Below are 107,002 nucleotides of genomic sequence, written 5' to 3'. Positions count from 1 at the left end.
AGGCGCGCGCCCGGCCCCGTCCCGCCCCGCACGCGCCGGCCGACGCGCGCCGGGCGTCGTCGAACACCTTCCGGCACGAGGCGGAGGTCGCCCTGCAGAAGTTCCGGCGTGACGTCCTCGCGGACCTGCGGGAGGCCGACGTCGGAGGCGCGGTCAGCGCCCTCACCGTCGAGACCCTGCGCACGGTGCTCGACGGCGCGCGCACCGCCATCGCCGCCACGCTGCCGCCCGTCCCGAAATCGACCAGAATGACCCCCGGGCGACCGACGCCGACGTCCGACCGGCCCTCGACCAGCACACCGACCGACGATTCCGGCACGAGCCGCTGAACGAACGGAGCATCATCATGACCACCGAGTCCTGGAGCGTCGCCGCACCGCAGACCATCGAGGTCGCCGACACGACCTCCCTGACCGTCCGGCTGACCAACGGCCGGGCCGAGATCGTCGCCGACCCCGACCGCAGCTCCGGCGCCGCCATCGAGGTGCTGGAGGTCTCCTCACGTCCGCTGCAGGTCCTCGCCGAGCACGGCACCCTTCGCGTCGCCTACGACTTTCCCGGGATCGAGGGCTTCGTGGACCGCTTCCGCGGGCTGCGCGACCAGGACTCCGCGGTCGTGCGGATCACGGTGCCGGCGACGGCGGCGGTCGACGTCGCCACCGTGGGGGCGGAGGCCGTCGTCACCGGGAGCCGCTCGCGGGTGAACGTGAAGAGCGTCACCGGTGCCGTCGCCGTCACGGGGACGTCCGGGGCGTTGTCCGTGAAGTCGGTGTCGGGGCCGATCGTCGTGACCGAGCACACGGGCGACGTCACCGTGAACCAGGCGTCGGGCCCGGCGACGGTCTCGGGCGGCCTCGGCCGCGTGACGGTGAACGGCGTGTCCGGCCCGGTGGACGTGGCGTCGTCGGGCACGACGCCGATGGTGTCCGCCAAGACGGTGGCGGGCGCCGTGACGATCACGCTCGACGCCGGCACCCCGGTGAACCTCCGCGCGCGCAGCGTCACGGGCAAGGTCACGCTCGACGGCGAGCCGCTCGCCTCCACGGCCCAGCGCACGGTCGTCGTCGACCACCCGGAACCGGGCGCCACCTGCTACCTCTCCACCAACACGGTCTCGGGCGCCACAACCATCCTCCGCGCCTGACCCGGACGCACGAAGGGCCGGGACCCGCAGGTCCCGGCCCTTCAGCTCACCACTTATCGGCCACGTGCTCCTTGATGAGCTCCTCGTAGATCTCCCGCACGCCCGACGTGAACAACGGCCCCAGCGTCGCCGCGTCGCCCGCCGCGGCGTTCGCGCGCGCCTGGTCGGCGTTGCGGGCACCAGGGATCACCGTCGAGACGCCCGGCCGCTGCCAGACCCAGGCGATCGCGGCCTGGGCGGGGGTGAGGCTGTCGTCGAAGCACTTGGCCGTCAGTTCCGTGAAGCGGCCCGCGGCCTCGAGGCCCACCTCGTACGGCACACCGGAGAACGTCTCGCCCACGTCGAACGCCGCGCCGGTCCGGTTGAAGTTGCGGTGGTCGTTCTCGGCGAACGTCGTGTCCGCGGAGTACTTGCCGGACAGCAGGCCGGACGCGAGCGGGACGCGCGCGATGACGCCGACGCCGGCCTCCGACGCGGCGGGCAGGACCTCGTCCAGCGGCTTGAGCCGGAAGGCGTTGAGGATGATCTGCACGGTGGCGACGCCCGGGCGAGCGATGGCGGTGAGGGCCTCCGCCGTCGTCTCGACGCTGACGCCGTAGGCGGCCATGACGCCCTCCTCCACGAGGGTGTCGAGCGCGTCGTAGACCTCGTCGGACGAGTACACGGCCGTGGGCGGGCAGTGGAGCTGCACGAGGTCGAGCCGCTCGACGCCGAGGTTCTTCCGGGAACGGTCCGTCCACTCGCGGAAGTTGGCGAGCACGTAGTTCTCCGGCACCTGGTCCATCCGGCGGCCCATCTTGGTCGCCACGGTGATGCCGGCGTCGGCGTGCTCCTTCAGGAACGCGCCGATCACCTGCTCGCTGCGGCCGTCGCCGTACACGTCGGCCGTGTCGTAGAACGTCACACCCGCCTCGAGGGAGGCTTCGAGGGCGTCGCGGGCGTCCGTCTCGGAGACGTCGCCCCAGTCCGCCCCGAGCTGCCAGGTGCCCAGGCCAACGACCGACACGAGGCGGCCCAGCCGTCCGAGTACCTGCTGTTCCATTGATCCTCCTGCTCATGTCGCGGGCGTCTCGGGCCCGCGTGGCCCGCGATCGAGCCGTGTGGGGAACGCAGCGCACGTCGGGGGCGTGCGCTACATCGATGTTCTCTGTCCCACGCTATCCGCACGACACAGAAACTTCCCGGTTCCGTGCAGCCTCTAAGGTGTGAGGGTGATGACAGACCCACAGACGGTACCCGCGCCGTCCGGCACCCAGCACAGCATCTCGTACGGCGAACAGCACGTCACCGTCACCGAGGTCGGAGCGGCACTGCGCGAGTACACGGTCTCCGGCCGCGACGTCGTCGTCCCCTTCGCGGTCGACGAGGTCAACCCCGTGTTCAACGGTGCCGTCCTGCTGCCCTGGCCGAACCGCCTGCGTGACGGCGTCTACGAGGCCGACGGCGTCACGTACAGCCTGCCCGTGACCGAGCCCTCGCGCGGCACCGCGCTGCACGGGCTCGCCGCCTGGGAACGGTGGGGCCTGGTCGACTGCACCGACGTGTCGGTCACGCTCGGGCTGGACGTCGTCCCGCAGCCCGGATACCCGTTCCAGCTGACCGCGCAGATCACGTACGCCCTGTCCGACGGCGGTCTGACCGTGACGTTGGCCACGACGAACGTCGGCTCGGGCACGGCGCCGTACGGCGCCGGCTTCCACCCCTGGCTGTCCACGGGCGGGGCGGACCTCGACGACTGCACGGTGCGGCTGGACGCCGCGACGAGGATCACCACCGACGAGCGGCTCCTGCCCACGGGGAAGGAGCCCGTGGAGGGCCCGTACGACATGCGCGAGCCCGTCGCCATGGCAGGCCGTGACCTCGACGACGCGTTCGTCGACGTGCTGCGGGACGACGACGGCCTGTCCTGGATCCGGCTCACGGGGACGGACGGCCGCACGGCCGCGCTGTGGATGGACGGCTCGATGGACGTGTGGCAGGCGTGCTCCGGCGATCATGTCGGCGCGGGGTACCGCCGCATGGGCCTGGCGGCGGAGCCGATGACCTGCTACGCGGACGCCTTCGTCACCGGTGATCGTCTGGTGCGGCTCGCCCCGGGCGACACGCACCGCGTGCGGTGGGGCCTGACGCTGGTGGACGAACGGCGCGCCTGAGCGCGAAATCCCGAGTGGTCCATCCCGGTTGACCGACAATGGAGCCGGCCGGGACGACGTGCGAACCGGACAGGATGAGTGCTGAGGCAAGGAGAGGTCCGTGCAGGAACGCCAGGTGCGCATCTGTGTCGTCGGCGATGAGCTGGCCACCGGTGTCGGCGACGCGAGAGCGCTCGGCTGGACCGGGCGCGTCGTGGCCCGGACGAGCTTCGGCCGGCCCGCGATGATGTTCACGCTGGCCATCCCCGGGGAGACCTCGACACAGCTCAGCGCCCGCTGGGAGGCGGAGACCGCCGCGCGCTTCGGGCCCGAGCACGAGGTCGAGAACAGGCTGGTGGTCGCGCTCGGACGGCACGACGTCGCCGCGGGCCTGTCGGTCGCGCGGTCGCGGCTGAACCTCGCGAACATCCTCGACGTCGCGGAGGCGAACCGGACGCCCGCGTTCGTCGTCGGGCCGCCCCCCGGGACGCCCGACCAGGGCGACCGGATCGCCGAGCTGTCCGACGCGTTCGCCGATGTCGCGAGCCGGCGCCGCGTGCCGTACGTGGACACGTACAGCCCGCTCGCGTCCCACGAGCAGTGGCTCGCGGACCTGGCACAGAACGGTACGACGTATCCGGGACAGGCGGGCTACGGCCTCATGGCCTGGCTCGTCCTCCACACGGGCTGGCACTCGTGGTTGGGGCTTCCCCAGGACGACTGACCTGGGCCCGAACTGTCGGTGGGAACGTCAGAAGCCCGACAAGGTGACGTGCTCGGACCCGTTCACGGGCCCAGGGGGCCCTCCACTTCGGGAAAGATAGGTCCGAGCACGTCACCTTGTCGGCTTCGTGCGTCCTCGCCGCCAGTTCTAGCGGGTGAACGCCTCCTCGATGAGGTACTTCTGCTGGGCCTGGTGGAGCTTCGCCGTGCCGGCCGCCGTGGAGGCGGACGCGCCGCGGCTGATCACCTTGACGTAGGGGAGATCCGTCGGCAGCGCCAGGTGGATGTACGACCAGGCGCCCTGGTTCTGCGGCTCGTCCTGCACCCACACGACCTCGGCGTTCGGGTACTTCCCCATCTCCGCGCGGACCTGCTCCTCCGGGAACGGGTAGAGCTGCTCCAGGCGGACGAGCGCCACGCCCTCGTCCCCGCGCTTGGCGCGCTCGGCGAGGAGGTCGTAGTACACCCGGCCGGTGCACAGGATCAGGCGGTCGACCTTCGCCGGGTCCGCCGTGGCGTCGCCCAGCACCGGCTGGAACGTGCCGGACGTGAAGTCCTCGACGGCCGACGCCGCCGCCTTCAGCCGCAGCAGCTGCTTCGGCGTGAACACGACCAGCGGGCGGCGCGGGCGGGCGTACGCCTGGCGGCGCAGCAGGTGGAAGTACGACGCCGGGGTGCTGGGCTGGGCGATCGTCATGTTGTTCTCCGCGCCGAGCTGCAGGAAGCGCTCGATGCGGGCCGACGAGTGGTCCGGCCCCTGACCCTCGTAGCCGTGCGGCAGCAGCATGACCGCCGACGACGACTGGCCCCACTTCTGCTCCGCGGACGAGATGAACTCGTCGATCACGGTCTGGGCGCCGTTGACGAAGTCGCCGAACTGCGCCTCCCAGAGCACCAGCGCGTCCGGGCGCTCCACTGAGTAGCCGTACTCGAACCCGAGGGCCGCGTACTCGCTCAGCGAGGAGTCGTACACCCAGAACTTCGCCTGGTCCGGCGTCAGGTACAGCAGCGGCGTCCACTCGGCGCCGGTCTCGCGGTCGTGCAGCACGGCGTGACGCTGCACGAACGTGCCGCGACGCGAGTCCTGGCCGGCGAGGCGCACCGGGGTGCCCTCGATGAGCAGCGAACCGAAGGCCACGAGCTCGCCGAAGCCCCAGTCGATGCCGCCGTCCTTCGACATGATCTCGCGGGTCTCGAGCAGCTTGGCGAGCTTCGGGTGGACGTTGAAGCCCTCCGGCGGCGCGGTGTGCACCGAGCCGATGCGCTGCAGCACGTCGTGGCTGATCGCCGTCTGCCAGCCGACCATCGTGCCGGCGTCCTCGAGCTGCGCCTCGGGCCGCTCCAGGCCCGCGACGAGCTCGGACTGCGGGGCTGGGGTGAAGTCGGCCTTGGTCTCGGTGAAGACCCGTTCGAGCTGCTTCTGGTAGTCCTGCAGGGCGGCCTCGGCCTCCTCGACCGTGATGTCGCCCCGCGCGACGAGGTTCTCCGTGTACAACTTGCGCACGGACCGCTTCGCCTCGATGAGGTTGTACATCATCGGCTGGGTCATCGACGGGTCGTCGCCCTCGTTGTGCCCGCGGCGGCGGTAGCAGATCAGATCGACGATGACGTCCTGGCCGAACTGCTCCCGGAACGCGAAGGCGAGTTCCGCGACGCGGACGACGGCCTCGGGGTCGTCACCGTTCACGTGGAACACCGGGACCTGGTAGCCCTTCGCGACGTCGGTCGCGTACGTGGTCGACCGCGACGACTGCGGGCCGGTGGTGAAGCCCACCTGGTTGTTCACGATGACGTGGATCGTGCCGCCGGTGCGGTACCCGCGCAGCTGGGCGAGGTTGAGGACCTCGGGCACCACGCCCTGACCGGCGAACGCGGCGTCGCCGTGCACCAGGATCGGCAGCACGGAGAAGCCGTCGGCGCCCAGGTCGATGCGGTCCTGCTTGGCGCGGACGATGCCCTCGAGCACCGGGTCCACGGCCTCGAGGTGCGACGGGTTGGCCGCCAGGTACACCTTCGTGGTGGCACCGGACTCCGCGGTGAACGTGCCCTCGGTGCCCAGGTGGTACTTCACGTCGCCCGAGCCCTGCACGGACTTCGGGTCGATCTGGCCCTCGAACTCCTTGAAGATCTGGGCGTAGCTCTTGCCGGCGATGTTCGCCAGCACGTTCAGGCGGCCGCGGTGGGCCATGCCGAGCCCGACCTCGTCGAGCCCGCCCTCGGCGGCCCGGGACAGGATCGCGTCGAGCAGCGGGATGAGCGACTCGCCGCCCTCCAGGGAGAAGCGCTTCTGGCCGACGTACTTGGTCTGCAGGAACGTCTCGAACGCCTCGGCGGAGTTCAGCCGGCGCAGGATCCGCAGCTGGTCCTCGCGCGGGGTCTTGGCATAGCCCGACTCCAGGCGCTCCTGGAGCCACTTGCGCTGCGCCACGTCGGCGATGTGCATGTACTCCACGCCGATGGAGCGGCAGTAGGAGTCGCGCAGCAGGCCCAGGATGTCGCGCAGCTTCATCTTGGGCTTCGGGCCGAAGCCGGCCGTGGGGAAGACGCGGTCCAGGTCCCACAGCGTCATGCCGTGGTTCTGGATGTCCAGGTCGGGGTGCTTGCGCTGGCGGTAGGCGAGCGGATCGGTGTCCGCCATGAGGTGGCCGCGCGAGCGGAACGCCTGGATGATCTCGGCGACCTTGGCCGGCTTGGCGGCCTCGACGTCGGAGTCGACGGTGTTGTCGCGCACCCAGCGCACCGGCTCGTAGGGGACGCGCAGCGCGGCGAAGACGCGGTCGTAGAAGCCGTCGAGACCGAGCAGCTTCTCCGAGATGATCTTGAGGAACTCGCCGGACTGCGCACCCTGGATGATGCGGTGGTCGTACGTCGAGGTGAGCGTCATGACCTTCGAGACGCCCATGCGGGCGAGCTGCTCGTCCGAGGCACCCGCGAACTCGGCCGGGTAGTCCATCGCGCCGACGCCCACGATGGTGCCCTGGCCCTGCATGAGGCGCGGCACGGAGTGCACCGTGCCGATCCCGCCGGGGTTGGTCAGCGAGATCGTGGTGCCCTGGAAGTCCGGGACGCCCAGCTTGCCGCCGCGCGCCTTGCGGACAAGATCCTCGTAGGCGGCGACGAACTCGGCGAAGTCCAGCTCCTCGGCCTTCTTGATGCTCGGCACCAGCAGCTGGCGCGTGCCGTCGGGCTTGGCGAGGTCGATGGCGAGACCGAAGCCGACGTGCGCGGGCTGGTTGACGCCCGGCTTGCCGTCGACCAGCTCGTAGTGCGAGTTCATCACCGGCATGTCGCCGAGTGCCTCGACCAGCGCGTAGCCGATCAGGTGCGTGAAGGAGACCTTGCCGCCCCGCCCGCGCTTGAGGTGGTTGTTGATGACGATGCGGTTGTCCACCATGAGCTTGGCGGGCACCGCGCGCACCGACGTGGCGGTGGGAACCTCGAGCGAGGACTCCATGTTGGTCACGACGCGCGCGGCAGGGCCGCGCAGCTTCTGCACGTCGTCGACGGCGTCGTCGTGGTGGGGCTTGGGCTGCAGCAGCGACTGGCCGTAGTCCTGCACGGCCGGGGTCGCGACGGGCGGCGCCGCCGCGGTGACCTTGGGGTCCGCCGGGATCACCTTCTCGGCCGGCTGCTGGGCCGCCTCGGCCGCCGCCGTGCCCTGGCTGCTCTGCGCCTTCGGCTGGGCGGGCGCGGGCTGCTCGGCCTCGGCCGGGGCCGCGTCGGTGGGCGCCGACTGCGTGTCGGCCGACTTGCGGGTGCTGTCCGGCGACGGCGTGTAGTCCTCGAAGAACTCCCACCACGCGGGGTCGACGGCGTTCTTGTCCTTCAGATACTGCTGGTAGAGCTCGTCGACGAGCCATTCATTGGCTCCGAACGACGAGCTCGCCACGCTGATCGACTCTGAACCAGCTTTAGGGGACACGCGCGGATCGCCCACCTTCACCCATAGATTCTGCGCTCTGTGAGGGGTGCCGGCGCTGACCGGTCACGGCCTCAGCCCGATGGTTTCGGACAGCACAAGGGTATGCCTTTCGAGCCCGGAGGCGGGTGTGACGTCCACAGGTTCTCGCGGTCGGTCGGGCACCATCGCCGATGCTTCGTCATGAATTCTGCTTCGCAGGCAAAGTGTGGGCAACATTCGCCATGGAACCCGTCAACGCCACGTTTCCGTCGTGCGATCGGGGCGGACAATCCCTGATCTGTGTGACGGATCTCACGGCGCCATGGGGTTGTTCTTCGCGCCCGATGTCTTTAGGCGTCCGGCGCCCCCTACTCGGCGCCGAGACGCTCCGCGGCGACGCCGGGCGCCGGGTGCGCGCTCGCCGGGAGCGTGACGCGCATGGTCGCGCCCTCGCGGGAGTCCGCCACCTCGACGTGCCCGCCGTGCAGCTCCACCGCCCAGCGGACGATCGCCAGCCCGATCCCTGTGCCACCGCTCGCCGGCGGCGTACCGCCCGCGGGACCCGCCGCGCTCTCCGTGGCGAGGCCCACCGCCGCCGTCGTCCCCGGGTTCGACGCCGTCCCGCGCGCGAACCGTTGGAAGATGCGCTCCCGGTCCTCCGGGGCGATACCCGGACCCTGGTCGCTGACCTCGAGCACGACCGTCTCGCCCACCGGGTACGCGTCCATGCGGACGTCGCCACCCCGGGGCGAGTGCCGGATCGCGTTCTGCAGCAGGTTCGTCAGGACCTGGTGCAACCGTTCCCGGTCGGCCTCGATCGTCAGGTTCGGCGGCGTCACGTCGATGATGTAGTGCAGGTCCTTGGCGGCGTCGACCATCTGGAGGCCGTCCGCGCACTCCTCCATCAGGTCACCGACGTCGAACTCCGACACGGACAGCGCCGAGGCCCCCGCCTCCAGGCGGGACAGGTCCAGCAGGTACGTGACCAGGCGCGTCAGCCGCTCGGTCTGCGCGTGCGCCTGCTCCAGCATCGCGGGCGTGGCCGGCACGACGCCGTCGACCATGTTCTCGAGCTGCGCCTGGAGCGCCGCCACGGGGGTGCGCAGTTCGTGCGACACGTTCGCGATGAGGTCGCGGCGGGTCTGCTCCACCGAGGCCAGGTCCTCGGACATCTGGTTGAACGCGGCGGCGAGCTGACCCACCTCGTCGCGGCTCGTCGCGCGCACCCGGATGGAGTAGTCGCCGTCGGCCATCGCCTGGACGGCGTGCGTCATGTCCCGCAGCGGCGAGGTCATCCCGCGCGCCAGGAACTGGGTCAGGACCAGCGACAGGAGGATCGCCACCGGGAACGTGCGGCTCGGGCCCATCTGGAGCTGCAGGCCCAGCCACGTGATCATCACCGCGAGGGTCACCGTCGCCGCGACGAGGATGCCGAGCTTGATCTTGATGGAACGCAGGGGGTCCAGGGGGCGGACATCGCGAAGGGTGCGGGCGACGCCGGGCAGCCTCCGGTTCATCGGGGTCACGCCGTCGGCGGTTCGAACGCGTACCCCACGCCGTGGACGGTCCGGATCAGGTCCGAGCCCAGTTTCCTGCGCAGTGCCTTGATGTGCGAGTCCACGGTGCGTGTGCCGCTGGCGTCCGCCCAGTCCCAGACCTCGGCCAGCAGGCGCTCGCGCGTGAGCACGGTCTTGGGGGAGGAGGCCAGCATCACGAGCAGCTCGAACTCGGTGGGCGTCAGGTGGATCTCGTCACTGCCGCGGTAGACCCGGCGCTGCGCCCGGTCGACGGTGACGTCGCCCATCGCCATCGGCGGCTCCGACGGCGACGACGCGGCCGCCTGGGCGGCCCGGTCCACGCGCCGCAGCAGGGCCTTGAGGCGCGCGACGAGCTCGCGCATCGAGAAGGGCTTGGTCATGTAGTCGTCGGCGCCGACGCCGAGCCCCACGAGCATGTCGGTCTCGTCGTCGCGCGCCGTCAGCATGAGGATCGGCACCGGCTGCTCGGCCTGGATGCGCCGGGTCACCTCGAGCCCGTCGATCCCGGGGAGCATCACGTCGAGCACGATGGCGTCGGGACGCAGCCGCACGGCGGCGTCGACCCCGGACAGGCCGTCCCGCGCGACCTCGACCCGCCAGCCCTCCGCGGAGAGCCGCTGGGCGATCGCCGTGGCGATGGTCGGTTCGTCCTCCACGACGAGGATCGTGGCGCTCTGCTGGCCGGTACCGGTGGCGCCCGACGAGGCGGGGTCGGGGCGGGCGGGGCTGCCCGGCTGCTGCGGCGTACCTGAAGACATGGGTCCATCTTGCACCCCTCAGCCTGAAAGGACGCTGAACCCGGGCCGGAAGCCACCCAGCCGTGTCCCAGGTGTGCGTGTCAGTGCCTGCTCCGCCGCCGGCGAACCGTCGACGAACCGATGGCGAGCCGTCCACGAGCCGCCCACGATCTGTCCGCCACTGGCGCTACGATCGGCACACGATGATCGAGCACCATCCCCGGAGCCCCCGATGACCGTCGACTGGATCATGGTCGCCGTCGGGGTGCTCCTCACCGCCGGCACCGCAATCTTCGTGGCGGGCGAGTTCTCCCTGGTCACCCTCGACCCAGCCGTGGTCGGGGACGACGAGGAGGGCGACAGACCCGGCCCTGCCGCGGACTCCGCCGCCCCAGCGCGCCCAGGGCGCCGTGACCGTGCCGTCCGCGCCGCGCTGAAGAGCCTCTCCACCGAACTCAGCTCCGCCCAGGTCGGCATCACCGTCACCACGATCCTGCTCGGCTACACGGCGCAGCCCGCGCTCGTGAGCCTGCTCGGGGGATGGTTCGGCAGCTTCCCGATGTCCGGCGCCGTCGGGCTGGCCCTCGCGACCGTGCTCGCCCTCGTCCTGGTGAACGGCTTCTCCATGCTGTTTGGCGAACTGATCCCGAAGAACTTCGCCCTCTCGCTGCCGCTCCGTACCGCCCGCCTCGTCATCCCGCTGCAGCGGGTGTTCACGCTGCTCTTCAAGCCCGTGATCCTGCTGCTCAACGGGTCGGCCAACGCGCTGCTGCGGCGGGTCGGCGTCGAACCGCGCGAGGAACTGTCCGGCGCCCGGTCGGCGACGGAGCTCGCCTCCCTCGTGCGCCGGTCGGCGGCGGAGGGCACGCTCGAGAAGTCCGTCGCGCAGCTCCTCACCAACTCGATCGAGCTCCACGAGCTGAGCGCCAACGACGTCATGACCGACCGGATGCGCATGGTCGTGGTCGAGCGCGACGCCACCGCGGCCGACGTCGTCCGGCTCGCCATGGACACCGGGCACTCGCGCTTCCCCGTGATCGGCCAGGACCGGGACGACGTGGTCGGCCTGGTGAACCTGCGCCGCGCCGTCGGCGTGCCGCACGAGCGCCGCGCCGAGGTCCCCGCCACCGCGCTCATGGTCGACGCCCCGCGCGTGCCCGAGACCGTGGGGCTGGGGCCGCTGCTCGTCGAGCTGCGGGATCTGGGGCTGCAGATGGCCGTCGTGGTCGACGAGTACGGCGGCACCTCCGGCGTGGTCACCCTGGAGGACGTCGTGGAGGAGCTCGTCGGGGAGGTCGCCGACGAGCACGACCGGCGCCGCGCCGGCGTCGTGCGCGCTCCCGGCGGCGAGTGGGTCGTCCCCGCCGTCCTGCGGCCCGACGAGCTGGAGGAGAACACCGGCGTCGTCGTCCCCGAGGGGGCCGCCTACGAGACGCTGGGCGGACTCGTCATGGCCGAGCTGGGGCGCGTGCCCCGGGCCGGGGACGAGGTGACCGTGGCCGGAGCGACGCTGCGCGTCGAGGCGATGGACGGCCGCAGGGTCGAGCGCGTCCGGGTCCGGCCCGTGCGCGACGGCGCGGAGAGCGGGGCCTCGCCCACGCCCGCCGTCGGACACAGCCGGCCGAAGAAGGAGGCCCGAGGATGAGCACCACCACCGCGATCGCCGTCGCCGTCGTGCTGCTGGCGGGGAACGCCTTCTTCGTCGGGGCCGAGTTCGCCGTGCTGTCCGCGAAACGGTCCCAGATCGAGCCGCTCGCGGCCGCGGGGAACCGCCGCGCGCAGACGGTGCTCTGGGCGATGGAGCACGTCTCGCTCATGCTGGCGTGCGCGCAGCTCGGCGTCACCGTGTGCTCGACCGGGCTCGGGATCGTGGCCGAGCCGGCGCTCGCGCACCTGCTCGAGACGCCGCTGCACGCGCTCGGCGTCGAGGAACTGGCCCACCCGATCGCCATGGCGATCGCGCTCGCGATCGTCGTCTACCTGCACGTGGTGCTCGGCGAGATGGTGCCGAAGAACCTGGCGGTCTCCGCGCCGGAGAGGGCCGTGCTGTGGTTCGGGCCGCCGCTTGTGCTCCTGGCCCGCGTCGTGCGGCCGATCATCACGGCGCTGAACTGGCTCGCCAACCACGCCGTGCGGCTGACCGGCGTCGAGCCGCGCGACGAGGTCGCCTCCGCGTTCACGGCCGAGGAGGTGCAGTCGATCGTGGAGCACTCCCAGGCCGAGGGCGTGCTGCAGGACGACCTGGGGCTGCTGTCGGGTGCCCTGGAGTTCTCCGAGAAGACCGCCGGCGACGTGATGGTCCCCGTGGGGTCGCTGGTCACGCTGACCGAGGGCGTGACGCCCGACGACGTCGAGCGGCTCGTGGCCGAGCACGGCTTCTCGCGGTTCCCGGTGCTGTCCGCCGCGGCGCCCGAGGACAACGGCGTCCCGGGTACCCCTGTGGTCGACGACGAACGCCTGATCGGGTACCTGCACCTCAAGGACGTGTTGTACGCGACCGGCGAGGCGCGGACCGAGCCCGTGGCGCTCTGGCGCGTGCGCGCGCTGGCGAACGTGCGGCCGGACGACGAGGTCGAGGACACGCTGCGCGTCATGCAGCGGTCCGGGGCACACCTGGCGCGGGTGGTCGGAGCGGGTGGGGAGCTCCAGGGCGTCGTCTTCCTGGAGGACATCCTCGAGGAACTCGTGGGCGAGGTGCGGGACGCGATGCAGCGCCGTTGACGCCGTGCAGCGCGGTGACGTCATGCTGCGCAGGTGACGGCGTTCGGGGCAAGAGGCCTACGGGTGGCATTTCCTGTATTTGCGTCGTGCCCGGCTTGGCACCCGATGCGAGCGGCGGATATGGTCGAGGCCGGATGACGATCGGCCGCGTTGGGGGGTGCGGCTGCGACCTCGGAGGAGCAGTGGAGCCAGCGGTCGGCCCAGGCACATCGCCTGCGTACCCCACCCGGCGTGCCCGGCGCGAAGCGTTGGAGCGGAGCCAGGCGATCCGCCGGGGTGCCCGGCCCGCGCGGAACTTCCGTACCGGGCGCGAGGCGCCCGCCGACGGAGCGCGCACCGCGCCCGCCCAGCGATTCCTGTCCCGCACCGCCGTGCTCGGCACCCTCGCGGCGGCCACGATCGGGGTGCCGCTCGGGCAGCAGGCCGAGCGCAGCGGGGAGTCGCCCTTCGAGGTGGCGGCCGACCCGACGGGCCCCTCGCCCCTCGACCTGGTCACCGAGCCGAGGACGGCGCCCCGTGCGTCGGAGAACGTGATGGCCGCGCCGAGGATCGAGCGCACCGAGACGCGGTCCGCCAGCCGTGAGGCCGAGCGGAGCCCGCTCCCGAACTGTGATCCCGACGCGCCCGTCGAGGGCGGCAACGGGCTGCTCGCCGACCACTCGCTGTGCGAGCTGTGGCAGGACGGCGAGCAGCTGCGGCCCGACGCCGCGATCAGCCTGTCCGCCCTCAACGGGGCGTTCCGCGCGCAGTTCGGACGGGACCTGTGCCTGGTCGCGAGCTATCGCGACCTGGACACGCAGTACGCGGTGAAGGCCCAGCTCGGCTACTGGGCGGCGTCGCCGGGTACCTCGAACCACGGCTGGGGCCTCGCGATCGACATCTGCAAGCAGGAGACCAGCAACAGCGAGATCTACTCGTGGCTGTGGGCGAACGCGCCCGCGTACGGCTGGCAGAACCCGGCGTGGGCCCAGGTGGGCGGCGAGAAGTACGAGCCCTGGCACTGGGAGTACGTCGAGGGCGTGGCCGGCCTCGGCCTCTGGAAGGGCTGACACCAGCCCCGGGTCCGGGCCGCAGATCGGCGCGGGATCAGATCGGCACGGTCAGGGTGGCCGTGTAGCCGTCCGCGACCGAGCCCGAGCACCTCGCCATCTGGAGCGAGTAGCCGTCCGAGAACACGTTGTCGGTGTCCAGGGTGATGCCCGCCAGGTTGGTGACGCTCTGTTCGTAGCCCTCGGTGGCGTACACCTCGCCGCAGGCGTCCTCCGGGAAGGCGAGCTGTGACGTGCGCTGCCGGTTGGTGGCAGAGGTGGCGTCGTCGAGCGACGGATAGATCTCGAAGTGGATGTGCGGCCACCGGCCCGCGTAGCAGCCCGGGAAGATCGAGGTGAAGGTGACCTTGCCGGCGGCGTCGGTCTCCTGGACGCCGCGCAGGTAGTTCTGATCCTCGAGGTCGTACATCGAGTACTTGCCGTCGCGGTCGCAGTGCCAGGCGTAGACGGCCGCGCCCACGACGGGCGTGCCGGCGTCGCCCTCGCCGGAGACGTCGACCACCGTGAAGGTGACGGTGAGCGGGATGCCCTCCGCCGTGCCGGAGGATTCTCCGAAGCTCGTCGTGATGTCGCTGCGCACCACACCGGTCTCGGTCAGGATGTTGACGCCGTTGGTGCCGTCGGCCGGGTAGGGCCCGTTGGTCTCCTCGGGGATCTCGCCCTCGCCGACGTCGGCCTGCGAGACCTCGCCGCCGCCGCTGCCGCTCGGGCCGCCGTCCGGCGGGGTGCCACCCGGTCCGCCGTCGGGCGTCCCGGCCGAGGTCGTGGAGCCGGTGCCGCCGCCCCCGGTGCACGCGGCCAGGGCGGCGGCGAGGCCGGTTGCGCTGATCAGGCCCAGGGCGCGGCGCCGGTTCAGGAGCGTCGGCAGGTCGTGGGAGAGGCCGAGGTCGTGGGGCTCGGGGGCGTCGGCCTCGGTGGTCGTTGCGGAGGGTTTCTGTGTCGTGGTCATGAGGCGAAGTTATGACCGGCGTCTGTACGGCGTCGCCCAGCGGGCTGTGGGTGTCCTTTGACGTGCACTCGCCGGGCGGCGGTGCCGGGTCGCGTACTGCTGGGCAGGCTCCGCCCGACCCGTCGAAGGGCGTGCCGGGACCTCCCGGGCCGGCCGATCAGCTTGTGCTGATGCGGGTGTTCGGCCCGAAATCCTGGCGAAAGCGGGGGCCCTGCGCGGCGAGCTCGGCGTCGAACGCCGTCGACCACTCGCCGTACGGCCGCATGGCGAGCGAGTCGTTGGAGAACCGGGCGTCGTCGGTGATCTCGGTGACGCAGAAATCGGGGATCTGGAGCCCGGTGACCGGCCGGGAGCGTTCGCACTCGGCGATGATCAGCGGGTGGTTCGCCCCGCCGAACACGTCGATCGACCAGCCGTCGGCGCCGAGCCACGCGGCGTATCGCGTCTTGACCACGGGATGTCCGCCGCGCCGGACCAGTTCGACGGCGATGCTCGGGTCGAGGGGGCGTTCGGCCTCGTAGCGGGTGCCGCCGACGGCCGGCCCCTTGACCGTCACGGCCGCGAAGTCGATTCGCGCGGCGTGCTCGCGCAGGATGTCGTCCGCGCCCGTGCCGGGCTCCTGCGGCGCCTCGACGTCGCTCGCCTGGACGCGGACCCGGAGCGCGTAGCCGTCGTCGGCCACGTAGTAGGACTGGAGGATGAGCGCCGGGGCGTCGCGGAGCGCGCGGGGGAAGTCCCGCACGAAGAAGCGCCTCTCGAACTCGAAATCGCGGTAGCCGGTGTCCGGGCCGACGTCGTGGCCGGCCTTGTCGACGTCGCTCATGGCAGGTCCCCTGTCGCCCATGTCAGGTCTGTAAGGAAGTCTACACAAGCGGGGGCAATCGTTGTCCACCCCGGTCCGTCATGCCCGCCCCGGCGTCTGGCCTCCTACTCGCGCGACCGGGTGGCGACGTACGGTGCGAGGGCGGCCTTGATCTGCTCCGCGGAGGCGTCGATGCTGCCCGGCTTCAGCACGACGGGCGTCCCGGCGAGCCGCTGGTTCGTCGCCGCGGCGAAGCGCCGGACGGCGGTCCGCTGGCGTTCGACGACGGCATCGGGGTCGGTGACGTCGATGGCGACCACCGCGCGGCCCGCCAGGCTCGCGTCCCGGATTCCGGTGACCTCGGACCACTCGACGCGTTCGACGCCGAGGTTGGGGAGCCAGTCGGTGAAGCCCTCGTCGTCGACGATCAGCACCGGCCAGCGCGCCACGAGCATGCGCCGGACCGCGATGAGTCCGGCGCCGAGCGCCATGAGGACGCCGACGGCTCCGGTGGTGGTGACGACGAGCGCCGTGGGCGACGGCGTGGCCTGCGCCGAGTCGAACCCGATGACGGCGGCCGCGCCGCACACGACCGCCAGGACAAGCGCGGCGATCGCGAGCGTGGCCACGTGCCCGCGCGACGGGAAGAGCTCGACGACGTCGCCGGTGGCGGGGGAGGCGGGGCCTGTGGATGTGCTTGCCGCGGTCTGATCGGTTGCCATCGCATCGGACATGTGGCGGACGATACCGGCAACCCGGTCATCGGTGTAAAACCGATCCGCGGGCACGCCACCCGGACAAGAGAAAACCCGACGCCTGCCGGCGCCGGGTGGTGTGCTGCGATCATGGCACGGCGAGCTTGAACGCATCAAGCAATGACGAGACGGCGTCGCTCTCGAAGAGAGCACACGCCGCCTGCCGTCCCATGCGCCCGCGGGGAACCTCCACCAAATCGCTCTGATCTGATGTATCGACGTTCTTCAATTCGTTTCGTCGTCTGCCGCCTCGTCTTCGGGAGCCAGCTCGTTCGCCGCGCACAGCACCTCGCCGAACCCGATCCGCCGATCTACCTGAACGCGGATCGGCCACAGACCCGGGATGTCCACCGCGACGACGGTGCCGACCGATCCGAGCAGGACGGGCGGGCCGTCCACGCGCCGTACGCGGTCACCGACCTTCCACCGACGCGGCGGCCGGTCGCGTGGATCGACTTCGTAGAACGCGCCGTCGTCCCATCGGTCCGGCGTGATGTCGCCCGTCATCGCTCGACCTCCCGCACCGCCCAGACCGGTACGCTCACGATGCCGTTGCCGCCATCGATCGACACGCCCAGGTCCACGCCTGCCCGCTCGGCGCTCGTCCCCGTGAGCCGCCCCGCCATCCACGCGAACCGGCCGGACGTGATGACCACGTGCGCGTTCGGCGTCAAGGTCGCTCGCTCGGCGTCCGCGCTCATCGCTCGCCCCTTCGTAGCCTTTCCACCCAGTCGTCCGAGCCGACGTGCTGCCAGCAGTACGCCTCGCCAAGCTCCGCGATGCCGTCACAGTCCGGCGCGTAGCACCGGGGGCCGATGGTTCCCACCGGGCGGCGAAGCGCCGCCCGAACCTGTACTTCGATGCCGTCCCGGGTGCCGCTCCACAGGGTGTAGCCGGGGACCGTCGTCCTGTGGTCCAGCGGCGAGACACAGCCCAGCTCACGGGCGATCTGCTCGCTCTCGGACAGGTCGCGAGGGTGCAGGCTCACTCGGCTTCGCGTGGTGGTCACCACGTCGATCCGCTCCGGGCCGATGGCCGACAGCCATCCGTCCACCAGCCCCACCACATCCCTGATGCCGAGCACCCTGCCCGGTTTTCCGTCGACTCGCATCGCGAGACCCCTTCGTTCGGTCGAGTACGAATTCAAGGGTGTTGGCGTGCGACGGGAGCCGGAAGGGCTGGCGCGTTTGCAGGTGTTTGCAACCTCGATGTTGCGCAGGTCTCCCCCCGATGGGGTGCGCCCGGTTAGCCTGAGTTCGTGGCGGAATCCCCGGGACCATTGCTCCGCGCGGCGCGTGAGGCCGCGGGCATCACGCTGCGCACCATGGCCGCGAGGACGCACTACAACGCCGGGTACCTGTCCCTGATCGAGAACGGAGAGCGGCCCGTACCCGCTGGCGTCGCGGACGCCTACCAGCGAGTGCTGGGGACGACGGACCTGGGCCGACTGGTCACCGTGACTCGCTCCGCCGCCAGCGTGGACGCCGCCACGCTGGACCAGGTCGCAACCATGCTCGGAGCTCTGCGTCGGATCGAGGACACCACGGGTGTCCTGTCCGTCCTACCGGCGGTGCGGGGGATGTCCGCGACGGTGGACCAGCTTGCCCGCGAGGCCAGCGCCCCCGTGCGTGAGCGGGCGCTGCACCTCGCGGCCGAGGTCACGCAGTATCGCGGATGGCTGGAGCATGCCGTAGGTGCGGACACTGCCGCGCGGCGGAGCATGGCGGCTGCGGTCGAACTGGCGGGCGAGGTCGGAGAGCCGAACAGGATGGCGCACGCGCTGACGTTCGCCGCCACGGTGACCTGGAGCGCCACCGGGGTTCTCGGGGAGACCATCGACCTGTCGGACGGGGCGCTGTCCGTCCGTGGTGCTCACCCGACTCTGCGCGCCTACGCGGCGCTGCGACGCTCCGAGCTGCTGGCCAGCCTCGGAGAGACCACCGAGGCCCGGGACGTGCTCAACATGGCTGACGACGCGATCGAGGACGCACGCGACGCGGAGCCGCCACCCTCTTCGTTGTACTGGTTCACTCCCGGATTCGGTGCCGTCCAACGCGGAGCCGTGCTCACCCTGCTCGGAGACACCGCGCAAGCGATCGAGGAAGCCACTGCGGGGCTGGCCGAGATGCCGCCGGAGCACCGGCGTACCGAATGGCTCGCCTCGACGCTCCGCAAGATCGACCCAGACATGACCGACGCTTGAGGACCCTGCCCAGGCGTTGTCGAAGGCCGTTTGCCGAGGAAAGTTCTCACAATTCTCCCAGAACGGCCCTCCCCGAAAGCGGCGAGCCCTCGCTAACCGCTCGATTCTGCGGCTACCGAGGGCTCGGACCTGGGCGAAGGATGGGGATTCGGATCCCCGACCTTCTGCTCCGGAGAATCTCGGCCTATGGCTGATCCGCATGAGCGCGGAGACTCGACGCGCGCCCGCCCGCGGGGCGGAGCCGCGCCTTGAGCCAGTAAGGAAAGTCCTCACGCGTCCAGCGCGTCGGAAGCACCGTCGTAGCCGGCGTCGTGCAAGCGGTCCAGGGCGCTTCGGCCGAAAAGCGTCAGTCGGTAAGCGTTTGGCGGGCCACCGGGCGAGGCAATGACGTTCTTCGGGGGGTTCTCCTCGATGAGCCCTTCACGGTTAAGTCTCGCGAGGATTTGCGGGAGGACTGGCACGAAGTGCGGCATGGCAACGCGCATGTCGTTGGGCGATGTGCCGTCGATCTGACTGATTCGGTCAAGGACCGCCGCGTCGATCGGCTGGATTGCTTGGAGCGCTTCAATTGTGAATCGTGCAACGTCCGGCGGGGTGCCGTCATGCAGGAGTCCTTCGGCCAATGCGCGACCCATCGCGCGCACGCCTGATGGCAGGCGGACCTTGGCGGAAGCTACGACCGTGTCCGCCGTCAATTCCCGCCGCGTGGGATTGGAGTTGATGGCTTCCGCCATGGCCTGCTCACCACCCATAGCGTCAGCTGTCTCGTGCAGGAGAGCCTCGGCACGTTTGTTGGCTGCCGTGCTCCACTCACCCATAGCCAGTCCTAGGGCCTTGGTCACGATCGGCGTCATCCCGGAGAGGAACGCCGCGATCGGTGAACCACTGGCGGCGAGTGCTAGGCCACCCGCCGCGATCGCGTCTGGGAGAGCATCCCTCAGCGGGTCGTCAGAGTCAGTAACCATGGCGTCCGTTCCGTCGCTTGCGCTCGCTCAGGCCGCGTGTTCGGTGATGAGGCGGCGGAGGTACTTGGAGACGGACATGCCTTCGGCGCGTGCTCGGGCTTCGACCTTGTCGCGGACCTCGCGGGGGAGGGTGACCGAGACCTTGGGCGAGTGGCCCTTGTCGCCGGACAGGGAGTAGCCGCCGCGGTGGAGGTTTCTGAGCTGGCGTGAGACGCGTTCGGTGGTGGCTTCGATCTCGTCGTCGCTCATGCCGGCGGAGTAGTCCTTGCCGGGCTCTTCGTCCCGGCGCGTGTACTTGGTCATCGTGGTCATCCTTCCTCGGGGAACGTCTGCTCGAAGCGCTGGGCGCGGGTGATGACGAGCAAGCCCGGTTCGTCGTCGGCCAGGTGTCCGATGACTTCCCATCGGCCGCCCTGCCCGTCTTCGCCGAGCCAACCGAGCCAGGTCCGGCTGTCTTCCTCGAACTGGAGGGGGTCGTGCTGGTTCATGACCGCCTCCACGAGTGACCAGTCGAAGCTCTTGGACCGTTTCCGCGCCGTACGCCCCACCACGTATTCCACTTCACCAGTATGGCGGCGATACCCGAGGAGTCAAGCGGGTATGGGAGCGATACTCGATACCGGGGCCTGGTTGCGTGCGGGCATGAAGTAGGGCCCTGGAGGAAGATCCTCACAGAGCCCTACGATCTTCGTCCTGTGCGGCCGATAGGAGACCACAGGGATCACGAGGGAACGGCGTAGACGGCCGCGGGTTCGGTGAGGCCGTCGCCGTAGTGGTGGGTGAGGTCGGTGATGTGCTGGGCTCCGAGGCGTTCGTAGAGCCGGATCGCGGCGCGGTCCTTGAGCATGACGTCGAACGCGATGGCGAGCCCTCGGGAGCGCGCGAACTCTACGGCGGCCTCCATGAGTAGCCGGCCCGCGCCGCTGCCTCGGTGGTCGGGATCGACGAGAGGCGGACAGGGATCACCAGGCGGTCGATGTTGCCGCCGGTCTCGTCGCGCCAGGCTCGCGCGGCGTCGTCGGCCGGCTCTGCGCGGGTGAGCGTGATCTGGCCGATGGGTGTTCCGTCGTCGTCGGCGGTCCAACTCTGCATCTCGTTGGGGTGGCGTACCCACGCCTCGGGGTCGGCTACGCCTTCGACCGGGTAGCCGTCGAGAGCGTGCACGCGGACGAGCGCGGCGGCGAGGTAGGGGATGTCGGCGTCTTGGCGGGGTCGGATGATGATGGGCATGGTCAGTCCTCCACGGGCATGTCGTAGTCGAGTGCTGAGTAGTCGGCGCGCATGCGGAAGTTGGCGAGCGTGCGATGGGCGACGTGCTCAAGGGTGCATGGGCCAGCAGTTAGGCCAGCAGCGACAAGAGGAGGGGAGTCAGGGCGACCAACGAAACAGGCCGTGACCAGCGTTTGTGCTGGTCACGACCTGTTCTCTCGGGTGCGCCTGAAGGGATTCGAACCCCCGACCTTCTGCTCCGGAGGCAGACGCTCTATCCACTGAGCTACAGGCGCGGGACCGCGGATCGGTAGTGATGACTCACTCCCGTGGCGGCCGAAACGAGACTACCAGGTGGCGGGCCCGGGGAGTGCATCGATAACTGTGACGAGCGTCTGATCACGGCTCGGAGCGTCTGCCTCCGGACCAGGAGGTCCAGCGGGATGTCCGACGGCGGTCCAGGGCGAGGCGGACCCGGACCGCCGTCGGCAGGGTCAGGGATCGACGCGTACCGTGCCGGCCATCTGGCGGAAGAGCGTGGCGCCGTCCTCGTCGTCCCTGAGCGTGATCACGATGGTGACGATCTCTCCTGACGGGAGCCGTATGTCCACCTGGCCACGGATCATGGGCTGGTCGACCTGCAGGTGGTCGGGCGCGTCCGAGCTCACCAGAACGGCCTCCGCGCCGGGCGTCTCCAGGCGGTGCTGTGCCTGGGCGGTGGACATCGGCTCGACGGCGAACAGCCTTCCGAACGAGAGGAACTCCGGCGTGGGACCGTACGCACGTCCGTCACTGATCGTCCACGCCTCTGGTACGGCCACGGTGATGTTGCCCTCACGCAGTGTCTGCCAGCCCTCGGAGATCCCCTGGTCGGCAGCCTCCCAGAGCGGGACGTCCGTCACCGGCATCGGACGGTGCGCCTCGTGGGTAAGGGTGAGGGTGCCGAGGAGCTTGACGAGTGTGTCCGGGTCTTCCAGCGCGTCGAGCCCCGTCGCGACGACGACGTAACCCCTGCCGTCCGCGGCGCGGAGCTGAATCTCGGCCGAGTCGAGCGCCATGCCGTCGTAGAACCTGCCCTGGAGAGAGGCCACCGCGAGATCCGATCCGGTCACGGGGAAGAGCACCCTCGCCTGTTCCCGGAGCAGGTGACCCCGTGGCGGGTTGTCCGGCGACAGGCTCGCGACCCTGGCGGACTCGGCCGCGATCACTCGTGCACCACCAGGACCGGCGAGGCGCATCGTCTCGTCCTGCCGCCAGAGGCCGGTGTAGCGGTCGGCCTGCACCGCATCTCCGGGGTACGCCTCCTTCGGGACCTCGCTCCACCCGTCCGGCACCGCGAGCCGCAGCCCGCTCACCTCGTGCGGTACCCAGCCCTCCGGTACGACTCCCGGCCGGACGCCGTCGAGCACGGGTAGCCGTGCCATCGTCGGGTCGTCGGCGAACGGGCCCGCGGTCGGCCGCCCGGCCGGCGTCGGGCTCACGGAAGGGGCGGGGTCCGCCGGAAGCGGCGTCGTCCCGTGTGTCCCGTACAGCCACGCGCCACCGGCGACGGCCGCCGCCGCGAGAACACCACCTCCGGCCTGGAGCGCGCGCCGGGTGCGGCCTCGCCGCATCGCGGCCCGGGCGAGCACGCGTGCATCGAGGTCGAGCGGTTCCGCCTGGCCGGCCGAGGCGCGGAGGAGGCCGATCAGGTCGTCGTCGGAGTGCGATGGAGAGGTCATCGGGCCGTTCCCTTCCGGTGTGCGGTGTTCTCCGGGGCGCCGTCGTCGCCGAGCACGACGCGCAGGCGCGCCAGGCCGCGCGATGCGGCGGACTTGACCGAACCCACGGACACGCCGAGTTCGGCAGCGGTGTCGGCCTCACCGAGGTCCAGCAGGTAGCGCAGCACGATCACCCGCCGCTGCGCGGGCGGTAGCGTGCGCAGCGCCCGCACGAGCTGGTCGCGGTCCAGCACGCCCGACGTCGGATCGGGTGTCCGCGCGTCCCACAGCTCGGCCGGGTCCGCCAGGGTCTCGCGGCGCTGTTTGCGCTAGCCGTCGATCCGCGCGTTCACGACGATCCGCTGCGCGTACGCCGCCGGATTGCCGTCGGCCACGCGGCCCCAGGCGAGATACGTCCGCTCCAGCGCCTGCTGGACGAGGTCGCGGGCGCGGTGTTCGTCGCCGGTGAGCAGGAACGCGAGACGGGAAAGCATCGGCGTCGCGCTCTCGGCGAAGGCGGTGAAACGCTCGGCCTTGCTGCCGGTCGTATGGACGGCGACGTGTGACGCCGCAACGGTGGCGGACTGAGGGCTCATCCGGTGCACCGCCTGATTGTCGGTTGATCCATGGAAGGTGGACGGGCAGGTCCGCCGAAAGGTTGTCACGGTGGCCCAAGGCGTGTGCGGATCGATGTCGAGCGGGTTGCCCGACGTCGGCCGGCTGCTGCCGGCGCCGCGCGTCCGAGACATGAACGGGTGCCGGTACGGCGCGCCCGGGTGCACCGGCCGGCGTCGGACACCCTGTTCCCGGGCTGTGGAAGCCGCGGGCCGCGGGGCCGAGCCCGCCCGTAGAATCGTCGGGTGACCCCCACCGAGCTCTCCGGAGCACTCAGCGCTGCCCTTGCCGCGGCTGTGGCCGACGGCACCCTTCAGCTCCCTGCCGACGCGATCCCCGCGTCGGTGCACGTGGAGCGTCCGCGGCAGCGAGAGCACGGCGACTGGGCCACGAACGTCGCACTCCAGCTGGCCAAGAAGGCCGGGACCACGCCCCGGGCGCTCGCTGAGGACCTGGCCGCGCGGCTGGGGGAGCACGCCGGGATCAAGTCGGTCGACGTCGCCGGCCCGGGCTTCCTCAACATCACGCTCGACGCCGGCGCCGCCGGCGAGCTGGCCCGCACCGTCGTCGAGGCGGGCCGCGAGTACGGCCGCACGGACACGCTCGCCGGCCAGGTGATCGACCTGGAGTACATCAGCGCCAACCCGACCGGCCCGCTGCACATCGGCCACACCCGCTGGGCGGCGCTCGGTGACGCGATGGCCCGCATCCTGCGGGCCGCGGGCGCAGACGTCACCGCCGAGTACTACATCAACGACGCCGGCGCGCAGATGGACCGGTTCGGCGCCTCGATCCTGGCCCGGGCGACGGGCGGGGAGATCCCTGAGGGCGGCTATCACGGCGAGTACGTCAAGGAGCTCGCCGACAAGGTCCTGGAGAGGCGGCCGGACCTGCCGGACCTCCCGGAGGACGAGGCGATCGCCGTCGCGCGCGAGGAGGGCTACCAGCTCCAGCTCGCCGAGATCCGCGAGGTGCTGGAGAACTTCGGTGTGCATTTCGACGTCTGGTTCTCCGAGCGCGAGCTGCACGACTCGGGTGCCGTCGAACGGGCCGTCGCCCGTCTGCGCGAGCAGGGGCACGTGTTCGACTCCGACGGCGCCGTCTGGCTGCGCACCACGGACTTCACGGACGACAAGGACCGCGTCCTCATCCGCGCGAACGGCGAACCCACCTACTTCGCCGCGGACGCCGCCTACTACCTGTCCAAGAAGGACCGCGGCTTCCCGGGCAAGATCTACCTCCTGGGCGCCGACCACCACGGCTACATCAACCGCCTCAAGGCCATCGCCGCCTGCGCGGGCGACGACCCGCAGCGGAACATCGAGGTCCTGATCGGCCAGCTCGTCAACGTGGGCGGCGCCAAGCTGTCCAAGCGCGCCGGCAACATCATCGAACTACGGGATCTCGTCGAGTGGATCGGGCGCGACGCCGTGCGCTACTCGCTCTCGCGCTACCCCGCGGACACGCCGCTGGAGCTCCAGGGCGAGGACATGCTCAAGCAGACCAACGACAACCCCGTGTTCTACGTGCAGTACGCGCACTCGCGGACCTGTGCCGTGGACCGGAACGCCGCCGAGCGCGGCGTGCGGCTCGAGGACGCCTTCGACCCGTCACTGCTGAACCACGAGTCGGAGAGCGCGCTGCTCGGCCGCCTCACCGAGTACCCGCGGATCGTCGCGCAGGCCGCCGAACTGCGTGAACCGCACCGCGTGGCCCGCTACCTGGAGGCGCTCGCCGGCGACTACCACTCCTGGTACAACGACGACGCCAAGCTGCGCGCCAACCCCTACCCCGACGAGGCCGTGACGGACGCGCACCGCACCCGTCTCTGGCTCAACGACGCCGTCCGCACGGTCCTCGCCAACGGCCTGGACCTGCTGGGCGTGAGCGCCCCGGAGCGGATGTGACGGGCGCGGGACCGTCCGCGGGTACGGCGGGCGGAGGACCGGACACGACGGCAGGGGGAGGCGCGGGCATGACGGACGCATCGGGTACGACGGCGATCGTGGCCGGGCAGCCCCGTCCCGCCGCGCTCCCGGTCGGCCCGGCCGGGGCGCCGTGGTCGAGCGGCGTCCGCCGCGGCGACGACGGCGCCGTGGAGGTCGCGGGAGTCGGCGTCGCCGAACTCGCCGCGGACCATGGCACGCCGTCGTACATCGTCGACGAGGCGGACTTCCGTGCCCGTGCGCGCGCCTACCGGACGGCGTTCGAGGCGGCGTTCGCGGCGGTCGGGACCGGCGTGGACGTGTACTACGCGGGCAAGGCGCTGCTCACCGTGGCGGTCGCGCGCTGGGCGCGCGAGGAAGGACTGCGGGTCGACACCGCGTCGGGCGGTGAGCTGGCCGTCGCGCTCCGGGCGGGAGTGCCGGGCGAGGCGATCGGGCTGCACGGCAACAACAAGTCGGACGCGGAGATCGTCCGCGCCTTCGACAACGGCGTGGGCCGGATCATCGTGGACTCACTCGCCGAGATCGACCGGGTCGCCGACCTGGCGGCGGAGCGCGGCGTCGTCGCGCCGGTCATGGTGCGCGTGACCACCGGCGTGCACGCGGGCGGGCACGAGTACATCTCGACCGCGCACGAGGACCAGAAGTTCGGCCTGTCGGTCAACGCTGCCTCCGCGTCCGGGACGCCGGGTGTGAGCGAGCGTCCGGAAGAGGCCGCCGCCCCTGGCCCGATCGTCCCGGCGGGCGAGCATCCGGCCGGCGGCGTCCCGTCGTCGGGCACGGACAGTCCCGCGATGACCGCACTCCTGCGGATCCTGGAGCGGCCGAGCCTTCACCTGCTCGGCATCCACTCCCACATCGGCTCGCAGATCCTCGACCCGGACGGCTTCGAGGCCGCGGCCCGCGCGGTGCTGGAGCTGCGCGCCGACCTCGCGGCCCGGACCGGCGTGCTGGTCGACGAGGTGGATCTCGGCGGCGGCTACGGCATCGCCTACCTGCCGGGCGAGGTCGCGCTGGACCCGGAGCGCGTCGCCAAGGACATCGCGTCCTCGGTGGCGGACGTGGCCGCCCGCCTCGGCACCCCGCTGCCACGGTTCTCGATCGAGCCCGGCCGGGCCGTCGTCGGACCGGCGGGGATGACGCTGTACACGGTCGGCACGGTGAAGCCCGTGACGGTGGGCGGGGACGACGGCGAACCGTTCACCCGGCTGTACGTGTCCGTCGACGGGGGGATGAGTGACAACATCCGCCCCGCGCTCTACGGCGCGGACTACCACGCGGAGATCGTCGGCCGTGCGTCGGAGGCGGAGCCGGTCCTGGCGCGCGTGGTCGGCAAGCACTGCGAATCCGGCGACATCGTCGTCCACCAGGTGATGCTGCCGGGCGACGTGCGCGCGGGCGACCTGCTCGCCGTCGCCGCGACCGGCGCCTACGGCCGGTCGATGGCGTCGAACTACAACATGCTGCTGCGCCCCCCGGTCGTGGCGGTGCGCGACGGAGAGTCCCGCGTCCTGGTCCGCCGCGAGACCGAGGACGACCTCCTGGGACTGGATCAGGGCTGACGCCCGGGCTCGTCTGAGCCGGGGAGCACGCGCGCGGCCGTGAGGCCCGAGACCGCCGGCCGGAGCCGGCTCAGGCCGGCGCGGGGATCCCCAGGTCCGCTCCCAGGCGGGTGGCGACCTCGTCGTACCACCGGGTGGTGTCGCTGACGCTTCCGACGAGGTGGCCGAACAGCTCGAAGGACACCGTGCCGAAGAGCTGGCTCCAGGCCATGAGGGTGCGGACCACGGACTCGGTCGCGACGTCCTCGGGGGCGAGCCCGCGCTGGACGACGTAGTCCCGGGCGCTCGCGACGAGATCGTCGACATCGGTGTGGGCACCGGCCGGGGCGCCGACCTCGCCAGGGCCGGCACCGGCTTCGCCTGCCGGAGCGCCCGTTCCGACAGAGCTGGCGTCCGCGCTGCCGCCTCCGTTCGCCGCACCGGGCGGGGGCAGAGCACGCGCACCCGCGGCGTACGCGTCCCCGACGATCCGTACCAGCACCCGAATGACGCGAGTGGCCGGCTCGACCGTGTCCTGTGGCGCCGCGTAGCCTGGGATCGGCGTGCCGTACAGGAGGGCGAAGTCTCCGGGCCGCTCCACGCACCACGTCCGCAGCGCGCGACAGGCGGCGAGCCAGCGGCCGCCGGTGTCGTCCCGCTCGATCCCCGCGTCCGCGCGTTCGACGGTCTCCCCGAGTTCCCCGTAGGAGTCGATGAGCAGCCTGGTCAGGAGTGCGTCGCGGCTCGGGAAGTAGCGGTAGACGGCGGAGGACACCATGTCGACGTCGCGGGCGACGGCACGCAGGGAGAGCCCGGCCGGTCCGTCGGAGCGTAGCCGTGCGCGGGCGGCGTCGAGGATCTGCTGCGTCAGCGTCTCGCGGGCGAGGGCGCGTGCCGTGCGGGGTGTGCTGCTCATCGGCCCAGGTTGCCATTCGAGAGCGCCGAGCGCAAAACAGAGCACCGCTCTTGATAGAGAGCACCGATCGTGTCATGCTGGAACCAACGAGAGCGGCGCTCTCGTATGTGACACCCGATCTCGCGCCGTCGACCCTCGCCATCCGATCTCTCGAACGAATCCTGGAGCCCTTGATGAACACCACCGACCACCACCTCGTCGTCGGTGCCGGCCCTGTCGGCCGGCACGTCGCGCAGCAGCTCGCCGAGCGGGGGGCGCGCGTCACCGTGGCCACCCGGTCCGGCCGGGACACCGGCATCCCCGGCGTCGAGCACGCGACGGTGGACGCCTCCGACGCCGACGCGCTCTCCCGAGTCGCCGAGGGCGCCGCCGTGCTCTACAACTGCGTCAACCCCGGCGACTACACGCAGTGGGAGCGCGCCTGGCCGCCGCTGGCGGCGTCGTTCCTGACCGCGGCCGAGCGGACCGGCGCGGTCTACGCGATCACCGGCAACCTCTACCCGTACGGTCCGGTCGACGGTCCGATGACGGAGGACCTCCCGGACGCCGCGACCGACCACAAGGGACGTCTGCGTGCGCGCCTGTGGGCGGACGCCCTGGCGGCGCACCGCGCCGGGCGGATCCGCACGGTGGAGGTGCGCGGGGCCGACTACGTGGGGCCGGGCGTGGGCGGCAACGGGCACATCTCGCGCGTCGTTCCCGCGGCGCTGCGGGGCCGGGCCGTGACGATGATGGGCCGCGTCGACCAGCCGCACACCTTCACCGATGTGCAGGACGTCGCCCGCACGCTCGTCGCCGCCGCCGGCGACCCGGACGCGCACGGGCGCACCTGGCACGTCCCCAGCAACGAGCCCCGCACGCAGCGCGAGGCGCTGACCGAGGTGCTGGCCTCCGTCGGGCGCCCGCCCGTGCGGGTGCGCGAGCTGCGCGGCCCTGCGCTGGCCGCGATCGGCCTGGTGTCGCCGCTGATGCGCGAGCTGCGGGAGATGATCTACCAGTTCGAGCGCCCGTACGTGCTGGACGACACCGCGGCCAGGAAGCACTTCGGGATCGAGCCGACGCCGTGGGACGAGGTCTGCCGCCGCACGGCGCGCCAGTGAGAGCCGCCCCGGCCGGTCTCGGGGGAAGGTGGTGAGACCGGCCGGGGCGGAGATCGGCACCCCGGTTCTGTCTGCCTCAGAATCCAGTCGGGATGCCGCCTGACGAGTTCCTACGGCTGATCCACCGCGGAGCCCACCAGGAACTGGGAGTACGCGCCGACGGTGAGGAACGACGGGAAGTCGTCACTCAGCGCCACGGCGCGGAACACGGCTGCCGCGTCGTCGACGCGGTGGCCGTGCGGACGGGGCAGGTCGGCGAGGACGTCGAGGATGAGGGCCTCCACCCGGTCGCGGGTGACGGTCCGGCCGTCGTCGGCGGTCCGCGTGCCGGCGGCCACCCACTGCCAGACCTGCGAGCGCGAGATCTCGGCGGTGGCGGCATCCTCCATCAGGCTGTCGAGCGCCGCCGCGCCGGTGCCGCGCAGCCACGAGTCGATGTAGCGGATCGCGACCGACACGTTGGCGCGCAGGCCCCCGGACGTCACGGTGGCGCCGGAGCGGCGGACCGAGGCGATGTCGAGCAGCTCGTTCCGGCCCACCCGGACGTCGTCGCGCAGTCTCGTGACCTGGTTCGGCGCCGCGCCGAGCACGGCGTCGAACTCCGCCCTCGCGACCGGGATGAGGTCCGGGTGGGCCACCCAGGAGCCGTCGAACCCGTCGCGGGCCTCGCGGCGCTTGTCCGTCGAGACCTTCTCGAACGCGCGGCGGGTGACCTCCGGGTCGCGGCGGTCCGGGATGAACGCGCTCATCCCGCCGATGGCGTGCGCGCCGCGCCTGTGGCACGTGGCGACCAGCAGGTCGGTGTAGGCGCGCATGAACGGCGCCGTCATCGTGACCTGGGCACGGTCGGGCAGCACGTACGACTCCCCGCGCGAGCGGAAGCACTTGATCACGCTGAACAGGTAGTCCCAGCGGCCGGCGTTCAGGCCGGCGCAGTGGGCGCGCAGCTCGTGGAGGATCTCCTCCATCTCGAAGGCCGCGGGCAGCGTCTCGATGAGGACCGTGGCCCGGATCGTGCCGCGCGGGATGCCGAGCGCGTCCTGGGCCACCTCGAAGACCTCGTTCCACAGCCGGGCCTCGCGGTAGCTCTCCAGCTTGGGGAGGTAGAAGTACGGGCCGCGGCCGCGCGCGATCAGCTCGGCGGCGTTGTGGAAGAAGTAGAGCCCGAAGTCCACGAGCGCGCCCGAGGTGCACCGGGTGGGCCCGTCCGCCCCGGTGTAGCGCAGGTGCTTCTCGACGAGGTGCCAGCCGCGGGGCCGGAACACGATAGTGGGCAGGTCGGTCAGGTGCGACGACCGCAGGGTGTAGTGCTTGCCCGCGGCGCTGGTGTGCTCGAGCGTGCCGCGGATCGCGTCGTGCAGGGCGAGCTGACCCTCGACGACGTTGCGCCAGGTGGGGGAGGAGGCGTCCTCGGCGTCGGCCAGCCAGACCCTGGCGCCGGAGTTGAGGGCGTTGATCGTCATCTTCGGGTCGGTGGGTCCGGTGATCTCGACGCGCCGGTCCTCCAAGCCCGGGGCGCCCGCCGAGCCGGCGACCCGCCAGGCCGGGTCGTCGCGCACGGGCCGTGTCGCGGCGCGGAAGTCGGGGTCGACGCCGGAGGAGATCTCCTCGCGCCGCTGCTCGCGCTCGGCGAGCAGACGGTGGCGGCGTGCGCCGAACCGGTCGTGCAGCAGCGCCAGGAAGTCGAGCGCCTCCGGGGTGAGGATCTCGTCGTACCGCTCGCCGAGCGCGCCGGTCACGCGCACGGTGCCCCGGGGAACGACGTCGAAGGCGCCAGACGTCGCGACCATCTGCGCAGTCGCGGTGCGCGGGGTGGGGGTGTCGATCGTGCTGGTCATCTCGGTACCTCCAGGGCGTGAGGCGGGCTGTGTGCTGGTCGCCGAGGCAGTCGCCCGTCGCGCGGAGCGACTGCCTCGGCTGTTGTGGGGGTGTGGCAGAGCTGTCTGCTGACGCTCCTCGGACTCCGCTTCGGGCGGGTGCCTCGTACCTCGGCTCCCACCCTGCGCTGCGTCCTTCGTCGCGTCAGAACTGGGCCGACTCGGTGGAGCCCGCCATCGCGGTGGTGGCCGAGTCCGGGTTCAGGGCCGTGGAGACGCGGTCGAAGTAGCCGGTGCCGACCTCGCGCTGGTGCTTGGTGGCGGTGTACCCGCGCTCCTCCGCGGCGAACTCCCGCTCCTGCAGCTCCACGTACGCCGTCATCTGCTCGCGGGCGTAGCCGTGCGCCAGGTCGAACATCGAGTAGTTCAGCGCGTGGAAGCCGGCCAGGGTGATGAACTGGAACGTGAAGCCCATCGCGCCCAGCTCGCGCTGGAACTTGGCGATCGTGGCGTCGTCGAGGTGCTTCTTCCAGTTGAACGACGGCGAGCAGTTGTAGCTGAGCATCTGGTCGGGGAAGTCGGCCTTCACGGCCTCGGCGAACTTCCGCGCGAGCTCGAGGTCGGGCGTGCCCGTCTCCATCCAGATCAGGTCGGAGTACGGGGCGTACGCCTTGGCGCGGGCGATGCACGGCTCGATGCCGTTGGTCACCTTGTAGAAGCCCTCGGCGGTGCGCTCGCCCGTGATGAACGGGCGGTCCCGCTCGTCGACGTCGGAGGTGATGAGGGTGGCGGCCTCGGCGTCGGTGCGGGCGATGACCACGGACGGCACGTCGGCGACGTCGGCCGCGAGGCGGGCCGCGTTCAGGGTGCGGATGTGCGCTTGAGTGGGGATCAGCACCTTGCCGCCGAGGTGGCCGCACTTCTTCTCCGAGGCGAGCTGGTCCTCCCAGTGCACCCCCGCCGCGCCCGCGGTGATCATGGACTTCATCAGCTCGTACGCGTTGAGCGGGCCGCCGAACCCGGCCTCGGCGTCCGCGACGATCGGGGCGAGCCAGTCGCGGGTGGCCGTGCCGTTCTCCGACACGTCGATCTGGTCGGCGCGCAGCAGCGCGTTGTTGATGCGGCGCACGACGGCCGGCACGGAGTTGGCCGGGTAGAGCGACTGGTCGGGGTAGGTCTGACCCGCGAGGTTCGCGTCGCCGGCGACCTGCCAGCCCGAGAGGTAGATCGCCTGCAGCCCCGCCTTGACCTGCTGGACGGCCTGGTTGCCGGTCAGCGCGCCCAGTGCGTTGACGAAGTCCTCCTCGTGGAGCTGCTTCCACAGGCGCTCGGCGCCCCGGCGGGCGAGCGTGTGCTCCTCGCCGACGGAGCCGCGCAGCGCGACGACGTCCTCGGCGGTGAAGGTCCGCTCGATGCCGGCCCAGCGCGGGTCCTTCGCCCAGCTCTCGGCCAGGGCCGCCGCGGTGGTCACCTGGTCGCCCGGACGAGTGGCGGCCGGCGACGCGGCGGGGGAGCCGTCGGCGGCCTGAGGGCTCACGGCCCCCGGAAGATTGCGGCGGGTGACGATGGTCGGAGCGGTCATGGCGGATACCTCCTGGTTTGCGTTCTCCGCTTGGGACTGATTCGACCTTCTGCCATTGAATCGCTCCAGATCTACTGCAACTCAGGAGAAATATCGACGAACTTCTGCTGGACGGAACGATCGCTGTGTGTCACCCTCAGATAATGCCCACGACGACGCCGAAACGCGAAACCGAGCGAAACGCTCTCGCCGGCCCTCCGGACGCCGAGCCCGACGCACTGACGATCGGCCGCCAGGTCCGCTTCCTGCGCACCCGGCGCGGGATGAAGCTGGAAGACCTAGCAGCGGCGATCGGGCGTGCGCCGTCACAGGTCAGCGCACTGGAGAACGGGAAGCGCGAGCCCAAGTTCTCGCAGTTGCAGGCCCTCGCGAAGGCGCTGGGGGCCGGCGTGGACGACCTGCTCGACCCCACACCGCCGTCGGAGCGAGACGCCCTCGAGATCGAGCTGGGGCGCGTGCAGCGCGGGCCGCTGTTCGCCGCCCTCGGCCTCGGGGGCGTGCGGATCGGCAAGTCGCTGCCCGACGACGCCCTGCGCACCATCCTCGCCCTCAACCGCGAACTCGAGCGGCTGCACGCCGAACGCGCGCTCACGCCGGAGGAGGCGCGCCGGGCCAACGCGGAGCTGCGGGCGGAGATGCGGGCGTCCGACAACTACATCCCGGAGCTCGAGGAGGTGGCCCGCGACCTGCTCGACGACGTCGGGCACACCAGCGGGCCGCTGCCCCAGCGGATCGCCGCGGAGATCGCCGAGAACCTCGGCTTCACGCTGCACTACGTGCCGGACCTGCCGCACTCCACGCGGTCGGTGATCGACAACCGCAACCACCGCCTGTACCTCCCGGCGAGCGGCCCGCGCGGCCGCTCGAACACGCGGTCCGCGATGCTGCAGGCCCTCGCCTCGCACATCCTCGGGCACACCGAGCCGCAGAACTACGGCGACTTCCTGCGGCAGCGCGTCGAGGCCAACTACCTGGCCGCGGCGCTGCTCGTGCCCGAGAAAGCGGGCGTGCGGTTCCTGCGCGACGCGAAGGACACCAAGACCATCGCGATCGAGGACCTGAGGGACGCGTTCGCCGTCTCCTTCGAGACCGCGGCCCACCGGTTCACGAACCTCGCGACCAAGCACCTCGGCATCCCGGTGCACTTCATGAAGGTCCACGAGTCGGGGATCCTGCACAAGGCGTACGAGAACGACGGCGTGAACTTCCCGGCCGACCCGCTCGGCGCGGTCGAGGGCCAGCACGTGTGCCGCAAGTGGACCGCTCGCGTGGTCTTCGGCGTGGAGGACAAGTTCAGCCCGTACGCGCAGTACACGGACACGCCCTCGGGTACCTACTGGTGCACCTCCCGCGTGGAGAACACGCAGGACGGCGCGTTCTCGGTGTCGGTCGGCGTGCCGTTCGCCCACGTCAAGTGGTTCGCCGGGCGCGAGACCACGCACCGCGACCAGTCCCGCTGTCCCGACGAGTCCTGCTGCCGGCGGCCGCCGTCGGAGCTGGCCGAGAAGTGGCAGGACCACGCGTGGCCCTCGGCGCGCCCCCACGCCTCGATGCTCGCGGCGATGCCCGCGGGCGCCTTCCCGGGCGTGGAGACCCGGGAGGTCTACTCCTTCCTGGACCGCCACGCCCCGTCCTGACCCTCGGCCCCCGGAGGCCGGCCCAGAAGGGCTTCGCGCTGCCGGCCGGCTTCCGCGCGGAGCCCGGCGAGGACGGCCGCCACCGCCGGGCGGCGCCAGGACTCCGGGTGGACCACCGCGTGGTACGGGAGACGGTCCCGGACCTCGTCGGGCAGCAGGCGGACGAGGTCCGGGTGGCGGTCCGCCATGAAGCAGGGCAGGAATCCCAGGCCGGCGCCCGCGCGCGTGGCCTCCACGTGGACGAAGACGTTCGTCGAGGTCAGCGCGTCCTGGATGCCCGGCAGCAGACGGCGCGGCACGTCGAGGTCGTCGACCTGGAGCATCGAGTCCACGAAGTAGACGAGGTGATGCGCGGACGCCTCGGCGACCGACGACGGCGTGCCGTGCCGCGCCAGGTAGTCGCGCGCCCCGTAGAGGCCGAGCTCGTACTCGGCCACCTGGACCGCGCGCCCACGGTTCACCTGGGGCGTGCCGACCACCACCTCGACGTCCACGCCCGAGCGGTGCTGCGCCGCGCGGCGCGTGACGGTCACGATCTCGACGGACAGACCCGGGTGTTCCTCCCGTAGCCGGGCGACGGCGGGCGAGGCGAGGTACGCGGCGAATCCGTCCGTCGTCGTCATCCGGACGACGCCGGTCACCGGGTCCGCCGCGGCCCCGCCGTCGACCAGAGTCGTCATCGCCTGCGCCACGCCCTCGGCGGCCCGCGCCGCGCGCTCGCCGAGCGCCGTCAGCTCCCATCCGTCCGCGCCGCGCACCAGGACCCGCCCGCCCAGCGCGCGGTTCAGGGCCGCGATGTTCCGCGCCACGGTGGTGTGGGTGAGGCCGAGGGCCTGTGCCGCAGTGGTGTACCGCCCGGAACGGGCGACCTCCAGCAGCACGAGCAGGTGCTCAGGGGAGGGCTGCCGGGCGCTGTCCGGCCCGGCCGGGGAGATGTTCGACGACGGCACGGGGGCAGCCTACCCGTGGTGTGCATTTTCGTTCATCGCGTGTGCCGACATGCGCGTTGCGCGCACATCGACCCCGCTGCCAGACTCCCGACGACGTCACGGCGCGGCACAGCCCGTGCCGCAAGAGCATCACCCCCGGGCCGGCGAGGGAGCCGGCGCGGTGTCGACGAGGACAACCGGAGGAACCATGGCCACGAGCCAGACCCAGGACATGCCCGCGCCCGGGCCCGCACCCGAGAGATCACTGCTCCGCAGGGTCGTCGCCGCCTCCATGGCCGGCACGGTCGTGGAGTGGTACGACTTCTTCCTCTACTCCACGGCCTCGGCGCTCGTGTTCGCCAAGGCCCTGCTGCCCGCGACGGACAACGTGTACGACGGCATCATCGCCGCGTTCGTCACCTACGCCGTCGGCTTCGCCGCCCGCCCGCTCGGCGGGATCGTGTTCGGCCACCTCGGCGACAAGCTCGGCCGCAAGCACACGCTGCAGCTCACGATCATGCTGATCGGTGCCGCGACGGTGCTCATGGGCTGCCTGCCGACGTACGGCCAGATCGGTGTCGCCGCGCCGATCCTGCTGGTGCTCCTGAGGTTCGTGCAAGGGCTGGCGCTCGGCGGCGAGTGGGGTGGCGCCGTGCTGCTGGTCGGCGAGCACGCGCCGGACGATCGCCGCGCCACCTGGACGGCCTGGCCGCAGGCCGCCGTCCCGGTGGGCAACCTGCTCGCCACACTGGTGCTCACCGTCATGTCGGGCGTCCTGACCGAGGAGGCGTTCCTCTCCTGGGGCTGGCGCGTCGCATTCTGGCTGTCCGCCCTGGTGGTGGTCGTGGGCTACTGGATCCGCACCCGCGTCTCCGAGTCGCCGATCTTCGAGGCCGCGCGTGCCGGGCAGGGCCAGGAGAAGCACGCGAGCTACGGCGTCGTCGAGGTGCTGCGCAGGTACCCGCGCGGCGTGCTCACCGGCATGGGCCTGCGGTTCGCCGAGAACATCATGTACTACCTCGTGGTGGCCTTCTCGATCGTCTACCTCAACGAGGGCCTGGGCATGGACACCACGCAGGTGCTGAGCCTCATCGCGATCGCGCACGTCAGCCACTTCGTGGTGATCCTGGCCGTGGGCCGCGCGATGGACGGCCTGGGCCGCAGGCCGGTCTACCTCGCCGGGGCGATCCTCGGCGGCACCTGGGGCTTCTGGGCCTTCCCGCTCCTGGACACCCGGAGCACGGCGCTGATCCTCACGGCGATCATCGTGGGCCTCGTCTTCCACGCCATGATGTACGCCGGGCAGCCCGCGATCATGGCCGAGATGTTCCCGACCCGGACCCGCTACTCCGGCGTGTCCATCTCCTACCAGGTGACGTCGATCTTCGCGGGCTCCCTCGCGCCGATCCTGGCCACCACGTGGCTGAAGAACACGGGCCACTGGTGGCCCACCGCGGTGTACCTGCTGGTGGCGGGCCTGATCACGGCCATAGCGGTGTTGTCCATGCGGGAGACCAAGGGCGCGTCCCTGCACGAGCTCGACGCCGTCGACGCCGCCGCGCGGAAGGAGGTCGCCGCGTGACCGAGCCGAATGGTCCGGCCCCTGCCCTGGCGGGCCGCAGGGCCCTCGTCACGGGCGGCGCGTCGGGCATCGGCTCGGCCGTGGCGCGCGAGCTCGCCGCCCGGGGAGCGCACGTGACCGTCGCCGACGTGTCGGCCGACGGCGCGAAGACCGTCGCCGACGAGGTCGGCGGTGACGCGTGGGTCGTGGACCTCGCGGACACGACGGCGCTCGACGACCTGACGCTCGACGTCGACGTGCTGGTCAACAACGCCGGGATCCAGCACGTGCGGCCGATCGAGGAGTTCGCCCCGGACATGTTCCGCACGATCCACTCGATCATGCTCGTCGCACCGTTCCTGCTGATCCGCGCCGCCCTCCCGCACATGTACGACGCCGGCTGGGGGCGCGTGGTGAACGTGTCCTCGGTCCACGGCCTGGTGGCCTCGCCGTACAAGAGCGCGTACGTCTCGGCCAAGCACGGACTCGAGGGGCTGAGCAAGGTGACGGCGCTGGAGGGCGGCCCGAGGGGCGTGACCAGTGTCTGCGTCAATCCCGGCTACGTGCGCACGCCGCTGGTCGAGCAGCAGCTCGCCGATCAGGCGGCGGCGCACGGCATCGGCGAGGCAGAGGTGCTCGAGCGGGTGCTCCTCAAGGAGCAGGCGGTCAAGCGGCTCGTCGAACCGGCCGAGGTCGCTTCGCTGGTCGGCTGGCTCACGGGACCCGACGGCGCGATGGTCTCCGGCGCGTCCTGGGCCGTCGACGGCGGGTGGAGCGCGAAGTGACGCGGGGTGCGCCCGGCGGCTGCGCCGTCGTCGGGCGGACTCTTCTCACGACGACGATCCTGTGTGCAGGATGACTACCCCGGGGAGACCCGCCGGGAGAACAAGGAGAGGACGATGACCGGACTGGACAAGCAGGTCGCCACAGCGGCCGAGGCCGTGGCCGACATCCCCGACGGAGCCACGCTCGCCGTCGGCGGGTTCGGCCTGTGCGGCAACCCGATGGCGCTGATCACCGCGCTCCTGGTGCAGGGCACCACCGACCTGTCGGTGGTGTCGAACAACTGCGGCGTCGACGACTGGGGTCTCGGGCTCCTGCTCGGGGCGAAGCGCATCCGGAAGATGACCTCCTCGTACGTCGGGGAGAACAAGGAGTTCGAGCGGCAGTTCCTCTCGGGCGAGCTCGAGGTGGAGCTCACCCCGCAGGGCACGCTCGCCGAGAAGCTGCGGGCCGGCGGCTCCGGTATCGCCGCGTTCTTCACGCGCACGGGCGTCGGGACGCAGATCGCCGAGGGCGGCCTCCCGATGAGGTACGACGGCGACGGCGGCGTCGCGCACGCGAGCCCGCCCAAGGAGGTCCGCACCTTCGACGGGCCCGACGGCCCGGCCGAGTACGTGCTGGAGGAGGCCATCACCACCGACTTCGCCCTCGTCCACGCCCTGCATGGCGACCGGCACGGCAACCTCGTGTTCAACAAGTCGGCGCGTAACTTCTCCCCGCAGGCCGCGATGGCCGGCCGGGTGTGCATCGCGCAGGTCGAGGAACTCGTCGAACCCGGCGAGCTCGACCCGGACCAGATCCACCTGCCCGGCGTGTACGTGCACCGCGTGGTCGAGGTGGGCAGCGACATCGAGAAGCGGATCGAGCGCCGCACCGTCACCGCGAGCCAGGAGGGCTGAGACATGGCACTGACACGTCAGGAGATGGCGGCGCGGGCGGCGCTCGAGCTGCAGGACGGCATGTACGTCAACCTCGGCATCGGGCTGCCCACGCTGGTGCCGAACTACGTGCCCGAAGGTCGCGAGCTCGTGCTCCAGTCCGAGAACGGCCTGCTCGGCGTGGGCCCCTACCCGACCGAGGACGCCGTCGACCCCGACCTCATCAACGCCGGCAAGGAGACCGTGACCCTCCTGCCCGGCGCGTCCGTCTTCGACGCGGCCACCAGCTTCGGGATGATCCGCGGCGGCAAGATCGACGCCGCGATCCTCGGCGCGATGCAGGTCTCGGCCACCGGCGACATCGCGAACTGGATGATCCCCGGCAAGATGGTCAAGGGGATGGGCGGCGGCATGGACCTCGTGCACGGCGCCCGGCGCGTCATCGTGCTCATGGAGCACGTCGCCAAGAACGGCTCGGCGAAGGTGGTGAACACGTGCACGCTGCCGCTGACCGGCAAGGGCGTCGTGGACCGGATCATCACGGACCTCGCCGTGCTCGACGTGACCGACGGCGGGCTCGTGCTGCGCGAACTCGCCCCGGGAGTCACCGTTGACGACGTCGTCGTCGCGACGGAACCTGAGATCATCGTCCCCGACGACGTGGTCACCGCCACCCCGGCCTGACCACGCGACGGAACGCGCCGCCGGCTCACGAGGCCGCGCGGCGCCGGACAGGAGGAGAGCAGACATGAGCAGTGACGACGTGGTCATCGTCTCGGCGGCGCGGACGCCGCAGGGACGGCTGAAGGGCGCGCTGGCCTCGCTGAGCGCCGTGGACCTCGGCGCCGTGGCGGCGCGCAGGGCGCTCGCGGGCGCCGGTTCGCTCGCGGGTGACGTGGACCGGGTGATCTTCGGCCAGGTGGTTCAGGCCGGCGCCGGGCAGAACCCCGCCCGGCAGACGGCCGTGGCGGCCGGGGTGGCGTGGGACGTGCAGTCCGTGACGATCAACAAGGTGTGCCTGTCCGGGCTGACGGCGGTCATCGACGGCGCGCGGATGCTGCGTACCGGCGAGGCGAGCGTGGTGCTCGCGGGCGGGCAGGAGTCGATGACGAACGCCCCGCACCTGCTGCCGGGCTCGCGTACCGGGTATGCGTACGGACCGGTGACGATGCAGGACTCGGTGGCGCACGACGCCCTGACGGACTCGTTCGACCGGGTCTCGATGGGAGAGTCCACCGAGGAGCACAACACCGGCGACGTGGCCGTGTCGCGTGAGGAGCAGGACGCCGTCGCGGCGGCCTCGCACCAGCGGGCGGCCGCCGCGTGGAAGGACGGCGTCTTCGAGGCGGAGATCGCGCCGGTGTCCGTGCCGCAGCGGCGGGGCGAGCCCGTCGAGGTGGCGATGGACGAGGGCGTCCGGCCCGACACGACCGCCGAGGGCCTGGCGAACCTGCGTCCGGCCTTCACGAAGGACGGGACGCTGACCGCCGGGAACTCCTCGCAGATCTCCGACGGCGCGGCGGCGCTGGTCCTCACCACGCGTGCGCGGGCGGAGGCGGCCGGGGTCCCGGTGCTGGCGACCGTGCGGTCCTGGGGCCAGGTGGCCGGGCCGGACAACTCGCTGCACTCCCAGCCGGCGCACGCGATCGAGCAGGCGCTCGGACGCGAGGGCTGGTCCGTGGGCGATCTGGACGTCGTGGAGATCAACGAGGCGTTCGCGGTCGTGGCCGTGGTTTCCGCCCGGCGCCTGGGCCTGTCGATGGACCAGGTCAACGTGCACGGCGGCGGGATCTCGGTGGGGCACCCGGTGGGTGCGTCGGGTGCCCGCATCGCGGTCCACGCGGCCCACGAGCTCGCTCGTCGTGGCGGCGGACGTGCCGCGGTCGCGCTCTGTGGTGGCGGCGGGCAGGGGGAGGCCCTGCTGCTGGAGGCGTGATTGCCTGGTGACAACGGCCGGGTGGTACGGCTCGCGGGCGCTGCCCGTCGTCGTACCGCCCGGCCGAGGTGCTGCCGGGCGTTCGTCGTACCACCCGGTGGCGGCTCGGGCAGCGCCGCCGGACGCGGCCACCGTCAGCCGTGCTCGCGCAGGTCCTTCTCGTCGCCGATGAAGTCGCGCACGTCGTCGGCGACACCGTCGAGGTTCATGTCGGCGGTACGGGCGGCGCGGACGTCCCAGCGGAGCGTGAGGGCTCCGAGGAGGGCGGCGACGACCGATCCGATGAGGATCGCGATCTTCGCGCCGTCGGCATGTTCCGCGTCACCGAACGACAGCTCGCTGATCAGCAGCGACACGGTGAACCCGATTCCGGCGAGCAACCCGACGGGCAGCAGGTCCCGCACCCCGATACCGCTCGCGAGCCGCAGCGGCGTCAGGCGGATCACGAGCCAGGTGGTGCCCAGCACGCCGACGATCTTGCCGACGACGAGGCCGACCACGATTGCCGGGACGACGGGCTGGCCCAGCATGGCGGCCGGGCCTTCACCCTCGACGAGCGACACGCCGGCCGAGAAGAAGGCGAAGACCGGCAGCGCGATACCCGAGGACCAGGGCCGCAACCAGGCCTCGTACAGATGCGTGCGGGTGTCGGACTCGCCGTGCATCACAGCGGCGGGGACCATGAAGCCGCACAGCACGCCGGCGACCGTCGCGTGCACGCCCGACTCGTGCATGAAGACCCAGGCCAGGAACGCCAGCGGCAGCAGGACCCACCACTGCGGCCGCCGGCTCCGGACGTGCCAGCCGAACAGGGCCACGCAGACCAGCGCACCCAGCAGCGTCCACCAGTGGATCTCCTCCGTGTAGAAGACCGCGATGACGATGATCGCCAGGAGGTCGTCCACCACGGCGAGCGTGAGCAGGAACGTACGGATCGCGACGGGTAGGCCCTTGCCGAAGACGGCGAGCACCGCCAGGGCGAACGCGATGTCCGTCGCCGTCGGGATGGCCCAGCCGTGGATGAGGTCACCCGCGCCGAACGCGAAGATCATCCCCACGTACAGCAGCGCCGGCAGCACCATGCCGCCCACGGCGGCGATCATCGGGACGCCCGCTTCCTTGGGGCTGCGCAGACTGCCCGCCACGAACTCGTGCTTGAGCTCCACGCCGACGACGAAGAAGAAGATCGCGAGCAGGCCGTCGGCCGCCCAGTCGGCGAGAGTCAGGTCGAGGTGGACCGGCAGGCCCAGCAACTCCGCCGGCCCGAGGGTGGTCGCGGCGAACGCCTGGTAGGACTCCCGCCACGGCGAGTTGGCCCACAGCAGGGCGATGGCCGCCGCGCCGATGAGAAGTGCGCCGCCGGTCGTCTCGCGACTCACCCACCTCCGGAGCTTCTTGAGGGGGCCTGGGGCCTCGAGGTCGGCGGATGTGGTCACGCAAGCTCCTTGGGTCCCGGGGTGCGATCCAGCACCACAACCCTACCTGGAACGGGGCTTTGCCTGACCGCCGGTTCGCTCTGGGGCGAGCGTGGTTCTCGTCACGAAACGTCCCGTGACGAGCTCCTCAGGAGAGATCCCGGATCATCTCGCCGAGCCGGGTGATCGTGTTCCAGTTCCGGGCGGTCATCATGGTGCCCGCGGCCTTGTCGAGCGCCTCCGTGGTGAGCCTCGAGCGCCCGATCCCGTCGACGTAGTGCACGTAGACGACGCCCTCGGCCACCGCCACGTGCTCGCGCCCGGGATGCCGGAGGTCGAGGCGGGCGATCCCCGCCGCGTCGACCTCGCCGAACGGTACATGCACCTGTAGGTGCGAGGGGTCCTCGCGGGCGGCGGCGGGGAACGGGTTGCCGGCCGTGATCGCGCGGAGCCGGCCGACGGTGAGCGCGATGGCGGGTACCTCGGTCCCCACGCGGCCGGCCAGCCGGGCCGTGAGGAGGCGGGCGGCGTCGTCGGGCACGACGGCATCCGACGTTCCGGTCGTGAGGACGACGTTCCCGCTGTTGAGCAGCGTGCGCACGTCGGCGAAGCCGGCGTCGAGCGCGGCACCGCGCAGATCGGCCGCGGGGACGCGGCGGTTCGGCCCGAGGTTCACCCCGCGGAGCAGGACGACGAATGCAGCCATTCGGTTATCCTGTCGGATCGATGCGACAGGCGCCAACGCCGCGCCCGGGGGCGCGAGATTGGCAGGCGAAGGTCTCCGCTTGACTACTACTTGGCATTCAGGCCAAGAAGTTACCAAGATGTGAACAGTGTGTGACATCTCGCGACGCGCCCGGGTCGAGGGCTGGCCAGAACTTCCACGGCGGCGTACGTTCACGAACAAGGACGGCACCCAGTCGTCCTTCGGGAGGCCACCTATGGAGTTACCGCTCCGTGGAGGGGGTCGATCCCGACCCTGTGCCACGGTGTCGTGCGCCAGGGGCGGGCCGACCGCTCATCCACCAGCTTCGTGATCGACGACGTTGCTGCGAAGGCGCTTCGGCGCCGGAGGGAGCAGATGCCATGACCCGTTCCACCGTCACCTCCCAGATCGACACGGCCGGGGACGACTCCTCGGCCGGGGACGATCGCCGCACCTTCGTCGTCGACACCTCGGTGCTTCTCAGCGACCCGCGTGCCATGTTCCGGTTCGCCGAGCACGACGTCGTCCTCCCCGTCGTGGTCATCAGTGAGCTCGAGGCCAAGCGTCACCACGCCGAACTCGGCTACTTCGCCCGCAGCGCCCTGCGGATGCTCGACGGGCTGCGCGTGGAGCACGGCCGGCTCGACGCCCCCGTCCCCGTCGGCGACGTCGGTGGCACCCTTCGCGTCGAGCTGAACCACGTCGACCCGTCCGTCCTGCCGGCCGGCTTCCGGCTGGGCGACAACGACACCCGCATCCTGTCCGTGGCCGCCAACCTGGCCGCCGAGGGCGCCGACGTGACCGTGGTGTCCAAGGACCTGCCGATGCGGGTGAAGGCGTCGGCGGTCGGGCTCGCCGCCGAGGAGTACCGGGCGCAGCTCGCCGTCGAGTCCGGCTGGACCGGGATGCGCGAGCTCGACGTGAGCGACGAGCAGATGTCCGAGCTGTGGGAGTCCGAGAGCCTCGACCTCACGGCGCTCGACCCGGCGACGGTGGAGGCGGCCGGACCGCTGGTGGTGCACACCGGCGCGGTGGTGCACGCGCCCGGTGGCTCGGCGCTCGGGCGGGTCACCGCGGACAAGCGGCTGCGGCTCGTGCGGGGCGATCAGGAGGTGTTCGGCGTGCACGGGCGCTCCGCCGAGCAGCGCATCGCGATCGACCTGCTCCTGGACGAGTCGATCGGGATCGTCTCCCTCGGCGGGCGCGCCGGGACCGGCAAGTCGGCGCTCGCGCTGTGCGCGGGGCTGGAGTCCGTGCTCGAGCGCCGTCAGCACCGCAAGGTCGTGGTGTTCCGGCCGGTCTATGCCGTGGGCGGGCAGGATCTCGGCTACCTTCCCGGCACGGAGGCCGAGAAGATGAACCCGTGGGGGCAGGCCGTCTACGACACGCTGGAGGCGCTCGTCTCCAAGGACGTCGTGGACGAGGTGATCAGCCGCGAGATGCTTGAGGTGCTACCCCTCACGCACGTGCGCGGGCGGTCCCTGCACGACGCGTTCGTCATCGTCGACGAGGCACAGTCCCTCGAGCGGAACGTCCTGCTCACGGTGCTGTCCAGGATCGGCCAGAACGCGCGCGTGGTGCTCACCCACGACGTCGCGCAGCGGGACAACTTGCGGGTCGGCCGGCACGACGGCGTCGCGGCGGTGATCGAGACGCTCAAGGGGCACCCGCTGTTCGCGCACGTGACGCTGACGCGGTCCGAGCGGTCGCCGGTGGCGGCGCTGGTGACGGACATGTTGGAGAAGCTCGAGGTGTGAGCGGGTGCGGTGGTGAGTGGTGAGCGGGTGGGCCCGCGCCGCGCGGTGAGCGCGGAGGCGGGCCCACCGGTGAGCACGGTGGTGAGCACGGCGCCGAGCGCGGCGAAGAGGCGCACTCCCGGACGGAAGCCCCCCAGCCCCGCGAGTCCGGTAGTGCGCCTCTTCTGTGTGCGTCCTACGTGAGCGAGCGTAGCACCTTAGGTAAGGCTAACCAAACCTGAAGGTGGGATCGCTGACGTGCCGTCGTCGCTGCCGTGCCGTCGGACCTGTGTTGTCGGGCCCGTGTCGTCAGGACGGCGTCGGCCTCGCGGGGCCGGCGTCGTCAGGCCTGCGGCGGGCGGGTCATCTTCAGCACGTCGAGTGCCTCGTCGAGCTGTGCCTCGGTGATCTCCCCCCGCTCGACGAAACCGAGGTCGATCACGGCCTCGCGGACGGTGAGCTTGTTCGCGACCGAGTACTTGGCGATCTTCGCGGCGGCCTCGTAGCCGATCACGCGATTCAGCGGCGTGACGATGGACGGCGACGACCCGGCGAGCGCGGCGGCGCGCTCCACGTTCGCGGTGATGCCGGAGACCGTCTTGTCGGCGAGTACGCGGGACGCGTTCGACAGCAGGCGGATCGACTCCAGCACGCCCTGGGCGATGACCGGGATCTGCACGTTGAGTTCGAAGGAACCCGATGCGCCGGCCCATGCCACGGTCGCGTCGTTGCCGATCACGCGGGCGCCCACCATGAGCACGGCCTCCGGGATCACCGGGTTCACCTTGCCCGGCATGATGGACGACCCCGGCTGCAGGTCCGGCAGCGCGATCTCGCCGAGACCGGTGTTCGGGCCCGAGCCCATCCAGCGCAGGTCGTTGCAGATCTTCGTGAGCGACACGGCGATCGTGCGCAGCGCCCCGCTCAGCTCCACGAGACCGTCGCGTGCGGACTGCGCCTCGAAGTGGTCGCGCGCCTCGGTGATCGGCAGGCCGGTGTCCTGCGCGAGCAGCTCGATGACTCGCTGCGGGAAGCCGGCCGGTGTGTTGATGCCGGTGCCGACGGCGGTGCCGCCCTGCGGGACCTCGGCGGCGCGAGGCAGCGCGGCCTCGACGCGCTCGATGCCGTATCGGATCGCGGCCGCGTAGCCGCCGAACTCCTGGCCGAGCGTCACGGGCGTGGCGTCCATGAGGTGCGTGCGGCCGGACTTGACGACCTCCGCGAACTCCTCGGACTTCGCGGCCAGCGCGTCCGAGAGGTGCCTCAGGGCAGGGACCAGGTCGTTCACGATGCCCGACGTCGCCGCCACGTGCACCGAGGTGGGGAACACGTCGTTCGACGACTGGGACGCGTTGACGTGGTCGTTCGGGTGTACGTCCTTGCCCAGCGCCTGCGTGGCGAGCGTGGCCAGCACCTCGTTCGTGTTCATGTTCGACGACGTGCCCGACCCGGTCTGGTAGACGTCCACCGGGAAGTGGGCGTCGAACTCGCCGGAGGCCACCCGGTCCGCGGCGGCGACGATCGCGTCGGCGATGTCCTGGTCGAGCACGCCCAGCTCGGCGTTGGCCTGTGCGGCGGCCTTCTTCACGCGGGCGAGCGCCTCGATGTGGGCGCGCTCGAGCGGCGTGCCGGAGATCGGGAAGTTCTCCACGGCGCGCTGCGTCTGGGCGCGGTACAGGGCGTCCTTCGGGACGCGGACCTCCCCCATCGTGTCGTGCTCGATGCGGTACTCGGTCTCCTCGGCGGCGCCGGACGGCGCGGGGACGGCGGTGTCGGAACTCATGGCTCTATCGTGCCGCAGCCTCGCCCCCGCGACGTACCCGCGCGCGTGACTCGTGTCACCTGCTCGAGCCCGTGTCACAGATCCGCGGTGGTCCCGGTCAGGACTCGCGACGGGCCGCTCGGCTCGTGCCGAGAACGGGCCTGCCGGAGTGCACGCCCGAGAGCGAAGAGGGAGCACACCATGAAGATCGTGGTCATCGGAGGCACCGGCCTGGTCGGCAGTCAGGTGGTCGACCGCCTGAAGGGCCGGCACGAGGTCGTCGCCGCCTCACCGCAGACGGGCGTGGACACCGTGACCGGGGCGGGCCTGGCGGGGGCTCTCGAGGGCGCACAGGTGGTGGTTGACCTGAGCAACTCGCCGTCGTTCGCCGAGGAGGACGCCACGCGCTTCTTCCGGGAGTCGACCAGCAACCTGCTGAACGCCGAGGCGCAGGCCGGGGTCCGGCATCACGTGATCCTCTCGATCGTCGGCGCCGAGGGTATCGATTCCGGCTACATGCGGGCCAAGGTCGTGCAGGAGGACCTGGTCAAGGCCTCGGAAGCGGGCTGGTCGATCGTGCGGTCCACCCAGTTCCTCGAGTTCCTCGGCTCGATCGCCGATGCGGCGACCGTCGACGGCGTGGTCCACATGGCGCCGGTCCGCTTCCAGCCGATCGCGTCCGCGGACGTCGCCAGGATCGTGGCCGAGGTCGCGGCCGGTGCGCCGCTGGCAGGGACGGTCGAGATCGCCGGGCCGAAGGTGTTCGCCTTCGACGAGATCGTGCGTACGCACCTCGCGTCGCACGGCGACCGGCGCCGGGTGCTCACCGACCCCGGCGCGACGTACTTCGGCGCGCCGCTCACGGACGGCGAGCTCGTACCCGCCGGGCCCGCGCGGCTCGGCGAGATCAGCTACGAGGCGTGGCGGGCGGCCCAGGCGTAGCGTCCTCGCCCGCGCCGGCCACCGTCGGGTGGCCGGCGCGGGAGCGCCGGAGCGGTTCGAGCTTGGCGGGGTTCAGCTGCCACAGGAGTTCGTGGACGCCCTCGTCGGAGGCCTTGACGACCAGGACGCCGACCAGCTCACCGTCACGTTCCATGCCGAGCGCGGCGTCCCCGTTGACCTCCAGCGGGAACACGGTGATGCCCTCCCAGAAGGTCTCGGCGTACGCGGACAGGAGGCGGGCCACCTTGGACCGGCCAGTGACCGCGACCCGGGCGACCTGCTTCACCTTTCCGTCGCTGTCGGCGCGGGTGACGACGTCCGCGGCGAGGAGGCCTTCGAGCCGCTCGACATCGCCCGCCCGGGCGGCGGCGAGGAAGGCGGCGAGCAGGTCGCGGCGTGCCGTCGCGCTCACCGCGCTCACCGCGATTCGCCGTTCCGTGGCGAGATGCCTGCGAGCCCGGCTCACCAGCTGCCGGGTGGCCGCCGGGGAGGTGTCCAGGATCCGCGCGATCTCGGGATACTCGTAGTCGAACGCCTCGCGCAGCACGTACGCGGCGCGCTCGGTGGGCGTCAGGCGCTCGAGCAGGACGAGCACGGCGACATCCAGAGCCTCGGCCCGCTCGGCACCCAGCGTGGGATCGGCGCTGGTGTCCACGGGCTCGGGGAGCCAGGGACCGGTGTACGTCTCGCGCCGGGATCGTGCGCTCTGCAGCACGTTGATCGCCAGGCGGGTCGTGATCGTCGTGAGCAATGCCTGCGGGCTGAGCACCACCGACCGGTCCGTCGTCTGCCACCTCACCCAGGCGTCCTGTACGACGTCCTCGGCATCGGCGGCGGAGCCCAGGATCCGGTACGCGATGCCGAACAACCGCTGACGTGCGGCGACGAAGATCGCCGCCGCGTCGTCGAGCCCGTCGTCGGAGGGCGCGTCCCCGCGACCTGTCATCGCGATCCCCGGACGGTGGCGGAACTCATGGCCTCATCGTGCCGCATCGTCGCGTGAGGTTCGCGATGACAGCGCTCGAGCGACACCGGTCACGTGGCCGGCTCCTCCCCGACGTCGCCGAGCGCGTGGATCAGGCGGGCCGCGCCCTCCGACAGGTCGTACTCCACGCCGACGACGGCGCACCGGCCCTCCGCGACGGCCGACGCCAGCCCTGCCGAGTACCCGTGCAGCATCCCCACCGTGTGCTTCACGTGCTCGCGGCGCAGCACGTCCTGGTCGGACAGAGCGCCCACGTCGGTTCCCGGGCTGCCCGACGTGATGTTCACGATCGACGGGATCACCCGGTCCACGACCGCGCGGACGAACCCGCCCTGCTGCTCGCCCGTGGCCAGGGTGTGCGCGGCCGCGGCCACCGCGCCGCACGAGTCGTGCCCGAGCACGACCACGAGCGACGCTCCCAGGACGTCGACCCCGTACTCGATCGAGCCGATCACCGTCGTGTCGAGCACGTGCCCCGCGGTCCGGACCACGAACACGTCGCCAAGGCCCTGGTCGAAGATGATCTCCGCGGCGACCCGCGAGTCCGAGCAGCCGAAGATCACCGTGTGCGGATGCTGGGCCGCCTTCAGCTCCGCCCGCCGGGCGGCGTTCTGCGAGGGGTGGGCCGGCGCGTCGCTCACGAACCTGTCGTTGCCCGTGCGCAGGCGCTTCCATGCCTCCTGCGGTGTCAGCCGTTCGATGTCCGTCATGCGTGGAATTCCTCCGTCGTGCCTGCCGCGTCCGTGCCCGCTGATTCCGTGCCCACTGCGTCCGTGCCCGTCGATTCCGTGCCTGCCGCGTCCGTGGCGACTGCGCCGCCGATCATGCCTCCAGCTCCGCTCGCCGCGGCGGGTTGGCGCCTGCACGCGACACGGTGATCGCGGCGACGGCCACGCACTGCTCCAGGATCGCGGACAGCGTGTCCGGTCCGATGGCGCGCAACGCGTCCCGGCGGGCGGCGCCCAGCAGGTCGTGACCCCACAGGCCGTCGATCAGGGCACCCATGAACGAGTCCCCGGCCCCGACCGTGTCCACCACCCGCGCGGCAGGCGCCTTCACCTCGACCTCGCCGCCCGCCGTGAGCGCGACCGCCCCGTCACCGCCCCTCGTCACCACCACGAGAGCGGGCCCCTCCTGCCCCGGCGCCCGGGCGGCGCCACCGGCCGCGCCGGCCCGCCAGGCGCGGGCCGCCTCGACCGGGTCCTGCCCCGGGTACAGCCACCCGAGATCCTCGTCGCTGACCTTGACCACGTCGGACAGCGCGACGAGCGTCTCGATCCGCTCCCGCGCGGCATCCGCCGACCCCATGATCACCGGGCGCGCGTTCGGGTCGTACGTGATGGTCGCCGTCGCCCGCGCGGCCTCCACCAGCGCACGCACCTGGCTGCCGCCCGGCTCCAGCACCGCCGCGATCGAGCCCGTGTGCACCGCGAGCGTCTCCGGGCCGGCGGCCGTCTCTTCCGGGACCCGCCACGTGAGGTCGAACTCGTAGGTGGCCGAGCCGCCGTCGTCGAGCGTCGCCACCGCCACGCTCGTACGCTCCGCCGCGTCGCTGCCGTCGGCGAGAGCGACGTCCGACTCCGCGAGCCACGCGCGCACCGCGTCCCCGCGCTCGTCGCGGCCCAGCCACGTCGCGAGCCGGACGTCCCGGCCCAGACGCCCCAGCGTCAGCGCGACGTTGGCGATGCTGCCGCCGGGATGCTCGGCCGCGGAACCGTCCGGGCGATGAACCTCGTCCACCAGGGCCTCGCCCACGGCGAGCACATGGCTGCTCATTCGGTGACCTCGCTGTCGTTCGTCGGAGCCGTCGACGTGGTCGTCGACGCGGCTGATGTACCCGTGCCGTCACTCGACGCCGCCTGCGCGGCCGCGAGACGCTCGCGGGCCCCGTCGAGCCACTCCTGGCACCGTGTGGCCAGGGCCTCGCCGCGCTCCCACAGCGCGAGCGAGTCCTCCAGCGGCTCCCCGCCGGCCTCCAGGCGCTGGACCACGCGGACGAGCTCGTCCCGCGCCTGCTCGTAGGACAGGCCGGCGACATCGGGTGCGTCGGTGTTCTTGGCGTCGGTGTTCACGGGGAACAGTCAACAACACGTCACCGACATCCGGTGCGCGTTGTCCACAGGCACGAGAAATGCGCTTGGTCACCCGGACCCGAACGACGACCATGTGCTCATGGGTCACCTGGAAGCCGCGCACCTCGAGTACTACCTTCCCGACGGCAGGGCTCTGCTCGGCGACGTGTCGTTCCGGGTGGGAGAGGGCAGCGCCACCGCCCTGGTGGGGCCCAACGGCGCGGGCAAGACCACCCTCCTGAGGCTCCTCACCGGCGAACTCGTCCCCGACGGCGGCAGCGTCGCCGTCACCGGAGGTCTCGGCGTCATGCGGCAGTTCATCGGATCCGTCCGGGACGAGAGCACGGTGCGCGACCTGCTCGCCTCGGTCTCCACGCCGCGCATCCGGGACGCCGCCCGCGCCGTCGACGAGGCCGAGCACGCCATGATGACGGCGGAGGACGACGCCGACCAGACGCGCGTGCAGATGGCCTATGCGCAGGCGCTCGCGGACTGGGGGGAGGCCGGCGGCTACGAGGCGGAGACGCTGTGGGACGTGTGCACGACGGCGGCGCTCGGGGTGCCCTACGAGCGTGCGCAGTTCCGCGAGGTACGCACCCTGTCCGGCGGTGAGCAGAAGCGGCTCGTGCTGGAGGCGCTGCTGCGGGGCATCGACGAGGTGCTGCTGCTCGACGAGCCGGACAACTACCTCGACGTGCCGGGCAAGCGCTGGCTGGAGGAGCGGCTGCGGGAGACCCGCAAGACCGTGCTGTTCGTGTCCCACGATCGCGAACTGCTCGCACGGGCCGCGGACCGGATCGTGTCCCTGGAGCCGGGTCCGGCTGGGGCCGACGCCTGGGTGCACGGCGCCTCCTTCGAGACGTTCCACGAGGCACGGCGCGAGCGGTTCGCGCGTTTCGAGGAACTGCGGCGGCGCTGGGACGAGAAGCACGCGCAGCTCCGGAAGCTGGTGCTGACCCTGCGACAGCAGGCGGCGAACAGTCCCGACATGGCGTCGCGGTACCGGGCCGCCCAGACGCGCCTGCGGAAGTTCGAGGAGGCCGGACCGCCGCCGGAGCCACCCCGCGAGCAGGACATCACCATGCGCCTGCACGGCGGGCGCACCGGCCTGCGGGCGGTGACCTGTACCGGGCTCGAGTTGACGGGCCTGATGAAGCCGTTCGACCTCGAGGTCTTCTTCGGGGAGCGGGTGGCCGTGCTCGGCTCGAACGGCTCCGGCAAGTCGCACTTCCTGCGGTTGCTGGCGGGGGACGAGGTGGTACACCAGGGCAACTGGAAGCTCGGCGCGCGTGTCGTGCCGGGGCATTTCGCGCAGACCCACGCGCATCCGGAGCTGGCCGGCCGGACACTGCTCGACATCCTGTGGACCGATCATGCCCAGGACCGGGGCAAGGCCATGTCCCGGCTGCGCCGGTACGAACTGACCGGCGCGGCGGAGCGGCCCTTCGACCGCCTGTCGGGCGGGCAGCAGGCCAGGTTCCAGATCCTGCTCCTCGAACTCGCCGGGTGCACCGCGCTGCTGCTCGACGAGCCGACCGACAACCTCGACCTCGAATCGGCCGAGGCGTTGCAGGAGGGCCTGGAGGCGTTCGAGGGCACGGTTCTCGCGGTCACGCACGACCGCTGGTTCGCCCGGTCCTTCGACCGGTACCTGGTGTTCGGGTCCGACGGCGTCGTACGGGAGACCTCTGAGCCGGTGTGGGACGAGCGGCGAGTGGAGCGGGAGCGATGAGCGGCGCGACGCCGCCCGGGCGTGAACCGGCCAACGAGTTCGACCACCCCGTGGTGGCCGGCCTCTACGACGTGCTCGACCCCGACCGCAGCGACCTGGACATGTATGTCGCCCTCGCCGACGAGGTGGGTGCCCGGAGCGTGATCGACGTCGGCTCCGGGACCGGCGTCTTCGCGCTCCGCCTGGCGGAACGCGGGATGGACGTGGTCGGCGTGGAGCCGGCGGGGGAGATGCTGGCCGTCGGGCGGAGCAAGCCCGGCGCCGACGCCGTCCGGTGGGTGCACGGCGACGCGACGGCGGTGCCGGAGGGTGACGCGGACCTCGCGACGATGACCGCGAACGTCGCCCAGGTCTTCACCACGGACGAGGCGTGGGCGGCGGCGCTCGCGGCCGTTCGCGCCGCCCTGCGTCCCGGGGGGACCCTCGCGTTCGAGACGCGTGTTCCCGAGGTCCGCGCGTGGGAGTCCTGGACGCCGGAGCGGACCTTCGCGCGGACCGATGTGCCGGGTCTCGGGCCCGTGGAGGAATGGATCCGCCTCGACGAGGTGGCCCTTCCGCTGGTCACGTTCACGTCGACCACCCGGATGCCCGACGGGGTCGAGGTCGTCGCGGTCTCCACGCTGCGGTTCCGTGATCGCGAGGAGCTCGAGACGTCGCTGCGCGCCGCCGGGTTCGACGGGGTCGAGGTGCGCGACCTGGCCTACGCGCCCGGGAAGGGCTGGCTCTTCGTCGCCCGTGCGACGTGAGGGAAGGCCGTTCCGGTTGCGCCGATGCTGGCCACGAGGCATTCTGAGGAATTTGCCGGAAGTGCTGTGACATCTGGCGTCTCCGCGCGTCTTGAGGGACATGCGGGACACACTTCAGGCCATCGGATGCCCCGAGACGCGCGCCGCGATGCGGGAGTACCTCAGACACCAGATCTTGCCCTGCCGGCGTCGCCGGATCGAGGACCACCTCGTGGGCTGCCCCGGCTGCATCCGGGAATTCGTCGAACTCCGGGAGTCGTACTGGATGGCCGGCGCCGGCAGCCACGCCGGCCTCGTCGCGGCCGCATAGCGACGCGGGCGTTCGGGTTCGCGGACCGGCGCGGAGCCGGCGTGGCTGTCTCGTAGCCGCTTTCTGGGTGGCCGCGCCGCCGCCCGGGCAGGCGTGCTCCGCCTGCCCGGGCGCCGAAGCGCGCGTCGACGGCCCGGCCGAGAAGTGGTCAGGTCAGGCTGCCGAAGAAAGCGCGGATGTCGTCTGCGAGGAGCCCGGGCTCCTCCATCGCGGGGAAGTGGCCGCCCTCGGTGAACTCGCTGAAGTGGCCGATCGCGTTCCACGGATCCATCGCGCGGCGCATCAGCGGGTGGGTGTCGAACACCGCCCAGCCCGACGGCACACCGGAAGCCATGGCCCACTCGAGTCCCGAGTGCTCGGCCTCGTAGTAGAACTGTGCGCTCGACGCGCCGCTTCGGGTGAACCAGTACAGGCTGATGTTGGCGAGGAGCTGGTCGCGGTCGACCGCCTCGTCGGACGTCCTCGAGGCGGGGTTGGTCCACGTCTGGAACTTCTCCGCGATCCACGCGAGCTGACCGGCCGGTGAGTCGGTGAGCGCCGGCCCGATCGTGTCGGGGCGGTGGTTCTGCATCTCGAAGTACCCGCGCTCGGCGAGGTCCTTGGTGCGCACCTCCTCGATCTGCGCGATCTCGTCGTCGGACAGGCCGTCCGGGTAGGGGAACTTGTCGCCGACCATCCCGAGCGACCGGCCGTCGCTGCCGACGTGCGTGCCGATGACCCGCTCCGGGTAGACCGCCGCGAGCCGGCCGGTGATGCCGGCGCCGATGTCGGTGCCATGGGCGGCGAACCGTTCGTACCCGAGCCGCGTCATGATCTCGGCGTAGGCGTCCGCGGTCCGTGCCAGTTCCCAGCCGGTTCCGGACAGCGGCGTGGAGAAGCCGAAGCCGGGCAGCGACGGGATCACGATGTGGAACTCGTCGGTCAGCAGCGGGATCAGCTGCTGGTACTCGACGAACGAGCCGGGCCAGCCGTGGTTCAGGATGAGCGGGGTGGCGTCCGGGTTCGCCGAGCGCACGTGGACGACGTGGAAGGCCTGTCCGTCGACCACGGTCGTGAACTGTTCGTACTCGTTGAGCGCCGCCTCCTGGGCACGCCAGTCGAACCCGTCACGCCAGTAGTCCGCGAGTTCCTTCAGATACACCAGCGGGATGCCGCGGCTGAAGTCGGTACGGTCCTCGCGGCCCGGGACAGGGAACGGCCAGCGCGTCTCCGCGAGCCGGCGGTGCAGGTCGTCGATGTCGGCCTGCGGGATGTCGATGCGGAAGGGGATGAGTGCCGTGTTCTCGTTCATGACATCAACGCTTCCACCGATTGCGGCAGGTTTCCTTCCGCGATAGCTGAAATGATCGTGCGCATGTTGGAGACCTCCGCCCGCCTGCTCGAACTGCTCTCGCTGCTCCAGCTCAGGCGCGACTGGACGAGTGCCGAACTGGCCGACCGGCTCGGCGTGAGCACCAGGACGGTGCGCGCCGACGTCACGAAGCTGCGCTCGCTCGGCTACCCCGTGGACGCGCGTCCCGGGGTGGCAGGCGGGTACCGGCTGGCGGCGGGGACGGCGATGCCGCCGCTGCTGCTCGACGACGACGAGGCGGTCGCTGTCGCGGTCGGCCTGGGGACCGTGGCCACGGGCCGGCTCGGTGTCGAGGAGACGTCGCTCACGGCACTGGCGAAGCTGGAGCAGGTGCTGCCGTCGCGCCTGCGTCGCCGTGTCGAGGCGGTGCGGGAGGCGACGAGCGTCGTTCCGGGGGCCGATGTGCCGCTCGACGTCTCGGTGCTCGGCGTGGTCGCGGCGGCGATCCGCGGCCACGAGCGCCTCCGGTTCGGGTACACGAAGCCCGGGGGCAGCGAAACGGCGCGCCACACCGAACCGCAGCGACTGGTGAGCTGGGGGTCGCGGTGGTACCTGCTCGCGTGGGATCTGGACCGGGACGACTGGCGGGTCTTCCGGGTCGACCGCATGGTTCCGCGTCCCCCGACCGGCGTGCGGTTCCGGCCGCGCGTGATCCCGGAGGACAAGGTCGTCGAGTACGTCGTCGGCCGGGTCAACAAGGCGGCCTGGAAGTACCGCGCCCGGGTGCTCGTGCACGCTCCCGCCGCCGAGGTCGCCGCGACGGTGCTCACTCCGCTCGACATCGAGGTGGTGGACGAGTCCTCGTGCCGCGTCGAACTGGGCTCGGACGATCCGGACCGGCTCGCGCTGTGGATGACACAGCTGGGAGCCGACATCGAGATCATCGAGGGCGACGAACTAGCGGCGGCCTTCGACCGCCTCGCCGACAGGTTCCGCCGCGCGGCGGGCAGCGCATTCACACCCGGCTACCGTGACTGAGCGGCATGAAGCACTGCGCCGACCAGCCGCTCTGCGCCGCGTGACGCGGGGCCGGGTCACGCCGTAGCCGCCCAGGCGCGCTGCTCGGTGGAGATGCCCCGGATGATCCCGATCCACAGAGCGCAGCCGGGGACCGCGAGAGCGGCGGTGAGCGTCCCTGATGTGATCGCGATCTGCGGGTCGGTGCTGTCGTAGAACGTGACGCCCATGCACAACCAGCAGGCCCACCAGACGCCGAGACCCGCCGGCCGGAACGCGCCGGACGCGACACGGACGTCGCGCACCACCTGGTACGGGAACCAGAGCGCGACCACCGGGACGACCCAGCCGAGCCAGGCCCAGATCCGCCCGCGGTCGTGCACATCCTCGGCGGTCATGGCCTCGGCGACCACCCTGCTGCGATGCAGCCAGAGACAGGAGACGACGTAGGTCGTCACGATGATCAACACCTCGAGCGGCGACGTCGCGAAGAAGCCGAGCCGGAAGCCCACCTGGCTCTGCACCCCGAAATTGACCGCGCTCTGCGTCGTGCCGAACAGCAGCCCGAGCGGTCGCACCGCCAGCATGAGGGTGTACGCGACTGCGACCACGATCGCAGCGTTCGTCAGCCGTGCCGGAACTGTGGGCAGCGGCGTTGCGGGCAGCGCGGTCATCGAATCTCCAGGGTCGGCGAAATTCGTCGCCGACCAGGCTTCCCGGCACACCGTCGGACAACGTAGCAGGGTACGAGGTGCCCAGCGGTCAGGAGATGCCGCGGAAGAAGGTGCGGATGTCGTCGGCGAGCAGCCGGGGTGCCTCCATCGCGGGGAAGTGGCCGCCCTCGGTGAACTCGCTCCAGTGGCCGATAGCGTTCGACGGGTCCAGCACGCGGCGCAGGAGCGGGTGGGTGTCGAACACCGCCCAGCCGGACGGCACGCTCGACGGCGCGATCCAGCTGAGTTCCGAGTGCTCGGCCTCGTAGTAGAACTGTGCGCTCGACGCGCCGCTGCGGGTGAACCAGTACAGGCTGATGTTGGTGAGGAGCTGGTCGCGGTCGACCGTCTCGTCGGGCATGCGGTACGCGCCGCCGGCCCAGGTCTTGAACTTCTCGGCGATCCACGCGAGCTGACCGACGGGCGAGTCCACGAGTGCCGCGCCGATCGTGTCGGGGCGGTGGTTCTGCATCACGTAGTACCCGCGATCGGCGGCGCCTCTGGCGCGCACCTCCTCGATCCGGGCGATCTCGTCGTCCGACAGGCCGTCGGGGTAGGGGAACTTCTCGCCGACCAGCCCGAGCGTCTGCCCGTCACTGCCGATGTGCGTACCGATGACTCGCTCCGGGTACATCGTTGCGAGGTTGGCGGTGGTTCCCGCCCCGATGTCGGTGCCGTGCGCGGCGAACCGCTCGTACCCGAGCCGCGTCATGATCTCGGCGTAGGCCCTCGTCGTCCGTGCCAGTTCCCAGCCCGTTCCCGACAGCGGGGTCGAGAAGCCGAAGCCGGGCAGCGACGGGATCACGATGTGGAACTCGTCGGTCAGCAGCGGGACGAGGCGCTGGTACTCGACGAAGGAGCCCGGCCAGCCGTGGTTCAGGATGAGGGGAGTGGCCCCTGGGTTCGCCGAGCGCACGTGGACGACGTGGAAGGTCTGTCCGTCGACCACGGTCGTGAGCTGCTCGTACTTGTTGAGCGCCGCCTCCGTCGCGCGCCAGTCGAACTCGTTGTGCCAGTGGTCGGCGAGATCCTCGAGGTAGGCCCGGGGCGTGCCGCGGCTGAAGTCGGTACAGTCCTCCCGCCCGGGGACGGAAAGCGGCCAGCGCGTCTCCGCGAGCCGGCGGTGCAGGTCGTCGATGTCGGCCTGGGGGATGTCGATGCGGAACGGGGTGAGTGCGGTGTTCTCGGTCATGACACCGACGCTCCCAGGTATCGCGGCACGATCGCTTCCGCTATTTCCGTGCTCGTACATGCTCACGCCGTCGTGGTCGCCGCGAGGGTCGCCACTCGGTCGACGTCGGGCCGCCCGACGGCTTCAGTCGCCGATCGAGGTGACCTCCGCGTCCAGGCTGCCGTCGGCCAGGCGGACGTGGACGTCGTCGCCGACGACGACGTCGCCGGGCGTGCGGACCACGCGCCCGTCCGTGCGCTGGACGACGGCGTAGCCTCGCTCCAGGGTCGACGCCGGCGACAGGGCGCGGACCTGCGCTTCGAGTCGGCCGATCTCGCCCGAGGCGCGGAGCAGGAGCGCGTTGAGCGCGTGCCGCGCGTGCCCGATCGCCTGGACCACCTCCCGCTCGCGGGCCTCCAGCATGGTGTGCGGCGCGGCGAGCACGGGCCGGGAGCGGACGCCGTCGAGCCCGTGCTGTTCACGGTTCAGGATCGCCGTGATCGCACCGCGGATGCGCTGCCGGGCCTGCGTCAGGCGCTGCCGCTCCTCGGACACGTCCGGCACGATGCACTTGGCTGCGTCCGTGGGGGTGGACGCGCGCAGATCGGCGACGAGATCGAGGAGCGGGGCGTCCGTCTCGTGGCCGATGGCGCTCACCAGCGGGGTGCGGCAGGCCGCGGCTGCCCGGACGAGTGCCTCGTTGGAGAAGGGGAGCAGGTCCTCGACGGAACCTCCGCCGCGGGCCACGACGATCACCTCGACGTCGTCCCGCTCGTCGAGCTCCTGGATCGCGCGGCTCACCTCGGGCACGGCGCCCACGCCCTGCACGGCGACCTCGCGGATCTCGAACCGCACCTGGGGCCAGCGGGCGCGGGCGTTGACGACGACGTCGTGCTCGGCCTTGGACTCGCGACCGCAGACCAGGCCGACGACGGCCGGCAGGAACGGCAGCGGCCGCTTGCGGTCGAGGTCGAACAAGCCCTCGGCGGCCAGGACGCGCTTGAGCTCCTCGATGCGGGCGAGGAGCTCGCCGACACCCACGGCCCGGATGTCGTTCGCCTGCATCTGCAAGGTGCCGCGCTTGATCCAGAACGTGGGCTTCGCGCGCACGACGACGTGATCGCCCTCGGCAGGGACCTTCGCCAGGCGGGCCAGCGCGCTGGAGAAGATCGTGACGGGCAGGGAGACGTCGCGATCGGCGTCGCGCAGCGTGAGGAACTGCATGCCCGCGCCGGGGCGGGGGTTGAACTGGACCACCTGGCCCTCGACCCACACCGGCGGCATCCGGTCGATGTAGCCCTTGATCTTGTCCGACAGGACACGCACCGGCCACGGGCGGCTCGCGCTCGTGTCGGCGGCCATCTCGGGAAGCGGCAGCTGGGCGGTGGTCGGGTCGGTCACAGGAACCATCCTGCACGGAGTGGCTGACATCCGGCGGGTTCGCACGCCGGTTGTCCACAGGCGTCCGGCGGCGGCGACGTGGGGCGCCCGTGTGCATCTTGCGTAGGGTCGACGACGTCACACGGGCTGCCCGGTCCGACGGCGCCGGACGGCCCATAGACTGGCGGACGTGACTTCCGGAACGTCCACCCTGACCAAGCGCGTCCTCCTGGCCGCGCCCCGCGGGTACTGCGCGGGCGTCGATCGCGCCGTCGTCGCCGTCGAGAAGGCCCTGGAGACCTACGGGGCGCCGGTGTACGTGCGCAAGGAGATCGTGCACAACAAGTACGTGGTGGAGACCCTCAGCGAGCGCGGGGCGATCTTCGTCAACGAGACCGACGAGGTGCCCGAGGGCGCCCGCCTGGTGTTCTCGGCCCACGGCGTGTCACCGGCGGTACGTGAGTCGGCGGCGGCCCGCAGCCTGGACACCATCGACGCCACCTGCCCCCTGGTCACGAAGGTGCACAAGGAGGCCGTCCGCTTCGCGAAGGACGACTACGACATCCTCCTGATCGGCCACACCGGGCACGAGGAGGTCGAGGGGACCGCGGGCGAGGCGCCCGACCACGTGCAGGTGGTGAACTCGCCCGACGAGGTCGACCAGGTCACGGTGCGCGACCCGGCGAAGGTCGTGTGGATCTCGCAGACCACGCTGTCGGTGGACGAGACCATGGAGACGGTCCGCCGGCTGCGGGAGAGGTTCCCGTCGCTGCAGGACCCGCCCAGCGACGACATCTGCTACGCCACGCAGAACCGCCAGGTCGCGGTGAAGAAGCTGGCGCCGGAGTGCGACGTCGTGATCGTCGTGGGCTCGGCGAACTCGTCGAACTCGGTCCGGCTCGTCGAGGTCGCGCTCCAGGCGGGAGCACGGTCGGCGTACCGCGTGGACCGCTCCTCCGAGATCGACGAGGCGTGGCTGGAGGGCGCGACGACGGTCGGCGTGACCTCGGGCGCGTCCGTCCCGGAGATCCTGGTGCGTGATGTCCTGGCGCTCCTGGAGGGCCGCGGCTTCGACGACGTCCAGGAGGTGCGGACCGCGACGGAGGACCTCATGTTCTCCCTGCCGCGCGAGCTGCGGGCCGGTCTGAAGGCCGCCGGTGCGGACGACAAGCGCCCGCACAAGGAGTCCCGCAAGGAGCTCCCGCTCGCCTGACCGCACCTGACGACGGGGTTGCCGGGGCCACGGTCCGGGCGATGTTGCCGTCCGCCTACCCGCTCAGGTCCGGCGAGGCCGTAGTGCCACCCACCCGGCCAGGAGCACGATCGCCAGCATGACGGCGTTGTGGAGGTACTTCGGGCCGGGCGCCACGTCCCCGAGCAGGGGGAAATAGCGAGCAGGCCGAGGACGCGGAGTGGCTTCGAGCGGTCCCTGTCGACGGTTCCGGGCGCTCCGGCCTGGGCTGCGGGCGTGGACTGCACCTTCAGCTACCGGCTGCCTGCGACCGGTTCGTCCTCTCCGCCTCGGCCAGGGCGCGCTGGTCGCTGGCCGCGAGCTCGGTGACCTCCACCTGCTGGACGACGACCGTGTCGATCGTCTCGGCGCCGGGGGAACGCGCGGTCTTCGTGCCGGCCTGCTTCCCGGTGCCGTTCTGCCCGGCGCCGTCCTGTGTCGCCCCATCCCGGTCCGCGGTGTCGCGCGCCGACTCGATCGCCACGACCCCGCCCTCGTCGGCGACGAGGAGCTCCGACTTCGTGATCGGGCGCGGGAACTCCTCGATCTCGCGTGGCTCCGCGATCGCGTCCTTGGGGTCGACCACCTCGAGCGCCACCATCTTGCGCGCGGAGCTGAGCACGTTGCGCTCCAGCGACCCGATGAGCTTGTTGTAGTCCTTGGTCGAGCTCTCCAGCGACCGGCCCATCTTCGTGATGTGGCTCGTCATCGTGACGAGCCGCGAGTGCAGCTCCTTGCCGACCTGGTGCACCTGCGCCGCGTTCTCGGCAAGGGCCTCCTGCCGCCACGCGAAGGCGACGGTGCGCAGCAGGGCGACCAGGGTCATCGGCGTGGCGAGGATGACGTTCTTCCGCGCGGCGTACTCCAGCAGATCGGGCTGCTGCTCGACCGCGGCCGAGAGGAATGCCTCGGCCGGGACGAACATGACCACGAACTCCGGCGCCGAGTCGAACTGCGCCCAGTACTTCTTGCCCGCCAGCTCGTCGACGTGCTTGCGCATGTGCTTCACGTGCGCCTCCAGGAGCTGCTCCCGGCGGTGCACGTCGTCGGTCTGCTGCGCCTCGAGGTAGCGGATGAACGCGACCTTCGAGTCGACCACGACGTTCTTGGCCCCGGCCAGGTGGATCACCATGTCCGGCCGCAGCACGCCGGTGTCCGAGGTGAACTCGTCCTGCTCCGTGAAGTCGACCCGGTTGAGCATGCCGGCGGCCTCGACCGTGCGGCGGAGCTGCAGCTCGCCCCACGCCCCACGGACCTCCGACGTGCGGAGCGCGGCCACCAGGTCGCTCGTCCCGCTCCGCAGCTTCGCGGACTCCTCGGCGACCTGACGCAGCTGCTCGGTCAGCTGCCCGTGCCCCAGGGCACGCGCCTTCTCGGCCTCCTCGACCTGGGCACGCACCTTGTCCATCACCTTGGACAGCGGATCGACCAGGTTCTTGACCGCCTCCTCCCGCTTGGCGAGCTCCGCCTCGTTTCGCACGGTGGCCGTGCTCAGCTTCTGCTCCGCCAGCGTGAGGAACCGCTGGGTGTTCGCCTCCAACGCCTCGCCCGCCAGCAGCTTGAACTGCTCGGCGGCGCGCTCCTGCGCCACGCGCGCGGCGGCGACCTGCTCGGCGGCGCGGTCCCGTGCCGCCTGGATGTCGGCCTCGGCACGCTCGCGGACCATGACCGCCTCCCGCTCGGCCGCCTCGGCGAGAGCGTTCAGGCGGGCGGACTCCAGCTCGGCATCGCGCACCACCGTGGAGGTCCGCGCGGCATGCCACAGCCTGCCGACGACCACGCCGACGGCGAGAGTCACGAGCGCCAGGAGGATCGCACCGATGTCCATGCCGTCAAGGCTGCCACGACTGACCGACACGACCACGTCGACCCGCCCACCAGGTTCGATCTCGCGTCGGAACAAGGTCATCCCGGCGGAGGATGCCCCGTGTCGGACTCTGCGTCTAGGTTGGCGGCATGACCCATCAGACCGGCCCCGAAGGCGGCACCCCCGCGGCACCCGCGCCCGCCACGCCGTCGGACACCATGGCACCCGCGCCGCACGCGACCCCGCCCGACCTCGGCGCCGCACTCAGCCTGCGCGGCCTGTGGAAGCGGTTCGGCGACAAGGTCGCGGTGCGCGCCCTGGACCTCGACGTGCCCGTCGGATCCTTCTACGGACTGGTGGGCCCCAACGGAGCCGGAAAGACCACCACGCTCTCCATGGCCACCGGCCTGCTCCGGCCCGACGGCGGAACAGTGCACGTGCGCGGCACCGACCTGTGGGCGCATCCCGACGCGGCCAAGGCCACGCTCGGGATCCTGCCCGACGGCGTGCGCCTGTTCGACCGCCTCACCGGCCTCCAACTCGTCACCTACGCCGGCCTCCTGCGCGGCATGGACCGCGACACGGTGGCGGAACGTGCCCACAGCCTGCTCGTGGCGATGGACCTCGCCGCCGACGCCCACACGTACGTCGTCGACTACAGCGCCGGCATGACCAAGAAGATCGCACTGGCCAGCGCCATGATCCACGCCCCGCGAACCCTCGTGCTCGACGAGCCGTTCGAGGCCGTCGACCCCGTCAGCGCCGCGAACATCCGCGACATCCTCGCCGACTACGTCGCCGGAGGCGGCACCGTCGTCGTTTCCAGCCACGTCATGGACCTCGTGCAGCGCATGTGCGACCACGTCGCCATCGTCGGCGCCGGACAGGTGCTCGCCGCGGGAACCGTCGACGAGGTCCGCGGCGACCAGACGCTCGAGGACCGCTTCGTCGACCTCGTCGGAGGCCGCACCCGAGCGGAGGGGCTCGAATGGTTGCGCACTTCCTGAGGCTCAAGCTCACCCTGCTCGGTAACACCCTCCGGCGCAGCGTCTGGCAGACCGTCGGCCTGTGCTTCGCACTGCTCTACGCGCTCTTCGTCGTGGGATCGCTCGTGATCGGCGCGATCGTGGGTGGCGGCATGAACCCCACCGTCACCGGCCACGTGATCACGCTCGCCGGAGCGGTTGCCGTCGTGTGCTGGTGGGTCGTCCCCGTCTTCGTGTTCGGCGTCGACCAGACCCTCGACCCCCAGCGGTTCACCACGTTCGCGATTCCCCACCGCACCCTCGTCGCCGGACTCGCCGTCGCGGGCGTCGTCTCCGTGCCCGGCCTGGCCACGGCGCTCGCGGCGGGCGGTTCCGCGTTCGCGTGGTGGCGCGAACCGTGGCTCGTCCCCGTCGCCCTGCTCGGGGCGATCCTCGGACTGGCGTCGTGCGTCGTCGGGTCGCGGGCGGTCACGACCGTGCTCGCCCCGCTGCTGGAGTCACGCCGGTACCGCGAGGTCGTGGCGGTGGTCGCGATCATTCCTCTGGTCCTGATCGGCCCGGCGATCGGCTGGGCGAGCGAGGAGATCGGGGCTGTGTCCAGGGAGACGACCGACGATGGCGTCACCGTCAGCACGGACGGTTCGCTGCTCGCGGCCGTGGTGGCCCGGTTCGGCGAACTGGTGGCGTGGACGCCGTTCGGTGCGCCGTGGTCACTGGCCGCCGCGGTGCACGACGGCGCCTGGGGAGCCGCCGCGTCTCGGTTCGCCATCGCCGTCGGGACCATCGCGGTGCTCTGGCTGATCTGGTCCCGCTCACTGGCCAAGGCCCTGGTCACCCCGCCGGTCGGGGGAGGCAGGGGAGCCAGGAGCAAGGGGCTGGGCTGGTTCGGCCGGTTTCCCGCCACGCCGGTCGGTGCCGTCGCCGCGCGCTGCACCACCTACTGGATCCGGGACCCGCGCTACGCGGCGGGCATCAGCATCATCTTCCTCATGCCGGTGATCCTGTGGCTGCCGGCGCGTTCCTCGGGGAACCTCGACGTGCTGTTGCTGGCGGGTCCCGTCGTCGCGTGGGTACTCGCGTTCGGCGTGTCGAACGACGTCGGCTACGACTACACGGCCTTCGCTCTGCACGTCGCGACCGGCACGTCGGGACGCGCCGACCGATGGGGACGTGCGCTGCCCGTCCTGGTCTTCGGCACCGCGGTGGTCGTGCTCGTCGCCGTTCTGACGCTCGCGCTGTCCGGCCGCTGGGACCTGGCGGCGCCGTTGCTGGGCATCTGTCTGGGGACCCTCGGGCTCGCGCTCGGCGTGTCCAGCGTGGCGTCCGCGGCGCTCGTGTACCCGGTCCCGAAGCCAGGGGAGAGCCCGCTCAAGTCGCCGCAGGGTGCGGCGATGGCGACGATGCTCGCGCAGACCCTGGCGATGCTCATCACGGTGCTGCTGGCGCTTCCGCTGGTCGTGCTCGGCATCTGGGCGTTCGCGTCCGGAAGCCTCCTGGTCGGCTGGGTGACGCTGGTGGTCGGCCTGGTGGAGGGCGCGCTCCTCCTGGTGCTCGGCATCCGCATGGGCGCGCGCACCTTCGACCGCCGGGCGCCGGAGCTGCTCCAGCAGGTGCAGTCGTTCCCGTGACGGACCCCGTCGTCGGCACCGGGTTGCTCTCGCCTCCCTCTGGCGGCGATGTCAGAGGGTCGGCGTAGTGTCGGCCGCATGGAGACAGGGATGACAGCGGGAGCGGCGCCGGGGGACGGCAAGGCGCCGTCCCCGGGTTCACCGCGGTCCCGGTTCTACCTCGCCGACCTGCGCGGCGAGGAGTTCCGCGAGACCGACCTGAGCGGGGTCCGCATGCGCGGGGTGATCCTCGAGGGCGCGGACATCGACGGCGCGATCTACGGCCTCCGGGTCAACGGCGTGGAGATCGCGCCGCTGGTCGAGGCGGAGCTGGACCGGCGGCATCCGGAGCGGGCGTTGCTCCGAGACCGCTCCGTTCCTGGGCTGCGGGCGGCACATGCGGCATACGCGGCGATGTGGGAGCAGACCTACGAGCGGGTGGCGGGCATGCCGCCGGAGACGGTCGAGGTCTCCGTCGACGACGAGTACACGTTCGTCCAGACCCTGCGACACCTCGTCTTCTGTGCGGACGGCTGGCTGCGCTGGGGTGCACAGGCCCGCCGGGACGACGACGTCTTCTGGCCCGCCGGCGTCGCGCACACGCAGTACGCCCCGCGGTCGGTGGAACTCGGTATCGACCCTGCCGCGGCGCCGTCGTACGAGGACGCTCTGGCCGTGCGGCGAGCCCGTACGCGCGAGGTCGGCGACTTCCTCGCCGACCTCACCCCGGAACGGGCGGCCGAGCCCGCCGAACCGCCACCATGGATGGACCCTTCGGAGCCGTTCACGGTCGGCGGGTGTCTGTCGGTGGTTCTCAGCGAGGAGTGGGAACACCACTCGTTCGCCGTCCGCGACCTCGACGTGATCGACGGGCGGGCGCGCGACGAGGCGCCGGGCGACGACGACGGCCTGCGCTGAGGCGCGGGACAGCACGTAGAATCGGCCGACGTGGCTCTCACTATCGGAATCGTCGGGCTGCCGAACGTCGGCAAGTCCACCCTCTTCAACGCGCTGACCCGCAACCAGGTCGTCGCGGCGAACTACCCCTTCGCCACGATCGAACCCAATATCGGCGTGGTCCCGCTGCCGGACGCGCGCCTCGGCAAGCTCGCCGAGATCTTCGGGAGCGAGCGTGAGCTGCCGGCCACCGTGTCGTTCGTCGACATCGCGGGCATCGTCAAGGGCGCGTCCGAGGGTGAGGGCATGGGCAACGCGTTCCTCGCGAACATCCGCGAGGCCGACGCGATCTGCCAGGTGACGCGTGCGTTCGACGACACCGACGTCGTGCGCGTGGAGGGATCCGTCGATCCTCTCGGCGACATCGAGACCGTCTCCACCGAGCTCATCCTGGCCGACCTCCAGACCCTCGAGAAGGCGCTCCCGAGGATGGAGAAGGAGGTCAAGATCAAGAAGGGCGACCCCGTCCTGCTCGAGGCCGCCAAGAAGGCCCAGGAGATCCTCGAGGCCGGCACCACCCTCTACCAGGGCGCCGCGGACGCCGGCCTCGACCTGGACGAGATCGCGCCGCTGCACCTGATGACGGCCAAGCCGTTCATCTACGTGTTCAACACCGACGACGCGGGCCTCGCGGACGAGGACTCGCAGGAGGCGCTGCGCAAGCTGGTCGCGCCCGCCCAGGCGATCTTCCTGGACGCCAAGTTCGAGGCGGAGCTGACCGAGCTCGAGCCGGAGGAGGCCGCCGAGATGCTGGCCGAGACAGGACAGACGGAGTCGGGCCTCGACCAGCTCGCGCGCGTCGGGTTCGACACGCTCGGCCTCCAGACCTATCTCACGGCCGGGCCCAAGGAGTCGCGCGCCTGGACCATCAAGAAGGGCGCCACCGCTCCCCAGGCCGCGGGCGTCATCCACACCGACTTCGAGAAGGGCTTCATCAAGGCGGAGGTCATCTCGTACGAGGACCTGCTGGAGGCCGGCTCGGTCCAGGCGGCCAAGGCTGCGGGCAAGGCCCGCATCGAGGGCAAGGACTACGTGATGGCCGACGGCGACGTGGTGGAGTTCCGCTTCAACGTCTGATATCGGGATCGCGCCGCAGGTCAGGTGCGGTTTAGCCAGTGCCGGTCCGCAGGGAGTCCGCAAGATTCGCGGTTGTGGTCCTGCGGAGGGTGGCCGCGCAAGGGCTCACTGAGCTTGGAGCCGTGTGTCGGCGGTGGACAGCGCGGACCGCATGAGCGAACGCGCGGCGTTCCGGGTGCGGTCGTTCGCGTTCGGCCACAGGTGCGCGTACGTCTCAAGGGTCGTCTTGGCGGAGGCATGCCCGAGGGCGCGCTGCACGGTCACCACGTCACAGTTCTCCGCGATCAGGCCGGAGGCGTAGAAGTGCCGGAGGTCGTGGAGGGTGAAGCCCGTGACTCCGGACTTCTTGACTGCCTTCCGCCACCGGTATCCCACGGTGTTCTGGTGCGGTGGGTCCTCACCTGCACCGACGAACAGCCAGTCGTCACCGTGCGTGCCGAACTGCTTGATGTGAGCGGAGATGAGCGCGGTCAGCTCGTCCGGGATGGCGATGTCGCGCTCTGACCCGTACTTGGGGAGACGGATCTCGATCTTGCCGCCGTTCTCGCGCTGGATCTGCCGGCGCACATGCAGGACCCGGCCGAGGAACTCGATGTCACCGGACTTGGTCCCCGCTGCCTCCCCGAGTCGGAGTCCCGCGAACGCACAGAGCGCGATGAACGGCGCGAATTCCTCGTCGGCAGCGCCAATCAGTTTCCCGACCTGCTCAGCGGTGGGGATCTGCAACGCGTGCTCACTGCGGCGCTGGCGGGGGAGCGTCACTCCCACGGTCGGGTCGACCCCGATGACCCTGTCCCGCGTAGCAGCGCGGAACACGCTCCGGACGTTGTTGTAGCGGGTCTTGACCGTCCCCGGAGCGAGGCCGTTCCGGGTCATCCGCTTGATCCATCCCTCGATGTGCGATCGCTGGATCGACTTCATGGGATGGTCGGTGAACGTTGTCGAGGAAACGGCGAGCTGCATCGCGCGATCCGTTCCGCCTACCCAGACCTGGCGCTCCGACCATTGGTCGAAGTAGGTCTTGAAGGTGATGCGGCCAGCGCGCGGATCAGCGTAGATGCCCGTGACGATCGTCGCAGTGACCTCGTCGAGCCAGCGCTGCGCGTCGGCCTTGCGGTCGAAGTGCCGTGAGTGCTCTTTCTTGGCCTCATCGCGGTAGCGGGCGCGGTACTTGCCGTTAGGGCGCTTCTTGATCGATGCCATGCGGGCTTCCTTCCTGGTTGTTCGGTTGGTGTTCGACGGCGGGTTCCGGGGTGGGGATGTCGCGTTCTGCTCGCCATTGGTCGGGGGAGAAGCCGGTGTAGCCACTGGTCGGATTCGGCACGGTCGTGGGCTCGTCCGCATGGCGTGGGTTGGCGCGTTCTGACGTAGCTCGTGCCTGGGCGATGTTGATCAGGACGTGGAAGTCGCGGTGGAGGGCGGTGCCGATCGCGGCGGTGTTGGCCACGTGGTCCCAGCCGGGGATCGTGCTGGCGTGGTCGAGGGCATCTTCGAGGTCCTGGCGTTCGCGTTCGAGGTCGAACAGGGCTTGGCTGACGCGGTCGGTGAGGACTTCGATCCGGCGGACGTGGTAGACGACCTGGCGGTCCGCGTCGGCAAGCTCCGGTTCTCGGGTCAGGTCGGCGATGCGGACGTGGAGTTCGTCGGCGAGGTCGACGGCTTCGGCGAGTTTGATGGGACGGTCTCCTTTCTCGATGGCCCAGACGGTGGACTGGGACCATTTCCAGCCGCGGTTGCGCATGGCGCGGGCTAGCTCGGTCTGGCTGCGGACGCCGCGGTGGGCGGCGAGGTTCTTGCCGATGTGTGTGTCTCGTTCGTCTGCCACGGCACCAACGCTACCGTCAATCCCAGTTTACCGCTACTGGAATCCATGGTTTACTAGATATTCTAGTGAGGCCCAACTGAGGAGGTTGGTCATGCAGGAGCGGAACCGAGACAGGCTGTTGAGCACGCGGGAGGCGGCCGAGCTGTTGTGCGTGCCGGAGAACACGTTGCGCTGGTGGCGCCACATCGGCACCGGCCCGGAGTGCTTCCGGCTGGGACGGCGGCGGGTGGTCTACCGCGAGTCGAAGGCGCGCGCATGGCTGGCCGACCAGGAGGCGGCAGGTGACAAGCGACCGGACGCGTAAACCGCGCCAGACGCGCCCGGCGAACGGGGCTCGGACACTTCGGTGTCCGGGCCCCGTTGCCGTTCCCGCCAACGACACCGACACCGACCATGCCTCTCCGTCGGTGTCGTCGTCCTCGCGTCCGTGTGGCGCGAAGGAGTGGATCGTCGGCTACCTGTCCGTGCGCGGCGGGGAGGTGGTCGCCGCCGAGGCGATCGAGGCCGGGTGCGCCCTGGGGTTCCCGGCCTCGACGCTGAAGAACGCCCGGCCAAAGGTGGCCGACTCGATCCGGGTCGGGTTCGGCCGGGCGCAGAAGACCTACTGGCGGCTCCGGGCGGCATCGGGCGCTACCGCGAGTACGGCCCGGCAGGCGCCGCAGGTCTCGCAGAGGCCACGGAGACCGCACCCGACACGGGTCCCGCCGAGGCCGCATCGACCAGCGGCCCTACGGGAACCACTCAGCCTGCCGGGCGCGCAGGTCTCGCACGACCCACCGACGCCGCCACGCCGCTATCGGGTCGCGCGTCCCGCCGTGGTGGTCGCGGGCGTCGCCGACCGGTCGGACGCCGGGCGGTGGCGCAGGTCGAGCAGCCGACGCTGTTCTCCGTGATGGGCGTGAGCGAGCCATGAGCCACGACATCCCGCAGGAGGTAGGCATGTCCACGACCGAGAACTCGCGAATCGAGGGCCGGGCCCGTCGGGAGGCGGCCGATCACCTGCGCTTTGTGCGCTTGACCCGCACGTCCAGGGTCTCGGCGCACGAGGTGCTGTGGGAGGCGGCGGCCATGGCCGCGCGGAGGGCTGCCTGGTCTCTGCCTGGCGCCCTGGAAGAGGCGCGGGTGCAGGCCCGCGCCTTCCGGCTGCTGAACGCGTCCTGGTCGCGCCTGATGGACCGCCACGACCGCGCCCGCAAAGCCCGCGTGGCAGAGCGAGCGCTCCGTGCGCGCGAAGCGGACCGTGGACCGGCGACGCTGTCGCCTGCTGCTGCCGCTCGGCCGCGCGCGACCGAGCACAGGGCGCGCGAAGGCGCGGCCGGGATGGACGGGCCATGAAGCACCGGTCCTCTCACTGCGCCGCGAACCGCCCCGGCTTCACGGCCCAGCCCCTTCCACCAGTTCCCACCGCCTCCACCCAGCCATCCCTCCCCAACCACACCACCCACCCCCACACCCACCACCTCACCCATCCCCACCCCACCAATCCCACCCACCATCACACCACCCCAACCCCACCAACCCACCCATCCCATCCATCCCCACATACCCAAAATCCCCTCCCATCCCCACCAGACACACGTCTGGCAGTAGTGGAAACGCATCGTTGGAGAACGCTGATGCCATTTGCAACAGAAACGCATTGCCCGATCGCGGCCGACGTCCCCCGCGACGTCCCCCAGACTGTCCGGGCCGGATCGGCGCGGCTGCGTGGCGAGCGTGCGGCGGCCGGTCGACGGGCCGGGCGTCACGCCCTGGACCGGTGGCCGGTTCCGGCCTGCCGGATCGGGGGTGCGTGGTGACGGTCTCGATTCGGAAGATGGGCGCGGGCGACGGCTACAAGTACCTGCTGCGCTCGGTGGCCCAGGGCGACGCCGACCGCCTCGCCCCGGCGGGCGGCGGTCTCTTCGGCACAGGGCCCGGCGGCGGCCGTGGCTTTGGCGCGCGGGGCAAGGGTGATGTCGAGGCCGGCGGTGGCTCGGCGGCGACTCGCTACTACACGCAGGCTGGCACGCCGCCCGGGGAGTGGATCGGCTCCGGAGTGCAGGAGTTCGGGGCCGGGCAGATCACGGCCGGGGATCCGGTCATGCGGGAGCAGATGGAGTTGCTGTTCGGGCAGGGCCGCGACCCCGTCACCGGCAGGCAGCTCGGCCGCCGCTACCCGTCCTACCGCACCGTCGGGGACCGGATCGCCGACCAGGTCGACGCCCTCGACCCCCGCCTGCCCGCAGGCGAGCGGGAGGAGGCGGTCGCCGCGATCGTGGACAAGGAGATGGTCGAGGGCCCGCGCACGGCCGTGGCGGGGTTCGACCTGACGTTCTCCGTCCCGAAGTCCATCTCGATCCTGTGGGCACTGGCCGACCCCGAGGTGAGGGCGGTCATCCAGGCCGCGCACCGCAAGGCCATGGTCGAGACCGTCGCCCTCCTGGAACGAGAGGTGGCCGTCACCAGGATGGGCACGGATGCCGGGGACGGCGCGGTCTCGTTCGCGGACGTGCAGGGCGTGGCCGCCACGGCGTTCGACCACTGGGACTCCCGCTCGAACGACCCGCAACTGCACACGCATGTGGTGATCGCGAACCGGGCGAAGACCGGTTCGGACGGCCGGTGGCGGACGCTGGACTCGATGGGCCTGCACCGCTCGATCGTCGCCCTCTCGGAGCATTACAACGCGGTTCTTGCCGATCGCCTCACCGCCGCGTTGGGCGTGTCCTGGGACCGGCGGAACCGGGGTGCGGACCGCACGGCCGGGTTCGAGATCGAGGGCGTGCCCGAGGAGCTGATTCGCGCGTTCTCCGGCCGCTCCCGCGACATCGACGTCGCGAAGGACGAGCTGCGGGACTACTACGTCGCCCAGCACGGCCGTGAGCCGTCGCGCACGACGATGCTGAAGCTGCGCGGCCAGGCCACCCTGGCTACCCGGCCGCCCAAGCGGCTGCGGTCCCTGGAAGACCTGATGGCCGAGTGGCGCGAGCGCGCCGGACGCATCCTGGGCCAAGACGCCACCGCCTGGACCAGAACCGTCCTCGACCAGTCACCGACCATTGGCAGAGAGTGGCCCGGCTCGGATGGCGCGGTCCGCGTGGACGAGGCGGCGCAGGTCCCGCAGGAAGTGACGGTGGAGGTGGCGCGCCGGGTGTTGGAGGTGGTCTCGGACAAGCGCGCGACGTGGCGGCGGTGGAACCTGTGGGCGGAGGCCGAGCGCCAGACGCTCGCCTGGCGCATCACCCCTGGCGTGCGCGAACAGGTCGTCACCGCGATCGTGTCCGAAGCCGAGGCGCGGTGCATCGCGTTGACGCCGCCCGAACTGGCCTCCACGCCCGTCGCGCTGATGCGGCGGGACGGGACCAGCAGCCTGCGCCCCAAGCACGCCACCCTGTACACCTCGCAAGACCTCCTGGACGCCGAGGCGCGCCTGTTGAAGCACGCCGTCACACGCAGTGCGCCCACGATCGACCTGGACGTGCTCCACGCGGCGGCAACCCGCGCCGAGACGGCGAGCGTGGGCCGCGCGAAGCACGGCGGTTCGATGCGGCTGGATGCGGGACAGGCTGCCGCCCTGGCGAGCGTGGCGACCTCGGGGCGTCGTGTGGACCTTCTCGTGGGCCCGGCCGGGGCCGGGAAGACGACAGCGATGCGCGTGCTGAAGGACGCCTGGACCCACGAGCACGGGCCCGGATCGGTGATCGGGCTTGCGCCGTCGGCGGCCGCTGCCGAGAACCTGGCCGGTGATCTGGGGATCGGGTGTGAGAACACCGCCAAGTGGCTCTACGAGCACCGCCACGGCCGCGCATCGTTCCAAGCGGGTGACCTGGTCATCATCGATGAGGCGACCTTGGCCGGGACCCGCACCCTGGACCGGATCGTCTCCCACGCGGCCGAGGTGGGGGCGAAGGTGTTGCTGGTCGGGGACTGGGCACAACTCCAAGCCGTCAACGCGGGCGGTGCCTTCTCCCTCCTGGTCCAGCAGCGCGACGACCTCACCGCGGACGTGCCCGAGCTGGTTGACATCCACCGCTTCCGCAACCATTGGGAGAAGGCCGCCTCCCTGCGGCTGCGCCGGGGCGATGCCGACGTCGCCTCCCTGTACGAGCGGCACGGGCGACTGCACGGCGGCGACACCGACACGATGCTGGAGGCCGCCTACACCGCCTGGAAGCAGGATGTCGCCGCCGGGCTGTCCAGCATTCTGATCGCCGACACCAGCGAACAGGTCCGCGCGCTCAACGAACGCGCCCAGGCCGAACGCCTCCTCACGGCGACCGGCAGGCTCGGCCGGGAGACCGTCCTGCACGACGGCACGTACGCGTTGCGGGGCGAGACCGTCATCACCCGCCGAAACCGCCGCGACCTGCGCGACTCCACCGGCCGCTACGTCCGCAACGGCGACCGCTGGACCCTGACCGCCGTCCACCGCGACGGCAGCGTGAAACTGCGCCGTCACGGCTACCGGCACGCACCGAGCGTCACGCTTCCGGCCGGCTACGCGGCCGAGCACCTCGAACTCGGGTACGCGGTCACGACTCACCGCGCCCAGGGCATCACCGTCGATTCGGCCCGTGTCCTGCTCGGACCGACCGCGTCCCGGGAGAACGCCTACGTGGCCCTGACCCGGGGCCGGGAGGCGAATCACGCCTACATCCCGACCGACCAGCCCGATCCGAACCACACCCACGCACCCGGCGCCCCGGAGATCGAGGAAGAGCCGACGCCTGCCAGCATCCTGGCCCGCGTCCTGCGCCGCCCTGGCGCGGAACCCGCCGCGCACCAGGCCAGGCACGACGAGCGCGAGCGCTGGACGAGCATCCGGCAGATCGCCGCCGAGTACGACACCATCGCCACCGACGCCCAACGCCCCCGCTGGACTCGCCTCGTCGGCCACGCCCTGGTTGACCACGGCGACCTGACCGAGCAGGAGGCCCGCGCCGTAGTGAACTCGGACGCGTTCGGCGTCCTGGCCGCCGAACTACGCCGCTCCGAAGCAAACGGACACGATGTCGATGACCTCATGCCACGCCTGGTCGCGGACCGGGGCCTACACGATGCCGACGACGTCGCGGCCGTCCTGCACTACCGCCTCCGCTACGCCACCGGGCGTCCCAGCATGGTCCGCCGACCCTCGTTCATCGCCGGACTCATCCCCGCCGCCCGCGGACCCCTGCCCGACGACGCCCGCCAGGCGCTGGACGAGCGTGCCGCCATCATCGAGCAACGCGCCCACGCCCTGGCCGAACACGCCATCAGGACGGGTGAGCCCTGGACGTGGTACCTTCCGCCGCGCCCCACCGGACGTGGCGAGGCTGCATGGCTTCGGGCGGTCGTGACCATCGCCGCCTACCGCGACAAGCACCAGATCACGAGCGATACGCCCCTGGGCGACCCGCCCACGACGATCGTCCAGCGACGTGACGCTGAACGCGCCGCCGGTGCCCTCCGCCGCGCCCAGGCCAGCCCATCTACCTTCAGCAGCCCACCCATTCACGAAAGTGGCCGGGCCTACGGCCTCGAACTCTGACGGCGAATATCATTGAGTTTCCTTGACAGGACTGCATCGAGTGTGAGGGCATCCTCCGAGACAGCCCAAACCCGCAGACGTTCGACGTAATCACGACGCTCCTTCACGGCGGCTTCTTCGACAAGCGTGTTGGTCAGCGCCCGGTCCCAAAGTTCGCGCCAGTTCTCGAAGCCCGACATGAGTATGAACTCTTTATCGTGCTTCTCCTGCTGCGCCGTCTGCTCCTCCGGGGTGAGGTCCGGAAGGCTGGCGACCCAATCTGCAACTTCCGTCGCTTCTTCGTCCGCGTCGCTGATTCGCTGCAAGCTGGTGGCCACACTCTCTGGAAGATACTGAATCATGCGTTCGCGCATCGCCGGGTGGAGTAGGCCGTTCGGGGGATCGATGCCAAATTTCGCGTCGAGATCAGTCACTCGCATCCCGACTGGGTACCTCAGGAGGTGCAGGGTCGTCACGATACGAGCGCAGTCACGGAGTCGACTGATCCAAAGTTCAACGGCCCGGGGCCTGAACGAATGCACATTCGTGGCCCCGAACGCGCGGCTCGAACCTCTCTGGCCGCGTGTATGCACGTAGCTCGACAGATTCCCGAACAGTGTGCTCACATCTTTGTGATAGTTAGGATGCTCACCGGTAAAGGCAGCGACGTTCGGGATTGTTTCGAGTCGGCGCTTTATGTCTCGCTGGCTCGGCGTGCGGCCATTGGAGCGTAGCCATTCTTGGATGTCGATATGACTCTGGCCGTCGGCGTCCCAATAAACCGATAGCATTCCCAGCTCTAGCAGATTCCTCATGGCGGCCATGGCATGCTTGTAATATCCGAGCCGAGCGAACATTATTGTCGCATCAAGCTCATGGTGAGCCTCCGTAAGTGGAAACGTGTGCCCGGAGACGAAGTTCTCACTATTGAGAGGAACAAGAATCCACAGATCGAACAGCACGCTGCGCGTTTCATTTACCAGCTCGACGTGCTCGGGATGATCGCTCATGAAGGAGTCAAACTCGCTCGCGACTTCGTTGAGGTGCCGATCTGTCATCGTCATATGAATCCTGGACGCGTTCACCAAACCTCCGCCGTTGTTTCCCGCGCTCGCCCGGACGCGCGGCACCTGGCATGGTGCCTGGCAAGGCAGACGCTAGTGTCACGATCACGCGTGGTGCCAGCCCTTATCGGCAGTACAGCCGGGCTGCGCCCAGATGTCCTTGCGAGGTCTGCTGGCGTACCGTTCGGGGCATGCGTGAGGTCGAGGTCAAGTTCCGTGTGCGGGATACCGAGTCGCTGCTGTTGGCGCTGAAGGAGCGCGCCGTTGATCTGGACGGCGGGGTCTTTCAGGATGATCAGGCGTACGCGCCAGTCGGCTGGGCGTACGGCGACCCGAAGGGTGGGGTGTCGTTCGTGCGGCTGCGGACGGTGGACGGGCGGCACACGTTCACGTTGAAGCGTCCGGCAGAGAACGCGCTGTCGTGTGACGAGTTCGAGTCGGTCGTGACGGATCGGGAGCAAATGCACTCGGCGATCTGCGCGATGGGGTTCGTGCCTACGGTGCGGATCGCCAAGACCCGGCGCGCCGGGCGGGCGCGGGACGCGGTGGTCTGTGTGGACGAGGTGGACGGCCTCGGGACCTTCATCGAGCTGGAGCGCCTTGTGGCTGAGGACGCTGATGGCGAGGCGGTGCAGCGCGAGCTTGCAGCCTGGGTCGTGTCCCTTGGTGTCGACGCGGAGCGCACGACTGAGACGTACGACTCGCTGGTGCGCGCCCTATCGGTCTGATCGGGCCGGGCGCCGGGACCGTAGTGCGTCGAGGATGAGCCGTGCGACGTCGGCGGCTGGTTCGTCCCCGAGGTCGTGGTGGAGCAGGTCCCAGCCTCCTTTGCGGAGTTCGGAGATCAGGGCGCGGTACATGCGGTCCTCGGCAGCGTGACGGGTTGCGTCGTCGCGGTGGAATCGGCTGCTCGCTCCTCGATCGCGGGCCCTCTTCCTGGTGCGTTCGGGAGCGCCGGTCAGGATGACGGTGAGGTCGGGCGGCGGGGCGTGCTGGTTGAGCTGGCGAGCGAACTCGGCATCGACGCCGTCGAGAGCTTGCAGGACCAGCGAGGAAGGTACGTACCGGTCGCACACCACGATCGCGCCGTCGCGTAGGGCGGGGCCGATTTCCTGGTCGAGGTGGTGGTAGCGGTCGGCGGCGACGAGGCACGCGAGGGCGAGCCCTCGGTAGTCGTGGGTGCCGGAGCGGGCCATGGCGCCGATCGGTGAGGTGGACGGTTCCTTGGTGGCCAGTACCGGCGCGCCGGAGGCTTGTAGTTCGTCGTGGACCAGACCGGTCACGGTGGTCTTGCCGATGCCGGAGGGGCCCTCGATGACGAGGAAGAAACCCGGCGCGTTCATCGGGACCTGACCGGGATGCGCTCGTACTGCTCGCGGGAGAGCTCGGTCAGGTGGTGGCGGACTTCGGCGACGGTGGCTTCGCCGAACTGGATGCCGACGGAGAAGTTGAATTCGTCGCGCCCGAGCATCGCTTCGTCGACTCCGCCCTCGGTGAGGTCGACGGCCGTGTAGTCGAGCAGTTCCGCGCTGGTGTACTTCCCGGTGGCGATGAGGCGCTGCCATTCCGGGGTGCCGGGGTAGGGGCGGAATTCGAACACCGAGGAGCGGAACCGGCCGGGGAGCGGGTCGGTGATGTCCCACAGGTCGTGCACGAGTCGGACGGTCTCGGCCAGTTCGGCGCGCGTCTCGGTGGGGAACCCGAGGATGAAGTAGCCCTTGACGCTGATGCCGCGCTCGGTCAGGCGTCGCACGACCGAGCGGGTCATGTCCGGGGTGATGCGCTTGCCCATGTAGTGCAGCAGGCGTTCGCTGCCGGACTCGATCCCGAGGGCGACTTCGCGCAGGCCGTTGGCGCGTAGCAGGTCGAGCTTGTCGTCCTTCATGCGGTGCAGGATGTTGATCCGGCCGGTGGCGTCCCACACGTACCGGTCGCCTGCCCGGGCGTCGGTGAACGCGGCCATGCACTTGACGATGAAGCGTTCGTAGCCGAGGAACAGATCGTCGACGAACCGGAACGCGGTCACGCCGTAGCGGGTGTGGAGTTCGTCCATCTCGGCGAGGATGTCGGCCGGGGTGCGGGTGCGGATCGTGACGTCCGGGTTCGCGGAGACTGCCGCGCCGCAGAACGAGCAGTCATACGGGCAGCCTCGCGCGCCGACCATGTTGGCCTCCCAGCGTCCGTCGTCGGCCAGGTACGGGTCGTTGGTCAGGAACGTGCGGTCCACGAACGGCAGCTCGTCCACGTTCGGGGACAGGTGGTAGCCGACACCCATGCTGCCGCCGGTCACCGGCGTCTTGAGGATCGGGTCGAGCCACATCACCGCCGGCAGTGTGGTGCGGTGATGCTTGTCGGCCAGCAGCTCGGCAACCCGGGTCTCGCCCTCCCCGATCACCAGTGCCTCGCAGCGAGCGAAGCGCGGGTCGGTCAGGGTCTCGGCGGGCATCGCCTTGGCCTGATGTCCCCCGACCATGACATCGATGCTCGGGTCGAGCCCAGCCGCGATGCGCGCGCTGATCTCGTACGTCGGGGCCAGGAGGTTGAACCCCGCCCAGCGGGGCGCGAGCTGGTTCACCATGCCGATCGCGTTGTCGACCGGCAGGCCGAGCGCTTCGGCGTCCAGCACGCCGACGTTGAATCCTTGGTGTGCGGCGTAGGTGGCGATGTACCCCATGCCCAGGACCGGGAGTGTGAAGTCGTTGACTCGCGGGCGGATGCCGTAGTCGCGCAGGGGCGCATTGATGAACAACGCGTCCAGCGGCCGGGTCAGGTCTGCCCCGGAGACGGCTTCGTCAAGTGGTGGCGTCGGCATGGTGTCCTCCCCAGGCGAGTGTGAGCAGCGTGATCTCGTGCAGGTGTTCCCCGGCCAGCGCGCGCCATGCGCGGTCGAACCCCGGCTCGTCGGTGGGCCAGTCGTGTCCCGGTACGGCGCGCGCGGCCCAGGTGCGCACGGCCAGGTCTCCGCACGGGTACAGGTCGAACCGGTTGGCCCAGTCGGCAACCGCGGCCTGAGCGGTCCACGGCCCGATGCGCGGGACGCGTTGCAGGTCGCTGATCAGGGCTTCCGGGTCGGTCTTGCGCCATCGGTCCCCGTGTTCGCCAAACGCAGCCGCAGCAGCGCGCAGTGCGGGACGCTTGAACGCCATTCCCGTGCTTGCGAAGTCGTCGTCGGACAGGTCCAGCACTGCCTCCGGCCGGGGGAACAGTGCGAGTCCTTCGGCCACACGGTCGCCGTAGGCGGCACAGAACTCCTGGTAGAGGCGGCGGGCGTGGTCGGCACGGATCACTTGCCGCACGATCGCCACCGCGACCGCGTCCCAGAGGTCCGGGTTACCGACGCGGACCACCCGCCCGAGGCCCGTCAGTTCCCCGGCCAGTTTCGGCACGCCGGTTGCCGCTCCGGCGGGCAGTGCGAACGTGCCCACCGGCAGGTCCGTGGCAGTTTCCCCAAGAGGCTCGACGGTCAAGCGGCGTTCCGAGACGGTGGCGATCCAGCGTTCGCCGTCGGGCCCGGCCAGCGCTCTGCGGCTCTCTTGGCCCACCGTGGTCCAGGCTGGGTGCTCTCTCATCACTACGACGTCGTCGATCACGTGGGTGTCTGCCTCTCGTGGCTGATCTGCGGGGACACCATCATTCTGCCTGGGTGCTTTGAGCGGTGAACACTGGTTTGGCCAAAAAGTCTGGGTGTGGGTGTGGGCCGGGACCCGGGGCGTGAGTCCCGGCCCACCGTCTCCCACCGAGGGTGGCGGGCCTACGGTCGGGCGCTGCTGCCGCAGTGCAGGAACGTCGGGGGTGCGCGCCCGGCCGCAAGTTCTCATATGTCATCCGTGGTTCCGGTCGAGTGATGCCGCCCGGCGGTGTGCTCCTTGGCGTGTCTGCCGGTGATGGCGGCGTCGAGAGCGCGGCGGGGCAGGACGCGGGCGAATACGGCCGGGGTGGGGGAGTTCGGCGCGCCGAGCACAACGCACGTGGCCTTGAGTCGGGCCAGTTCCTTCTCCAGCCGGTTGCGCGCGGCCGACAAGAGCGCGGCGCCGGGCAGGATGACGATGTGCGCTTGCGCGTCGCGGGAGTGCTGGGTGATCTGGCTGATCGTGGTCGTGTCACGCTGGTCCTCGACCATCTCGACGAGTCGGTAGCCCTGGGATGCGGCGTAGCCCTGGACCTCGACACGCTGGGACCCGTTGCAGGCGTACCCGACCGCGAGCAGCGGCTCAGGCGTTGGGGCGTGCTGGGACATCGACGATCCTCCGGTGAGCGAGCGGCCATGGACGGGGGGCGATGCTGGCGCGGCCAGCGGAGTTAGTGCGGCGTGACGGGCTTACCGCCGCACCCGTGAGGTACGCAGCACGCCCAGTAGGACCGCGAGCAGGACGACGTAGCCGATCACCAGCCAGATCACGACGTTGCCTCGTCCGCCGGTTCCAGCTCGTGGGAAGCCAGGAGTGCCCTGCCGAACCCGGCGCGATCGATATTGACCCTGACCTGCCCGGCCTCGTAGACGTCGACCTCGACGACGGTGCCGGTCGCGCCGAGCAGCAGGCGCGACCCGCCCACGACCCGTACGCGATCGCCCTCCTTCCAGCGCGTGGGCTCTCGCGCCGGTCCGTGTGTGGTCTCGGCGGTGAAGTCTTCCTCGCCCTCGAAGATGCTCATCGTGTCCCTGCCTTCGTCGGGGTCAGGGCCGCCTCGGGCTTCCGCGTGGACAGGGTCAGGGTGTTCAGCGCGGAGGCCGCGCCATGGTGGTCGAGCGTGCCGGTGATGTAGTCGGCGGCGTCCTTCACCGCCTGGCTGGAATGCCCCATGGCGAAGGCGTGCTGGACCTGGTGCAGCAACCGGATGTCGTTCGCGCCGTCGCCGATCGCGGCGGTGTCGTCCGGGTGGATGCCCCACCGGCGTCGCAGCGCATCGGCCTCGGTCGCTTTCGACAGGCCGCGCTGCGTCACGTCGATCCAGTCGTCGGCGCCCGGGGTCGCGGTGAACCCGGCGCCCTCGATCTGTGGGGCGTAGGCGGCGATCCCCGGTGCGTGGACGACGGCGCGGGTGGTGTGCTCGGACCACAGGACCCGCTCGTCCACGATGTGCTGGAGCCCCCTGAGCCGGCCCATGGGGAAGGGCTTGTTCACGCGCCACCCGACCCCGACCTGCTCCACGGCCATGCTGACCTGCGGTTCGACCGCCATCGCCACTGTCAGCGCGGCCCACGGGTCGAACACCCGCTTACGCACGACATCGAACGGACGATGACGTTTCCCGGTCAGCTCGCCGGTGATCGCGCCGTTGGAGGCGATGAACATCGAGCCCTTGCCCAGTCCGAGGAGTTCGGCGACGGGCAAGATGCCCAGCGCGGATCGACCGGTGCAGGGCACGACCTTGATGCCCTTGGCGATGGTCCGGGTAATCGCGTGGCGTACTGGTTCCGGCACGATGTCGTCCCCGTCGCGCACGATCGTGCCGTCGAAGTCGAGGAACACCACCTTGACCGGGCGGCCGGGCGTCGTGGACTCGTGTGGGGTGGTCAGCATGTCGTGCTCCGGTCGATCGAGTTCGAGAACTTCCTGCGACAGAACCGCTTTGCGACTCGACCGGCTCGTCGCCAAGGGCGCCCTTGCCGGTCTTGTCGCCGCATGTCTCAAGCATTCGGCGTCGCCGCCTTCTCGTATAGGTGAGACCGGGTGAGAGCTTGGGGAGGCGCATTTCTCCCCCTGGCTCCCCACTTGTGGCGTACGGCACCATGGAGGCATGACCGAACGGCCGGAATGGGCAGAACGGATACGCCGCGAGCGTTCGACCCGCGGATGGTCGCAAGCACAGACCGTGACGATGCTGCGCGCGATCTACACCCGCCAGAACGGGCGCGAGGGCGGATCGCAGGAGAGCCTGTTGCGGCAGTGGAAGGACTGGGAATCCGGCCGGGTCCGGCCGACCGTGTGGGCCCCGTACATCGCCGAGACGTTCGGCACCGTGGCCGGGGACCTGTTCCCTCCCGAGCGCCCGGCCGGCGATTCAGAACTGCTGCGCGAAGCGGGGATGGATACCGCCGAGCTGATCGCCAGACTGCAGCGCTCTACCATCAGCGACACCACCGTGACAGCGATCCAGATCACCGTGGACCGGTTGTGCAGCGAGTACCGATACCGCAGCGCCGACGAACTACGGATCGAGGGCATGGGCTGGCTGAACCGCATCGGGGGCATGCTCGATCAGCGGTTGAGCCTGCGGCAGCACCGCGACCTGCTGGCACTGTCCGGCCGACTCGCACTACTCGTGGGATGCGTGGAGCAGGACACCGGAGCCTCCGGACAGGCAGAAGCCACCCGCCGCTACGCCCTGGATCTCGCGCACGAGGTGGACGAGCGCGACGTCATGGGGTGGGCGCACGAGATGAGCGCCTGGTTCGCCCTCACCAACGGAGACCTGCACCGCGTGATCGCCGCCTCCGAACACGGCATCGAGGTCGCCGGAGCCCGGGGCGTAGCCGCGCAACTCGCCGCGCAGGCAGCCAAGGCATGGTCCCGGCTGGGGAACTCCCGCCAGGCCGAACTCAGCCTCGAACGCGGCCGGGTCGTTCTCGCGGACCTGCCCTCGCCGCACAACCCCGACGACCACTTCGTGGTCGACCCCTCCAAGTGGCACTACTACGAGATGGACGTCCACCGCAACGTCGGCAACGACAGCCTCGCCCAGCTCTACGCCGAAGAGACCCTACGCGCCGGCGTCCGACCCGACGGCGTCGAACGCAACCCGATGCGCAACCAGGAAGCACGCATCACCCTCGCCGTCGTCGCCGCCCGCGCCGGAGACGCCGACGCCGCACTCGACTACGGACTCCAAGCCCTCGAAGGCGACCGCCGCTCCGCACCCAGCCTCACCCTCGTCGCGCACGAACTCTCCCGCGAATTCGAACGCGCCAGGCTCACCGACGACCCACGCGCCCGCGCCTACTCCGATGCCATCGCGAGCATTGGACGCTAGGGCGTTGTGGCCTATAGGTCGCCTCTCATCGTCGACGTGCTCCGACATCCCATTGTGCGTGTCGTGACAAGCTGTTTCGATTTGTTGGCCAATAGAGGATCTTAGGGTATCGCAGAGGACTCTCGGATCGCGGAAACCAAATCCCGAAAGTGCTCAAGCCGATCCGTCGGCGTGTCTCCGACATCGACGGCAGATAGCTCAGCCAATGCCGCCTCACCAAAAACTCTGTCATAGGAGGTCTGATTGTTCAGAATCTCAAATCTTTCATCACTCACAACTTGCATTGCACAAATAACAACAGCCCTGAACCCGCCGCAGTCGAGCGCGGACGCTCCAACCTGCAGAGAGATACGCGTTGCAACCTCACTGGAGCTAGCTCGGAGCCACTGCATGGCTTCAGTCCACGCGGTATCGAACCTGTCCGGCCCCAAGCGCAAGCTGGCAGCGCACAAGCTGACAAGTGCTCGGCTAGCGCTGGACTCCCCTGTGAACAACTGAGCGCGTTGTCGCAACGCGCGCACGGCAGCCTGGAAAGCAAAGTCGTCATCATGTTGCAGAGCGTTCAACCCCGCGTGTCGAAGCCACTCAGAGGCGGGGGACGCAGGAAAATCGTGACGCGAGTCACCTATGAGTGATACCAGAATCATCGCAGCTCGGTCGTCACGCGTAGAAGACGAAAGACAACGCCGCACAACGACATCAGCAGTCTTCCAAACGCCCTCCCGCTCCGCGACCCGCTGGACCAGAAAGTCCAGTACGTCTCGGAGCGCAGGCGTTACTGGATAGACGGTCTCAGTGCTGTCCTCCGAATCTATATTTCGGCGCACCCCGACGCTGTTACGAGCGCGAGCTTGCTGGGCCTCGCCTAGGTGTGCGACCACCACTTGTGCGGCATTCTCGGCAACCTCCTCGGCAAGCCTGAGGTCGCCAGAATCCGCAATACGGAGCGCCAACGCGGAAAGTGAAATCGCATCCGAAGAGACGTTCTCGATTTTGCTGGCATTGGTCGGTCGGAGCACCTTTGCCAGACGCTTCTCCAACCGCGCTGGCAGCCTTCCATTAGCGATCCTAACAGTTGCGAGCCGCTCCGCTTCTGCTGCAATGAGGCCAAAACCGCAGCTGAACTGCAGGTAGACCGGTCCGGCAAAGATTGGGTTTACGAGGATTCTGGAAATCTTTCTAGGCACTGGTAGGAAAATGCCGCGCCTAGATGCATCAATTCGAATAAGGTCCCGTCCAACAATCTCCCGCGCACTCCCGCTACCCGCAAAAGGTAGAGGATCGATTGCTCGCTTTAGTTCTGCCGCCCTCACCTGAATCACACCCAGCCTGCGACCCGCGCGTCTCCAATTATGCATATGGCGGCGCATGTAAACGCGACACGCCTCTGCGGTTCCTGTTCGATGAAATGTGCGCGATAAGGCGCTGCCGAGCCAGATGAGCGTATCGAGCAACAGCAACATCTCGACGGCTACCCACAACCGATCTCCATCAACGCCCTGAGACACAACCGTCGCGACGACGAGCGCTGCACCTGATACGTAACCACCCCATAGCTGCCACGGTTCACCGGTCACTCTCGCCACAGCCGCCGGCAGCCTTGATGTCGCAAACTGAACGGTGAAGACGTGAATCGTGGCCATCACCGCAATTAGTGCGATACCCACTTCGAGTGGAATGCCCGCAAAGTTCTCGAGCGATTCCAAGCGCGAATTGAGATTCGGGTAATGGAACGCCAGTGCCAGTAGTGCGACTGGATGAAAGATTAGCAACACCCGGTAGATAGCACGGAGCCGGTGGGGTGCGAATCGGTGCGCCTGCGCGTTTGTGCGAGGCTCGGCCTTCGTGCGCTCCCTGAGATCAGCGATTCGAGCAAACCTTTCCGTCTCCGAAATTGTCATCCCGAGCAACGGCACGAACTCACGGAATGCTTCGGACCCCTCGGAGCCTGCTGTTCGCACGGAGCGCGCAATGAGATCTAGGATCAGCGGCCGCTCTCGCGGCGGTCGGCTCTTGACCAGATCGATGATCGCCGGTCTGATATCACGCCGTACCCCGAGCAAACCTACCAAGGCCGTGGAGGCAGCCGATCGGTGGCCAGAGGGCGAGTATGGGTCAGATGGTGCTGATGCCAACGTCCATAGCGGCCTGATGAGCCGAACCGCCTGCGCTTCGGGCAGTACGGAAGCAATAGGGCGAATCAGCGCCAAGGAGGCTTCGACTCGCACCCTCCCGGTTGCCGCAGGGCCATCGAGCACGAGCGCCTCGTAGATGACGCGCGCAAGGTCACCGCGCGGGGCCCGAGTCGCGATCCAGCGAACGCCCCAGGGCCGCAACACCTCCGGCAATGCGGCAACTTGCTCAAAAACCTCGCGTATTGAAGCATCTCTAGGATATCGATCCGCCAAGATGCTGATACCAATCTTGTGAGATTCCAAAGCCTCAACCAGATCGCGGCGTTTTGCACCATCTGCAGCGAGTGTAGTTTTTATAGCCAAAAAAGCCGCTACTGGAAGGACCATGTCCAAGATTGGTGCGGGAAGCAATCCAAGCAGACGCAATAGTGGAGTAGCTGCTTTGCGGGCCGCTGCAAATGATCGAGCAATATTCCTAAACCGTCCCGTCAATTTCGACCGTCGCAAGCCTGTTCGATTGCCGAATGTCGCTACTACCATAGCGCGATGCGCGTGCTCGGTTGCATTCACTACCGACCCCTTTCTCACAGCGCACCCAACCCGAGATGGTCGACGGCGGGCGCCATTTCTTCGCGCCCTTCTCCGTACATGTCTTGGGGCGGCACTGAAATCCGACTCACAACGGGGTTGAATATGCTAGACTGATTCGACATTTCCCTGAGGTGATGCAAGGCAACCTGTCTTGTCATCGCTGCACGAGACGTAACCGCACTATCGCGGGAAAGCTCTGCTATCACACGTGCGTTAAGTAGGGTATAAAGGTAGAGGTCCCGATTCGCGGACGTGATCACCATGGGCTCCAACAGGCTTAATCCAGTGGCGAGACCTGACTGCGTGGATCCTCGAATGCCGAGAATCCCGGTCATTTCCTGGCGCGATCCGTCTTCGGCGATCGCGAGGGCCGATCCCTCATCAAGATTAAGATCGAGAATATTCTCCGGCCTAATGAGCCACGCCGCACGTAGGGGCAAAGGACCGAGTGAGAGGGCGCCCACTCCACATACTAGTGCGTCACGAGCGCATAGGGCGGTTAGTTCCTGAATTCCTGAACTCTCGATTGCGTCTCGCACGCGCTGTAATGCGGATTCCGGCCCTGGTCCTTTAATATGCCAGCCAGATGTCATGCTGTGTACTATTCGATCGATCGAGTCGCGGACCCCGGGGACGCTATTGTATACATGTCGGACGATGGGCATTCGACGGCGCACATCTTCGACGGTGAACGAGGGAGAGCGATACTCCACGTGGAGTGAATAGTTCACAGCTTCAGCGCGTGCGCGAATTGCTCGGGCGGCACTGCGCCAGCCTTCCATGCGCACAACATCACCGATCGACTTGATCGCGTCTGCATCGACGTGGGCTGCTCGTGTCGGATAGTCGGCGAGAAACTCGTCCTTCTTGATCAGTTGCTGACTCATTAGTTGACGTTCCAGAAGCATTGCAAGCGCACTGAGCGTGGACTCGGTTTGAGCTTCGATCGTTCGATCGATAATGCAGGCCCAGATGGAAGGAGAATCAGCAGTGCTCTCGTTTGGAGTTTGCAGACGCGCGCTCTTTCCTTCGATAAGAGCGTCCACCTCGTTCTCTGAGGCCCAATCCTTAAGGGCTTCGACCGCCCATGGTCTGCCCAACTGGTCGAGACCTGGAATCGGTCTCGGATCGGTAGCGCCTGGGAATGCCGGCATGATCCAAAATCCGTAGAGCAGTGGATTCAAGAACCCCGACTGTTCGAAGTGCCCGATACGAATGTGCAGCCTGCGATCGCCAGGCCGAATACTGCTTACTTCGCGAGATAGCTCTCGCATGACATCCTCTGATACAGCGAGATGCGCCTCAGTTACCTCGACTGGATTCGGGTCGCCCGATTGGATCCTGAATGGATTAGACAAGGCGACGCTCCGGGGTCTTCTTATCGAAAATTTCGCCTGTTGACGTGTGACTTGAGCGAGCTCTTTGCATTTTGGGGCCCTTCTGAAACTCTGGCTGCAGCTTCGGCATCTCTGGCTTTTTGGACTCTAGGAAGAACAAGAGCGCCCATCTAGGTATTTGACGATCGCCGCGTTGGGTGGAATGTAGAGTGTAGAGATTTTGCGTTCGCGACCGAAGTGGCCAGAGCCCTCGGGCGCAAGTGGCGCAAGGATTGTCCCTGGCAGCGACGGTCTGGCGGGTTCGCCTATGGTAACGGCTTCGTTTCGGCCATAGGCAGCCAGGCGGCAATCTCCGCGACGACGTTGGTGGGATCTGGGGCTGTTGCATAGACGATGATCTCGTAGTATCGCTCCGACTTGATCGTCAAGGGTGGAAGCGGATGCTCGCGCAGGCGAACCAGATGGTGTCCGGCGGCGAGCAGGTCGAGGGATTTGGCGAGGTCGACATGGGCCTTGTTCGCGTGCCAATACGACCCGTCGTACTCGATCACGAGGAGGTCACCGTCTGGTAGGTCGACGGTGACGTCGGGGTGCCATACCGCCCGGGTGGTAAACGCCTGGTGGCGCAGCGGTCTGCCCGAAGTGGCGTTGCCGAACCGGTCATGAGCGGCTTGAAGGATCGCCAGCTCCGGTGCGGACGTTCCGACCTGCTTGCACATGGGGCAGGTGGATCCAGATGTCCGCGAGATCAGAGACGCCTCCCAGACGTGGTCAGGGTTCTGGGGGCAGATCCATCTGGGGACGAACGACAAGGTGGCGGAGGGGCGGACGTGCCAGGCTGTGACGGGGTTGTCGGGCGCCCACTGCCGAGCCAGGGCGGGAAAGTGGTACGCGAGGGAGTCCAGGATCGTGCGACACTCGGGGCAGCGCAGGCGCTGACGCTTGTCACGTTCGGTCGGCGTGGCCATCCATTCGTGACCGCAGCTCTCCTCGCGCCACCACACGGTGCGTCGGGAGGTCGGCGGAATGTGAGCCTGCTTGAGACCCTGGTTCTTCGATGGGTGCCATTGGGCAGCGATCTCGGGGTTCATGCCGTAGGCGGCAAGGTCGTCCTCAAGCGCCGCGAGCGTGTTCTGCATGGTGCGCTGCCCGCGGCAGTGGGGGCATCCGGCGGTCAGGTAGCGCAGCGGGCCCACGCGTGGATGGTGCCCTGCCGGGCAGCGGAACCGTCGTAGTTCCCAATCGCCTGCGATCATCACGGTCGCGGGGTCCGCCTCGTCGTCCCACGCCTCCAATAGTTCGGCGAGGCTGCTGACCGGAGTGTGCTTGTACTTGTCGACGGCGGCGCTCCATGCAGCTTGCCGTCGCGGCTCGCAGACCGGGCATGCCACGCCACCGGTCATGTCCAGGACTCGTTTCTCGAAATTGTGTCCGCACTCAGGACACAGCCACCAGACCACACGCCGAGCCTTGGGTGTGGCGGTCGCCCACGACTCGGCAGAATTGCGTCCGTGGTCCCACCAGTCGACTGCGGGGCTATCAGAGTCCTTGAACAGGACCTTTACCCTCTTCGGTGAGGCTTCGCTGGATGCGTTACGCCTGGGATTGACCTGGCACTGGCAGCCCCAGGCTATGTCGCCGAGCCGATCGGCGGACAACCGCCCGCAGTACACGCAGCGCACGTGATGTGGATCGTCGGGAAGAGACGGGTCGGTCAGCCCGCCGAGGTACTCGTACCCGTTGTTCTCTGCCAGCGTCCGTGCTTTCTCGATGGGCACGGGCTCGGTGCCGGCGTAGGGGCCCTGCAACCGGCGCGCTGTCGCAGCCCAGTCGCGCCAGTGGCAAGCGCGGCACGTTGGCGTGTCGATCTTGTTGTTGTCCAGGACGTACACCAGCCGGTAGTGCGCGACGCAGCCGCATCGAGTGCACTTGGTCAGCCACCATGCCGTCGGCTTGCCTGGGAAAGGTTCAACGGGCTCAAGCCCTCCGACAGCCAAGATCGCGATGATGTGCTCATTGCACCACGCGGGCTTGGTCCTGGTCGTGAACGCGGCGGGCGTCGGGCACCCGGGTTCGGCACATGGCGTCTGGACAGGCACAACTGAAAAGGTACGGCGCGAGCGCACGGATTGTCTCGGAAGCAGGGAAATCTCACCCATGTAGGGGCTGGCCGAAGGCCCCGACCTGATGCCGTGGTGAAGCAGTCGGCGGCCTGGCAGTACCCGTATGGGGCCGAGGTACGGCGATGCCGGTCGGTACACATCGGGTACACACGAGTGCCGTCTCAGCCCATCCGGTGCCTTCCTCGCCAACGCGGGGAGGCCAACGAGGAACCGCACGATTCCAACGTTCTCGCGGTGCCCAACGAAGCCGCTGGACACCGCGAGACATACCGCCCCATCCTCCAGGAGAACCCGGCGTACGGGCCAATCCGTCCGCTTCTTCTGCGACCTGCTGTCGGGGGAGGAGATCCGTCGAACGCTCATTCACTGTCGTGCCGGAGTGCGCGGAGGTAGCGGCGTCGGTAGATGCGCTGGGCGATCAAGATCACCGGAAAGAGCGCGCGCCACGGGCCCCGGCCGGCACGCGTGAGGGACCGCAGTGTCAGGTTCACGTTCTCGTCGTCGTCCCTGCTGACGATGAACGCTTCCTCCCCGGAGACCGGATGGCCTGCCAGTGTGCCGTAGGCGAGGGCGGCGCGGCGGCGGGTGGCGAACGTCGCGACGACCTCCACGGGCTCCCGCACATGGATGGGTCCGATTCGTGCGAGGAGCCAGTAGCGCTCCCCTTGGCGCGCGACGCGGCCTTCCTCCAGGGGCGGGTCGACGGCGAATCCGCTCCGCGTCTTGATGCCCCAGGAGAGGGCCGCCGTTGAAGCTGTATTCCACAGATCGGTTCCGGTGCCGAGCCGGACAGTGCGTTCGTATGCGCGCCATCTGTCGGGTGGCTGCCACCGCTCTGCGCCTGGCGCCGTGCCGCCCACGACGCTGTAGCTGAGGTCCCGTTGGCTCAGGTGATACTCCGCCAGGAGCTTCAGGTCACTCGCGACGCCGCCGGCTGCGGTGATGGCAGACCTCACGGCGTGTTCCTCGGTGGGTGAGCGCGAAGGCCACGCTGGTGCCGGTGTCGTTCGCGTCCCAGATGTGCTCGCCACGGGAGCTGGTTCCCGTGCTCCCGATGCTGAACGGAGCGAGCGCATGCAGGATGTCGAAGTCTTCGTCAAGGCGCGGGTCGAGGGTGAGGGAGATGTCGCGCTGCCGGTTCCGCGTCAGGCGCTCCTCGGCCAGCCGGACGGCCGCGTGAACACTCGTCGGCCAGTCGCGGTCCGACACGATGTCGACGGCGACCCTCGCCAAGCGGGCCCGTTGAGCCACCAGGGCGCTCCTGATCGCCACCTCGACGATTCCCCGAGCCGCCCCGTCACCCACGGTGAACCAGCGCACATCGACGCCGCCGTTCCCTGCTTCATCCACGTCGCACATCCTGCCCCAAGGTGGTTGGCCTCAATCAGATCGAGTTGGCATCCCGCAGGACCACCAGCCCCCGTCCAGGCGTGCCGGGTCGGTGCAGGCCATGCCGCGCATGTACACGTCGGGTGTGCGGTGGGGCGAGTAGATGTAGCCGCCAGCGTCGTCGACCAGCCGTGCCCACTGCGGAACGAAGACGGTTACCGCGTCGGGGTCTTCGGCATCGCGGTACACGTCGACGGAGCCGGTCACGGAGACGAACTCCAGGGTTCGGGGTAGCTCGGCGTACGGTCCGTCGAGGTCGCCATGGAGGGCGTGCTCGACGACGCCGTCGAGTGCGGGTCGTAGCGTGTGGAAGTCCTGTCGCCCGTCGCCATGAGACAGGCCGGCGCTTCCCAGCAGTGCCCACGACGTCATGAGGACCGTGCCGAGTACGACGACGGCTGCGGGGAGCCGGTGGACCGCTCGGCGTCTCACGGTGGCGAGCGCGACCACTGAGACGATGATGAAGCCGACGGTCCATGTGAGACCCCGCCCGATCGCCGCTTCGAAGTTCTCGCTGAACGGGCCGTCGTATCCCCCGTGCTCCAGAACATGCCAGAGCCCGGGCGGCAGGATGCCGAGCTTGTAGGTCGTCCAGGCGAGGTCCTGGGAAGCCCCGACGATCATGAGCGCGAGGCCCAGCGCCGCCAGGGCGCCCTTCGTCCAGCCGGTCGCGATAGCCCGTGCAGGAGCGCTCTGATCGGCTGTCATGCCGTTCCGCCGGTAGTGAGGGCCACCTCGATCTCGGAACGACTGCAGATGAGCCCGTGGCGGGCCAAGGCGCCAGGGATCATGCTCATCCACGAGTCGTCCGATTCCCAGACCGGAAGGACCGCTCGAAGGACGTGCTGTTGCACCGGTGTCAGGCCGTCCAGCCTGACGTTAGCCGCGCGGCCCGCGCCGGGAAACGCGGCGGACAGGATGGTGTCGAGCAAGTGGCCGCGGTTGAAGCTGGAGGCGGCGAGCGGAAGCCGGTCGGCAAGATCCTCGACGTCCGCCGCGGTGAGCCAGTGCCTGATCGATGCCAGGCTCTTGGCCGCATAGGACCCGATCCAGCCGTCGTGGATCCGAAGATCGGGCACATCCTGGTGCACGGTCGAGTCGATGAGGACCCTGATGACTCGGCGGCCTGGTGGCCTGGAGGCGGTTGCTGATGCTCGGGCCAGCGCCGTTGCCGCGCCCCAACGCACCAGCGGCGGTTGGTCGTCGAGAAACCGTGCCACACGGTCAAGCGTCGCGGACGGGCTGGCGATCAATCCGTGCGCGATGAGCGTGGCCGTCAATGCGTGCTCGTCGGTTTCGACGTCGAGACGGTCGGCGAGGAGTGGCACGGTCCGTGCCGCGAACTCGGGGAACATACCGGTCAGGTAGGCGACGCGTGCGCGCTCGACGCTCCGGTGCGATCCGAGGAACTGAACAAGGCGGGGCAGTTCGTCACGTACCGCGTCGTAGGCAGCGACGGTGTCCGGACTGGTGGCTAGGCCGCCGAACGGATTGCGGAGCCACAGCTCACGCTCCCGGCCACGCTTCATCTCGCTGTCTGCCCACTCTGCCGCGCCAGCAATCAGCGCCTCGCGCTCTGCTTCCACCTGCGCGGCCTCACCCCGCCACTCGGCGATCGGCACCCCAGCCGGCAACCGTTCGTCGTCGATCCCGACCGCAAGTGCACACAGGAACTCAAGCAGCCCTTCGCGGTCGAGCGCGTCCGGGGCCAGGACGAGTTCCACGACGAACCGAGCGACGGGAGCAGACGCCGAATACCTGCTGCCCTGGTGTGTCACGGAAGCGCTCAGGTGGACCAGCGCTCCGTGTCGAACCCGTGGGTCTCGGCTGCGTAGCGCACGCAGGTTTGCCGGTACGTCCTTGGCGGCGCCGTACGCGTGGACCAGCCGCTCCCACTCGACCTCGTCCAGACCCGCCAGCGGATCGACCTTTGTCACCACGTCCGGCAGCCTATCGGCGGTAGCTCACGTCAATGCGGACGTTCCGGCGCCAGTCGACGTCAGCTCCCTCGCCGTAGCCGGCGGCCTCGCTCTGCTGCCGACTGCTCGGAGCGGCGGGAGCAGGGAGCGATGCAGTCCGCAGCCAGTCCGCAAGAAGTCCGCACCCCGCCGTCGGACGCCATACACGCCAACGGCTGGGATCGTTGGAAATCCAACGATCCCAGCCGCCGCCGCATCCGACCGGCCCCCACCGTTTCCCCTGGACGACGTTCCGCTTCAACGTGTGACGACGTCGGCCGATCCGTTGTCCGTTCCCTTCAGCGCGTTGACGACGGAACCCGCCAGGGTCACCAGACTCGGCGGACCTCCTGCGGCCAGCCGCACGCCTCGGCGACCTTGCCGGCCCACACCTTGGCCGCTTCGTCGTCGTCGACCTCCACAACGGTGAACCCGCCGAGGTGCACGTCGTGGATGCGGTACGGCCCGTCGGTGATCGCGAGCGTCCCGCCCGTGGGGTCGGCGCTGAAGGCGTTGTCGAGGTTCTCGTCGACGCCGCCCGCGAAGACGTAGACGCCAGCGCGCTTCATCTCCTCGACGACCTCGTTGGCCAGTCGGCCGCGCTCGGCGAACCACTCCGGCCTGTGCTCTCCCACCCATTGCTGGTTGAAGTAGATGATGTACTGCGCCATGCTCGCTCCTCGGGTCAGTGCAGGAGAGTGCCCGTTGAGGGTTGGCTCCCGCGTGCGACTGCGGATGTCACGATATTGTCCGCGCCAGGACTCAGCAGACCTACCCGGCGTACGCGTGTCCGCACTGCCTGTCTCCGGAGAGGGATCCCGGTGGTCACCTGCAGATCCAGCCCCGGATTCACGTCCGGGGCGTCATCGCCCCGGACGTGAGGTCGCGGGCGACGGTGGCCTGATAGGTGCTGGTCACTTCGTGCCCTCCTGGCTGGATGGCCTTGAGAACCTTGCGGTGGACGCCCGGGCTGATCGTGACAGGACCGCCGACGCCTTGTTCCAGAGGCCGCGAACCCGGCCAAGCCCGGCCTCGCGATGAGGTCATTCTGCGGCACCTCAATCGTTTCAGCTCTTTGCCAGAGCGCCGGCCTGCAAGTTATATGATATGTGATCGCTAACGACCGGAGTTTCTTGTTCGGTCCCCGACCTGTCGATGACGCCAGGTGTCGTAGAAGAGGAGTTGCGATGAGGACTACATCAAGACCAGGCCGTCGCGCCTTGGTGGGTGCGGCGTTGTGCGTCGTGTCGGTGGTTGCCGGTTTGATGGCTGCCGCGCCGGCGCAGGCTGCGGAGAGCACGCTGGGCGCCGCGGCCGCGCAGAGCGGGCGGTACTTCGGTGCGGCGGTGCCTGCCGGGCGGTTGAGCGAGTCGGCGTACACCACGATCTTGAACCGTGAGTTCAACTCGATCACGGCCGAGAACGAGATGAAGATGGACGCGACCGAGCCGCAGCAGGGCCAGTTCAACTTCTCCCGGGGTGACCAGATCGCGAACTGGGCCCTGCAGAACGGCAAGCAGCTGCGCGGCCACACCCTCGCCTGGCACGCCCAGCAGCCGGGCTGGATGCAGAACATGGAGGGTCCGGCGCTGCGCCAGGCGATGCTCAACCACGTCACCCAGGTGGCGACCCACTACCGCGGCAAGATCCACTCCTGGGACGTGGTCAACGAGGCGTTCGCCGACGGTGGTTCGGGTGGCCGGCGGGACTCGAACCTGCAGCGCACGGGGAACGACTGGATCGAGGCGGCGTTCAGGGCCGCGCGGGCGGCCGACCCGGGCGCCAAGCTCTGCTACAACGACTACAACACCGACGGGATCAACGCGAAGTCGACCGGGATCTACAACATGGTCAGGGACTTCAAGGCCCGTGGGGTGCCGATCGACTGTGTCGGGTTCCAGTCGCACCTGGGCACCTCGCTCGCCAGCGACTACCAGGCCAACCTGCAGCGGTTCGCCGACCTGGGTGTCGACGTGCAGATCACCGAGCTGGACGTGGCGGAAGGCGGCAACCAGGCCAACATCTACGGGGCGGTGACCCGGGCGTGCCTGGCGGTCTCGCGGTGCACCGGCATCACGGTGTGGGGTGTGCGCGACGACACCTCCTGGCGCTCGGACAACCCCCTGCTGTTCGACCGCTCGGGCAACAAGAAGCCCGCCTACCATGCCGTCCTCGACGCGCTCAACGGCGTCTCCTCGAGCGACACGTTCCGCCTGCGGAGCGAGTCCGCGGGCCGGTGCCTCGACGTGCCGAACGGCACCACCACCAACGGCACGGGCCTGCAGATCTGGGACTGCTACGACGGCGTCAACCAGCAGATCACCCAGAACGGCCAGACGCTGCGGATGCTGGGCAAGTGCTTGGACATCCCCCCGGACGCCGCGAACGGCACGCGGGTCCAGCTGTGGGACTGCAACGGGGGCAACAACCAGCAGTGGACGTTCAACGGCAGCTCGATCAGCAGCGTCCGGTTCCCGTCGCTGTGCCTCGACGTGAACGGGGCGGCCACCGCGAACGGCACGTCCGTGATCGTGTGGTCGTGCCACTCAGGCGCGAACCAGCGGTGGAGCCGGGTCTGACCGGCGGCCGCTGAGCCACGAGGGCTGGTCGGACGGGCACCCGTCCGACCAGCCGGCCACGTAGTTGGGCCGCCGCGTTGTCAGTGACGACGGTTGGCGGGCCAGGGGTCACGGGGTTCCCGCGCCACCGCGGGCGATCTCAGCCGAGTTCCTCGGCCAGTCCGACGAGAATGCCCTCGGGCCCGCGCACATAGCAGAGCCGGTACACGTCCTCGTACCGGACCACTTCACTGCTGACGAGTTCCGCGCCGTGCTCGCTCAGGCGTTCCAGGGTCTCGTCGAGATCGTCCACCGCGAACATGACGCGCAGGTAGCCCAGGGCGTTCACCGGGGCGTTCCGATGGTCGGCGACGACGGACGGCTCGAGGAAGCGCGAGATCTCGAGCCGGCCGTGGCCGTCGGGCGTGCGCATCATCGCGACCTCGACACGCTGGTTCCCGAGGCCGGTGACGCGTCCGGCCCACTCGCCCTCCACGACGGTCTGCCCCTCGAGTTCGAGTCCGAGCTCGCGGAAGAACTCGATCGCCGCGGCGAGATCCTCGACGACGATGCCGACGTTGTCCATCCTCACGGTCATCGCGCCATCCTACGCAGACCGACCTCCCACAGGGGCTGTCGCACCTCGAGTCCCTCCGAGAACGATGCGCGGTGTCCCGAGCCGCGACCTCACCTTGCGAAAACGTTATCGATATCGTTACCCTCCGAGACAGTTCCACGACTTGCCCGACGTCGCCGGAACCTGACCGGAGAGGAACAACGATGTCCCATTCCACGAGCATGAGGCGGGTGGCCGCGATCTCGGTGTCGGCTCTCGCCGCCCTCGCACTGACGGGGCCGGCGGCCCTGGCCTGTCCTCCGGAGCCGACCCTGCGCTCCGAGACGCCGCGCGATCTCAAGATCGGCAGCGCCGTCTGGGGTCAGCGCGACCTCCTCGACCACGACCGCAAGAACGGAGGCGAGTTCCAGCGCATCCTCGGGGCCGAGTTCAACTCGCTGACCCCGGAGAACGACATGAAGTGGGCCGAGGTCCACCCGGAGCCCGACGTCTACGACTTCTCCGGGGCGGACGCCGTTGTCGCCTTCGCGAAGGCCCACCGGCAGGAGGTCCGCGGGCACACGCTGCTCTGGCACAGCCAGAACCCGCAGTGGGTGATCGACGCCGCCGCCGACTGGACCTGCGAGGAGGCGCGCGACGTCCTCGAGGACCACGTCCGCACCGTCGTCGGCCGCTACGCCGGCGAGATCTACGAGTGGGACGTCGCGAACGAGATCTTCCAGGACGACTGGGACGAGGGCGGGGTGCGCCTGCGCACAGAGGCCAACCCCTTCCTCAAGGCGTGTGCCGAGGACCCGGTCGCTCTCCTGGGCGACGTCTTCCGGTGGGCGCACGAGGCGGACCCGGAGGCGGTGCTCTTCCTCAACGACTACAACGCCGAGGGCATCAACGCCAAGACCGACGCCTACTACGAACTGGCGCAGGAGCTGCTCGCCGACGGCGCGCCGCTGCACGGCTTCGGCGCACAGGGGCACCTGAGCCTGCAGTACGGGTTCGACGAGTCGATCCAGGAGAACTTCGAGCGGTTCGCGGACCTCGGGCTGAAGGTGGCCGTCACGGAGGCCGACGTCCGCATGCCGCTCGGCGAGGACGGTGAGCCGGACGCCGAGCAGATCGCGCTCCAGGCGGAGCGGTACGACAAGATGCTCCAGGCCTGTCTCGACGTTCCCGCCTGCACGAGCTACACGGTCTGGGGCTTCGACGACGGGCGGTCCTGGGTCCCGGGCGTCTTCCCGGAGGGCTACGCGACGATCATGACCGAGGAGTTCGAGAAGAAGCCCGCGTACCACGCGCTGCTCGAGAGCCTCACCGAGGCCACCCCGGGCAGGTCCCCGCGCACGCCGCCGGGCCTGAACCGGTAGGGCCGAACCGGAAAGAAATGCGAACGGACGTCGACGGCGCCGGGGAGAACCCGGCGCCGTCGTCGTCCGTCGAACCGTCAGTGCGTGTGCGTGTGGTCGTGCGCGTGCGACGACGTCGAGGCGGTCCCGGCCGTGCGGGCCGTCTCCGTCGCGAACATCAGGTCACCGGTCTCGGTGTCCACGCCGTCGATCTTCGGGACCTTGACCGTGCGCGCGCCCGGCTTGCCCCCGATGACGACCTTCCGCAGGCTTACGTTGTTCTCGTCGGTCACCTCGTGGAGGTTGCCGTCCGGGTTCACCGTGATGCGGATCTTGTAGGTGCCGTTGGGGACGCCGGTGAGGTCGAACGCCTCGGTCTGGTACTGCACGTAGGTGTCACCCCAGCCCACCGGCAGCGACTCGCGCAGCCACGTGGCCTCCTTCCCGCCGCAGGCGCTGTCCAGGCCGATCGACTCGGGCCGCCACGTGGCGTTCTTCACGAGCATGTCCACCGGGTCGGTCGGCACGAGGCACCAGGACTGCTTGCCGCTCGTGGTGACGAGGTCGCCCTTGGGCGTGACCAGCTCGTACTGCGCGAAGTCGAGGAAGTGCCAGTGGTTGTGGCCGGGCGCGGCGTGGTACTTCATGGTGCCCGTCTTCGCGTGCCCGACCTGCTTGCCGTCCTCGTAGAAGAACTGGTAGGCGTCCATGACGGCCTTGTTCGGGCGGCGGAAGCCCTCCACGACCAGCGGGCCGGGGCCGGCGTTCCACTCGTGTGCGTTGAAGGTCAGCCGGTCCTTGCCGCCCTGACGCTCGGTGCCGATCGACCAGGCGGGCTCGGCGACGAGGTCGGGGAGCGTGTCGCCGCCGGGGTTCGCCACCCTCGGGGAGGCGCCCTTCGTGCCCGGCTTCTTGCTCGCCCGCGCCTTGTCGGCCCGCTTGATCTCATCGGCCAGGTAGCGGTTCGGCGTGCGCTCCACGACGCCCGGGTCCTCGATGCCACCGGCCGCGGCCGTCCCCGGCGACACGTCCTGCATCAGCTGGCCGACATCGGCGCCCTCGGCGCTGAAGCCCTCCACGGGTTCGCCCGCGAATCCGTCGTCGTCGCCCCATTCCTCCTCCGCGTTGCGCACGGTGACCTTTTGCGTGAGCGTCCGCTCGTCATCGGGAATTCCGAGCAGCCTGGCCACCGGCTTGGTGATTGCCGTTGTCATCGTGAGCTTGTGTCCGATCTTGACGCCCGCGACGTCGGCGTACGCCTCAATGTTCGCAGCCCATCCCTGGTCGACGCCGAACACCACGGACCGCGTGAACCAGTTGCCGCCGCAGAAGGTCGGGTAGGTGGCCTCTGACGGGCCGTTCGGCGCGACACGCTGGGCGTCGTAGCCGGTGGGGCATAGAGTTCGCTTCTTGTCGAAGAGCTCCTTGCCCTTGGAATTGACGATCCTGACCCGCAGGCCGTTCTTGATCCCGTTCATGCCGTCGACCAGCCTGGCGGGGACGGTGACCGTCTTGCCCTTCTCCCCGCCGTCGACGGTGGTCACGGTCATCACGGGCGTCGCGCCGTACGAGTCGCGCTTGGTGACGAACTCGTAGCCGACCTGCGGCGCGGCGAGATAGCGCGCCGAGTCGATGAAGGCGAACTTCTCACCCGGGTAGGCGTAGGCGTCCACCTTCTTGGGGCCGGTGATCCTCAGGCCGTTGTCGGTCGCGGCCGCGGTGGCGCCGGCCGAGGAGTCCTCGGCCGGCGCAGCGCCCGCGGTCAACTGGGCCGCGGACAGCCCGAGGGTCATCGCTCCGGCCAGGCAGACGGCCGTGAGCCGGCTCCTGGGTGACAATCGCTTCTTCAAGACAACCTCCGGGGTTGAGTGGTGACGCTGTCGTCACTCCCGACGAGGTTGCACGTCAGAAGGTTGTGCGGAACCCGGAATCCCCCCGAACTCCACAACTCCTTGACAATTGCTGTCAGAGGCCTGCGAACGGCAGCCCTGGCAGCTCCTGCCGCGTCGTCGCCGGTTCCGCCGGCCCGAACGGCTGGGCCGCCTCGCAGGCGGCGCCGTCCGTGGCGGTCAGGTTCACCAGGTACTCCGCGATCGCCGCGTGGCCGCAGGGGCTGCCGACGCTGAGGGTCGTGTGACCGTATCCCTCGATCGTCAGGGTGCGGGCGTCCGGCCACAGCGACGCGTACGGCGCGGTGTGGTCGTAGTGGGTTGCCGGGTCGAAGCGCGTGCCGATGACCAGTACCGGAGCGTCGACGGACTGGTGCCATGGTCCGGTCCATGCGTCCTCGTCCTGGAGGGGCATGAACTCGCAGTGGATGCCGAGCCAGCCGCGGGCGAGCCCGAAGTGCGGGTACTGCTCGTTCAGCTCGGCGACCTTGCGGGGGTAGGCCCACGGGTTGCCCGGGGTCTCGGCGTCGGCGCAGAAGGTCGCGAGCTGGGTGCCGACCGAGGGGTAGTCCTCGACGCGCCGGTGGAACCGGGAGAGATCCAGGTCCGTGGCCGCGGTGCGGGAGCGCGCGGTGTCCACGAGCCCGAGCTCGGCGGCGAGGTACGTGTAGAAGTCGGCGACGGGGGCGTAACCGTCCACCCCGTACAAGCTGAAGAACGTGTCGAAGACGAGGGTCGTGTACGTGTACGTCAGGGTCTCCCCGTCGCCGATCGGCACCTCGACCGGCGTGTCCTGGATCGCGGTGAGCACCTGCTCCGCGATCGCGGCAGGGTCGCCGAGCGACGCCGTCGAACAGCCTGCCGGGCCGGCCTCCTCGCACAGGCGCCAGAGCTCGGCGAACGCCTCGTGGGCGCCGCGCGGCTGGAGCAGTCGCGTGTTCACCAGCTCGTCGCTGCCCACGCCGGACCACTCCCGCGGGTCGAGCGGGCCGTCCAGCACCATCGCGCGGACCGAGTCGGGGAAGAGCATGCCGTACGTCGCACCGAGGATCGTGCCGTACGAGTAGCCGACGTAGGTGAGCTCGTCGTCGCCCACCGCCTGCCGGAGCACGTCCATGTCCCGCGCCACGTTCGCCGACGACGCCGTGGAGAACCGGTCCGGCGACGTCGTGGTGCAGGCGAAGCCGAGCTGCGCCGCCTCGAGGATGTACCGCGCCTCCTCCCGCCGCGTCGTCGGGAGCTCGGTGAGCATCCTGGACGTCGCCTCGAACTCGCTCTCCTGGTCCGGGTAGCAGGTCGCCGGGTCGGACTGTCCGACGCCGCGTGGGTCGAACGACACGATGTCGAACCGCTCACGGACGGACGGCTCGAACAACTGCTCTCCGAGCTGGTGCAGGGTGGAGACGCCCTCGCCTCCGGGGCCGCCGAAGTTCACGAACACGCTGCCGATCCGGTTCGCCGGGTCCGTTGCGGGCAGGCGGGTCGCGGCGACCGTCGTCGTCGGGCCGTGCGGACGGTCGTAGTCGCTGGGGACCTCGACGGACGCGCAGTCGAACGCGTCGGCGCCGTCGTCGCAGCTGCCCCAGGCGATCTCGGGGATCGCGGGAGCGTCCCGGGTCGGGGTGGTGGGGCCGGCGGCGCCACCGGGCTGGGCCATGGCGGGAACCGCCGTCGCGGCGAGGAGAAGGGAGGTTGTCAGGGCGATCGCTCGTGCTGTTCGTCTCGTCGTCACCATGGCCTCCACTCCAGCATCGGCCCAGGTGGAGGACAATAAGTCGGGCGGCGGATCTTTCTCCGTCCAAAGGTGGAAGTTCCCTTTTCCGCAGGGTCGCCCGATGGTGCCGGTCGCCGTCACGGCCGGCACGGCTGCCCGGGACGGGGACGCGTCGGGCTACGGGGCGGCCGCCGACAGCTCGCCCAGGCGGGCGTGGACCTCGTCGGCCTCGGGCTTGTCGAGCTCGGCGTAGATGAGGTGGGCCTGCTCGTAGTGCGTCCGGGCCCGGTCGGTGTCGCCGAGGGCGCGGTGCGCGTCCGCGATTCCGGCGTGCGCACGGGCCTGCCGCTGCCGTGAAGCGCCCACCGTGGCGATGGCGAGCGCCTCGGTGTGGAAGCTCAGGGCGGCGACCGGGTCGCCGGTGATCTGGGCGACCTCGCCGAGGCCGTTGATGGAGTCCGCCAGGTCGTTGCGTTCGCCGATCCGCCGGTAGTGGGCGAGCGCCTGCCGGAAGTAGGTGCCGGCGGTCCGGGGCTCACCGAGGCGGAGGTGCAGGGCGCCGAGCGTGTCCAGGGTGTGGGCCCGGTTCATCGGGCTGCCGAGCTCGTCGATGATGGCCAGCGCCTGGTGGACGTGCTCGATGGCCGACGTGTAGCGCCCGAGCTCCATCTCGGCGTTGGCGAGATTGTTCAGGGCGACCGACTCGAGGTTCCGGGCGCCGATGTCCCGCATGATCGCGAGGGTCTGGTGCTCGATCTCGGCCGCCCTCAGGTAGTTGCCCATGCGTTCCTCGACGATGCCGAGATTGATCAGCCCGACCGCCTCGGCCGCGCGATCGCCGTCCCGCCGGGCCAGGGCGATCGCCGCGCGGTGATCCTCGATCGCCTCGTCGTAGCTGCCGAGTCGGCACCTGACGATGCCGCGCCCGCCCAGGGCGCGGGCCTCGCCCGCCGTGTCGCCGATCTCCCGGAACAGGTCCAGTGCTCGCTGGAGATGGTCGATGGCGGGCTCGTACTCGGTCACCCTGGTGTAGCCGGTGCCGAGCTGGAGGAGCGCATAGGCCCGGCCGGTCCGGTCGCCCGTGCGTTCGGCGGCGCGCAGAGCGTAGCCGTTGATGGTGAGGAGGTCCGTGAGGTGCGTGTCTCCGACGTAGCGGTGCAGGATCCGGGCGAGCCCGGAGACGTACGCCGACAGGTGGTGCTCCGCGGCGTGCTCCGCGATCGCGATCACGCAGAACCGTTCGGACTCCAGCCAGCGGCGAGCCGCGTCCGGCCTGCTCAGATCGGGGATCAGGACCCCTGGCGTCGTGGCCTCGGGCCGATGGAGCACGTCGGCGGGATGCAGGGCGTCCATCGCGGAGACCGCCGCGTCCTGGTAGTAGGCGAGAAGCCGTCGCGCTGCCGCCTCGCGCTCCTCGCCGGTGTCCTGGCTGGTGGTCAGGTGGGTTGCGTAGGCGCGCAGGAGGTCGTGCATGGCGTAGCGGTCGGGGCCGGTGCGGTGCAGCAGGTGGGCGTTGACGAGGGCGTCGAGGATGCGGTGGGCGCGTTGGGGGGCGAGGCCGGTGACGGCGGCGGCCACGTAGGGGTCGAGGTCGGGGCCGGGATGCAGGCCCAGGCGCCGGAAGGTGTGGGCGGCCTGTTCGGGCAGGTGCTGGATGGACCACGAGAACACCGCGTGCACGGCCGCGTACGGGTCGCCGCCCGGGTCCAGGAGTTCGAGGCGGTCCTGCCGGTCGGTCAGCTCGGCCACCACCTCGGCCAAGGGGCGCTCCGGGCGGGAGGTGGCCAGCACGGCGGCGACCCGCAGCGCCAGCGGCAGCCGGGCGCACTGCTCGGCCAGGGTCGCGGCCGCCGCGGGCTCGGCCGCCACGCGGTCGCCGATCAGGCGGTGCAGCAGGCCCACCGACTCGCCCGGGGACAGCAGGTCGAGGCGGACCTCGTGGACGCCGTGGACGGCGACCAGTCCGGCCAGGCTGTCCCGGCTGGTGATCACGACGAGTGACGAGCCACCGCCGGGGAGCAGCGGCCGCACCTGGGCCACGCTCCCGGCGTTGTCCAGCACGATCAGCATCCGGCGGCCGGCCAGCTCGCTGCGGTAGCGGGCGGCGCGCTCGTCGTCGTCCAGGGGGATGTCGCGCTCCGGGACGCCGAGCGCGGTCAGGAAACGTGCCAGGGCGTCGGCCGGCCGCATCGGCTGGTCCGGGTCGTAGCCGCGCAGATTCACGTACAGCTGCCCGTCCGGGAACTGATCCGCGACCCGATGGGCCCAGTGCACCGCGAGGGCCGTCTTGCCCACCCCGGCCGTGCCGCTGATCGTGGCGATCACCACCGGCCGCGCCGAACCGCCCGGGCCGGGTGGCGTGAGGTCTTGCCGCGCCGGACCCGCCACCCGACCCCACACCGGACCGGACATCGAACCAGGGCTCGCACCGGACACCGGATCGGACGCCGGACCGGACACGAGCTGGTCCAGCCGCCGGAGGTCGTCGTCGCGCCCGGTGAACCCGGCGACGTCCAGGGGCAGCTGAGCCGGGGTCGGCCGGTCGGACGGGCCCGCCCCGACTGCGCCACCGGGATCCGGGTTCGCGGCACGAGCCGGTGCCGTCAGCCGCGGGTCGTGTCGCAGGATCCGCTGATGCAGGTCGCGAAGTTCGGGACCGGGATCGGTCCCGAGCTCGTCGTCCAGCCGTCGCCGGATCTCCTCGTAGTGCTCCAACGCCTCGGCCTGACGCCCGCACCGGTACAGGGTGAGCATGAGCTGCGCCGCCAGGCGCTCGTCCAGCGGATACGCGGCCGACGCCTCGGTGACGGCGGGCAGCAGGCGCGCGTGCTGCCCGGACCGGAGCACGACCTCATGGTGGTCCAGGACGGCGGAAAGACGCTCGCCCTCCAGAGCGACCGCGACCGACCGCAACCAGTCGCTGTCCAGTCCCGCGAACGGCTCGCCCCGCCACAACCCCAGTGCCTCGGGCCACAGGACGGCCGCGCGGTCGTCGTCCGCGCCTCGGGCCTCGGCCACCAGCGCCCGGAACCGGTGCAGGTCGACGGCGGACTCCTCGGCGCTCAGGACGTAGCCGCCGGACCTGTGCTCCAGGCGAGGCCCGCCGGCGTCACCCAACGCGCTCCGCAGCCGCGAGACATACGTGTGGAGGGTCTGCCGGATACTCCGCGGCGGCCTCGCCCCCCACACCCGGTCGGCGAGCTGGTCGAGCGAGACCATGGCGCCCGGTTCCACCAGCAGTACCGCGAGCACCGCCCGCTGACGCGCAGGACCGAGCGGCACGGCGGCACCGCGCTCGTCGCGGGCGGAGACCTCGCCGAGCAGCTGAAACCAGACCATGTCCACCCACCCTTTCCCGTCGGGCCCCGTGGAAGAGGGTAGGCGACGCCCTGCGTGGCCGGGCCGGAACATCACGGCCAGCCCTGCCCGATCGGGCGTCGCCCGGATCGTTGACAGCAATGGTGATCGATCACTAATCTCGCTGCAGCGCAAATCATGAACGTTCACATTCGCGTCGTCCATCCATGAGGTGCGAGGGAGCACGAGCATGAGAACGAAAGCGACGGGCAGTGCCGTGGCCGTAGGCGCCGTGGTGCTGGCGATGGCCGGCGGGGTCGTAGCCCCGGCGGCGGCGCAGGACGGGCGGGCTCACGCCGAGGTGGCGCTGAAGTCGGCGGGCAGCGGCTTCGACCGCGACCAGGTGCTGCTGGTCGACGGAGAACCCTTCTGGTACAGCGGCATCCAGCTGCGCGCCGACAAGCTGCTGACCCAGATCGGCTACCGGGCGGACGTGCCCATCGAGGAGCACGATCCGTCCGACCCGCAGAAGCGGAGCCTCGAGCAGATCTTCAAGCAGGTGGCCGAGGACGGATACAACACCGTCAACGTCCAGGTGCTGTGGTCCGACCTGCAGAAGGACAAGGTGACGACTCCGGAGCAGACGCAGACGGCCACGATCTCGGCGGACGGTTCGCCGGCCGACCTGACGACGTTCCAGACCGGCTGGGTCGAGGACGACGCCTCGGCGCAGCAGCTCGGCTACGTGCGGTTCGACATCCCGGACGAGGTCGAGAACGTGGACGGGTCGAAGATCCGGCTGTACGTGAACAGCTCCGACCCGCGTCAGGGAGAGTTCCCAGGGACGGGCGGGATGTACTACAGCCACTACCTGAATCTGTACGCTGTACCTTCCGACCGGAACGTCGAGGACCTCACCTGGGACGACGCCGGCCTCGGCGAGATCACCTACGACGGCACGGAGCTGGAGGCGGCGGACGGCTCGGTCATCGAGCCCACCTCGGTGACGCCGAAGTGGGACCGGGTCAAGCGGACGTACTTCTACGACCTCGACGTGACCGACCATGTCGCGCAGGCTCACGCCGCCGGCGAGCAGAGCGTGAGCTTCCTCGTCGCCTCCTCGACGCCGCCGGAGCGCACCGACAAGGCCGCGGTCGCCGCCGAGACGGTGTCCTTCGAGACGGCGGCGTCGACGCGGGACGACAGCGACACCAACAGCCGCTGGCTCAAGCAGCCGCTCCGGCCCCGCATGTTCTTCTCGGACGCGAGGCTGGAGAACATCGACTGGACCTACTACGACAAGCTCGTGCGCTACGCCGAGAAGTACGGGCTGAAGTTCGAGGTGATCTGGTTCGGCTCGGACTCCACCGGATGGGCCTCCGACTACCGCGTGCCGTTCTACGTGTTCCACGACTACCAGATGACCACCGTGGACCAGGACCCCGAGAACGTGCTCTACAACGGCTCGATCGGGACGCCGCTCTTCGAGAAGAAGATCGGCGATCCGAACTCGATGTACACGTTCCTCGGCGACCGCGCGGACCGGGGGCTCATGGAGAAGGAGGGCGACATGCTCCACGCCATCGTGGAGCACACCGCCGGCCTCACCGACGAGAACGGTGAGAACATCGGCGACACGCTGATCGGGGTACAGACCCAGAACGAGCCGCACAACGGCAGGCTCAACGGGACGCCGATCAAGTGGCCGGACAACGACGACGGGCTCGCGACCGACAGCATCTCCCGCTCACCGATCTCGCTCGCGCAGCGCGACCTCTGGCGTACCGAGGGGGATGCCGACCACGGTGGGTATCTCGTGACCAGCGACACCGAGTTCCGCAAGTACCAGACCTGGTACTACAACGACTACCTCAGCAGGCGCGTCAAGGAGAGCTCGCTGCCGGTGTGGACCCGGGTGAACCACCAGCAGAACGCCCCGACGTACATGGTGGACATCAACGAGGCGATGCGAGCGAACCCCGACGTGGGCACGTACCTCGACTCCGTCGGCATCGACACGTACAACGTCTCCGTGGAGCGCATGTACAACATCGGCAACGGGCGGCACCCGTTCAACATCGACAAGGGGGAGAACCTCCCCGTCGTCATGGAGGACGGTATGAACAACACGTACGCCGCGGAGAAGAAGTTCGCGACGGTCGCCGGGGGAGCCCTCCACAACGGCTACAACGCGTGCTCGTTCGACGGTGACGGCCTCTACGACTCGTTCAACCCGGACGACGCCTGCGGCCGGACCGACCGGCCCGCCGACGCGAGAACGGGCGACGGGACGCCGGGAACGATGACCTTCGCGCAGAAGATCGCACGCGTCGCTCTCGTCAACAACCTCTACAACAAGGTCGGCTACGACCTCGCGACCCGGAACACGGACGCGGTCGGCGGCTCGACGCTGAAGTTCTTCGACCCGAAGGGCGTGGCCCCGCAGGGCGAGGAGGTCGAGCAGTCGATCCGGTCGGTGAACATCTCCTACGCCGTCGTCAGCGATCCGGACGGCTTCGACACGAACTCCCGCGGCTTCGCCATCGAGCGCGCGGCCGACGAGGTCGCCCTGGGCACGACCGAGGAGACGACGTTCCGCCTGTCCGGCCTCGCCGGCGACGTCGCGAGCGTCGAGCTCGGCACCTATGACGCCGACGCGAGCGACGGGGACGTCACGACCGGCAACGCCCGGACGGACAACACCTGGACGAAGCTGGGCGACGCCGTGACCTCCACGGACGGCGACGACCTCGTCGTCACCGTCCCGGCGGGCGACGTCGCACGGGTGCTGACCACCTCCGACATCCCGCCGGCCGTGGCCGAGTACCGCTTCGAGGCCGAGTCGTCGAGCCCGGTCGCCAACCAGCCGATCGAGACGTGGGACGACGGCGCGTCGGGCGGCGCCTGGAACAAGCTGCTCGCGACCGCCGTCGGCGACTACATCGAGTACACCCTCGACGTGCCCCGGGCGGGGACCTACGAGCTGCGCACCACGTACCGGACGGCGAGCATCCGCGGCATCGCGCAGGCCTCCGTCGACGGCGTCGACCTGGGGGAGCCCTACGACCTGTACGCCGAGACCGCGGCGTTCCCGTCGGTCACGGCCGGCACGATCACCGTGGCCGAGCCCGGCCCGATCACCCTCCGGTACACGGTGGCCGGCAAGAACCCGGCGAGCAGCGGCTACGGTCTGGGCGTGGACGTGATCACGCTGCGCGAGGTGGCCGAGGCGACCGAGGCGACCACCGTGCTGCTGTCGGAGTCGTTCGACTCCCCGGCGGCCGTGCCCGCCTTCGGCTTCGATCGTGACGCGGCGATCGCCGACGGCGTGCTACGCCTCACCAACGGTCTGTCGAACGAGGGCGTCGCCGTGAAGAAGTTCGCTCCCGTGGTCGCGCGCGACTCGCTGGCCGACGTCTCGTTCGACTGGTCGTACCACGGCGAGTCGAACTCCAAGGGCGGACTCGAGTTCCGCGATCGCTACGGCCGCCTCGTCTTCGCCCTGCAGGGCGCGACGAAGACGGACGGCACGCGGGAGCTGCGGTACTCGACCACCTCGACCGACTCCGACTCCACGAGCTCGAAGTACGCGGTCGAACCCACCTGGCGGTCCGTGCCGCTGACCGTCGGTCACACGTACCAGGTACGTGTGCGGGCCGACTTCGCCGCGGGCACGGTGAGCTACCGGATCTCGGACGGCTCGGCGACGCTCGTCGAGAACACCGGCGTGCCCCTCCGTGCGGCGCAACTGCACCGGATCGTCGCGACGAGCGCGTACCGGACGACGACGAACGCCCAGGAGGTCGACGACCTGGTCATCCGCGGCCGCGGGGATGCGACCCCGGCGGCACTGAGCGGATCCACGATGTACACGTTCGGCGACAGCATCATCGCGGGACACATGTACCGCCGTGCCGGGGTCGGTGAGTTCGTCGCCGATCAGGAGCAGATGACGGTCCGCAAGTTCGCCGTCAACGGTGCCTCGGTGATCGACGACGCCAACGACATCGCGGCCCAGGTGCAGGCGGCGCCGAGCGAGGACCCCGACTACGTCCTCTTCGACGGCGGCACCAACGACGCGTACCCCGAGACGCTCGACAAGCTCGGCACGGTCACCGAGGGCTTCGACGGCCCGTTCGACACCACCACGTTCGCGGGAGCCTTCGAGGACCTCATCGCCCGGCTGAAGGCCAAGTACCCGACGGCCGACGTCGTCTACCTCGCCGTCGCCAAGCTCGGCGCCCGCGACGTCGCGGTCCAGGAGACGTTGCGAGACCTCGAGCTGGAGATCCTCGCCAAGTGGGACGTCCCCGTGGCCGACGTGTACACGAGCGGGCTGGACACGACCGACGACGACATGCGCGTCACCTACTCCTTCGACTCCCTCCAGCCCGACAACGGCCTGCCGGGAACGGCCGAGACCACCGGATCGTGGGACTCCGGGAACCGCCCCAGCGGAACCCATCCCAACTTCCCCGCGATCGAGGAGTTCTACGCGCCGATCGTGTCGCAGGCGCTCCTCGACGTCGCCGCGTCGGCGGAAGCGGAGGACGGCGCCGACGCTCCCGGCGCCGACGCTCCTGTCGGTGCTCGCTGCACCGACGGGACGCTGATGCTCCCGGCGGCGGCCGGCGACGCGCGTCCGGTCGCCCGCGGGCTCCCGCACTCCGCCAGGCCCTGCTGACGCTCCGCGCCACGAGTGAGCCGCCCGCGCGTGAACCTGCGCGCGGGCGGCTCACCCGCCTACCGGACGGTGGCCACGCGCCTACCGGACGACGGCCGCGTCGGCGTCGAGTGCGGTGTGGGTGCTCGCGGTGCGAGGGCTCGGCCGCCACCCCGCGTCGATCGGCGGCAGTTCGTCGCCGGTGGTGAGGTAGAGGCGATCGACGCGCAGCCCCGACTTGCGCGCGAGCACCGACAGGATGTGGCGGCCCGCGGTGATCTCCAGATCGGAGACCAGCGCCCACAGCCAGACCTGCCGGGTGCCGTAGGTGCACATCTCCCCACCGGAGAACTGCTCGGACGCCGGTTGCACGGCGCCGTCGAGCGCGATGAGGCAGGCGTCGTCGGTGCGGTCGTCGTACTTCACGAGCAGCCAGACGTGGTAGCGGCCGGGCGTCGCGACGTCGAGCGCGAAGTGCATGCCGGGCGCCGTCTCCGGATCCTCCCACCGCAGGCCGCGCGGCACGACGTGCATCGCCAGGCCGGTACGGCCGTCTGTCTCGGCCTGTGTGTGCGTCCACGTGAGCTCGTGCGGGTCGTCGGCGGGAGAGGTCCATGCGCCGGCGTCCTGCGCGAGGACGTACTCCGCCTCGATGGCGACGCGTCCA

The 107,002-nt window shown here is 70.0% G+C and carries 91 protein-coding genes, 1 tRNA gene and 1 pseudogene (1 of these 93 cut by a window edge); 36 read left to right on the top strand and 57 right to left on the bottom strand.

The window, feature by feature from the left end; translation table 11 throughout:
- Together IIE03_RS10730 and IIE03_RS10725 are read left to right on the top strand one after the other, a co-directional pair.
- Window positions 1-329 (top strand): annotated as a pseudogene (locus tag IIE03_RS10730) (hypothetical protein); the annotation flags it as partial.
- Between the two features lie 17 nt (window positions 330-346).
- A complete protein-coding gene (locus IIE03_RS10725) occupies window positions 347-1,144 on the top strand; it encodes a DUF4097 family beta strand repeat-containing protein (RefSeq protein WP_192862732.1) in 798 nt (265 codons plus the stop codon).
- Between the two features lie 46 nt (window positions 1,145-1,190).
- Here the strand turns inward: IIE03_RS10725 and IIE03_RS10720 are convergent, their stop codons facing one another.
- Window positions 1,191-2,186 carry an aldo/keto reductase gene (locus IIE03_RS10720; RefSeq protein WP_192862731.1) on the bottom strand — a complete coding sequence of 332 codons (996 nt, stop codon included), beginning with the start codon at window positions 2,184-2,186 and terminating at the stop codon, window positions 1,191-1,193.
- Between the two features lie 172 nt (window positions 2,187-2,358).
- On the opposite strand from IIE03_RS10720, the gene IIE03_RS10715 reads away from it, so the two are divergent.
- The gene (locus IIE03_RS10715) at window positions 2,359-3,297 is read left to right on the top strand and encodes an aldose 1-epimerase family protein (RefSeq protein ID WP_192862730.1); all 939 of its coding nucleotides are present in this window, start codon (window positions 2,359-2,361) and stop codon (window positions 3,295-3,297) included.
- Window positions 3,298-3,397: 100 nt separating this feature from the next.
- On the top strand, window positions 3,398-4,000 hold the full coding sequence (locus IIE03_RS10710) for a GDSL-type esterase/lipase family protein (protein WP_318842919.1): 603 nt from the start codon (window positions 3,398-3,400) through the stop codon (window positions 3,998-4,000).
- Between the two features lie 147 nt (window positions 4,001-4,147).
- Here IIE03_RS10710 and IIE03_RS10705 read toward each other — a convergent pair whose 3' ends face one another.
- The 3 genes from IIE03_RS10705 to IIE03_RS10695 all read right to left on the bottom strand — a co-directional run bounded on the left by IIE03_RS10705 (window position 4,148) and on the right by IIE03_RS10695 (window position 10,196).
- A complete protein-coding gene (locus IIE03_RS10705; RefSeq protein ID WP_318842918.1) occupies window positions 4,148-7,888 on the bottom strand; it encodes a multifunctional oxoglutarate decarboxylase/oxoglutarate dehydrogenase thiamine pyrophosphate-binding subunit/dihydrolipoyllysine-residue succinyltransferase subunit in 3,741 nt (1,246 codons plus the stop codon).
- Between the two features lie 380 nt (window positions 7,889-8,268).
- Entirely contained in the window at window positions 8,269-9,417 is a 1,149-nt protein-coding gene (locus IIE03_RS10700; RefSeq protein WP_192862729.1) for a sensor histidine kinase, read from the bottom strand.
- Between the two features lie 5 nt (window positions 9,418-9,422).
- Window positions 9,423-10,196: a response regulator transcription factor gene (locus IIE03_RS10695; protein ID WP_225997565.1), complete on the bottom strand. Its 774-nt coding sequence runs from the start codon at window positions 10,194-10,196 to the stop codon at window positions 9,423-9,425.
- A 211-nt stretch (window positions 10,197-10,407) separates the two neighbouring features.
- Here IIE03_RS10695 and IIE03_RS10690 point away from each other — a divergent pair, with 211 nt between their 5' ends.
- The 3 genes from IIE03_RS10690 to IIE03_RS10680 all read left to right on the top strand — a co-directional run bounded on the left by IIE03_RS10690 (window position 10,408) and on the right by IIE03_RS10680 (window position 13,945).
- Complete coding sequence (locus IIE03_RS10690; RefSeq protein WP_192862728.1) at window positions 10,408-11,820, top strand: hemolysin family protein; 1,413 nt, start codon at window positions 10,408-10,410, stop codon at window positions 11,818-11,820.
- Entirely contained in the window at window positions 11,817-12,896 is a 1,080-nt protein-coding gene (locus IIE03_RS10685) for a hemolysin family protein (protein WP_192862727.1), read from the top strand. Before IIE03_RS10690 ends, IIE03_RS10685 begins: the two co-directional genes overlap by 4 nt.
- A gap of 248 nt (window positions 12,897-13,144) precedes the next feature.
- Window positions 13,145-13,945 (top strand): M15 family metallopeptidase, encoded by an 801-nt coding sequence (locus tag IIE03_RS10680; protein ID WP_225997564.1) that lies wholly within the window; start codon window positions 13,145-13,147, stop codon window positions 13,943-13,945.
- Between the two features lie 37 nt (window positions 13,946-13,982).
- Here the strand turns inward: IIE03_RS10680 and IIE03_RS10675 are convergent, their stop codons facing one another.
- The 6 genes from IIE03_RS10675 to IIE03_RS10650 all read right to left on the bottom strand — a co-directional run bounded on the left by IIE03_RS10675 (window position 13,983) and on the right by IIE03_RS10650 (window position 17,562).
- Window positions 13,983-14,894 (bottom strand): intradiol ring-cleavage dioxygenase, encoded by a 912-nt coding sequence (locus tag IIE03_RS10675; protein ID WP_192862725.1) that lies wholly within the window; start codon window positions 14,892-14,894, stop codon window positions 13,983-13,985.
- A gap of 157 nt (window positions 14,895-15,051) precedes the next feature.
- Window positions 15,052-15,717: a CYTH domain-containing protein gene (locus tag IIE03_RS10670; RefSeq protein WP_192862724.1), complete on the bottom strand. Its 666-nt coding sequence runs from the start codon at window positions 15,715-15,717 to the stop codon at window positions 15,052-15,054.
- Window positions 15,718-15,821: 104 nt separating this feature from the next.
- Window positions 15,822-16,430 carry an STM3941 family protein gene (locus IIE03_RS10665; protein WP_192862723.1) on the bottom strand — a complete coding sequence of 203 codons (609 nt, stop codon included), beginning with the start codon at window positions 16,428-16,430 and terminating at the stop codon, window positions 15,822-15,824.
- A gap of 246 nt (window positions 16,431-16,676) precedes the next feature.
- Window positions 16,677-16,958: a hypothetical protein gene (locus IIE03_RS10660; RefSeq protein WP_192862722.1), complete on the bottom strand. Its 282-nt coding sequence runs from the start codon at window positions 16,956-16,958 to the stop codon at window positions 16,677-16,679.
- The gene (locus IIE03_RS10655; RefSeq protein ID WP_192862721.1) at window positions 16,955-17,152 is read right to left on the bottom strand and encodes a hypothetical protein; all 198 of its coding nucleotides are present in this window, start codon (window positions 17,150-17,152) and stop codon (window positions 16,955-16,957) included. The genes IIE03_RS10660 and IIE03_RS10655 overlap by 4 nt, the downstream gene beginning before the upstream one ends.
- Window positions 17,149-17,562 (bottom strand): hypothetical protein, encoded by a 414-nt coding sequence (locus IIE03_RS10650; protein ID WP_192862720.1) that lies wholly within the window; start codon window positions 17,560-17,562, stop codon window positions 17,149-17,151. Before IIE03_RS10650 ends, IIE03_RS10655 begins: the two co-directional genes overlap by 4 nt.
- 147 nt (window positions 17,563-17,709) lie before the next feature.
- On the opposite strand from IIE03_RS10650, the gene IIE03_RS10645 reads away from it, so the two are divergent.
- A complete protein-coding gene (locus tag IIE03_RS10645) occupies window positions 17,710-18,654 on the top strand; it encodes a helix-turn-helix domain-containing protein (RefSeq protein ID WP_192862719.1) in 945 nt (314 codons plus the stop codon).
- A 269-nt stretch (window positions 18,655-18,923) separates the two neighbouring features.
- On the opposite strand, the gene IIE03_RS10640 is transcribed toward IIE03_RS10645, so the two are convergent.
- From IIE03_RS10640 to IIE03_RS25795, 9 genes are all read right to left on the bottom strand, one after another.
- Window positions 18,924-19,619, bottom strand: coding sequence for a hypothetical protein (locus IIE03_RS10640; RefSeq protein ID WP_192862718.1), 696 nt, complete (start codon window positions 19,617-19,619; stop codon window positions 18,924-18,926).
- A gap of 27 nt (window positions 19,620-19,646) precedes the next feature.
- Window positions 19,647-19,922: a ribbon-helix-helix protein, CopG family gene (locus tag IIE03_RS10635; protein ID WP_192862717.1), complete on the bottom strand. Its 276-nt coding sequence runs from the start codon at window positions 19,920-19,922 to the stop codon at window positions 19,647-19,649.
- A 5-nt stretch (window positions 19,923-19,927) separates the two neighbouring features.
- Entirely contained in the window at window positions 19,928-20,107 is a 180-nt protein-coding gene (locus tag IIE03_RS10630) for a hypothetical protein (protein ID WP_192862716.1), read from the bottom strand.
- A gap of 233 nt (window positions 20,108-20,340) precedes the next feature.
- Window positions 20,341-20,523 carry a GNAT family protein gene (locus IIE03_RS26365; protein WP_192862715.1) on the bottom strand — a complete coding sequence of 61 codons (183 nt, stop codon included), beginning with the start codon at window positions 20,521-20,523 and terminating at the stop codon, window positions 20,341-20,343.
- Window positions 20,508-20,849 carry a hypothetical protein gene (locus IIE03_RS10620; RefSeq protein WP_192862714.1) on the bottom strand — a complete coding sequence of 114 codons (342 nt, stop codon included), beginning with the start codon at window positions 20,847-20,849 and terminating at the stop codon, window positions 20,508-20,510. The genes IIE03_RS26365 and IIE03_RS10620 overlap by 16 nt, the downstream gene beginning before the upstream one ends.
- A 202-nt stretch (window positions 20,850-21,051) precedes the next feature.
- A tRNA-Arg gene (locus IIE03_RS10615) sits at window positions 21,052-21,124 on the bottom strand.
- 198 nt (window positions 21,125-21,322) lie between these two features.
- Window positions 21,323-22,549, bottom strand: a complete 1,227-nt coding sequence (locus IIE03_RS10610) for a hypothetical protein (RefSeq protein WP_192862713.1) — start codon at window positions 22,547-22,549, stop codon at window positions 21,323-21,325.
- Window positions 22,546-22,836, bottom strand: coding sequence for a sigma factor-like helix-turn-helix DNA-binding protein (locus IIE03_RS25800; protein WP_225997586.1), 291 nt, complete (start codon window positions 22,834-22,836; stop codon window positions 22,546-22,548). Before IIE03_RS25800 ends, IIE03_RS10610 begins: the two co-directional genes overlap by 4 nt.
- A 21-nt stretch (window positions 22,837-22,857) precedes the next feature.
- On the bottom strand, window positions 22,858-23,124 hold the full coding sequence (locus IIE03_RS25795) for a sigma factor (RefSeq protein WP_225997563.1): 267 nt from the start codon (window positions 23,122-23,124) through the stop codon (window positions 22,858-22,860).
- Window positions 23,125-23,388: 264 nt separating this feature from the next.
- On the opposite strand from IIE03_RS25795, the gene argS reads away from it, so the two are divergent.
- Together argS and IIE03_RS10595 are read left to right on the top strand one after the other, a co-directional pair.
- Entirely contained in the window at window positions 23,389-25,050 is a 1,662-nt protein-coding gene (gene argS, locus IIE03_RS10600; protein ID WP_192862712.1) for an arginine--tRNA ligase, read from the top strand.
- Between the two features lie 68 nt (window positions 25,051-25,118).
- Entirely contained in the window at window positions 25,119-26,651 is a 1,533-nt protein-coding gene (locus IIE03_RS10595) for a diaminopimelate decarboxylase family protein (protein ID WP_192862711.1), read from the top strand.
- Between the two features lie 70 nt (window positions 26,652-26,721).
- Here the strand turns inward: IIE03_RS10595 and IIE03_RS10590 are convergent, their stop codons facing one another.
- The gene (locus tag IIE03_RS10590) at window positions 26,722-27,546 is read right to left on the bottom strand and encodes a TetR/AcrR family transcriptional regulator (RefSeq protein WP_192862710.1); all 825 of its coding nucleotides are present in this window, start codon (window positions 27,544-27,546) and stop codon (window positions 26,722-26,724) included.
- Window positions 27,547-27,719: 173 nt separating this feature from the next.
- Between IIE03_RS10590 and IIE03_RS10585 the strand changes: the two genes are divergently transcribed.
- The gene (locus IIE03_RS10585; RefSeq protein ID WP_192862709.1) at window positions 27,720-28,646 is read left to right on the top strand and encodes an NAD-dependent epimerase/dehydratase family protein; all 927 of its coding nucleotides are present in this window, start codon (window positions 27,720-27,722) and stop codon (window positions 28,644-28,646) included.
- A gap of 110 nt (window positions 28,647-28,756) precedes the next feature.
- Here the strand turns inward: IIE03_RS10585 and aceB are convergent, their stop codons facing one another.
- The gene (gene aceB / locus IIE03_RS10580; RefSeq protein ID WP_192862708.1) at window positions 28,757-30,484 is read right to left on the bottom strand and encodes a malate synthase A; all 1,728 of its coding nucleotides are present in this window, start codon (window positions 30,482-30,484) and stop codon (window positions 28,757-28,759) included.
- A gap of 184 nt (window positions 30,485-30,668) precedes the next feature.
- On the bottom strand, window positions 30,669-32,000 hold the full coding sequence (aceA, locus tag IIE03_RS10575; RefSeq protein ID WP_408632843.1) for an isocitrate lyase: 1,332 nt from the start codon (window positions 31,998-32,000) through the stop codon (window positions 30,669-30,671).
- Window positions 32,001-32,188: 188 nt separating this feature from the next.
- Here aceA and IIE03_RS10570 point away from each other — a divergent pair, with 188 nt between their 5' ends.
- Window positions 32,189-33,682 (top strand): helix-turn-helix domain-containing protein, encoded by a 1,494-nt coding sequence (locus tag IIE03_RS10570; protein ID WP_192862707.1) that lies wholly within the window; start codon window positions 32,189-32,191, stop codon window positions 33,680-33,682.
- Here the strand turns inward: IIE03_RS10570 and IIE03_RS10565 are convergent.
- Window positions 33,649-34,632: a LysR family transcriptional regulator gene (locus tag IIE03_RS10565; protein WP_318842917.1), complete on the bottom strand. Its 984-nt coding sequence runs from the start codon at window positions 34,630-34,632 to the stop codon at window positions 33,649-33,651. The genes IIE03_RS10570 and IIE03_RS10565 overlap by 34 nt on opposite strands.
- Window positions 34,633-34,819: 187 nt before the next feature.
- On the opposite strand from IIE03_RS10565, the gene IIE03_RS10560 reads away from it, so the two are divergent.
- The 5 genes from IIE03_RS10560 to IIE03_RS10540 all read left to right on the top strand — a co-directional run bounded on the left by IIE03_RS10560 (window position 34,820) and on the right by IIE03_RS10540 (window position 39,769).
- Window positions 34,820-36,193 (top strand): MFS transporter, encoded by a 1,374-nt coding sequence (locus IIE03_RS10560; protein WP_225997561.1) that lies wholly within the window; start codon window positions 34,820-34,822, stop codon window positions 36,191-36,193.
- Window positions 36,190-36,957 carry a 3-hydroxybutyrate dehydrogenase gene (locus IIE03_RS10555; protein ID WP_318842916.1) on the top strand — a complete coding sequence of 256 codons (768 nt, stop codon included), beginning with the start codon at window positions 36,190-36,192 and terminating at the stop codon, window positions 36,955-36,957. The genes IIE03_RS10560 and IIE03_RS10555 overlap by 4 nt, the downstream gene beginning before the upstream one ends.
- A 114-nt stretch (window positions 36,958-37,071) precedes the next feature.
- A complete protein-coding gene (locus tag IIE03_RS10550) occupies window positions 37,072-37,854 on the top strand; it encodes a CoA transferase subunit A (protein ID WP_192862706.1) in 783 nt (260 codons plus the stop codon).
- Between the two features lie 3 nt (window positions 37,855-37,857).
- The gene (locus IIE03_RS10545) at window positions 37,858-38,517 is read left to right on the top strand and encodes a 3-oxoacid CoA-transferase subunit B (protein ID WP_192862705.1); all 660 of its coding nucleotides are present in this window, start codon (window positions 37,858-37,860) and stop codon (window positions 38,515-38,517) included.
- A 64-nt stretch (window positions 38,518-38,581) separates the two neighbouring features.
- Window positions 38,582-39,769: an acetyl-CoA C-acyltransferase gene (locus tag IIE03_RS10540; RefSeq protein WP_192862704.1), complete on the top strand. Its 1,188-nt coding sequence runs from the start codon at window positions 38,582-38,584 to the stop codon at window positions 39,767-39,769.
- Window positions 39,770-39,903: 134 nt separating this feature from the next.
- Here IIE03_RS10540 and nhaA read toward each other — a convergent pair whose 3' ends face one another.
- Both nhaA and IIE03_RS10530 read right to left on the bottom strand, forming a co-directional pair.
- Window positions 39,904-41,205 (bottom strand): Na+/H+ antiporter NhaA, encoded by a 1,302-nt coding sequence (gene nhaA / locus IIE03_RS10535; RefSeq protein WP_192862703.1) that lies wholly within the window; start codon window positions 41,203-41,205, stop codon window positions 39,904-39,906.
- 127 nt (window positions 41,206-41,332) lie between these two features.
- Window positions 41,333-41,890, bottom strand: coding sequence for a DUF1697 domain-containing protein (locus IIE03_RS10530; protein WP_192862702.1), 558 nt, complete (start codon window positions 41,888-41,890; stop codon window positions 41,333-41,335).
- A gap of 380 nt (window positions 41,891-42,270) precedes the next feature.
- Here IIE03_RS10530 and IIE03_RS10525 point away from each other — a divergent pair, with 380 nt between their 5' ends.
- A complete protein-coding gene (locus IIE03_RS10525; RefSeq protein WP_192862701.1) occupies window positions 42,271-43,647 on the top strand; it encodes a PhoH family protein in 1,377 nt (458 codons plus the stop codon).
- Window positions 43,648-43,969: 322 nt separating this feature from the next.
- On the opposite strand, the gene IIE03_RS10520 is transcribed toward IIE03_RS10525, so the two are convergent.
- A complete protein-coding gene (locus IIE03_RS10520; protein WP_192862700.1) occupies window positions 43,970-45,409 on the bottom strand; it encodes a class II fumarate hydratase in 1,440 nt (479 codons plus the stop codon).
- A 180-nt stretch (window positions 45,410-45,589) separates the two neighbouring features.
- On the opposite strand from IIE03_RS10520, the gene IIE03_RS10515 reads away from it, so the two are divergent.
- Window positions 45,590-46,330 (top strand): SDR family oxidoreductase, encoded by a 741-nt coding sequence (locus IIE03_RS10515; RefSeq protein ID WP_192862699.1) that lies wholly within the window; start codon window positions 45,590-45,592, stop codon window positions 46,328-46,330.
- Here the strand turns inward: IIE03_RS10515 and IIE03_RS10510 are convergent.
- From IIE03_RS10510 to IIE03_RS10495, 4 genes are all read right to left on the bottom strand, one after another.
- A complete protein-coding gene (locus IIE03_RS10510) occupies window positions 46,296-47,276 on the bottom strand; it encodes a sigma-70 family RNA polymerase sigma factor (RefSeq protein ID WP_192862698.1) in 981 nt (326 codons plus the stop codon). The genes IIE03_RS10515 and IIE03_RS10510 overlap by 35 nt on opposite strands.
- A gap of 89 nt (window positions 47,277-47,365) precedes the next feature.
- On the bottom strand, window positions 47,366-48,025 hold the full coding sequence (locus tag IIE03_RS10505) for a carbonic anhydrase (protein WP_192862697.1): 660 nt from the start codon (window positions 48,023-48,025) through the stop codon (window positions 47,366-47,368).
- A gap of 112 nt (window positions 48,026-48,137) precedes the next feature.
- The gene (locus IIE03_RS10500) at window positions 48,138-49,091 is read right to left on the bottom strand and encodes a carbohydrate kinase family protein (RefSeq protein ID WP_192862696.1); all 954 of its coding nucleotides are present in this window, start codon (window positions 49,089-49,091) and stop codon (window positions 48,138-48,140) included.
- Complete coding sequence (locus IIE03_RS10495) at window positions 49,088-49,387, bottom strand: exodeoxyribonuclease VII small subunit (RefSeq protein ID WP_192862695.1); 300 nt, start codon at window positions 49,385-49,387, stop codon at window positions 49,088-49,090. Before IIE03_RS10495 ends, IIE03_RS10500 begins: the two co-directional genes overlap by 4 nt.
- A gap of 100 nt (window positions 49,388-49,487) precedes the next feature.
- Here IIE03_RS10495 and IIE03_RS10490 point away from each other — a divergent pair, with 100 nt between their 5' ends.
- From IIE03_RS10490 to IIE03_RS10480, 3 genes are all read left to right on the top strand, one after another.
- Window positions 49,488-51,119, top strand: a complete 1,632-nt coding sequence (locus tag IIE03_RS10490) for an ABC-F family ATP-binding cassette domain-containing protein (protein ID WP_192862694.1) — start codon at window positions 49,488-49,490, stop codon at window positions 51,117-51,119.
- Window positions 51,116-51,865 carry a methyltransferase domain-containing protein gene (locus IIE03_RS10485; protein WP_192862693.1) on the top strand — a complete coding sequence of 250 codons (750 nt, stop codon included), beginning with the start codon at window positions 51,116-51,118 and terminating at the stop codon, window positions 51,863-51,865. The genes IIE03_RS10490 and IIE03_RS10485 overlap by 4 nt, the downstream gene beginning before the upstream one ends.
- A gap of 100 nt (window positions 51,866-51,965) precedes the next feature.
- The gene (locus tag IIE03_RS10480; protein ID WP_192862692.1) at window positions 51,966-52,175 is read left to right on the top strand and encodes an anti-sigma factor; all 210 of its coding nucleotides are present in this window, start codon (window positions 51,966-51,968) and stop codon (window positions 52,173-52,175) included.
- 148 nt (window positions 52,176-52,323) lie between these two features.
- Here the strand turns inward: IIE03_RS10480 and IIE03_RS10475 are convergent, their stop codons facing one another.
- Window positions 52,324-53,466: an epoxide hydrolase family protein gene (locus IIE03_RS10475; RefSeq protein ID WP_192862691.1), complete on the bottom strand. Its 1,143-nt coding sequence runs from the start codon at window positions 53,464-53,466 to the stop codon at window positions 52,324-52,326.
- A 63-nt stretch (window positions 53,467-53,529) separates the two neighbouring features.
- Between IIE03_RS10475 and IIE03_RS10470 the strand changes: the two genes are divergently transcribed.
- Window positions 53,530-54,504 carry a helix-turn-helix transcriptional regulator gene (locus IIE03_RS10470; RefSeq protein ID WP_192862690.1) on the top strand — a complete coding sequence of 325 codons (975 nt, stop codon included), beginning with the start codon at window positions 53,530-53,532 and terminating at the stop codon, window positions 54,502-54,504.
- A gap of 56 nt (window positions 54,505-54,560) precedes the next feature.
- On the opposite strand, the gene IIE03_RS10465 is transcribed toward IIE03_RS10470, so the two are convergent.
- From IIE03_RS10465 to xseA, 3 genes are all read right to left on the bottom strand, one after another.
- Window positions 54,561-55,094 (bottom strand): DUF4328 domain-containing protein, encoded by a 534-nt coding sequence (locus IIE03_RS10465; protein ID WP_318842915.1) that lies wholly within the window; start codon window positions 55,092-55,094, stop codon window positions 54,561-54,563.
- Between the two features lie 151 nt (window positions 55,095-55,245).
- Window positions 55,246-56,388: an epoxide hydrolase family protein gene (locus IIE03_RS10460; RefSeq protein WP_192862688.1), complete on the bottom strand. Its 1,143-nt coding sequence runs from the start codon at window positions 56,386-56,388 to the stop codon at window positions 55,246-55,248.
- A gap of 123 nt (window positions 56,389-56,511) precedes the next feature.
- Window positions 56,512-57,777, bottom strand: a complete 1,266-nt coding sequence (gene xseA, locus IIE03_RS10455) for an exodeoxyribonuclease VII large subunit (RefSeq protein WP_192862687.1) — start codon at window positions 57,775-57,777, stop codon at window positions 56,512-56,514.
- Between the two features lie 160 nt (window positions 57,778-57,937).
- On the opposite strand from xseA, the gene IIE03_RS10450 reads away from it, so the two are divergent.
- On the top strand, window positions 57,938-58,960 hold the full coding sequence (locus tag IIE03_RS10450) for a 4-hydroxy-3-methylbut-2-enyl diphosphate reductase (protein WP_318842913.1): 1,023 nt from the start codon (window positions 57,938-57,940) through the stop codon (window positions 58,958-58,960).
- A gap of 268 nt (window positions 58,961-59,228) precedes the next feature.
- On the opposite strand, the gene IIE03_RS10445 is transcribed toward IIE03_RS10450, so the two are convergent.
- A complete protein-coding gene (locus IIE03_RS10445) occupies window positions 59,229-60,887 on the bottom strand; it encodes a DNA recombination protein RmuC (RefSeq protein ID WP_225997560.1) in 1,659 nt (552 codons plus the stop codon).
- 47 nt (window positions 60,888-60,934) lie between these two features.
- Here IIE03_RS10445 and IIE03_RS10440 point away from each other — a divergent pair, with 47 nt between their 5' ends.
- The 4 genes from IIE03_RS10440 (at window position 60,935) to ychF (ending at window position 65,412) form a co-directional block, all read left to right on the top strand.
- Entirely contained in the window at window positions 60,935-61,792 is an 858-nt protein-coding gene (locus IIE03_RS10440; RefSeq protein WP_192862686.1) for an ABC transporter ATP-binding protein, read from the top strand.
- Entirely contained in the window at window positions 61,774-63,399 is a 1,626-nt protein-coding gene (locus IIE03_RS10435; protein ID WP_192862685.1) for a hypothetical protein, read from the top strand. Before IIE03_RS10440 ends, IIE03_RS10435 begins: the two co-directional genes overlap by 19 nt.
- Window positions 63,400-63,477: 78 nt before the next feature.
- Window positions 63,478-64,296 (top strand): DinB family protein, encoded by an 819-nt coding sequence (locus IIE03_RS10430; RefSeq protein WP_225997559.1) that lies wholly within the window; start codon window positions 63,478-63,480, stop codon window positions 64,294-64,296.
- 30 nt (window positions 64,297-64,326) lie between these two features.
- Window positions 64,327-65,412: a redox-regulated ATPase YchF gene (gene ychF / locus IIE03_RS10425; RefSeq protein ID WP_192862684.1), complete on the top strand. Its 1,086-nt coding sequence runs from the start codon at window positions 64,327-64,329 to the stop codon at window positions 65,410-65,412.
- A gap of 105 nt (window positions 65,413-65,517) precedes the next feature.
- Here the strand turns inward: ychF and IIE03_RS10420 are convergent, their stop codons facing one another.
- Window positions 65,518-66,615, bottom strand: a complete 1,098-nt coding sequence (locus IIE03_RS10420; protein ID WP_192862683.1) for a tyrosine-type recombinase/integrase — start codon at window positions 66,613-66,615, stop codon at window positions 65,518-65,520.
- Complete coding sequence (locus tag IIE03_RS10415; RefSeq protein WP_192862682.1) at window positions 66,590-67,237, bottom strand: helix-turn-helix domain-containing protein; 648 nt, start codon at window positions 67,235-67,237, stop codon at window positions 66,590-66,592. The genes IIE03_RS10420 and IIE03_RS10415 overlap by 26 nt, the downstream gene beginning before the upstream one ends.
- Before the next feature lie 91 nt (window positions 67,238-67,328).
- Here IIE03_RS10415 and IIE03_RS10410 point away from each other — a divergent pair, with 91 nt between their 5' ends.
- The 3 genes from IIE03_RS10410 to mobF all read left to right on the top strand — a co-directional run bounded on the left by IIE03_RS10410 (window position 67,329) and on the right by mobF (window position 72,749).
- Window positions 67,329-67,541 (top strand): helix-turn-helix transcriptional regulator, encoded by a 213-nt coding sequence (locus IIE03_RS10410; RefSeq protein WP_192862681.1) that lies wholly within the window; start codon window positions 67,329-67,331, stop codon window positions 67,539-67,541.
- Between the two features lie 635 nt (window positions 67,542-68,176).
- Window positions 68,177-68,572: a hypothetical protein gene (locus IIE03_RS10405; RefSeq protein ID WP_192862680.1), complete on the top strand. Its 396-nt coding sequence runs from the start codon at window positions 68,177-68,179 to the stop codon at window positions 68,570-68,572.
- A gap of 460 nt (window positions 68,573-69,032) precedes the next feature.
- On the top strand, window positions 69,033-72,749 hold the full coding sequence (mobF, locus tag IIE03_RS10400; protein ID WP_192862679.1) for a MobF family relaxase: 3,717 nt from the start codon (window positions 69,033-69,035) through the stop codon (window positions 72,747-72,749).
- Here the strand turns inward: mobF and IIE03_RS10395 are convergent.
- Complete coding sequence (locus IIE03_RS10395) at window positions 72,731-73,792, bottom strand: hypothetical protein (RefSeq protein ID WP_192862678.1); 1,062 nt, start codon at window positions 73,790-73,792, stop codon at window positions 72,731-72,733. The two genes, mobF and IIE03_RS10395, sit on opposite strands and share 19 nt — an antisense overlap.
- A gap of 191 nt (window positions 73,793-73,983) precedes the next feature.
- Between IIE03_RS10395 and IIE03_RS10390 the strand changes: the two genes are divergently transcribed.
- The gene (locus IIE03_RS10390) at window positions 73,984-74,520 is read left to right on the top strand and encodes a class IV adenylate cyclase (RefSeq protein WP_192862677.1); all 537 of its coding nucleotides are present in this window, start codon (window positions 73,984-73,986) and stop codon (window positions 74,518-74,520) included.
- Here IIE03_RS10390 and tmk read toward each other — a convergent pair.
- The 6 genes from tmk to IIE03_RS10360 all read right to left on the bottom strand — a co-directional run bounded on the left by tmk (window position 74,509) and on the right by IIE03_RS10360 (window position 79,314).
- The gene (gene tmk, locus IIE03_RS10385) at window positions 74,509-75,135 is read right to left on the bottom strand and encodes a dTMP kinase (protein ID WP_192862676.1); all 627 of its coding nucleotides are present in this window, start codon (window positions 75,133-75,135) and stop codon (window positions 74,509-74,511) included. The two genes, IIE03_RS10390 and tmk, sit on opposite strands and share 12 nt — an antisense overlap.
- A complete protein-coding gene (locus tag IIE03_RS10380) occupies window positions 75,132-76,604 on the bottom strand; it encodes a B12-binding domain-containing radical SAM protein (RefSeq protein WP_192862675.1) in 1,473 nt (490 codons plus the stop codon). The genes tmk and IIE03_RS10380 overlap by 4 nt, the downstream gene beginning before the upstream one ends.
- Window positions 76,585-77,361, bottom strand: coding sequence for a DNA glycosylase family protein (locus IIE03_RS10375; RefSeq protein ID WP_225997558.1), 777 nt, complete (start codon window positions 77,359-77,361; stop codon window positions 76,585-76,587). Before IIE03_RS10375 ends, IIE03_RS10380 begins: the two co-directional genes overlap by 20 nt.
- 245 nt (window positions 77,362-77,606) lie before the next feature.
- Window positions 77,607-78,029, bottom strand: coding sequence for a hypothetical protein (locus IIE03_RS10370; protein WP_192862674.1), 423 nt, complete (start codon window positions 78,027-78,029; stop codon window positions 77,607-77,609).
- Between the two features lie 158 nt (window positions 78,030-78,187).
- Window positions 78,188-78,445 carry a KOW domain-containing RNA-binding protein gene (locus tag IIE03_RS10365; protein ID WP_192862673.1) on the bottom strand — a complete coding sequence of 86 codons (258 nt, stop codon included), beginning with the start codon at window positions 78,443-78,445 and terminating at the stop codon, window positions 78,188-78,190.
- Complete coding sequence (locus IIE03_RS10360) at window positions 78,442-79,314, bottom strand: HAD family hydrolase (RefSeq protein WP_192862672.1); 873 nt, start codon at window positions 79,312-79,314, stop codon at window positions 78,442-78,444. Before IIE03_RS10360 ends, IIE03_RS10365 begins: the two co-directional genes overlap by 4 nt.
- A gap of 217 nt (window positions 79,315-79,531) precedes the next feature.
- On the opposite strand from IIE03_RS10360, the gene IIE03_RS10355 reads away from it, so the two are divergent.
- Window positions 79,532-80,764, top strand: a complete 1,233-nt coding sequence (locus IIE03_RS10355; protein WP_192862671.1) for an XRE family transcriptional regulator — start codon at window positions 79,532-79,534, stop codon at window positions 80,762-80,764.
- A gap of 101 nt (window positions 80,765-80,865) precedes the next feature.
- Here the strand turns inward: IIE03_RS10355 and IIE03_RS10350 are convergent, their stop codons facing one another.
- The 8 genes from IIE03_RS10350 to IIE03_RS10315 all read right to left on the bottom strand — a co-directional run bounded on the left by IIE03_RS10350 (window position 80,866) and on the right by IIE03_RS10315 (window position 90,968).
- On the bottom strand, window positions 80,866-83,286 hold the full coding sequence (locus IIE03_RS10350; protein ID WP_192862670.1) for a hypothetical protein: 2,421 nt from the start codon (window positions 83,284-83,286) through the stop codon (window positions 80,866-80,868).
- Window positions 83,287-83,483: 197 nt separating this feature from the next.
- Window positions 83,484-84,674 carry a hypothetical protein gene (locus tag IIE03_RS10345; protein WP_192862669.1) on the bottom strand — a complete coding sequence of 397 codons (1,191 nt, stop codon included), beginning with the start codon at window positions 84,672-84,674 and terminating at the stop codon, window positions 83,484-83,486.
- Window positions 84,675-85,132: 458 nt separating this feature from the next.
- Window positions 85,133-86,926 (bottom strand): zinc-ribbon domain-containing protein, encoded by a 1,794-nt coding sequence (locus tag IIE03_RS10340; protein ID WP_192862668.1) that lies wholly within the window; start codon window positions 86,924-86,926, stop codon window positions 85,133-85,135.
- 383 nt (window positions 86,927-87,309) lie between these two features.
- Window positions 87,310-87,906, bottom strand: a complete 597-nt coding sequence (locus IIE03_RS10335; protein WP_318842912.1) for a DUF1990 family protein — start codon at window positions 87,904-87,906, stop codon at window positions 87,310-87,312.
- Window positions 87,866-88,300, bottom strand: a complete 435-nt coding sequence (locus IIE03_RS10330; RefSeq protein WP_192862667.1) for a hypothetical protein — start codon at window positions 88,298-88,300, stop codon at window positions 87,866-87,868. The genes IIE03_RS10335 and IIE03_RS10330 overlap by 41 nt, the downstream gene beginning before the upstream one ends.
- Window positions 88,301-88,330: 30 nt before the next feature.
- Window positions 88,331-89,047 carry a hypothetical protein gene (locus IIE03_RS10325; RefSeq protein ID WP_192862666.1) on the bottom strand — a complete coding sequence of 239 codons (717 nt, stop codon included), beginning with the start codon at window positions 89,045-89,047 and terminating at the stop codon, window positions 88,331-88,333.
- Entirely contained in the window at window positions 89,044-90,279 is a 1,236-nt protein-coding gene (locus IIE03_RS10320) for a hypothetical protein (RefSeq protein WP_192862665.1), read from the bottom strand. Before IIE03_RS10320 ends, IIE03_RS10325 begins: the two co-directional genes overlap by 4 nt.
- Before the next feature lie 347 nt (window positions 90,280-90,626).
- Complete coding sequence (locus IIE03_RS10315; protein WP_192862664.1) at window positions 90,627-90,968, bottom strand: YciI family protein; 342 nt, start codon at window positions 90,966-90,968, stop codon at window positions 90,627-90,629.
- Between the two features lie 594 nt (window positions 90,969-91,562).
- Between IIE03_RS10315 and IIE03_RS10310 the strand changes: the two genes are divergently transcribed.
- Window positions 91,563-92,876 (top strand): endo-1,4-beta-xylanase, encoded by a 1,314-nt coding sequence (locus tag IIE03_RS10310; RefSeq protein WP_225997556.1) that lies wholly within the window; start codon window positions 91,563-91,565, stop codon window positions 92,874-92,876.
- A gap of 139 nt (window positions 92,877-93,015) precedes the next feature.
- Here IIE03_RS10310 and IIE03_RS10305 read toward each other — a convergent pair whose 3' ends face one another.
- On the bottom strand, window positions 93,016-93,453 hold the full coding sequence (locus IIE03_RS10305) for a VOC family protein (protein WP_192862662.1): 438 nt from the start codon (window positions 93,451-93,453) through the stop codon (window positions 93,016-93,018).
- Window positions 93,454-93,635: 182 nt separating this feature from the next.
- Here IIE03_RS10305 and IIE03_RS10300 point away from each other — a divergent pair, with 182 nt between their 5' ends.
- Complete coding sequence (locus IIE03_RS10300) at window positions 93,636-94,793, top strand: endo-1,4-beta-xylanase (RefSeq protein ID WP_192862661.1); 1,158 nt, start codon at window positions 93,636-93,638, stop codon at window positions 94,791-94,793.
- A gap of 77 nt (window positions 94,794-94,870) precedes the next feature.
- Here IIE03_RS10300 and IIE03_RS10295 read toward each other — a convergent pair whose 3' ends face one another.
- From IIE03_RS10295 to IIE03_RS10285, 3 genes are all read right to left on the bottom strand, one after another.
- A complete protein-coding gene (locus IIE03_RS10295; RefSeq protein WP_192862660.1) occupies window positions 94,871-96,622 on the bottom strand; it encodes a lysyl oxidase family protein in 1,752 nt (583 codons plus the stop codon).
- 115 nt (window positions 96,623-96,737) lie between these two features.
- Window positions 96,738-98,318, bottom strand: a complete 1,581-nt coding sequence (locus IIE03_RS10290) for an alpha/beta fold hydrolase (protein ID WP_192862659.1) — start codon at window positions 98,316-98,318, stop codon at window positions 96,738-96,740.
- A gap of 234 nt (window positions 98,319-98,552) precedes the next feature.
- Window positions 98,553-101,714: an AfsR/SARP family transcriptional regulator gene (locus tag IIE03_RS10285; RefSeq protein ID WP_225997555.1), complete on the bottom strand. Its 3,162-nt coding sequence runs from the start codon at window positions 101,712-101,714 to the stop codon at window positions 98,553-98,555.
- 208 nt (window positions 101,715-101,922) lie between these two features.
- Here IIE03_RS10285 and IIE03_RS10280 point away from each other — a divergent pair, with 208 nt between their 5' ends.
- Complete coding sequence (locus tag IIE03_RS10280) at window positions 101,923-106,356, top strand: GDSL-type esterase/lipase family protein (RefSeq protein WP_192862658.1); 4,434 nt, start codon at window positions 101,923-101,925, stop codon at window positions 106,354-106,356.
- A gap of 81 nt (window positions 106,357-106,437) precedes the next feature.
- On the opposite strand, the gene IIE03_RS10275 is transcribed toward IIE03_RS10280, so the two are convergent.
- On the bottom strand, window positions 106,438-107,002 hold the end of the coding sequence (locus tag IIE03_RS10275) for a glycosyl hydrolase 115 family protein (RefSeq protein WP_192862657.1). It continues 3,146 nt past the right edge of the window; the window shows 565 of its 3,711 coding nt (coding positions 3,147-3,711); the start codon falls outside the window, past its right edge; its stop codon occupies window positions 106,438-106,440.

Source organism: Myceligenerans pegani (assembly GCF_014892515.1).
Lineage (GTDB): Bacteria > Actinomycetota > Actinomycetes > Actinomycetales > Cellulomonadaceae > Myceligenerans > Myceligenerans pegani.
The sequence above is the reverse complement of the archived record's forward strand: the minus strand, read 5'-3'. Positions and strand labels throughout refer to the sequence as shown.

Excerpts from the sequence above, each read along its gene's own strand:
- IIE03_RS10725 (WP_192862732.1), top strand. The coding sequence starts at position 347 with ATGACCACCGAGTCCTGGAGCGTCGCCGCACCGCAGACCATCGAGGTC.
- IIE03_RS10720 (WP_192862731.1), bottom strand. The coding sequence starts at position 2,186 with ATGGAACAGCAGGTACTCGGACGGCTGGGCCGCCTCGTGTCGGTCGTT.
- IIE03_RS10715 (WP_192862730.1), top strand. The coding sequence starts at position 2,359 with ATGACAGACCCACAGACGGTACCCGCGCCGTCCGGCACCCAGCACAGC.
- IIE03_RS10700 (WP_192862729.1), bottom strand. The coding sequence starts at position 9,417 with ATGAACCGGAGGCTGCCCGGCGTCGCCCGCACCCTTCGCGATGTCCGC.
- IIE03_RS10695 (WP_225997565.1), bottom strand. The coding sequence starts at position 10,196 with ATGTCTTCAGGTACGCCGCAGCAGCCGGGCAGCCCCGCCCGCCCCGAC.
- IIE03_RS10690 (WP_192862728.1), top strand. The coding sequence starts at position 10,408 with ATGACCGTCGACTGGATCATGGTCGCCGTCGGGGTGCTCCTCACCGCC.
- IIE03_RS10685 (WP_192862727.1), top strand. The coding sequence starts at position 11,817 with ATGAGCACCACCACCGCGATCGCCGTCGCCGTCGTGCTGCTGGCGGGG.
- IIE03_RS10675 (WP_192862725.1), bottom strand. The coding sequence starts at position 14,894 with ATGACCACGACACAGAAACCCTCCGCAACGACCACCGAGGCCGACGCC.
- IIE03_RS10670 (WP_192862724.1), bottom strand. The coding sequence starts at position 15,717 with ATGAGCGACGTCGACAAGGCCGGCCACGACGTCGGCCCGGACACCGGC.
- IIE03_RS10665 (WP_192862723.1), bottom strand. The coding sequence starts at position 16,430 with ATGTCCGATGCGATGGCAACCGATCAGACCGCGGCAAGCACATCCACA.
- IIE03_RS10660 (WP_192862722.1), bottom strand. The coding sequence starts at position 16,958 with ATGACGGGCGACATCACGCCGGACCGATGGGACGACGGCGCGTTCTAC.
- IIE03_RS10655 (WP_192862721.1), bottom strand. The coding sequence starts at position 17,152 with ATGAGCGCGGACGCCGAGCGAGCGACCTTGACGCCGAACGCGCACGTG.
- IIE03_RS10650 (WP_192862720.1), bottom strand. The coding sequence starts at position 17,562 with ATGCGAGTCGACGGAAAACCGGGCAGGGTGCTCGGCATCAGGGATGTG.
- IIE03_RS10640 (WP_192862718.1), bottom strand. The coding sequence starts at position 19,619 with ATGGTTACTGACTCTGACGACCCGCTGAGGGATGCTCTCCCAGACGCG.
- IIE03_RS10635 (WP_192862717.1), bottom strand. The coding sequence starts at position 19,922 with ATGACCAAGTACACGCGCCGGGACGAAGAGCCCGGCAAGGACTACTCC.
- IIE03_RS10630 (WP_192862716.1), bottom strand. The coding sequence starts at position 20,107 with ATGAACCAGCACGACCCCCTCCAGTTCGAGGAAGACAGCCGGACCTGG.
- IIE03_RS26365 (WP_192862715.1), bottom strand. The coding sequence starts at position 20,523 with ATGGAGGCCGCCGTAGAGTTCGCGCGCTCCCGAGGGCTCGCCATCGCG.
- IIE03_RS10620 (WP_192862714.1), bottom strand. The coding sequence starts at position 20,849 with ATGCCCATCATCATCCGACCCCGCCAAGACGCCGACATCCCCTACCTC.
- IIE03_RS10610 (WP_192862713.1), bottom strand. The coding sequence starts at position 22,549 with ATGACCTCTCCATCGCACTCCGACGACGACCTGATCGGCCTCCTCCGC.
- IIE03_RS25795 (WP_225997563.1), bottom strand. The coding sequence starts at position 23,124 with ATGAGCCCTCAGTCCGCCACCGTTGCGGCGTCACACGTCGCCGTCCAT.
- IIE03_RS10595 (WP_192862711.1), top strand. The coding sequence starts at position 25,119 with ATGACGGACGCATCGGGTACGACGGCGATCGTGGCCGGGCAGCCCCGT.
- IIE03_RS10590 (WP_192862710.1), bottom strand. The coding sequence starts at position 27,546 with ATGAGCAGCACACCCCGCACGGCACGCGCCCTCGCCCGCGAGACGCTG.
- IIE03_RS10585 (WP_192862709.1), top strand. The coding sequence starts at position 27,720 with ATGAACACCACCGACCACCACCTCGTCGTCGGTGCCGGCCCTGTCGGC.
- aceB (WP_192862708.1), bottom strand. The coding sequence starts at position 30,484 with ATGACCAGCACGATCGACACCCCCACCCCGCGCACCGCGACTGCGCAG.
- IIE03_RS10570 (WP_192862707.1), top strand. The coding sequence starts at position 32,189 with ATGCCCACGACGACGCCGAAACGCGAAACCGAGCGAAACGCTCTCGCC.
- IIE03_RS10560 (WP_225997561.1), top strand. The coding sequence starts at position 34,820 with ATGGCCACGAGCCAGACCCAGGACATGCCCGCGCCCGGGCCCGCACCC.
- IIE03_RS10550 (WP_192862706.1), top strand. The coding sequence starts at position 37,072 with ATGACCGGACTGGACAAGCAGGTCGCCACAGCGGCCGAGGCCGTGGCC.
- IIE03_RS10545 (WP_192862705.1), top strand. The coding sequence starts at position 37,858 with ATGGCACTGACACGTCAGGAGATGGCGGCGCGGGCGGCGCTCGAGCTG.
- IIE03_RS10540 (WP_192862704.1), top strand. The coding sequence starts at position 38,582 with ATGAGCAGTGACGACGTGGTCATCGTCTCGGCGGCGCGGACGCCGCAG.
- IIE03_RS10530 (WP_192862702.1), bottom strand. The coding sequence starts at position 41,890 with ATGGCTGCATTCGTCGTCCTGCTCCGCGGGGTGAACCTCGGGCCGAAC.
- IIE03_RS10525 (WP_192862701.1), top strand. The coding sequence starts at position 42,271 with ATGACCCGTTCCACCGTCACCTCCCAGATCGACACGGCCGGGGACGAC.
- IIE03_RS10520 (WP_192862700.1), bottom strand. The coding sequence starts at position 45,409 with ATGAGTTCCGACACCGCCGTCCCCGCGCCGTCCGGCGCCGCCGAGGAG.
- IIE03_RS10515 (WP_192862699.1), top strand. The coding sequence starts at position 45,590 with ATGAAGATCGTGGTCATCGGAGGCACCGGCCTGGTCGGCAGTCAGGTG.
- IIE03_RS10510 (WP_192862698.1), bottom strand. The coding sequence starts at position 47,276 with ATGACAGGTCGCGGGGACGCGCCCTCCGACGACGGGCTCGACGACGCG.
- IIE03_RS10505 (WP_192862697.1), bottom strand. The coding sequence starts at position 48,025 with ATGACGGACATCGAACGGCTGACACCGCAGGAGGCATGGAAGCGCCTG.
- IIE03_RS10500 (WP_192862696.1), bottom strand. The coding sequence starts at position 49,091 with ATGAGCAGCCATGTGCTCGCCGTGGGCGAGGCCCTGGTGGACGAGGTT.
- IIE03_RS10490 (WP_192862694.1), top strand. The coding sequence starts at position 49,488 with ATGGGTCACCTGGAAGCCGCGCACCTCGAGTACTACCTTCCCGACGGC.
- IIE03_RS10485 (WP_192862693.1), top strand. The coding sequence starts at position 51,116 with ATGAGCGGCGCGACGCCGCCCGGGCGTGAACCGGCCAACGAGTTCGAC.
- IIE03_RS10480 (WP_192862692.1), top strand. The coding sequence starts at position 51,966 with ATGCGGGACACACTTCAGGCCATCGGATGCCCCGAGACGCGCGCCGCG.
- IIE03_RS10475 (WP_192862691.1), bottom strand. The coding sequence starts at position 53,466 with ATGAACGAGAACACGGCACTCATCCCCTTCCGCATCGACATCCCGCAG.
- IIE03_RS10470 (WP_192862690.1), top strand. The coding sequence starts at position 53,530 with ATGTTGGAGACCTCCGCCCGCCTGCTCGAACTGCTCTCGCTGCTCCAG.
- IIE03_RS10460 (WP_192862688.1), bottom strand. The coding sequence starts at position 56,388 with ATGACCGAGAACACCGCACTCACCCCGTTCCGCATCGACATCCCCCAG.
- xseA (WP_192862687.1), bottom strand. The coding sequence starts at position 57,777 with ATGGTTCCTGTGACCGACCCGACCACCGCCCAGCTGCCGCTTCCCGAG.
- IIE03_RS10445 (WP_225997560.1), bottom strand. The coding sequence starts at position 60,887 with ATGACCTTGTTCCGACGCGAGATCGAACCTGGTGGGCGGGTCGACGTG.
- IIE03_RS10440 (WP_192862686.1), top strand. The coding sequence starts at position 60,935 with ATGACCCATCAGACCGGCCCCGAAGGCGGCACCCCCGCGGCACCCGCG.
- IIE03_RS10435 (WP_192862685.1), top strand. The coding sequence starts at position 61,774 with ATGGTTGCGCACTTCCTGAGGCTCAAGCTCACCCTGCTCGGTAACACC.
- IIE03_RS10430 (WP_225997559.1), top strand. The coding sequence starts at position 63,478 with ATGGAGACAGGGATGACAGCGGGAGCGGCGCCGGGGGACGGCAAGGCG.
- IIE03_RS10420 (WP_192862683.1), bottom strand. The coding sequence starts at position 66,615 with ATGGCATCGATCAAGAAGCGCCCTAACGGCAAGTACCGCGCCCGCTAC.
- IIE03_RS10410 (WP_192862681.1), top strand. The coding sequence starts at position 67,329 with ATGCAGGAGCGGAACCGAGACAGGCTGTTGAGCACGCGGGAGGCGGCC.
- IIE03_RS10405 (WP_192862680.1), top strand. The coding sequence starts at position 68,177 with ATGTCCACGACCGAGAACTCGCGAATCGAGGGCCGGGCCCGTCGGGAG.
- IIE03_RS10395 (WP_192862678.1), bottom strand. The coding sequence starts at position 73,792 with ATGACGATGACAGATCGGCACCTCAACGAAGTCGCGAGCGAGTTTGAC.
- IIE03_RS10390 (WP_192862677.1), top strand. The coding sequence starts at position 73,984 with ATGCGTGAGGTCGAGGTCAAGTTCCGTGTGCGGGATACCGAGTCGCTG.
- tmk (WP_192862676.1), bottom strand. The coding sequence starts at position 75,135 with ATGAACGCGCCGGGTTTCTTCCTCGTCATCGAGGGCCCCTCCGGCATC.
- IIE03_RS10380 (WP_192862675.1), bottom strand. The coding sequence starts at position 76,604 with ATGCCGACGCCACCACTTGACGAAGCCGTCTCCGGGGCAGACCTGACC.
- IIE03_RS10375 (WP_225997558.1), bottom strand. The coding sequence starts at position 77,361 with ATGAGAGAGCACCCAGCCTGGACCACGGTGGGCCAAGAGAGCCGCAGA.
- IIE03_RS10370 (WP_192862674.1), bottom strand. The coding sequence starts at position 78,029 with ATGTCCCAGCACGCCCCAACGCCTGAGCCGCTGCTCGCGGTCGGGTAC.
- IIE03_RS10365 (WP_192862673.1), bottom strand. The coding sequence starts at position 78,445 with ATGAGCATCTTCGAGGGCGAGGAAGACTTCACCGCCGAGACCACACAC.
- IIE03_RS10360 (WP_192862672.1), bottom strand. The coding sequence starts at position 79,314 with ATGCTGACCACCCCACACGAGTCCACGACGCCCGGCCGCCCGGTCAAG.
- IIE03_RS10355 (WP_192862671.1), top strand. The coding sequence starts at position 79,532 with ATGACCGAACGGCCGGAATGGGCAGAACGGATACGCCGCGAGCGTTCG.
- IIE03_RS10350 (WP_192862670.1), bottom strand. The coding sequence starts at position 83,286 with ATGGTCCTTCCAGTAGCGGCTTTTTTGGCTATAAAAACTACACTCGCT.
- IIE03_RS10325 (WP_192862666.1), bottom strand. The coding sequence starts at position 89,047 with ATGACAGCCGATCAGAGCGCTCCTGCACGGGCTATCGCGACCGGCTGG.
- IIE03_RS10315 (WP_192862664.1), bottom strand. The coding sequence starts at position 90,968 with ATGGCGCAGTACATCATCTACTTCAACCAGCAATGGGTGGGAGAGCAC.
- IIE03_RS10310 (WP_225997556.1), top strand. The coding sequence starts at position 91,563 with ATGGCTGCCGCGCCGGCGCAGGCTGCGGAGAGCACGCTGGGCGCCGCG.
- IIE03_RS10305 (WP_192862662.1), bottom strand. The coding sequence starts at position 93,453 with ATGACCGTGAGGATGGACAACGTCGGCATCGTCGTCGAGGATCTCGCC.
- IIE03_RS10300 (WP_192862661.1), top strand. The coding sequence starts at position 93,636 with ATGTCCCATTCCACGAGCATGAGGCGGGTGGCCGCGATCTCGGTGTCG.
- IIE03_RS10290 (WP_192862659.1), bottom strand. The coding sequence starts at position 98,318 with ATGGCCCAGCCCGGTGGCGCCGCCGGCCCCACCACCCCGACCCGGGAC.
- IIE03_RS10285 (WP_225997555.1), bottom strand. The coding sequence starts at position 101,714 with ATGGTCTGGTTTCAGCTGCTCGGCGAGGTCTCCGCCCGCGACGAGCGC.
- IIE03_RS10280 (WP_192862658.1), top strand. The coding sequence starts at position 101,923 with ATGAGAACGAAAGCGACGGGCAGTGCCGTGGCCGTAGGCGCCGTGGTG.